The 115343-nt window shown below is 35.3% G+C and carries 105 protein-coding genes, 1 tRNA gene, 1 rRNA gene, 1 pseudogene and 1 riboswitch (1 of these 109 running past the window's edge); of the genes and pseudogenes, 12 read left to right on the top strand and 96 right to left on the bottom strand.

The features are described from left to right. From ahpC to BCR23_RS13790, 19 genes are all read right to left on the bottom strand, one after another. Nucleotides 1-406 carry the 5' portion of an alkyl hydroperoxide reductase subunit C gene (gene ahpC / locus BCR23_RS13875; protein WP_069636089.1) on the bottom strand. The gene continues 158 nt to the left of window position 1, outside the view, so 406 of the gene's 564 nt are visible here — the first part of the coding sequence; its start codon is at nucleotides 404-406; its stop codon lies off the left edge, out of view. Nucleotides 407-659: 253 nt separating this feature from the next. Continuing rightward, entirely contained in the window at nucleotides 660-1505 is an 846-nt protein-coding gene (locus BCR23_RS13870; protein WP_069636088.1) for an alpha/beta hydrolase, read from the bottom strand. Nucleotides 1506-1668: 163 nt separating this feature from the next. After that, nucleotides 1669-2295 carry an endonuclease III domain-containing protein gene (locus BCR23_RS13865; RefSeq protein ID WP_069636087.1) on the bottom strand — a complete coding sequence of 209 codons (627 nt, stop codon included), beginning with the start codon at nucleotides 2293-2295 and terminating at the stop codon, nucleotides 1669-1671. Nucleotides 2296-2369: 74 nt separating this feature from the next. Continuing rightward, complete coding sequence (locus tag BCR23_RS13860; RefSeq protein ID WP_069636086.1) at nucleotides 2370-3050, bottom strand: O-methyltransferase; 681 nt, start codon at nucleotides 3048-3050, stop codon at nucleotides 2370-2372. 123 nt (nucleotides 3051-3173) lie between these two features. Further along, nucleotides 3174-3536, bottom strand: a complete 363-nt coding sequence (locus BCR23_RS13855; protein ID WP_083241977.1) for a DUF1048 domain-containing protein — start codon at nucleotides 3534-3536, stop codon at nucleotides 3174-3176. Beyond that, nucleotides 3526-3861: a PadR family transcriptional regulator gene (locus BCR23_RS13850; RefSeq protein ID WP_069636085.1), complete on the bottom strand. Its 336-nt coding sequence runs from the start codon at nucleotides 3859-3861 to the stop codon at nucleotides 3526-3528. The genes BCR23_RS13855 and BCR23_RS13850 overlap by 11 nt, the downstream gene beginning before the upstream one ends. A 191-nt stretch (nucleotides 3862-4052) precedes the next feature. Then, the gene (locus tag BCR23_RS13845; protein WP_069636084.1) at nucleotides 4053-5057 is read right to left on the bottom strand and encodes a lipoate--protein ligase; all 1005 of its coding nucleotides are present in this window, start codon (nucleotides 5055-5057) and stop codon (nucleotides 4053-4055) included. Nucleotides 5058-5070: 13 nt separating this feature from the next. Next, nucleotides 5071-5811, bottom strand: coding sequence for an MBL fold metallo-hydrolase (locus tag BCR23_RS13840; RefSeq protein WP_069636083.1), 741 nt, complete (start codon nucleotides 5809-5811; stop codon nucleotides 5071-5073). Between the two features lie 175 nt (nucleotides 5812-5986). Next, a complete protein-coding gene (locus BCR23_RS13835; protein WP_167352180.1) occupies nucleotides 5987-8197 on the bottom strand; it encodes an Ig-like domain-containing protein in 2211 nt (736 codons plus the stop codon). A 354-nt stretch (nucleotides 8198-8551) separates the two neighbouring features. Continuing rightward, nucleotides 8552-8995, bottom strand: coding sequence for a DUF975 family protein (locus tag BCR23_RS14940; protein WP_240482566.1), 444 nt, complete (start codon nucleotides 8993-8995; stop codon nucleotides 8552-8554). After that, nucleotides 8925-9338 (bottom strand): hypothetical protein, encoded by a 414-nt coding sequence (locus tag BCR23_RS14935; RefSeq protein WP_240482565.1) that lies wholly within the window; start codon nucleotides 9336-9338, stop codon nucleotides 8925-8927. The genes BCR23_RS14940 and BCR23_RS14935 overlap by 71 nt, the downstream gene beginning before the upstream one ends. Before the next feature lie 19 nt (nucleotides 9339-9357). Then, nucleotides 9358-10440 (bottom strand): M42 family metallopeptidase, encoded by a 1083-nt coding sequence (locus BCR23_RS13825; protein WP_069636081.1) that lies wholly within the window; start codon nucleotides 10438-10440, stop codon nucleotides 9358-9360. Nucleotides 10441-10617: 177 nt separating this feature from the next. Further along, nucleotides 10618-11889, bottom strand: a complete 1272-nt coding sequence (gene dltD, locus BCR23_RS13820; RefSeq protein WP_141706752.1) for a D-alanyl-lipoteichoic acid biosynthesis protein DltD — start codon at nucleotides 11887-11889, stop codon at nucleotides 10618-10620. Continuing rightward, nucleotides 11889-12125, bottom strand: coding sequence for a D-alanine--poly(phosphoribitol) ligase subunit DltC (gene dltC / locus BCR23_RS13815; protein ID WP_069636080.1), 237 nt, complete (start codon nucleotides 12123-12125; stop codon nucleotides 11889-11891). Before dltC ends, dltD begins: the two co-directional genes overlap by 1 nt. A gap of 46 nt (nucleotides 12126-12171) precedes the next feature. Further along, a complete protein-coding gene (gene dltB / locus BCR23_RS13810) occupies nucleotides 12172-13377 on the bottom strand; it encodes a D-alanyl-lipoteichoic acid biosynthesis protein DltB (protein ID WP_069636079.1) in 1206 nt (401 codons plus the stop codon). Then, nucleotides 13374-14888, bottom strand: coding sequence for a D-alanine--poly(phosphoribitol) ligase subunit DltA (gene dltA, locus BCR23_RS13805; protein ID WP_069636078.1), 1515 nt, complete (start codon nucleotides 14886-14888; stop codon nucleotides 13374-13376). Before dltA ends, dltB begins: the two co-directional genes overlap by 4 nt. 14 nt (nucleotides 14889-14902) lie before the next feature. Next, nucleotides 14903-15052: a teichoic acid D-Ala incorporation-associated protein DltX gene (locus tag BCR23_RS13800; protein ID WP_069636077.1), complete on the bottom strand. Its 150-nt coding sequence runs from the start codon at nucleotides 15050-15052 to the stop codon at nucleotides 14903-14905. A 376-nt stretch (nucleotides 15053-15428) separates the two neighbouring features. Further along, nucleotides 15429-17513, bottom strand: a complete 2085-nt coding sequence (locus tag BCR23_RS13795) for an ABC transporter permease (RefSeq protein ID WP_069636076.1) — start codon at nucleotides 17511-17513, stop codon at nucleotides 15429-15431. Beyond that, nucleotides 17503-18270: an ABC transporter ATP-binding protein gene (locus tag BCR23_RS13790; protein ID WP_069636075.1), complete on the bottom strand. Its 768-nt coding sequence runs from the start codon at nucleotides 18268-18270 to the stop codon at nucleotides 17503-17505. The genes BCR23_RS13795 and BCR23_RS13790 overlap by 11 nt, the downstream gene beginning before the upstream one ends. Nucleotides 18271-18579: 309 nt before the next feature. On the opposite strand from BCR23_RS13790, the gene nrdD reads away from it, so the two are divergent. Further along, nucleotides 18580-20772 carry an anaerobic ribonucleoside-triphosphate reductase gene (gene nrdD, locus BCR23_RS13785; RefSeq protein ID WP_083241975.1) on the top strand — a complete coding sequence of 731 codons (2193 nt, stop codon included), beginning with the start codon at nucleotides 18580-18582 and terminating at the stop codon, nucleotides 20770-20772. A gap of 206 nt (nucleotides 20773-20978) precedes the next feature. Continuing rightward, a complete protein-coding gene (locus BCR23_RS13780; RefSeq protein WP_069636074.1) occupies nucleotides 20979-21836 on the top strand; it encodes a PhzF family phenazine biosynthesis protein in 858 nt (285 codons plus the stop codon). Nucleotides 21837-22031: 195 nt separating this feature from the next. Here the strand turns inward: BCR23_RS13780 and BCR23_RS13775 are convergent, their stop codons facing one another. Then, nucleotides 22032-23147, bottom strand: coding sequence for an internalin N-terminal domain-containing protein (locus BCR23_RS13775; protein WP_069636073.1), 1116 nt, complete (start codon nucleotides 23145-23147; stop codon nucleotides 22032-22034). A gap of 230 nt (nucleotides 23148-23377) precedes the next feature. Here BCR23_RS13775 and nrdG point away from each other — a divergent pair, with 230 nt between their 5' ends. Beyond that, nucleotides 23378-23980, top strand: coding sequence for an anaerobic ribonucleoside-triphosphate reductase activating protein (nrdG, locus tag BCR23_RS13770; protein WP_069636072.1), 603 nt, complete (start codon nucleotides 23378-23380; stop codon nucleotides 23978-23980). A 62-nt stretch (nucleotides 23981-24042) separates the two neighbouring features. Here the strand turns inward: nrdG and BCR23_RS13765 are convergent, their stop codons facing one another. Beyond that, entirely contained in the window at nucleotides 24043-25461 is a 1419-nt protein-coding gene (locus BCR23_RS13765; protein WP_069636071.1) for a cryptochrome/photolyase family protein, read from the bottom strand. A 128-nt stretch (nucleotides 25462-25589) separates the two neighbouring features. Next, on the bottom strand, nucleotides 25590-26720 hold the full coding sequence (gene dinB / locus BCR23_RS13760) for a DNA polymerase IV (protein WP_069636070.1): 1131 nt from the start codon (nucleotides 26718-26720) through the stop codon (nucleotides 25590-25592). Nucleotides 26721-27109: 389 nt separating this feature from the next. Here dinB and BCR23_RS13755 point away from each other — a divergent pair, with 389 nt between their 5' ends. Then, nucleotides 27110-27688, top strand: coding sequence for a hypothetical protein (locus BCR23_RS13755; protein WP_069636069.1), 579 nt, complete (start codon nucleotides 27110-27112; stop codon nucleotides 27686-27688). Nucleotides 27689-27759: 71 nt separating this feature from the next. Here the strand turns inward: BCR23_RS13755 and BCR23_RS13750 are convergent, their stop codons facing one another. The 8 genes from BCR23_RS13750 to tmk all read right to left on the bottom strand — a co-directional run bounded on the left by BCR23_RS13750 (nucleotide 27760) and on the right by tmk (nucleotide 33666). Continuing rightward, complete coding sequence (locus BCR23_RS13750; protein WP_069636068.1) at nucleotides 27760-28101, bottom strand: P-II family nitrogen regulator; 342 nt, start codon at nucleotides 28099-28101, stop codon at nucleotides 27760-27762. A gap of 11 nt (nucleotides 28102-28112) precedes the next feature. Next, nucleotides 28113-29330 (bottom strand): ammonium transporter, encoded by a 1218-nt coding sequence (locus BCR23_RS13745; RefSeq protein WP_069636067.1) that lies wholly within the window; start codon nucleotides 29328-29330, stop codon nucleotides 28113-28115. A 240-nt stretch (nucleotides 29331-29570) separates the two neighbouring features. Next, on the bottom strand, nucleotides 29571-30437 hold the full coding sequence (rsmI, locus tag BCR23_RS13740) for a 16S rRNA (cytidine(1402)-2'-O)-methyltransferase (RefSeq protein WP_069636066.1): 867 nt from the start codon (nucleotides 30435-30437) through the stop codon (nucleotides 29571-29573). Between the two features lie 94 nt (nucleotides 30438-30531). After that, complete coding sequence (locus tag BCR23_RS13735; RefSeq protein ID WP_010773302.1) at nucleotides 30532-30879, bottom strand: DNA replication initiation control protein YabA; 348 nt, start codon at nucleotides 30877-30879, stop codon at nucleotides 30532-30534. Beyond that, nucleotides 30872-31711 (bottom strand): PSP1 domain-containing protein, encoded by an 840-nt coding sequence (locus BCR23_RS13730; protein WP_069636065.1) that lies wholly within the window; start codon nucleotides 31709-31711, stop codon nucleotides 30872-30874. Before BCR23_RS13730 ends, BCR23_RS13735 begins: the two co-directional genes overlap by 8 nt. A 14-nt stretch (nucleotides 31712-31725) precedes the next feature. After that, a complete protein-coding gene (gene holB / locus BCR23_RS13725) occupies nucleotides 31726-32676 on the bottom strand; it encodes a DNA polymerase III subunit delta' (protein ID WP_069636064.1) in 951 nt (316 codons plus the stop codon). A gap of 1 nt (nucleotide 32677) precedes the next feature. Beyond that, the gene (locus tag BCR23_RS13720) at nucleotides 32678-33007 is read right to left on the bottom strand and encodes a cyclic-di-AMP receptor (protein ID WP_069636063.1); all 330 of its coding nucleotides are present in this window, start codon (nucleotides 33005-33007) and stop codon (nucleotides 32678-32680) included. A gap of 14 nt (nucleotides 33008-33021) precedes the next feature. Then, complete coding sequence (gene tmk, locus BCR23_RS13715; RefSeq protein ID WP_069636062.1) at nucleotides 33022-33666, bottom strand: dTMP kinase; 645 nt, start codon at nucleotides 33664-33666, stop codon at nucleotides 33022-33024. 208 nt (nucleotides 33667-33874) lie between these two features. Here tmk and BCR23_RS13710 point away from each other — a divergent pair, with 208 nt between their 5' ends. Beyond that, a complete protein-coding gene (locus BCR23_RS13710; RefSeq protein WP_069636061.1) occupies nucleotides 33875-34540 on the top strand; it encodes an O-methyltransferase in 666 nt (221 codons plus the stop codon). Nucleotides 34541-34591: 51 nt separating this feature from the next. Here BCR23_RS13710 and recR read toward each other — a convergent pair whose 3' ends face one another. Further along, complete coding sequence (gene recR, locus BCR23_RS13705; RefSeq protein ID WP_069636060.1) at nucleotides 34592-35188, bottom strand: recombination mediator RecR; 597 nt, start codon at nucleotides 35186-35188, stop codon at nucleotides 34592-34594. 510 nt (nucleotides 35189-35698) lie between these two features. Here recR and BCR23_RS15045 point away from each other — a divergent pair. Continuing rightward, nucleotides 35699-36793 carry an LPXTG cell wall anchor domain-containing protein gene (locus tag BCR23_RS15045; protein WP_069636059.1) on the top strand — a complete coding sequence of 365 codons (1095 nt, stop codon included), beginning with the start codon at nucleotides 35699-35701 and terminating at the stop codon, nucleotides 36791-36793. Between the two features lie 183 nt (nucleotides 36794-36976). On the opposite strand, the gene BCR23_RS13695 is transcribed toward BCR23_RS15045, so the two are convergent. The 4 genes from BCR23_RS13695 to BCR23_RS13680 all read right to left on the bottom strand — a co-directional run bounded on the left by BCR23_RS13695 (nucleotide 36977) and on the right by BCR23_RS13680 (nucleotide 41085). Further along, nucleotides 36977-37291 (bottom strand): YbaB/EbfC family nucleoid-associated protein, encoded by a 315-nt coding sequence (locus tag BCR23_RS13695; RefSeq protein ID WP_069636058.1) that lies wholly within the window; start codon nucleotides 37289-37291, stop codon nucleotides 36977-36979. Nucleotides 37292-37306: 15 nt separating this feature from the next. After that, on the bottom strand, nucleotides 37307-39055 hold the full coding sequence (gene dnaX / locus BCR23_RS13690) for a DNA polymerase III subunit gamma/tau (RefSeq protein WP_069636057.1): 1749 nt from the start codon (nucleotides 39053-39055) through the stop codon (nucleotides 37307-37309). 135 nt (nucleotides 39056-39190) lie between these two features. Then, the gene (locus BCR23_RS13685; protein WP_069636056.1) at nucleotides 39191-39469 is read right to left on the bottom strand and encodes a YiaA/YiaB family inner membrane protein; all 279 of its coding nucleotides are present in this window, start codon (nucleotides 39467-39469) and stop codon (nucleotides 39191-39193) included. Nucleotides 39470-39591: 122 nt separating this feature from the next. Continuing rightward, nucleotides 39592-41085, bottom strand: coding sequence for an AcpB/EbpR/MafR family transcriptional regulator (locus tag BCR23_RS13680; RefSeq protein WP_069636055.1), 1494 nt, complete (start codon nucleotides 41083-41085; stop codon nucleotides 39592-39594). A gap of 242 nt (nucleotides 41086-41327) precedes the next feature. Between BCR23_RS13680 and BCR23_RS13675 the strand changes: the two genes are divergently transcribed. Continuing rightward, on the top strand, nucleotides 41328-42335 hold the full coding sequence (locus BCR23_RS13675; protein WP_069636054.1) for an immunoglobulin-like domain-containing protein: 1008 nt from the start codon (nucleotides 41328-41330) through the stop codon (nucleotides 42333-42335). Nucleotides 42336-42357: 22 nt separating this feature from the next. Here BCR23_RS13675 and BCR23_RS13670 read toward each other — a convergent pair whose 3' ends face one another. From BCR23_RS13670 to BCR23_RS13655, 4 genes are all read right to left on the bottom strand, one after another. Further along, nucleotides 42358-43344 carry a LacI family DNA-binding transcriptional regulator gene (locus BCR23_RS13670; RefSeq protein ID WP_069636093.1) on the bottom strand — a complete coding sequence of 329 codons (987 nt, stop codon included), beginning with the start codon at nucleotides 43342-43344 and terminating at the stop codon, nucleotides 42358-42360. Nucleotides 43345-43363: 19 nt separating this feature from the next. After that, nucleotides 43364-44845, bottom strand: a complete 1482-nt coding sequence (gene galT / locus BCR23_RS13665; protein WP_069636053.1) for a UDP-glucose--hexose-1-phosphate uridylyltransferase — start codon at nucleotides 44843-44845, stop codon at nucleotides 43364-43366. Between the two features lie 230 nt (nucleotides 44846-45075). Further along, complete coding sequence (galE, locus tag BCR23_RS13660) at nucleotides 45076-46062, bottom strand: UDP-glucose 4-epimerase GalE (RefSeq protein ID WP_069636052.1); 987 nt, start codon at nucleotides 46060-46062, stop codon at nucleotides 45076-45078. 63 nt (nucleotides 46063-46125) lie between these two features. After that, complete coding sequence (locus BCR23_RS13655; RefSeq protein ID WP_069636051.1) at nucleotides 46126-47286, bottom strand: galactokinase; 1161 nt, start codon at nucleotides 47284-47286, stop codon at nucleotides 46126-46128. 237 nt (nucleotides 47287-47523) lie between these two features. Between BCR23_RS13655 and BCR23_RS13650 the strand changes: the two genes are divergently transcribed. Further along, nucleotides 47524-47691 (top strand): DUF3042 family protein, encoded by a 168-nt coding sequence (locus BCR23_RS13650; RefSeq protein WP_069636050.1) that lies wholly within the window; start codon nucleotides 47524-47526, stop codon nucleotides 47689-47691. 58 nt (nucleotides 47692-47749) lie between these two features. On the opposite strand, the gene BCR23_RS13645 is transcribed toward BCR23_RS13650, so the two are convergent. The 14 genes from BCR23_RS13645 to BCR23_RS13580 all read right to left on the bottom strand — a co-directional run bounded on the left by BCR23_RS13645 (nucleotide 47750) and on the right by BCR23_RS13580 (nucleotide 64293). Beyond that, the gene (locus BCR23_RS13645; protein ID WP_069636049.1) at nucleotides 47750-49588 is read right to left on the bottom strand and encodes an FAD/NAD(P)-binding protein; all 1839 of its coding nucleotides are present in this window, start codon (nucleotides 49586-49588) and stop codon (nucleotides 47750-47752) included. A 226-nt stretch (nucleotides 49589-49814) separates the two neighbouring features. Next, complete coding sequence (locus tag BCR23_RS13640; protein WP_069636048.1) at nucleotides 49815-50213, bottom strand: rhodanese-like domain-containing protein; 399 nt, start codon at nucleotides 50211-50213, stop codon at nucleotides 49815-49817. A gap of 15 nt (nucleotides 50214-50228) precedes the next feature. Further along, complete coding sequence (locus BCR23_RS13635; RefSeq protein ID WP_069636047.1) at nucleotides 50229-51200, bottom strand: ROK family glucokinase; 972 nt, start codon at nucleotides 51198-51200, stop codon at nucleotides 50229-50231. Beyond that, a complete protein-coding gene (locus BCR23_RS13630; RefSeq protein ID WP_069636046.1) occupies nucleotides 51201-51419 on the bottom strand; it encodes a YqgQ family protein in 219 nt (72 codons plus the stop codon). It lies immediately after the preceding gene. Between the two features lie 63 nt (nucleotides 51420-51482). Beyond that, on the bottom strand, nucleotides 51483-52193 hold the full coding sequence (locus BCR23_RS13625) for a rhomboid family intramembrane serine protease (protein WP_069636045.1): 711 nt from the start codon (nucleotides 52191-52193) through the stop codon (nucleotides 51483-51485). A 9-nt stretch (nucleotides 52194-52202) separates the two neighbouring features. Continuing rightward, nucleotides 52203-52742, bottom strand: a complete 540-nt coding sequence (locus BCR23_RS13620; protein WP_069636044.1) for a 5-formyltetrahydrofolate cyclo-ligase — start codon at nucleotides 52740-52742, stop codon at nucleotides 52203-52205. A 165-nt stretch (nucleotides 52743-52907) separates the two neighbouring features. After that, complete coding sequence (locus BCR23_RS13615; RefSeq protein ID WP_069636043.1) at nucleotides 52908-53840, bottom strand: alpha/beta fold hydrolase; 933 nt, start codon at nucleotides 53838-53840, stop codon at nucleotides 52908-52910. Nucleotides 53841-54014: 174 nt separating this feature from the next. Further along, nucleotides 54015-55742, bottom strand: coding sequence for a Na/Pi cotransporter family protein (locus BCR23_RS13610; RefSeq protein ID WP_069636042.1), 1728 nt, complete (start codon nucleotides 55740-55742; stop codon nucleotides 54015-54017). 321 nt (nucleotides 55743-56063) lie between these two features. After that, entirely contained in the window at nucleotides 56064-56783 is a 720-nt protein-coding gene (locus BCR23_RS13605) for an MIP/aquaporin family protein (RefSeq protein WP_069636041.1), read from the bottom strand. Between the two features lies 1 nt (nucleotide 56784). Next, on the bottom strand, nucleotides 56785-58620 hold the full coding sequence (gene glpO / locus BCR23_RS13600) for a type 1 glycerol-3-phosphate oxidase (protein WP_069636040.1): 1836 nt from the start codon (nucleotides 58618-58620) through the stop codon (nucleotides 56785-56787). 18 nt (nucleotides 58621-58638) lie between these two features. Next, nucleotides 58639-60147 carry a glycerol kinase GlpK gene (glpK, locus tag BCR23_RS13595; RefSeq protein WP_069636039.1) on the bottom strand — a complete coding sequence of 503 codons (1509 nt, stop codon included), beginning with the start codon at nucleotides 60145-60147 and terminating at the stop codon, nucleotides 58639-58641. A 268-nt stretch (nucleotides 60148-60415) separates the two neighbouring features. Beyond that, on the bottom strand, nucleotides 60416-61900 hold the full coding sequence (locus BCR23_RS13590) for an AcpB/EbpR/MafR family transcriptional regulator (RefSeq protein ID WP_069636038.1): 1485 nt from the start codon (nucleotides 61898-61900) through the stop codon (nucleotides 60416-60418). Next, on the bottom strand, nucleotides 61890-63224 hold the full coding sequence (locus BCR23_RS13585; protein ID WP_069636037.1) for an FAD-dependent oxidoreductase: 1335 nt from the start codon (nucleotides 63222-63224) through the stop codon (nucleotides 61890-61892). The genes BCR23_RS13590 and BCR23_RS13585 overlap by 11 nt, the downstream gene beginning before the upstream one ends. A gap of 154 nt (nucleotides 63225-63378) precedes the next feature. Then, nucleotides 63379-64293: an LCP family protein gene (locus tag BCR23_RS13580; RefSeq protein WP_069636036.1), complete on the bottom strand. Its 915-nt coding sequence runs from the start codon at nucleotides 64291-64293 to the stop codon at nucleotides 63379-63381. 130 nt (nucleotides 64294-64423) lie between these two features. Next, a riboswitch (M-box (ykoK) riboswitch) is annotated at nucleotides 64424-64592 on the bottom strand. Between the two features lie 293 nt (nucleotides 64593-64885). Between BCR23_RS13580 and BCR23_RS13575 the strand changes: the two genes are divergently transcribed. Then, entirely contained in the window at nucleotides 64886-65383 is a 498-nt protein-coding gene (locus tag BCR23_RS13575; protein ID WP_069636035.1) for a hypothetical protein, read from the top strand. Nucleotides 65384-65426: 43 nt separating this feature from the next. On the opposite strand, the gene BCR23_RS13570 is transcribed toward BCR23_RS13575, so the two are convergent. Continuing rightward, on the bottom strand, nucleotides 65427-65819 hold the full coding sequence (locus tag BCR23_RS13570) for a DUF4809 family protein (RefSeq protein WP_069636034.1): 393 nt from the start codon (nucleotides 65817-65819) through the stop codon (nucleotides 65427-65429). A gap of 284 nt (nucleotides 65820-66103) precedes the next feature. On the opposite strand from BCR23_RS13570, the gene BCR23_RS13565 reads away from it, so the two are divergent. Beyond that, on the top strand, nucleotides 66104-66913 hold the full coding sequence (locus BCR23_RS13565; RefSeq protein ID WP_069636033.1) for a YusW family protein: 810 nt from the start codon (nucleotides 66104-66106) through the stop codon (nucleotides 66911-66913). 77 nt (nucleotides 66914-66990) lie between these two features. Here the strand turns inward: BCR23_RS13565 and BCR23_RS14555 are convergent. After that, nucleotides 66991-67398: pseudogene (locus BCR23_RS14555) on the bottom strand (WxL protein host-binding domain-containing protein). A gap of 130 nt (nucleotides 67399-67528) precedes the next feature. Between BCR23_RS14555 and BCR23_RS13555 the strand changes: the two are divergent. Next, nucleotides 67529-68068: a DUF924 family protein gene (locus tag BCR23_RS13555; RefSeq protein WP_069636031.1), complete on the top strand. Its 540-nt coding sequence runs from the start codon at nucleotides 67529-67531 to the stop codon at nucleotides 68066-68068. A gap of 62 nt (nucleotides 68069-68130) precedes the next feature. Here the strand turns inward: BCR23_RS13555 and BCR23_RS13550 are convergent, their stop codons facing one another. The 8 genes from BCR23_RS13550 to BCR23_RS13515 form a co-directional block, all read right to left on the bottom strand. Beyond that, nucleotides 68131-68886, bottom strand: a complete 756-nt coding sequence (locus tag BCR23_RS13550) for an alpha/beta fold hydrolase (protein ID WP_069636030.1) — start codon at nucleotides 68884-68886, stop codon at nucleotides 68131-68133. 272 nt (nucleotides 68887-69158) lie between these two features. Continuing rightward, nucleotides 69159-69308 carry a 50S ribosomal protein L33 gene (rpmG, locus tag BCR23_RS13545; RefSeq protein ID WP_002296119.1) on the bottom strand — a complete coding sequence of 50 codons (150 nt, stop codon included), beginning with the start codon at nucleotides 69306-69308 and terminating at the stop codon, nucleotides 69159-69161. Between the two features lie 127 nt (nucleotides 69309-69435). Further along, complete coding sequence (locus BCR23_RS13540; protein ID WP_069636029.1) at nucleotides 69436-71556, bottom strand: peptidoglycan D,D-transpeptidase FtsI family protein; 2121 nt, start codon at nucleotides 71554-71556, stop codon at nucleotides 69436-69438. A 152-nt stretch (nucleotides 71557-71708) separates the two neighbouring features. After that, the gene (gene thrS / locus BCR23_RS13535) at nucleotides 71709-73646 is read right to left on the bottom strand and encodes a threonine--tRNA ligase (RefSeq protein ID WP_069636028.1); all 1938 of its coding nucleotides are present in this window, start codon (nucleotides 73644-73646) and stop codon (nucleotides 71709-71711) included. A 431-nt stretch (nucleotides 73647-74077) separates the two neighbouring features. Beyond that, the gene (locus tag BCR23_RS13530; protein ID WP_069636027.1) at nucleotides 74078-74257 is read right to left on the bottom strand and encodes a 2-hydroxymuconate tautomerase; all 180 of its coding nucleotides are present in this window, start codon (nucleotides 74255-74257) and stop codon (nucleotides 74078-74080) included. Nucleotides 74258-74323: 66 nt separating this feature from the next. Beyond that, nucleotides 74324-74917, bottom strand: a complete 594-nt coding sequence (locus tag BCR23_RS13525; protein ID WP_069636026.1) for a class I SAM-dependent methyltransferase — start codon at nucleotides 74915-74917, stop codon at nucleotides 74324-74326. A 70-nt stretch (nucleotides 74918-74987) separates the two neighbouring features. Next, nucleotides 74988-76454 carry a L,D-transpeptidase family protein gene (locus tag BCR23_RS13520; protein ID WP_069636025.1) on the bottom strand — a complete coding sequence of 489 codons (1467 nt, stop codon included), beginning with the start codon at nucleotides 76452-76454 and terminating at the stop codon, nucleotides 74988-74990. A 388-nt stretch (nucleotides 76455-76842) separates the two neighbouring features. Continuing rightward, on the bottom strand, nucleotides 76843-77694 hold the full coding sequence (locus BCR23_RS13515; RefSeq protein ID WP_069636024.1) for an aminoglycoside 6-adenylyltransferase: 852 nt from the start codon (nucleotides 77692-77694) through the stop codon (nucleotides 76843-76845). A 159-nt stretch (nucleotides 77695-77853) separates the two neighbouring features. On the opposite strand from BCR23_RS13515, the gene BCR23_RS13510 reads away from it, so the two are divergent. Further along, the gene (locus BCR23_RS13510) at nucleotides 77854-78435 is read left to right on the top strand and encodes a YdcF family protein (RefSeq protein WP_069636023.1); all 582 of its coding nucleotides are present in this window, start codon (nucleotides 77854-77856) and stop codon (nucleotides 78433-78435) included. A gap of 121 nt (nucleotides 78436-78556) precedes the next feature. Here the strand turns inward: BCR23_RS13510 and BCR23_RS13505 are convergent, their stop codons facing one another. From BCR23_RS13505 to rrf, 33 genes are all read right to left on the bottom strand, one after another. Beyond that, nucleotides 78557-79645, bottom strand: a complete 1089-nt coding sequence (locus BCR23_RS13505; protein WP_069636022.1) for a WxLIP family cell surface protein — start codon at nucleotides 79643-79645, stop codon at nucleotides 78557-78559. Nucleotides 79646-79789: 144 nt separating this feature from the next. Then, nucleotides 79790-80527: a WxL domain-containing protein gene (locus tag BCR23_RS13500; RefSeq protein WP_069636021.1), complete on the bottom strand. Its 738-nt coding sequence runs from the start codon at nucleotides 80525-80527 to the stop codon at nucleotides 79790-79792. Nucleotides 80528-80587: 60 nt separating this feature from the next. Then, on the bottom strand, nucleotides 80588-82771 hold the full coding sequence (locus BCR23_RS13495) for a hypothetical protein (protein ID WP_069636020.1): 2184 nt from the start codon (nucleotides 82769-82771) through the stop codon (nucleotides 80588-80590). A 476-nt stretch (nucleotides 82772-83247) separates the two neighbouring features. Then, nucleotides 83248-91998 carry an isopeptide-forming domain-containing fimbrial protein gene (locus BCR23_RS13490; RefSeq protein ID WP_069636019.1) on the bottom strand — a complete coding sequence of 2917 codons (8751 nt, stop codon included), beginning with the start codon at nucleotides 91996-91998 and terminating at the stop codon, nucleotides 83248-83250. 25 nt (nucleotides 91999-92023) lie between these two features. After that, a complete protein-coding gene (locus BCR23_RS13485) occupies nucleotides 92024-92215 on the bottom strand; it encodes a hypothetical protein (RefSeq protein WP_069636018.1) in 192 nt (63 codons plus the stop codon). Between the two features lie 1027 nt (nucleotides 92216-93242). Further along, nucleotides 93243-93962 (bottom strand): YebC/PmpR family DNA-binding transcriptional regulator, encoded by a 720-nt coding sequence (locus tag BCR23_RS13480; protein WP_069636017.1) that lies wholly within the window; start codon nucleotides 93960-93962, stop codon nucleotides 93243-93245. 94 nt (nucleotides 93963-94056) lie between these two features. After that, nucleotides 94057-95226: a nucleotidyltransferase gene (locus tag BCR23_RS13475; protein WP_069636016.1), complete on the bottom strand. Its 1170-nt coding sequence runs from the start codon at nucleotides 95224-95226 to the stop codon at nucleotides 94057-94059. Between the two features lie 134 nt (nucleotides 95227-95360). Beyond that, entirely contained in the window at nucleotides 95361-96098 is a 738-nt protein-coding gene (locus tag BCR23_RS13470) for a class I SAM-dependent DNA methyltransferase (RefSeq protein WP_069636015.1), read from the bottom strand. A 1-nt stretch (nucleotide 96099) separates the two neighbouring features. Further along, nucleotides 96100-96438: a ribosome silencing factor gene (gene rsfS, locus BCR23_RS13465; protein ID WP_069636014.1), complete on the bottom strand. Its 339-nt coding sequence runs from the start codon at nucleotides 96436-96438 to the stop codon at nucleotides 96100-96102. A gap of 206 nt (nucleotides 96439-96644) precedes the next feature. Then, nucleotides 96645-97244, bottom strand: a complete 600-nt coding sequence (gene yqeK / locus BCR23_RS13460; protein WP_205688508.1) for a bis(5'-nucleosyl)-tetraphosphatase (symmetrical) YqeK — start codon at nucleotides 97242-97244, stop codon at nucleotides 96645-96647. After that, on the bottom strand, nucleotides 97228-97872 hold the full coding sequence (locus BCR23_RS13455) for a nicotinate-nucleotide adenylyltransferase (RefSeq protein WP_069636012.1): 645 nt from the start codon (nucleotides 97870-97872) through the stop codon (nucleotides 97228-97230). The genes yqeK and BCR23_RS13455 overlap by 17 nt, the downstream gene beginning before the upstream one ends. Nucleotides 97873-97889: 17 nt before the next feature. After that, entirely contained in the window at nucleotides 97890-98201 is a 312-nt protein-coding gene (gene yhbY / locus BCR23_RS13450; protein WP_069636011.1) for a ribosome assembly RNA-binding protein YhbY, read from the bottom strand. A 31-nt stretch (nucleotides 98202-98232) separates the two neighbouring features. Continuing rightward, entirely contained in the window at nucleotides 98233-99348 is a 1116-nt protein-coding gene (gene yqeH, locus BCR23_RS13445; RefSeq protein ID WP_069636010.1) for a ribosome biogenesis GTPase YqeH, read from the bottom strand. After that, nucleotides 99345-99872, bottom strand: a complete 528-nt coding sequence (locus tag BCR23_RS13440; RefSeq protein WP_069636009.1) for a YqeG family HAD IIIA-type phosphatase — start codon at nucleotides 99870-99872, stop codon at nucleotides 99345-99347. The genes yqeH and BCR23_RS13440 overlap by 4 nt, the downstream gene beginning before the upstream one ends. A 308-nt stretch (nucleotides 99873-100180) precedes the next feature. Then, on the bottom strand, nucleotides 100181-100621 hold the full coding sequence (locus tag BCR23_RS13435; protein WP_069636008.1) for a hypothetical protein: 441 nt from the start codon (nucleotides 100619-100621) through the stop codon (nucleotides 100181-100183). A 311-nt stretch (nucleotides 100622-100932) separates the two neighbouring features. Further along, entirely contained in the window at nucleotides 100933-101718 is a 786-nt protein-coding gene (locus BCR23_RS13430; RefSeq protein WP_069636007.1) for an acetyl-CoA carboxylase carboxyl transferase subunit alpha, read from the bottom strand. Nucleotides 101719-101720: 2 nt separating this feature from the next. Continuing rightward, nucleotides 101721-102587 (bottom strand): acetyl-CoA carboxylase, carboxyltransferase subunit beta, encoded by an 867-nt coding sequence (accD, locus tag BCR23_RS13425; RefSeq protein ID WP_069636006.1) that lies wholly within the window; start codon nucleotides 102585-102587, stop codon nucleotides 101721-101723. 14 nt (nucleotides 102588-102601) lie between these two features. Beyond that, nucleotides 102602-103972, bottom strand: a complete 1371-nt coding sequence (locus BCR23_RS13420; protein WP_069636005.1) for an acetyl-CoA carboxylase biotin carboxylase subunit — start codon at nucleotides 103970-103972, stop codon at nucleotides 102602-102604. 7 nt (nucleotides 103973-103979) lie between these two features. Further along, nucleotides 103980-104399, bottom strand: coding sequence for a 3-hydroxyacyl-ACP dehydratase FabZ (gene fabZ, locus BCR23_RS13415; RefSeq protein ID WP_069636004.1), 420 nt, complete (start codon nucleotides 104397-104399; stop codon nucleotides 103980-103982). A gap of 2 nt (nucleotides 104400-104401) precedes the next feature. After that, complete coding sequence (accB, locus tag BCR23_RS13410; protein WP_069636003.1) at nucleotides 104402-104899, bottom strand: acetyl-CoA carboxylase biotin carboxyl carrier protein; 498 nt, start codon at nucleotides 104897-104899, stop codon at nucleotides 104402-104404. 1 nt (nucleotide 104900) lies between these two features. Next, nucleotides 104901-106136: a beta-ketoacyl-ACP synthase II gene (fabF, locus tag BCR23_RS13405; protein WP_069636002.1), complete on the bottom strand. Its 1236-nt coding sequence runs from the start codon at nucleotides 106134-106136 to the stop codon at nucleotides 104901-104903. Nucleotides 106137-106163: 27 nt separating this feature from the next. Beyond that, nucleotides 106164-106901: a 3-oxoacyl-[acyl-carrier-protein] reductase gene (gene fabG / locus BCR23_RS13400; RefSeq protein WP_069636001.1), complete on the bottom strand. Its 738-nt coding sequence runs from the start codon at nucleotides 106899-106901 to the stop codon at nucleotides 106164-106166. A 3-nt stretch (nucleotides 106902-106904) separates the two neighbouring features. Continuing rightward, nucleotides 106905-107834 carry an ACP S-malonyltransferase gene (gene fabD / locus BCR23_RS13395; RefSeq protein ID WP_069636000.1) on the bottom strand — a complete coding sequence of 310 codons (930 nt, stop codon included), beginning with the start codon at nucleotides 107832-107834 and terminating at the stop codon, nucleotides 106905-106907. Nucleotides 107835-108015: 181 nt separating this feature from the next. Continuing rightward, entirely contained in the window at nucleotides 108016-108972 is a 957-nt protein-coding gene (fabK, locus tag BCR23_RS13390) for an enoyl-[acyl-carrier-protein] reductase FabK (RefSeq protein WP_069635999.1), read from the bottom strand. A gap of 184 nt (nucleotides 108973-109156) precedes the next feature. Continuing rightward, a complete protein-coding gene (locus BCR23_RS13385; protein WP_025873142.1) occupies nucleotides 109157-109384 on the bottom strand; it encodes an acyl carrier protein in 228 nt (75 codons plus the stop codon). A gap of 50 nt (nucleotides 109385-109434) precedes the next feature. After that, nucleotides 109435-110394, bottom strand: coding sequence for a beta-ketoacyl-ACP synthase III (locus tag BCR23_RS13380; RefSeq protein WP_069635998.1), 960 nt, complete (start codon nucleotides 110392-110394; stop codon nucleotides 109435-109437). 15 nt (nucleotides 110395-110409) lie between these two features. Beyond that, nucleotides 110410-110850 (bottom strand): fatty acid biosynthesis transcriptional regulator FabT, encoded by a 441-nt coding sequence (fabT, locus tag BCR23_RS13375; protein WP_069635997.1) that lies wholly within the window; start codon nucleotides 110848-110850, stop codon nucleotides 110410-110412. Between the two features lie 437 nt (nucleotides 110851-111287). After that, complete coding sequence (locus BCR23_RS13370; RefSeq protein ID WP_069635996.1) at nucleotides 111288-111518, bottom strand: YkuJ family protein; 231 nt, start codon at nucleotides 111516-111518, stop codon at nucleotides 111288-111290. Between the two features lie 100 nt (nucleotides 111519-111618). After that, complete coding sequence (locus BCR23_RS13365) at nucleotides 111619-112509, bottom strand: NAD(P)-dependent oxidoreductase (protein ID WP_069635995.1); 891 nt, start codon at nucleotides 112507-112509, stop codon at nucleotides 111619-111621. A gap of 76 nt (nucleotides 112510-112585) precedes the next feature. Continuing rightward, complete coding sequence (locus tag BCR23_RS13360) at nucleotides 112586-113809, bottom strand: glycosyltransferase family 4 protein (protein WP_069635994.1); 1224 nt, start codon at nucleotides 113807-113809, stop codon at nucleotides 112586-112588. Nucleotides 113810-113830: 21 nt separating this feature from the next. After that, nucleotides 113831-114877, bottom strand: a complete 1047-nt coding sequence (locus BCR23_RS13355) for an LTA glycolipid anchor biosynthesis glycosyltransferase, IagA/BgsA family (protein ID WP_069635993.1) — start codon at nucleotides 114875-114877, stop codon at nucleotides 113831-113833. 287 nt (nucleotides 114878-115164) lie between these two features. Further along, nucleotides 115165-115238: transfer RNA gene (locus tag BCR23_RS13350), tRNA-Asn, on the bottom strand. Nucleotides 115239-115248: 10 nt separating this feature from the next. After that, nucleotides 115249-115343, bottom strand: a 5S ribosomal RNA gene (gene rrf, locus BCR23_RS13345); the annotation flags it as partial.

Raw genomic sequence — 115343 nt, 5'->3', positions numbered from 1 at the left:
TTTCGTAAGATTTGATTTCGCCTTCTGGACTTACGATAAATGTACCACGGTAAGCTTGACCTAACTCTTCGTTTAATACGCCGAAGAATCGAGCGATTTTTCCATTTGGATCAGCTAACATTGGGTATTTGATTTTACCAATAGTATCTGTTGCGTCTGCCCATGCTTTATGAACAAAGTGGCTATCTTCTGATACTGAGTAAACTTCACAATTCAACTCTTTTAAGTGATCGTAGTGATCTTGCATGTCCCCTAATTCTGTTGGACAAACAAATGAAAAGTCAGCTGGATAGAAGAAGAAAATACTCCATTTACCTAATACGTCTGCTGTTGACACTTTGATAAATTCACCATCTTGGTATGCGTCACATTCAAAGTCTAATAATTTTGTGTTGATTAAGTTCATCTCAATATTCCTCCTAATTTTAAAAACTAGCCCTTACAGCTAGTCCTTTTTTCTACACTCTTAGCGTATCAATTTAAAATTATTATGTCAATAGAATTATTATAGTTTAGACATTTTATTTTTGCTATATTCGTCTTCTCTTTGAGAAAATAGCTCTCTCATTCTCAATAACGCGAATAAATTATCAGTTGTTGTTTATCTACTCTATTTTACACGATGGAATGAAAATAAGACAAGAGTAATCTTCTTTATTCTACCAGAAAAAATTTCTTATTAATCGAATAACTTCCTGATTTTCCACCAATTCACTGTGGCGGGTCTCCTCACCTTGAATCAGTATTTCCTGATAATCGGCTAGTTGATCCTGATAAATATATCTTCCAGAAAAAACACTTTGGACGGGTACTGTATTATCAGAAGCTGTTTCTTCAACTTCTCCTGCGATATTCAACATCTTAATGGAACTTTGAATATTCCCCCGATTTTCTATGTACCCTTGAAGCAGATCGCTAGTTTCTTTCACTTGTGTAAAAGTAGTAACTGCTTCATTGTATTTTTTTGATGTGTCATTGTAGGGTGTACCTAGAGTTATCAATTTGTTTAATTTTGGATCTTCGACTTGTTGAAATTCTTCCAGATAAGATGTGATCACTAATCCACCATTGGAATGACCTAGATAATTATACGTGTCAAACGAGTATTTTCTTTGAATATAACTCAGCGCTAGTTGATACCATTTTCCTTGAAGGGATAAGGTTTCATTACTACTATCTTGAAACGCAATCACGATGGTAGGATGCTCCGTTGTACTCTTTAGCTTTCCTTTAGATGATACACTGCCATCGGTTGCTACAGTGACTTTTAGCACATCAGATTTAGGATCTAATGCCTTGATCAAGCCATTGAAACGGTTCACAGTTCCATTAGTTCCTGGAACAAAAATCGTTGGCGTTTGAATTTCCACCGGTCCACTCGTTGGCGTAAATTTTTCAGCAAATGCAGTTAGGCTTTTTTGGAATAAAAGAAAGAGCATTAAAGCAACACCTCCAATCAAAAGTATTTTAGGAAGCTTTCTTTTTATGTTTTTATCATTCTTCATGACATCATCCTCCGATATAGAGAAAGTCTACGCCCTGAAACTTAAATGAAGATTAAACATAAAATAAAAGAAATTTTTAGTTTTATTTTCTAATGAAAATCATCTGGATAATGCAGACAATAAAAACTAGCAGAAGAGCCATGTCAATGGAGTGAAATCTTATTTAGGAGTTTAAAAATGTTTCATCCATGGTCTTGTCTTTATTAAAATGCTTTCCATGAACATCGATGACTGCATGCCATTCTTTACATAATTTATGGGGGATTGATTCGGTCAAATGAATAAAATCCTTACGCATTTCTTCATAGGTCTTATATGGACCAAAACCTAAGCGATTAAACAAGTGAATTGCGTATTGATCAGCGATAAACACATTTCGTTCAAAAATATAAAGTAACATCGCATCTGCTGTTTCTGAGCCTACACCTTTAATCGTTAAAAGTTCTTTTCTAAGTTCATCCGTAGAGTATGTGTGAAATTTATCAAAATCACTGTCGTGAGAGATAAACCAATCGATCAATGCTTTAATATAATTGCTTTTTTGTTTGAAGAAACCTGCCGGACGAATCAGTTCTTGTAATGTTTCCAATTCAATTTCCAGAAGGCTTTCCACCGTTAAATATGGTTCCAAATTCCCCAACGCTTTGTGAGCGTTTTTTTCGGTTGTTTGCTGAATCAGGATCATCGATACCCAATCAGATAGACGATTCTCATCTTCCCACCAATGCTGATAGCCGTAATGATCGACTAAATTATTTAGCACTCGAAGCTTGTCTTTATCTGTTTTCATTTTTTCCCCTCCTTTAATATTACATAAAAAACTTAGATCAAAATAATTAAATCCTGATCCAAGCTGTATAATAGTTATTCAGTTATCTCTTTTTCTTTCGTAATCATAATCACTCCATCGCCTAAAGGCAACAACGTAGACGTCAAATCTGGATGAGTCATGACTGTATCTAAAAATTGATTCAATTTTCTATGGATCGTTCTTTGACTACGAGGAATGTCTTCAATTGGGTCTAAAATCGTTCCTGCTTGAAAAACATCATCCACCATCAATACACCACCAACACGCAATAAGCGTAAACATTCTGGTAAGAATTCAATATATTTGGATTTCGCACTGTCCATAAAAATAAAATCATAGGGCCCCGTCAATGTAGGTAAAATTTCTGCGGCCTGCCCCTCTAACAAAGTAACTTTGTCCGTCAGTCCTAAGCGTTCATAGGTTGCCTTGGCTTTTCTGATCATCACATCAAAACGATCAATCGTAGTCACATGTCCATCGTCACCAACATATTGCGCCATCAAGCTAGAAGAAAAACCAATTGCTGTGCCTATTTCTAAAATATTTTTGGGTTTGATTTGATCTAAGAAAAATTGTAGAAATACTACGGTTTCATGAGGGATAATAGGAATCCCCGCCTCATGAGCTTCTTCTTCAATCACTCCTAATTCGCCTTGAATCATTTTTTGTTTATTACGCATAAAATCGACAAGTTCTTTTTTTACAACGGGTCGATGCATCATTTCGTTTCGCATACTATTCGCTCCTTTTCGCTTCTTTATTATACGAATAGATACAATTGATGTCAAAAAGAAAATGAGGCAACTAACAATCTAAACACCTTAAACTAATTGAAACAAGTTAAACAAAAATCAATCCTATTCATTCCTCAATTTCTTAGCAATTCGTTCATTCATTTTTCTTTTTAGTTCATTGATTCTAGTCCGTCCTTGCATTTCTGATAGTGTATTTTCAGCAAAAGATCCTACGTCTTCTCCAACTAGATCTAAAATTGGAATATTATTTGCAGCACCTTCTTCAAAGAAATCAAGTAAATCTAGCATTACTGGCAACATCTCCATACCGTCACCGGCTGTAAACTCCCATAAAAATTTTTGGACTTCTTTATAAACCATTTGATAGTCAGCAGGTAATTTTTTTAGGCGCGCCATCTCTTCATTGTATTTGATTTTATCTGCATGAACTTGTTTAAGATACTGAAAGATGTTTTTACTTTTCATTATCGTTTCCCTCCTTTATTTTTTCTATTTGTCCTGAAATGAACGACCAGCGCTGCCAGAACAACTCACGTTCTTTTTGTCCGTTCTCATTTAATGAATAGAATTTACGCATTGGTCCCATTGTCGACTTTTTTTTCGTAACAGTTACTAAGTTCTTCTTTTCCAAGCGCAATAGAATAGTATAAACTGTGCCTTCCACGATGTCTTCAAATCCATATTCTTGTAAGTTATTCGTTATTTCGTAACCATATGTTTCCCGTCGGTTAATAATTTCTAGAATCACTCCTTCTAATACACCTTTGAGCATTTCTGTAATCCCGTTCATAGTATTTATCACCTTTACTTTCTTATGGAACAACCTAAGATTGATCTATCTTCTCACTACTTAGTAATATAAAGTACAGGTATATAGTATAACTAAGTACATAAATTGTCAACTACCTTGTTTTACTAAAAAAGATTCTAGAGAAAAAGCAATCTGCTTTTTCCTCTAGAACCTACATGTATTTTTTATTTTTAATAAAGTAAGCCAACTAAGTCTTGTTTTTCAATGTTACCAAAATATTTTTTTATGTCGATCTTATCAACAGCAGCTTCGATTGCTGATTTTTCATATTTAGTACCCGTTAAAATATCTTCTACATCTTTGATCTCACCTAGTCCAAAGAAGTCACCAAAGACTTTGATTTCTTTAATTTCACCATCTTCTACGTTCATTTGCGCATCAATGGAACCAATTGGAAAGCGCTGATGGCGTTCTAAGTTAAAGGCTGGAGACTTACCATAGTTCCAATCCCAGTTACGGTAAAATTCATCGGAGATTTTATTGATTTTTTCCCAGTCTTCATCTGTCAATTCGTAGGTTTTTACTTGATCAACAGAATCTACACCGAAGATTTTCAACAAAATATCTTCACGAAATTCTTCTGTCGTCATATCTTGTTTTTCCGCAGGTAAAAATGGTTTAATATTCGTTACTCGTGAACGAACGGATTTGATTCCTTTTGATTCGATTTTGTCTTTGCGGACTTTTAAGGTATTCACTACTTCATCAATGTCACTGTCAAACATCAATGTGCCATGAGCAAACATTCTGCCAGCTGTTGCATACATTGCGTTTCCTGAAAACTTCATATCATTGATTACTAAATCATTACGGCCTTTTAGTTCCGCACCAGAAACACCTAAATCATGTAGCGCTTGAATAATTGGTTGTGTAACTTTGGCAAAATCACGGAAAGAATTGCCATCGTCTGGCATGATAAAACTAAAGTTTAAATTACCGTGATCGTGATATACAGCACCACCACCGCTTAAGCGACGGACAACATGAATCCCGTTTTCGTCTACATACTCTTTATTGATCTCTTCGATCGTGTTTTGATTCCGACCAATAATGATTGAGGGGTCATTGATATAAAATAATAGAATCGGCTCATCTAATGGTTTCTCTTTTAACAAATAGGTTTCGATTGCTAAGTTGACTCTTGGGTCATTATTTTCATTTGGTACAAAGATCATTATTCACCACTCCTTAAATTTCAATAACTAAATTTTTCTTTGCTAAACAGACAGATACTTGGTTCCCTGCAGCTTTTTCAGCTTGTTGTTTCAATTCTTCTAGTGAACCATGTTGAGGTAAATGAGTCAATATCAGTTTTTTAACATTGGCAGCTTTGGCAATTTCACCCGATTCTTTTGACGTGAAATGTGCATGATGGTTTTCATTTCCCTCAAATAAGTACGTATCAGCTAAAAAGACATCTGCATCTTTCGCAAAATCAACAAAACTTTCCAAGTAGCCAGAATCACCTGTGAAAACAAATACTTTTCCTGTTTTTTCTTCTAAAAATCGCATGGCATAACAAGGAACAGGATGGATTGTTTTCATAAAAGTCACAAGAAAGGGACCTAATTTTAACTCTTCCGCTTCAAAATAAGGAACTGCCTCAGATACTCCTGGCATATTAAGTGCTTCAAAATGAACGGCATCATCTGTATGTCCATAAATAGGTAAAACAGGTGTTGGCTCCATCACCGGATATAATTGACGATAATACTGCAATACACCTAAATCTGCGATATGGTCATAATGATAATGAGATAGGATCACGGCGTCTAATGTTAATGGATCAAGATGTTCTTCTAAATTGACTAAAGTTGTACTTCCAGCATCTAACAATAACTTAAATCCATCCGATTCTAATAAATAAGAACTGGTTCCTTCTCCTTTATAAGGATACGCACCTAAACAGCCTAAAACGGTTATTTTCAACTTCATCGGCCTCCTTGATTATTTTCTTCTTAATGGTAACATAAAAAAACAAAATTGAGACAAAAAATTGTTTAGGTTCCAGTAACTAGACTAAATGAGGGTGAGGCAAAAGTAAACAGCACTTTTGCCTCACCCTCTAAAACCAAATAAATGGTTGTATTACAGACCAAACTTTCTAAGGTCCATTCTCTAAAGTCCAATTAATTTTAGTTGTATATGCTGTATCTTTTCGGAGTCTCCCAGGCATAATTTCTAAATTCAATGAACGTGACACATCTGAAAATACTACATTTACCTCGCGTTTGTTACTATCTTTAGCGTCAAACACTTCACTTGAAGCTTGAGTGTTTATCGGTATAGTTGCACGTCCGTGGTCATTTAAATATAAAAGAATACCTGATTCTTTTTCCCCTTTTTCATTTTGGAAAAGCTCCGCCAACTGTGCAGTTAATCGCCAATTTTTTTTAACAAATCTAGTATCTTCTACGTTCAATTCAATCGTTTTTTGTTGGACAATGTTTTGTCTTTTTGATTGAATCGTTACTTCTCCAAATGACAGATCAGAGGAATAATTTTTAATACTTAATGTTCCTGGTAGTAAAGTCATCGTTATTTTTTTAGTGATTTTTCCGATGCTTATTGATAATTCATATGTTCCCACATCTTTTTTCACTGATGTTTTATCAATCGAGATTAATTCTTTTGTTTCCTTAGCTGTTGCTAACTCCCACGCATTTGCATTGCTATTAGCCAAAATAAAATCCAGTTGTTCTTTTTCTGTTTCAGGATAATCAATTGCTAGTGCACTAAAGTTTTCACCATAGAGCATATATGTATCATCTTTCAACGTGTCCAAACTTTCCACTAAAAATGGAATTTCTATGTTGGTTTTATTTTGAGCCTTATCCATCAGTTCAACAATTGCTGTTGTTCGACCTACTTTTGTCAGATCTGGTTCTTTTATCAGTGTTTTGGTGACTGATTCAACACCTGCATTGTCATAGATATTCTTTAACATATTGGAAATACTTGGAATTGCTGAACCAATTTTTACATATTGAATAAGGGCTTCAGCACTTGGTGGTGTCGTATCTTTTACTTGTTGACTATTTGAGGCAACACTTATATTTCCTGCACTATCTGCTGCAGTCACTTCATAGTTTTTGTAAGGAACTAACGGTTTTTTCTCATCTGGAATAAGGAGTTCAAAACGACCTGTTTCATCGGCTTTTCCTGTCAGAAAAACATCGGTACTCCCCGTTTCGTACAGCTTGATTGCAGCATCAGGTTCGGTACTACCAGAAAATGAACTTGATGTATCAGTAATTGGATCTAATTTAGGCATTTCTGGAGGTGTTGTATCTTTGACTATTCGAGTCACAGTTGCAGCTTTACCATTTAGCATGCCTTTAATTACAACGGTCTCTCCTGCAGTAAAATACTGGTCTTTTGGCAATGTATAATTAAATGTTCCATCCGCATTAGCACGTATTTGATACTTGCTTGTATCATCTTTAACTTCTGAGCTTAATTGCCCCTCTGGTAAAGAGGCACTACCCGAGAATGATAGAAACGCTTTAGGATAAGTTTTCCCTGTCACAGTGTAACTTTCTTGTTGTGTTGGATTGTCAACTAACTCTCCTGTTGTTATCGTTACGTTGATTTTACCTAGGAGTGTTTGCGCTTTTGATAACAAATTCTCTAGATCCTTTTTGTCAGTCGCTGTTAAAACATTACTGAAGTCTTGTACTTCTTTTCTTAAGTCATTTATCAGCTGTGTTGTTGTACTTAAACTTAACTCTTTTTGCTCTGTATCTGCAAATAAACCATTTATTCTCTTTTTCAATGTTAACCACTCATTAGTAGCATCTTTATAGGTTATATTAGATATTTTCCAAAATGCATCAGTATAAGGATAACCTCCTGTCCCATCATAGGGACCCGTAAACGTTTGTTGAAAAACATAGTCTTTTGTTGTTGGTGCCTTAATTGAAAATACTGGATTAATTGTTCCTTCAGCCTTCTCTAAGCCATTAGCTGGCATACTAAAATTTTGCCAAGCTACCCCGCTAACCTCCATATTAGCAACATGGTGGTCACTATGTGGTCTGTCTGTCATATATGACAAATTATAATTTGCTTTAAATTGATAATAACGACCTGCTTTTAAAGGAACTGTTTGAGTAAGTTTGGCCTTAATTACTCTAGTAGTCCACATACCACTCCCTGGATCATAATAATCCTTAACTGAATGATCACGTATCCATAAATTAATTATATCAGTGGCTGAATCACGGAAGATGTATCCTTTGACAAGATCAAAATTGATTGTTTTTGTTGTAAGATCATAAGATTCACTATATAAATAGTCTGTTTCTCTATCCAAGGTTACTCTCCATTTTGATTTATCTAATAAAACCTCTTCTTCAACAGAACTCGTCTCAGCTTTTATTTTGTGAGTTTGCTCAACTGCAAAGAAATAAAAACACAAAAATAGCAACATTATGTAACAACTACTTTTAGATATCTTTTTTCCCACTGCTTTCCCACCTTCTATGTTTTACCTTTTTTTTAATTATACATCAAATAACAGATTAAATTTTATCCATTTTTGATCGATAAATACGAAAAAATAGATATAATATCATTAATATCTTCTAAATCTTATTAGATAATAAAGAATAACCTCCAAAAATTGATGTTTTCACATACAATTTTTGGAGGTTGATTCATATATGTGTTACTCAACTACTGCTGGTGCATCTTTTTCTTTACGAGCGGTATCGTAAAAGCTTGCAATAGCTACATCATGATAAGGTATCACCCACAATAAGCCAATTCCTACGACTAAAATACCAATGATAAACCAGCCGATAAAAGACAGTTGCAATAATAAATATTGACCGAAACGGCCTTTCATCAAGTACAAAACATATTTTATAGCATCACCTACAGATAAATCAGGATCATCGATTTTGACCCAAACTGCAAATTGAAATACACCACTAATAAATATACCGATCAAGATCATCAGCAAACTAAAAATCACTAATAGGAAGCCTAAAAGTACATTTCCTGCAAGTTCATTTTGAAATTGTTCCACTGAAACTGTATTAAACATTAATCCAAAATAAAAGACTGTTCCATAAGATAAAAGAACTGGTAGTAATACAACTAAATTCAACAAGATACTGTGTGAAATTGATCAATAACATGGGAATATAAAACTTCCCTTGGAAAACAGTTGTTAGCATACCTGTACTGACTTTTCTCCCCCTCAATACTTGCAATGCACAATAATACGTACCGTAGGTAATCGCAAAAAAGATAAAGTTGTTCAGTAAAAATGATATAAGATTATTTCCTACACTATCTTGCGGTAAGTTTGCAATACCACCCACAATTGTGCCAATAATAAACCGAGTGAATACTGCTAAGAACGTAATCCAAGCCATCGTTCCCCATTGGTTTTTTAATGATGTACGTGCTTGCTCTCTATGGGTTGCATTAGTAATTTGACTTTTCATTTAAACCATCCTCTATCTGTTAATATTCCCGAATCTTGTCAACTGTTTCTTGATCTAATCTTTTAACTACTTCTGTAACTAATTTGACCGTGTTTAAATAATCATCTTCATGGATTATTGACGTATGAGAATGTAAATAACGAACAGGAACTGTGATCGCTAATGATGGTACACCATTTCTAGATAAATGCATTCTACCAGCATCTGTTCCACCACCTGTGATCACTGTATATTGAAAGGGAATATTATTTTCTTCAGCAACCTGAATCACGAAATCACGTAATTTTTTATGTGGAATCATAGATGCATCAAAAATCAAAATTTGAGGGCCTTTCCCTAATTCAGAATCGGCTTCTTTTGGTGTCATTCCTGGTGTATCCCCTGCGGTTCCAGTATCTAGTGCAAAAGCAATATCTGGATCAACTAAATGTGTACTTGTTTGTGCTCCTCGTAGACCAACTTCTTCTTGTACATCACTTCCTGCAAACAAGATGTTAGGATGTCCTTCTTTTGCAAGGTTTTCCAGAACTCTTAAGGATACTGCTGTACCAATTCGGTTATCCCATGCTTTAGCCAACATAAATTTTGTATCGTTCATACGTCGATATTCAATATATGGTGTAATCATATCACCAGGTTTTATGCCCCATTCAGCTACTTGTTTGTCACTAGATGCACCGATATCAATAAACATTTCTGCTACGTCATAAGGTTGTTTTCTAGCCTCTGCACTTAAAACATGAGGTGGTTTTGAACCAATCACGCCATGAATCAAATCACCTTTACCAGTTTTAATTTGCACTTGTTGAGCTAGCATAACCTGTCCCCACCAGCCGCCAAGTGTCTGGAATTTAATAAAACCTTTTTCCGTAATTTGCGTAACCATAAAGCCAACTTCATCCATATGCCCTGAGAAAAAGACTTTAGGACCTTCCTTATCCCCAACTCGCTTGGCGATAATACTGCCTAAACCGTCATACATAATTTTATCTGCAAAAGGTTCTGCATATTTTTTGAATAAGTCTCTGACCTCGCCTTCGTTTCCAGGTACTCCTTTAGCATTTGTAAGTTCAATCAACATTTGTTCTTCTTTTTGATCCAAACTATAAAACTCCCTTCTCTTTATAGAATCCATTTTATTATACCATTCATCTGGTTTTTAAAATAAAAAATTTGCCTCTCAACTGTACTCATCTATTCTACACACTATTTACTAAAATCTGCTTTTTTTCAAAAAAACAAGGCAAACCTAGAAAAAAGTTTTGCCTTGTTCCTGTTCTTATTTTGTTATATCGTTTGGCTCTTTTTGCTGCCATTCTTTTGAATAAAATGATGATTGAAGATTATACCTTGGTGCTTTTTTAGAGCTGTTTTCAAGAAATGGTTTAATTCGTTGATCAGCAGCTAACCAACCACGCCAACCTAAGTGAATCGTATCAGCCATAAAATATTGTGTATCAGATTCTTTTGTAAAATCGGCAATGTTGTTAAACCCTTGACTTTCCAATTGATACTTAACTTTCTCAGCAAATCCTTGTAGCATCTCTTGAGAAAGTCCTGTAAAATCCGTCCAATGTTTATTCACAGGCGGAATAATAAACAGTACTTCTGCATTATCCTGAGCCAATTGACTTAAGACTAATTGTAAATCAGAAAACTCTGGTGAAAAACGATAGTCCCACTTTTTTTGTGACCCTTCCAAACTGTTAAGTTTCTTTTTCACTCGTTTGTTATAAAATGCATTTGAAATCTCAAACTGGTTGTTGTTTGTTGCTTTTTCGCCAATCTCAGCAGCTAATCTGTCTAGTTCGCCATCATCATATATTTCGGGCAAGCGTTTTTCTGCCTTTTTAAGAACCTCTTCTTTACTCATCATACCAATTTTCCCAAAAAGTTCATCTTCTCTTGAGAACATATTAAACATCAAATTGATATAATTTCTGTCGGAAGAATTTGGTAAGCTGCCTTCTTTAATACGATCTAACGAGTGGCTTAAACGTTTGTCTTTTTTTACTTTGGGAAAATCCATCAAACGTTGTGCTAAGTATTTATCATCATCCGTTACTTTCTCCAGATTATTAACCCACTGATATGTCTGAAGATCAGAAAAATACGCATTGAAGTAATCATTTGTGACACCATCTTTAACAAACCATTGAGGCGAAAGAATAAATATTACTTTTTTATGAGAAAGGTTTTCTCCCATTGACTGCATCATCATCGCCTGAGTCAAAGATTGCGTACCTGGTGCTCCTAATAAAAATGGTCGATACTTTCGATCATATTTTTCTGCCAGTGCAGAAGGGTGAAAGGCACTGATTCGACTTAACTCAGAAGAGCCAAAAAATGGAACATATTCTTTTGAGCCCGTTGCTTTATTTTTAATAGCGTTTCCTCTTAAAATATTCGTTGCCATAGAAGTAGACGCATCTTCAAGAACTCGTTTACTATCCAAGTCTATCTGGAATGGTGCGAAGAAAAACACAACTAAAAGAACAACTGATATAATAATTGGTCCAAAAATCCCAAAGACTTTTTTCTTCATACTCATTATTGTAATGCTTTCACTTGTTCAATCACTTTATTAGGTGTTTTCCATAGTTCACGATCAAAATCAGAAACGGGTACTTGTACACCTAGTTGTCCTTCGATTTCCACTAATAATTGAACAGTAGCCAATGAATCCATTAAACCTTCTTCAAACAAATCAACATCTTTATTTTCTTTTACTTCATCAGTGCCTGTGATTTCTTCTAAAATATCTAAAACTGTTTTTTCTACATTCATTGTTATTGTCTCCCTTAAAGTACAGCCTTAGCTGTATTTTATTTTTTTATTTAAAGAATAGAGTATCTAAAAAGCCGGAAAAAATCAAGAAACTTAAACACACAGCATTAAATGTTAAAAATATCGCAAATGCATGGGTGAATTTGTTTGAGGGAATTTTTTCTTTATGTTTTTTCTTGAACCTTAACCATGCATCCGTCACACAAATCAACGTAGCATGATATAGCCCGTAAGCAATATAATACCAAGTCAGTCCGTGCCAGATTCCCATAAGCAAGAATAAGGCAAAATACCCGACGTTGGAAGCAACGATTCTACTTTTAAATACTTTCTTTTTGATCAACGTAAACATCAATCTCATATATACATAATCACGGAACCAAAAAGATAATGTCATGTGCCAACGATTCCAGAATTCTTTAATATTCCAACTTAAAAACGGTTTATTAAAGTTGATTGGCGTATCATACCCCATCAAATAGCTAGTTCCTACAGCAAATAAACTATACCCAGCAAAATCAAAGAACAAGTACATGCTGTAAACATACATATAACCAACTAGTTCCCAAGAGATACCACCTGTTTTCTCTGCTGCTTTTGCAACGATTGGCAACATCACTTGGCCAAAGTAATAACCAATAATAAATTTGTACAAAAAACCTAAAAAGAAATTATGAATTCCTTTTGCTAAAAAATCAACATATTTCTCTGGTGTCGGCGGATTTTCCACATCTTTTTCAAAGCGACGATAACGATCAATCGGCCCAGAAGAGATAGTTGGAAAGAACAAAAGAAATTCAATGTAACGAAAAATATTGTATTCTTTAATCGATCCGTCACGCATTTCCATAATGATTTGTACAGACTTAAATGTTAAATAAGAAATGCCTAAAAATCCAAAAATCGAGGCATGTCCTGAAGTAAAAGGAACTACTTTGACTAGTATCAACGGTAGCAAAGCTAAAAATACAGCCAAATAAAAGACTAAACTAGCATTTTTCTTTTGACGATAGTGAAAGTAAACCCAGACCAGAATCGTTTGCCAACATACATAAGCAATCAATGCAGCTCCTTGTTTCCAATCCTCACCGCCAAAACTCATATACAAGAAAAATAACGTAATTAATACTTGATACCAAGACCAACGTTTCCCTTTAATTAATAATGTTAGAATCATCGGTGCTAAAGCAATCAATAGATATATAAAATAGATTGGATTCGCATAAGGAATCATGTGTGGAAAATTAATCATGTTGCATTTACCTCATTTATCAATCCTTTACGGTCGATCTTTCCATTAGCAGTAAGCGGCAGTTGATCCACGTAAATAAATTTTTGCGGAATCATGTAATCCATTACCGTCTGCCTCAACTCTTCTTTGATCGCTTTCGTTAACTTAAACTCTTTATCGAATTCATTTCTCTCAGCGACAACATAGGCAACTAATTGTTGGACTTTATGATTTTGGTATTTTGGCACAACAGCTGCTTGTTTGACATATGAAACACCCGCTAAATGATGATCAACATCTTCAAGTTCAATACGATAACCGTGAAGTTTCACTTGAAAATCAATACGTCCATCGTAAATCAATAGCCCCTCTTTTAGCTTACCGGCGTCTCCTGTTCGGTAGGCTGGTTGACCTTTATATTCAAAAAAGGCCGCTTCTGTTTTTTCTGGATTGTTCAGGTATCCTTTAGAAACGCTTGGACCTGCTATCACAATCTCACCAACTTCTCCATCTGAAGCCTCTTTATCGCCATCCATAATGTATACATTGGTATCAGCTTTTACATAACCGATTGGAATACGGTTGTATTCATTTAATAAGTGTTGAGTTACCTCAACTCCTGAAATGGCAACAGTCGCTTCTGTCGGACCATAGGTATTGAATATATGCGCTTTTGGAAAACGTTCCAGTAACTTTTTAGCCGTAGCATTAGGCAATTCCTCACCACAAAATAAGAAAATTTTCAAGCTTTCCACTTGTTCACCATTAAATGTTGGCTCCATCAAACAAATCTCCATAAAGGATGGTGTAGAAACCCAAACCTCTATTTCTAATGTCGGCAACATGGTAAATAATTGTTTAAAGTCCGTGATGACATCTTTACGCATCGGTGTTAATGAACCACCTGAAGTCAATGCAGGATAGAGATCCATCACTGATAAATCAAATGAATAAGGTGCTTGGGATAAAAAGCGCATGCCTTCTGTAATCCCAAAATCAGTCAATTCCCAATTAACAAAGCTTAAAAGATTTGTATGGCTGATTTGAACACCTTTTGGTACACCAGTTGTTCCAGAGGTGAAAATAATATAGTATGTTTCAGACTCTACAACTGGTTTAAGTGTAGTTGCAATTTTTGCTTCTGTACAGATCTCATGTAGTTTTTCCAGTGAAACTGTTTTAGCAGTCGTTTCTAGCTCAGGCCACTCTTTGACAGAAAAAATAACTGCTGGATCTGCTACTTCTAAAATCATTTCCACACGTTCTTTCGGTGTATGCGCTTCGATTGGGATATAGGCATGACCGGCTTTTGATGCACCTAAAAAACAAGCCAGCATTTCAAATTCCAACTCGCCATAGACAACTACTGGACGAGCTCTTTCTATGTTTTCCTGCAAATAAGTAGCAATTGCATCTGAGTCTTTTTTCAACTCACCATAAGTATATGTTCGATTGGTTTCAATATAAACAGGGCGGTTTGGCTCCTCCATCCCCCAACGATCAATTGCTTCAATAATGTTTAAAATCGTCATGAAGTACTCCCCCTTTAAAACTCATTATAAATAAATGTGCCGCCGTCAATATTTTTGTAATGATATAAATAAATCAACACTAGAAGTACCCCAAAATAAAAAGCGGTCTTTCCAATGAATCTTCCCCAATACTGTACATTAGGTTGTTTGAGAAATTCTTTCATTCTATTTTTACGCCTCCAAAATTCCACATAGTCGCAATTTTACATATTGCTATTGTAATCAAAACCAAGTAGGAAATAAAACAAAATTTTTGATAAACGACTATTTCCCACTAACAGTTTTGTCACTTGTATATAAAAGAAGGCGGGACAAAAGATAAAATTTTTGTTCCACCCTCTTTACATAGTAAAAGAAAATACAAGAAAAATTATTTTTTTAATACAATTTTTGTTTAAACACCTGAGAAGGAAGCGTTTTTTTACTTTTTCTGACTTAGTCTCTCTCTGAATGTAAACTTCTGAGAAAAGAAAATAATACATGTTTTCATATGCTCATTCTCACTATTTCCTCAACCTATGCTTAAACAAAACTTAAATTTTAACGATCACTTCCATGGATCATACGAGAATAAATCGCTGACGTTAAGAAATAATAAGCTAAATAAATCAAAATCAATAGCCCACAAGAAAGATACGCTAACCAATAACCAGAACTTGTAATAATTTTACTAAAAACATATATTGCAAAGCTCGCATGCAAGACACCAATAATCATTGGCGGAAAAAAAATAATGCTGTTTTGCTGATAGATGAGTTTAGTGATTTCTTTTTTAGGAATACCAATTTTCTTTAACAAATCATAACTTTCTTTTTCTCGTTCAGCCTCAGAAAATTGCTGCAGCATCAAAATACTACCTGTGATAATCAATGCCAAAATACCTAAAAACATTGCCACATAAATGAACAGTCCCATTACTCTTCTTTGATACCTTTGCTCTAAGAAACGGCTCGTGTAATTCAATTGCCAATTTTCCTGTTCATCAGTCTCAGAAAACTCTTGTGCGCTTGTTTTCTCTGGTTGCTGACTTTTTTTTGATGTATAGCCTTCCAATTGATTATCCACCCACTGATAATTGTAATAAACAGGTGCAATCCATTGAGGTTTTATTGCTTCAGACATATTATTTGCCAATGCTTCTTCATTTTTTGTATCAACGTCAAAGGCCATCAGTGTGTATACCGTACCAGAAGTTATTTCATTGAATTGCTCATCTGACACAACGATCGTTGGGAACGTGTATCTTAATAAGCTTTGACCTAAATAATCTGGTCGTACATCAGAAACACTAAGCTTGACTCCACCAGATAATGTAAAGTCAGAACCGTATTTGATAAACCCACCTAAAACGTTTTGAATACTGTCCAAAATAACACTATCTCGCTCATTAGTTAACTCAATATTTTTCAAATAAGGATTTATTTTTTGAAATTCTCGATAATTGGAGAGTGATAGTAAGTTTATTGGGCTTAATGTATTTTGTTTTTCTTCTTGTCCAATTTTAAGATGAAATCGGCTACCCGTCAACTTATAATTTAATTTGACTACTGAATCGATTTTTGTATCCGGTTCCTTTTCAATTATTTGTGTGAATTTCTTAAAATTCTCTTCAGACACGATAAAATCAGTAGGTGCTGTTGCATTCACTGAATTCATTCCTATAGTATAAAAAGATGCCGCTCCTCCAATCATCCCTAAAGCAATTGCAATAAAAATAGTTACAAAGGATAATGTATTTCCGCCTCTTTTAATATGAATTTTGGCATTTCCTAAAGCTAACATATTCAGTTTTCGGTAATAATTGTATTTACTTTTCCCAAATAAATACACAAATAAATACATTGTGTATTTAAAAAACAAGTAAGTTCCTAGCATACAAATAAACATAATTAGTAGCGGTGCAATCAAGAAACCAGAAAAACCGACCTTCGTACGTATTAAAACGGTAGCAAAGTGAATAATGTTGTACGATAAAAAGTATCCAATACCAATAAGCGTTATGCCTAGAACACCTAAACAAACACTTAAAACAGACATTTTCTTTGAGTTCAGCTCACTTTTCTTCGTTGGTTTGACTAGATTCATCACTTGATAACGATAAATCAACCAACTGCTTCGAAGAGATACTGCCAGTAACATAAATACAAACACCAGACTTGTTTGAATCATCGACGGAATTGAAACGAAAAAGAGGCTTTCAACTTGCAAAAACATTGCTTTTGCTAGAATCATTGAGAATAACTTTGAAAAAATAATCCCTAAAATGATTCCTGATACCAGAGATACCGCCCCTAAAATCAATGTCTCCACAAAAAACAAAAAAGATATTTGCCCTTTTCGCATACCGATTAGATGATACAGACCAATTTCTTTTCCTCTTTTTAATAAGAAGAAATGATTCGCCGCAAACATAAATCCTAAAATCATAATAACAACAAGAATGCCGCCTAAATTCATTGCACTATTGATATGGATATCTTGCCCCGCTCTACTTGCAAACGATCTGTTGTAAGTGATGGCACTGAAACAATAATAAACAACCACTGCAAAGGTCATACTGACAAAATAAACCAAATAATTGAGAAACTGGCCTTTGAAATTTTTCCAAGATAATTTAAAAATCATTGGCACGGCCACCTCCGCCAATTGTAGCTTGCATATCAATCACTTGGTTAAAAAAATCTCTTCTAGAACCTTGACGAACAACTTCTGAAAATATCACACCATCCTTAATAAACAAAATACGATTGCAGTAGCTTGCTGTATATGGATCATGGGTAACCATCATAATCGTTGCATCATCTTGTACATTCATATTCGTCATATACTGAAGCAACTCTGCTGCTGATTTAGAATCCAGCGAGCCCGTAGGTTCATCCGCAAAAATTATTTTAGGTTTGGTAACCAATGCACGTGCCGCTGCTACACGCTGCTTTTGCCCAACTGAGATCATACTAGGATAAGTCGTCAATAATTGTTCAATTCCTAAAACATTAGCAACATGGGTTAACCGTTCCTCCATTTCAGCTATAGGCATTCGATCCACAGCCAACGGCAACAGGATATTATCCTTTACATTCAAAGTCTCCATTAAATTGAAGTTTTGAAAAATAAACCCTAACTCCTTACGACGAAAATCGCTAATTTGATTATCCCGCATTTTAAGAATATCTTGGTTATCGATTCGAACAGTTCCTGTTGTTGGCAAAGTAATCGTAGATATAGTATTTAATAAGGTTGATTTCCCCGCACCACTAGGTCCCATAATTCCGACAAATTCCCCTTGATCAACAGAAAAAGAAATATTATTTAAGACTTGTACTTTATTACTTCTATAGCCATATGATTTACTTAAGTGATTCACTTCTAAAATTTTTTTCATAGATTTCGCTCCAGTTTATTCATTGTCTTTATTCTACCAATATTTGGTGTAACTGAACATCGTTTCCTCTTACAATTAAGTAATGCTAACAATTTTTTTATCAAGTATTTATTTTTCTCAGCAACAAGGTTGTGACAATCGACACAAACCTCTCAACGAATTGTTTTCACTATTTTTTCATTTCTAATAAACACTATATATAGTTACCAATATGAAAATAAATTTAAATTCAACACTATATATAGTTGAAAGATTCAACGAATTGTTTTATGATAAGAAAGGAATAAATCAACGAGGAGATGGGTAGTAATGATGGAGATTAAGCAAGCGAATAACGGAGTAAATTCTATTGATTCAGCCTTAAAAGAGATAAAAATTGTCAAAAGAGATGGACGATTGGTTGATTTTGATGATCACAAGATATACGATGCTTTGATCAAAGCTGAACAAAAAATCCGAGGTTCTTTGGACCCGCTTGCACACGAACGTATTCAAGAAATTGTGGAGAGCGTTGATCAAGAAATTTCAGATCGTTTCACTGAAAATGTAAAAATTTATGAAATCCAAAGTATCGTCGAACATACTTTACTATCGAAAAATGAATATGAGTTGGCTGAAGAGTACATTAACTACCGTACACGCCGTGATTTTGAACGGAGTAAGGCAACTGATATCAACTTTACAATCAGTAAATTAATCAATAAAGATCAATCTGTCGTGAACGAAAATGCTAATAAAGACAGCGATGTTTTCAATACACAACGAGACTTAACTGCGGGTATTGTGGGTAAATCGATTGGCTTGAAGATGCTCCCTCCCCATGTGGCTAACGCCCATCAAAAAGGTGACATCCATTACCATGATTTAGATTACCATCCATATACACCCATGACTAATTGCTGCCTAATCGATTTTAAAGGGATGTTAAATAAGGGCTTCAAAATCGGTAATGCAGAAGTAGAATCACCAAAATCAATTCAAACAGCCACTGCTCAAATTTCTCAAATCATCGCCAACGTAGCATCTAGTCAATATGGCGGCTGTTCCGCTGACCGTGTAGATGAATTATTGGCACCATTCGCTGAATTAAATTATCAAAAACATTTAGCTGATGCAAAAGAATGGATTGATGGTTCTAAACGTCAGGAAGAATATGCAAAAACTAAAACCCAAAAAGATATTTATGATGCGATGCAAAGTTTAGAATATGAAATCAATACCTTGTTCACATCAAATGGACAAACACCATTTACTTCTTTAGGCTTTGGTTTAGGCCTAAATTGGTTTGAACGTGAGATTCAACGAGCAATTTTGCAAATCCGCATCAATGGACTAGGTAGTGAAAAAAGAACAGCTATTTTCCCTAAATTGATTTTCACTTTAAAGCGTGGTGTAAACCTAAATAAAAAAGATCCAAACTACGATGTGAAACAACTTGCATTAGAATGTGCGACCAAACGGATGTATCCAGATATTTTAAATTATGATAAATTAGTCGATTTAACTGGAAGTTTTAAAGTACCTATGGGCTGTCGCTCTTTCTTGCAAGGTTGGAAAGACGAGCAGGGTCAAGAAGTGAATGTTGGTCGTATGAATTTAGGTGTTGTTACCTTGAATCTTCCAAGAATTGCAATGGAAGCTCAAGGCGATAAGGATAAATTCTGGACTCTTTTAACTGAACGTTTGGAAACAATGAAAGATGCTTTAGTTTATCGTGTTGAACGCTGTAAAGAAGCGACTCCAGCAAACGCACCCATTCTTTATATGTATGGCGCATTTGGCAAACGTTTATCTAAAAAAGATTCTGTTAATGAACTATTCAAAAATAAACGCGCCACTGTTTCATTGGGATATATTGGTTTATACGAAGTGGCTTCTGCTTTTTATGGTGGCGAGTGGGAAACAAATCCCGAAGCGAAAGACTTTACTATCGCTATTTTAAGAGACTTAAAAGATCATGCTGATCAATGGGGCAATGATTATGGTTATCACTTTAGTGTTTATTCAACGCCTAGTGAAAGTTTAACTGACCGTTTTTGTCGTTTAGATACTGAAAAATTTGGTGTAGTCGAAAATATCACAGACAAAGAATATTACACGAATAGTTTCCATTATGATGTTCGCAAAGATCCTACCCCTTTTGAAAAACTAGATTTTGAAAAAGATTATCCACAATATTGTTCTGGTGGTTTCATTCATTATTGTGAATACCCCGTTTTACAACAAAATCCCAAGGCTTTAGAAGCAGTTTGGGATTATGCATATGATCGTGTTGGGTATCTTGGAACAAATACGCCGATTGATCATTGTTATGAATGCGGATTTGAAGGAGATTTCCATCCAACTGAACGAGGTTTTGAGTGTCCACAATGCGGTAATCATGATCCAAAATCCTGTGATGTTGTTAAACGGACTTGCGGTTACTTAGGTAATCCACAAGCTAGACCTATGGTTCATGGACGCCATAAAGAAATCTCATCACGAGTAAAACATGTGAAATAGCAAAAAAAGTTTAGACATAAGTGTTATTTCCAAAGAAATTAATTGTGTTACTATTGTTTATCCTTACTAGAGACAACCTATTTTTCAAGCAATCAGAGGCTAAAAAATAGGTTGTCTCCTGCTTTTATAGTAAGTTTATCCAGCAACATTTATACGTAGTCCTTCCTATGCTACAATTTAGTATAAATGGAGAAGGTAGGTGTCTTATGAAAATATCCGTTTATGTTGCAAGTGCCTTTAGCAAGGATCATAAAGGCGGAAATAAAGCAGGAGTAGTATTTATTGAGAATACATTAACCAATACTCAAAAAATGACAATTGCCAAACAATTAGGTTATGCGGAAACCGTATTTATATCGGAATCTGACATTGCTGATTATAAATTGGACTATTTTACACCAGAAGAAGAAGTTGATTTATGTGGTCATGCCACAATTGGCTTTTTTGTGATACTAATGCATTTAAATAAACTTTTCAGGAATCGCTATACGATTGAAACCAACAGCGGTGTCCTTGCCATTACCATAAAAAATGACATCATATTCATGGAACAAAACAAACCAATATTCTATGATGTTGTCTCACCAAACGAGTTCATCGATTGCTTTGACATTAAAGCTATAGACAAGAAATACCCAATTCAAATTGTCTCTACGGGCTTAAAAGATATTTTAATTCCTATAAAAAGTGAAACACGATTACACGAGCTGCAACCTAATTTCGAAAAAATTAAAGAAATCAGCAAATTTTATACTGTTGTCGGGATGCATCTATATACTTTTGATGACGATCGAATAATATGTAGAAATTTTGCTCCACTTTACGATATTAATGAAGAAGCTGCGACTGGGACTTCAAATGGCGCACTCGCCTGCTACCTTTATCAACAGCAATCCTTGCAAAGAGATGTCTATGTATTTGAACAAGGTCATTCTTTACACTCGCCTTCAGAAATATTAGTGAAATTAACAACCAATAAAAAGAATGAAATAGAAAAAGTTTATGTTGGCGGCAAAGGCTATTACTGTGAAACTAAGTATTTAGATGTAGAACATATTGAGTAAAAATAAAAGGGTCTGAAGTATAACTCTAAGAGTTATACTTCAGACCCTTAAGCGAGATGAAAGTAGGCTATGCTTTGCTTCGATCCCATCACCCTCTAAGAGTTGAAGGTCTTCTTATTTTTCGGAGCCAAACACTTTCGTCCCAACCGCTTCTATTTCGAAGCTTTTGATTACAAAGGGATAGATGATATTTATTTAAAATACTCTCACTTTTACTGTCTGTTCACCGTCATTACCATCACTATCTACAACATAAAAAACAACTTTGTATGTTCCTTTTTTAGTAGCGATCCCATTTTCATCAACTGGTACGGTACTTTCTTTTACAATGACTTTATCACTAATATCTCCATCTTCTGCATCGTATGCTGAAGCATTGCTTAATGGATCGAACTTCGCTCCGATTCTTACTACACTGTCACACCCCAACATTAATGGTTGCCATTTTAACGGTAATGTATACTCAACTGTTGGTTTGTTGTAGTTAGCAGTAGAAGTTGTTGCAGATTCTACGTTCATTACCAAACTTTCTGTCCCGTAGTCAATTTCCTCTTCATTCCAAGAAACGCTTAAATCACCGTTTTGAACACCGCCATTGGCATTTGTGATCGGCATTTTTTTAATCACCGGAAGATTATCTGTACTTGTGTTTTCGATAACTAGCGGTTGTTTGCCAACCGTAACAGGTTCACGCTTGATTTCCTGATCTTGATATCTTAGATTCGCCCACAAACTACCTCTGAAAGGTAATTTTGTCAGTTTGTGGAAATCGTCCATGTGGTTTCCTTTCAAAGCTAATGTTGCAAGTCTCATTGATGTGTCAAACTTAGTCAAGACATCAAAGGCAGAGTTATCTAAATTTAAAAAATGGATGTGCAAAATCCACAGATTAGGTAGTTTTGTGCCTAATAATGGCGAAATGTCTGAAATTGGGTTGTAGTAAAATTGTAAATTATTTAACTTGTGATTTTCCCAATCTCTGAATGGTTCAATACTTTCTACTTCATTACCAAAAAAGTGGAAGGCCCAATTATAATGCATGTATTTGATCCCTTCAATACTTTTAACCCCCATCCCACTAATATTTACATAAGTAATATTGTCCAATTCTGCTTGGGTAACTAAATCATTTGGATTCTTTTTCAATTGTTTTGCCATATAACCAGCAAAAGCAGGATCAGGAAACACTTCATTTACTTTGGTTGGTTTATCTAAATAAACATATGCCTCTGCAGACTCACCAAACCCAACAAAAGTAAACACTGCAACTACTGCAAACACTAAACTCAAATACACATTCTTCTTTATCATACGAACACTCCTTTTTTAATTTTTTCTATCCCTATACAATCAAAATAACACATAAAGTAATATTTTTCAAACAAAATTATTTTTAATTCAAAAAAGAACACAACATATAGTTACAAACGACATAAAAACACAATATATTGTGTTTAGATAGTATTTATGATATTATTTAGTAGATGAACACCCTAAAAATAGTATTGTAAACTACCATATTTCAGAAAGAAGGAATTGGGATGAGAAATCCTAAACCACAAGAATGGTTAGCAAAAGAGCTTAGCCAAAATTATATTGCCGATTACAAAGCATTCAACTTTGTTGATGGTGAAGGTGTCCGAAATAGCTTATATGTAAGTGGGTGTCTTTTCGCTTGTGAAGGTTGTTTCAATCAAGCAGTTCAGAGTTTCCGTTATGGCAAACCTTTTACAAAAGAGCTAGAGGACAAACTCATCGAAGATTTGTCTCATGATTACGTGCAGGGACTGACTTTGTTAGGAGGAGAGCCTTTTTTAAATACTGAGGTCTGCTTAAAAGTAGTTGATCGAATTCATGAAACATTTGGAAACAAGAAGGATATCTGGTCTTGGAGTGGGTATACCTTTGAAGAATTACTTTTGGAATCTGAGGATAAACTTGAACTATTAAATAAAATCGATATTTTAGTTGATGGTCGTTTTGAATTATCAAAAAGAAACTTGAATCTACAATTCAGAGGCAGCAGCAATCAACGAATTATTGATGTAAAAAAATCTTTAGCCATTGGACAAGCTGTGATTTGGGATAAATGTCATGATGGTGAAGAAAAGTACGAACAAATAAAAAAAGCAAAACTCATTTAAGTCTGCAGCATTTAAGGATTTATGACACTGTCGAATCAATAGTGTCATAAATCCTTTTTAGGTTAATTATTTTTCTCTTTAAAAAAAGATAAGATCTCTGTACGAATTTTACTATGTTCAACGATTGGTTCAGGATAATCTATCCCCATAGTTACATCAATATTTTTTTGAATATCTATGGGCATCTTACTTGGTTCATGAATACATTTATTGGGTACATTTTTTAGTTCTGGAATAAAGTGGCGGATAAAATCGCCATGATGATCAAATCTTTCACTTTGGGTTGTTGGATTAAAAATTCGAAAATAAGGAACTGCATCGGTTCCTGTCGATGCTGCCCATTGCCACCCACCAATATTACTAGCTGAGTCATAATCAATTAATTTTTGTTGAAAATATTTTTCCCCCATACGCCAATCAATCATTAAATCTTTCGTCAAAAACGAAGCCACAATCATTCTCAAACGATTGTGCATCCATCCAGTCTGATTGAGTTGCCTCATTCCCGCATCTACAATAGGATAGCCTGTTTGACCATTTTTCCATCGCTCAAAAGATTCTTGATTATAGCTCCAGCTTAACATCCGATATTGCTCTTTGATTTCTTGTGTTTTTTGTTTTGGGTTTTCAAAATAAATCATATTATAAAAATCTCGCCAACAAAGTTCAGAAATGAATGTCTGGCGACCATTAGAATCGGGTTCAGCATTGACTGCATACCAAACTTTACGGATAGATAGTTCCCCCGTTCTTAAAAATCTGGATAGTTTACTTGTCTGATCGAGGATAGGATAATCCCTAGTCTTTTCGTAATCATGTAAGTGATTATGTATAAAATCCCTTAGACATTTCTCAGCAGCAACCTCGCCACCCTCATACTCAAATGGTAAAGCTATTTTCTTAATAATCTTTTTAAATTCTTTTTCACCTTTACTAAATAACGGATGAGGGATTTGATTGAACTGTCTCTCACTCACCACTGACCTTTCGTATCGTCTTTTAGGTCGTGTTATCCAATTTCTAAAATAAGGCGTAAATACTTTATAGTTTTCACCTGTTGGTTTCTTGATTTCTTCAACACCATGTATGTGACTATCTTGAAAAGAGTATTCTTGAATGTCATTGTTTTTTAGAAAGTTCGCTATTTTTTGATCTCGTTCTCTCCCAAAACCTCGTTCATCTTTATTAAAATAGATTTTATTCCAATCTTGATACGTCTTTTTTAGTTCTGCAAAATTTTCTTCTATTTCTCCATATAAAAAGTGAAGCACTAGACCACTGGCTTTCAGTGTCTCATAAAAAGTATTTAAACTAGAAAAAAAAGTGTCGTGATTATAACTTTCTTCTAAGAACTGTGCCGGATTTAATTGAAATATACAGATAAGTTCATCCCCAGGTTTACTGTGTTCAAGCATTTTATTAAAAGCAGTATTATCATCTATACGCAGATCTTTACGAAACCACATGATTGTTTTACTCATTGTTATTCCCCTCTTATTAGTGTACTTTATATTGATGGTAGCATAGATAATCGTTTAAAACTAAAATTTAAAGCTGCTTATTTGAATGGACAAACGAGCAGCTTTAGCTTTTATTTAATTAGACTTTATCAGTCTTTTTCAGTTTGTTTTTCCCATAAAGGCAATACTATATTCTCATAGGACATCGGATCGAGATTCGTTAAGGTTATTCCTAATAAGCGAATACCTTGTTCCAGACCAAGAATTTCTTCCCAAATTAAGTTAGCTTGATAATATAATTCTTCTTTTTTAGAAATATATTCCGGCAAAGTCTGACGTTTAGTCACCGTTGTATAATCTGCATAGCGAACTTTTAAAACAACCGTCTTTCCATGCTTTTGGACTCGATTTAAAGATTCTTCCACACGATCTGCCAATTGCCTTAATTGTGCCGTTACTTGTGCTTCTGTCGTTAAAGGAGTGCCATATGTATGTTCTTTACCGACCGACTTACGGTCTCTTGTGATATTTACAGGGGAATCATGAATTCCTCGAACTTTTCGATAAAGAGAATACCCCATTTTGCCAAAATTACGGATGAGCTCCATCTCGTCTTTTTTGTACAAATCTTCTCCTGTAAAAATACCTAAGTCATGCATTTTAGGAACCGTCTTTTTACCAACACCATGAAATTTCTCAATTGGTAAAGCTTTTAGAAACTCTTCTGCTTCCTCTGGCATCACAACCGTTAATCCTTTTGGCTTTTGAAAATCGGAGGCTAGCTTTGCTAAAAATTTATTATAACTAACACCAGCTGAACAAGTTAAATGCAATTCAGTCCATATATCGTATTGAATTAGTTTGGCAATTTTAATTGCTGACTTGCTATTAATTTTGTTCGTTGTCACATCCAAGTAAGCTTCATCTATTGAGACTGGTTCAATAATATCTGTATAGCGGTGAAAAATTTCTCGAATCTGCTGAGAAATTTCAGCATATTTTTGATAATCTCCAGCTTTAAAAATCGCTTCTGGGCATAACTCGTAGGCTTTTTGCGCACTCATAGCAGAATGAATACCGAACTTTCTCGCTTCATAATTTGCCGTAGTCACCACGCCTTTACCTCCTGTATCACTTGGATGACGTGCAATCACCAACGGATGACCGATAAGCTCTGGATGGTCTCGCTCTTCTACAGAAGCGAAAAATGCATCCATATCGATATGAATAATCTTGCGGGAAATATCTTTTTTTAAAGGGAAACGTAATTCACTGATCATAGTCGTCCTCCTCCTTTAAAATAGACCTGACTTAACCTTTAAACCTCTTAAATAAGTTTGACATAGATTACTTATATACTCTCAAGAAGCATCAATTCATTCTTCTTTTTTTGTCACTTTTGAAACAGCCAAAACAAAAGCTGTTTTATTGTATTTCCTATTACAATGTTGCAGTTTCTAATATTTTTTTAACTTCAAAAGAAGTATATAGAGTATCCTCAACATGGATTTATTTTCTCACTGTTCTGTTACACACATTATATACGAACATTAGTTCTTTATCAACTAAATATGACTTATTATAATTTATGTTATTTTTTACATTGATAAAAACTATTCAATACGCTATGATAAAGACTGTTGAAATTTATTGTTAGGGAGAGATTAACATGAAAAAGATGATATTAGTTACCTTGGGATTACTTTGCTTTTTATCATTAAGCGCTTGCTCAGATAAAAAGAATGAAACACAAGCAAGTACTACCCATACAACTGATGAAGAAAAAATAACAACTGATAATTGGTCGCTCGTCGGTGAATATCGCTCAGACACCTATACTGAAATAGACGCCATGAAAAATTTAGCTAGCTCTGCTAATTATACGTTGCCGATGAAAGATTCTATCTCATTAGTCTCAATGAATAGTGATAAAACCTTCTCTATGAATTCTTTCAGTAGCATTGAGAAAACAGTAGAGATCAGCGGTCACTATACTGAAAAAAAGGGTATTTATTCTTTTACTTATGATAAGTATAAATATATTTCTTCTCTTGATCCAGAAACTGTCGTTGATAAAAGTGACATAATGAAGAATAGTTTTAGTTATTTTATTGATAATAATTTTCTATATGCTGTAGGTTCTTCAAATGAAGGCTCCTCGTATACTGTCATTAAAAAGTACACAAAAATACCTGAAGAAGAAGCTGCTGAGCTAATAAGTAAAATTGATAGTTCATCTTTTAAGTAAACTAAATTTATAAAAAGAAAAGAAGTAAGATAGCAAGTTAAATATAGTTGCCTTACTTCTTTTTTATCTTTTTAAATCGCACCTGTTCCTCGTTCACCCGTTCGGATACGAATCGCTTCTTCCACATTGTAAACAAATATCTTACCGTCACCTACTTCTTCCGTCTGACAAATAGCCAAAATCAAAGAAATAATCGCTTCAACATCTTGATCCAAAACGACAAAACTGACTTTCACTTTAGGCAACAATGTAGTGATAATTTCTTGACCACGTACATATTCTTTTAATCCTTTTTGGTTGCCAAAGCCTAAAACTTGGCTTACGGTCATCCCTGTCGCTTCAAAACTATCACCTAATTTTATTTTCAATTCTTCTAGTTTTTCCTGTTGAATGATTGCTTCTACTTTTTTCATCTGTTTTCCTCCTAAGAATCTAAGCCCATAAATGTCGGATAAGCTGTTTCATCATGTTCAATTCTATCTAAACCTAGAGCCTCTTCTTTCGCTGTAACCCGAATCGGCATAAATAATTGAATCCCTTTAATAATGACAAAACTAGCTACTCCCGCAAACACAATGGTAAAAGCGATACTAGCAACTTGCGCCATGAATAACTCGGTTCCACCATAGATCAATCCTGTTTTTCCACCTATGGCAGGATCTGCAAAAACACCTGTCATAACACCGCCAAAAATCCCTCCAACACCATGACAGCCAAATGCATCTAACGCATCATCATAACCTAGTTTATGTTTGACGAATGAAATAAAATAATAACAAAATGGACTAACTAATGCCCCTAAAATAAATGAACTCCAAAGAGGCACAAAGCCTGCTCCTGGTGTAATCGCCACTAAACCAACAATTGCTCCTGTACAAGCACCGACAACAGTGGGTTTACCGATCGCTAGCTTTTCAATTAACATCCACGAAAGCATTCCACTTGCTGCTGCAGTGTTGGTCGTCAGCATGGCATGGATCGCTAAGCCATCGGCAGCTAAAGCAGATCCAGCATTAAATCCGAACCACCCAAACCATAATAACCCTGCACCTAATACAACAAAAGGGATATTATGAGGACGATATTCAGTTTGTTTGTATTCTCTGCGATGACCTAACACAATTGCTAAAACCAAACCTGAAATACCAGAACTAATATGAACAACATTTCCGCCAGCGAAATCGATTGACCCAATTTGTTCTAAAAAGCCGCCGCCCCACACCATGTGTGCCATTGGATAATAAACCACAAGAGACCAAATGCCAATAAATAAAAAGATTGCAGAAAAACGCATCCTTCCAACCACAGCTCCAGTGATGATTGCTGTTGTGATCAAAGCAAACATCATTTGAAACCCAGCAAACAAACCTTCTTGAATTGTTTTTCCTTCAGTCATAGAAACATGATTAAAAAATAATTTATCCAAATTCCCGAAAAATGAATTGTCTCCGCTAAAAGAAAGCGAATATCCGATAATAACCCACAAGACAGAAGAAAGTCCCATCACACAAATCACCATCATCATAGTATTAAGAATATTTTTCCTTCTTTCCAACCCGCCATAAAAGAAAGCTAAGGCAGGTGTCATTAAAAATACCATTGCTGAACAGATAAGAATAAAAGCTACATTTCCTGTTTCCATAGAACCCCTCCTACTTCAAATTAAGCCAACCTTCATTTAGCTTTGTCAGTTATTCTATCATCATTTTTTAATAAATCACATCAAAAATAACTATATATAAAAAAATAATTTAAATTTTCTAACAATTAAAGTGATAAAAAATGACATCTATACCAATAGAACGGTTTCATTCTCTTATGAATAAAAAATAAACTGACCATTAGACGTCAGTTTATTTTAGAGGTATTCAATTAAGCTACTTTAATCCACATGATATTCTTTATAAACATCTTGTTTCTTTAATCCCCGCAGTTTAGCAACTTCTTTAATTGCTTCTTTAGAAGAACTACCAGAATTTATCAAAAGTTCCACGTGTTCATTGATTGGAAGTGCCAAATCTTCATTATCAGCGTCTTCTTCACCTGTAAATCCTTCAATTAAAAGACAACACTCACCTTTTAAGGTATGTTCTGCTAAATAACTGCTTAATTCAACCAAAGTTCCACGAAGATATTCCTCATGAAGCTTCGTTAATTCCCGACAGATAACAGCTTTGCGATCATCCCCAAATACTTCCGAAAAATTCTTTATTGTAGCAGCAATTCGATGAGGAGATTCATAAAAAATCTGAGTTGGTTGTGCCTTTTTCAGCTTCTCCAATGCTTCAATTTGCTCTTTTTTCTTCCTAGGTAAAAATCCGTAAAAAGTAAACGGTTGTGGTGATAAACCAGAAGCAATCAACGCTGTAATTCCTGCTGTAGGACCAGGTAGTGCAATAACCTTGATTCCAGCATCAATACAAGCCTCTACCAACTCATGACCAGGATCACTGATGGAAGGCATGCCTGCATCACTGACCTGTGCAATAATTTCCCCCTTCTCTAAATGTTCAATAAATTGGGGAATTCGTTCTTTATAATTATGCTCATGAAAACTGATTTGCGGAGTTGAAATCTCAAAATGATTTAGTAACTTTTGCGTATTTCGGGTATCTTCACTAGCAATGATCGTTGCTTCTTTTAAACTATTGATACAGCGGAAGCTCATATCTTCTAAGTTCCCGATTGGTGTTGGCACCAAGTATAGCTGCCCAATGCTAGATGAATCGAAACTTTTTTGTTTTTGCATAGTCGCTCCTTTTCAGCTTTTAGATTAGTTTATTGAAAAAAGGCTGAGACAAATTTTGTCACAGCCTCTAAATTTGAATGAATTAAACCTGTATTTACTTGTATCTTTCACCATAAATGACATCTAAACAAAACGCACATTCTTCGTCATTTTCACGGCGTGAACCATATAAAATATTGCAGACATGAAATCCTTCTTCGTACAGTTTCTCTAAATTCATACGTGATTTAGATAGCTCTTGTTTTGCTGGATCATTAGGATCACTAGCTAATTTCGTCAACTCCTGTAAATGTTCACGTAAGCGTTGATTTTCGATCTCAAGAGTTGTATTTTTTTCAACTAATTCATGCAATGCTTCTTTAATTTCTGATAATTGTCCCAAAGTTCCTTGTAAATCTGTCTCTAAAGAACTCAGACCATCATATAAAGAGCGTTTATCCATTGTGATCACCTTTTTCGGCTTGAGCTTTTTCTGTCGCTTCTTTGATTTCTTCATAATCGTATTCAACAGCTATTTCACGTCCAACTAAGCGGACTTTTACAATTCGGCTCAATAAGTTCAAACCGACGACCCGACCTTTTCCATCCGGCGTGATTACATCTTTACCATAATCTGGCAATTCTTTTTTCGCTGCTTCGTATTCATCATTCTCGTATTTTAAACAACACATCAAACGCCCGCATAAACCAGAGATTTTCACAGGATTCAATGATAAGCCTTGATCTTTTGCCATTTTGATTGACACTGGCATAAAGTCACCTAAAAAAGTCGAACAGCAAAGTTGACGACCGCATGGTCCGATTCCACCTAAAATCTTCGCTTCATCTCTGACACCAATTTGGCGTAATTCGATTCTTGTACGGAAAATTGCAGCTAGATCTTTGACCAATTCACGAAAGTCAATTCGACCATCTGCTGTAAAATAAAAGACCATTTTGCTGCGGTCAAATGTATACTCCACCCGAATCAACTTCATCTCTAATTCGTGTGCTCGAATTTTCTCTTTAGCTACACTTAACGCTGCTTGGGCATCATCTATATTCTTTTGTTCTTTTTCTAAATCTGTTTCAGATGCTTTATTTAAAATGGGTTTTAAATCCTCCGGCAAATCTTCTGGTTCAATGGACTTTTTCGGTATTGCAACTGTGGCCAACTGTTTAGATTGCTGTGATTCCACAAGAACTTTCTCATTGTAAAAATACTCTGATTTTCCAGGAGCAAAATAATAGATATGACCTGCTTCACGGAAGCGAACCCCTACTACTTCTACCATTTTCATCCTCCTATTTATGTTTTAGGGTGAATCATTCGTATCACTAACTGTTCACAAACACTTTGAAAGCTGACATTGGCTTCCCACTTTTGCCGTGCCTTTAAAATCAGTTCAACTCGTTGTGCATGTTGTTCTACTACACGTTTAAGCTGCTCTGTTGTGACACTTTCAGTAAGTTGTTTGCGATAATAAGCAAGTAATAAATCAAAACTCAATCCTTGTTGATCTTTGTCTTTAAAGACCTTGATCATCTTTTTTTGAACATAGACAAAAGCTTGAAGATCATCTTTTATCAAGTAACCAAACCACTGTTGAGTAATTTCCCTAGCTTCATTAAACCATTCATCTTGAGAGATTTCAACTGCTTTGTCAAAACTATTTGTCAGTTCTGCCAAAAGGCTTGCAGTATTTTTATTGATTCCTGATTCTGCTAAAGCTTGGACTAATTTTTCCTTAACTAAAGGCTGAAAGTGAAGAACCTGACACCGTGACTGAATCGTTGGTAAAATTTTGCTCAACGATGTTGTCTCTAGAATCGCTAATACTTTACCTTCTGGCTCTTCTAAAAATTTTAATAAACTATTAGCAGCGCCAACACTCATCTTATCTGCTTGTTCAATAAGAAATACTTTTTGTGCTGTCTCCACTCCACTCTTACTGAATTCTGCTTTTAATGCTCTAATTTGATCCACTTTAATGGTTTGACCATCAGGGGCTATTCGCAGAACATCTGGATGCTCATTTTCATTAATTCTCAAACAGTTATTACACTGATTACAAGGATTATTATCTGTCAGATTCATACAAAAAACGTGCTTTGCCATCCATAACCCAAATTCTTTTTTACCAGTTCCTGTATCTCCTTCAAAAAGATAAGCATGGGCAAGACGACCATGCTCAAAGCTTTTTTGAAGTTGCTGGTAAAGAAGCAGCTGCTGCTCCTTTAAAACTTGTGCTTCGTTCATCTTAGTATTGATGGAATCCGTCTACAGGAAGAACAAAAACAGTTGCCCCACCAACCTCAACCTCTACAGGATAAGGTACTTGTCCATCCATCGTAAGATCTAGTGTTACAGGAGTTGACACATATTGTTTACGAGATTGACAGGTTTTCTTGATTAATTCCAATGCTTCTTCAACACGGTCATCATCAATACCAACAATAAAGGTACTGTTTCCAGCTTTTAAAAAACCGCCTGTTGATGAAAGTTTAGTCGCACGGATATTGGCATCAATAAATTCATTAGCTAAACGGTTACTATCTTTATCTTGGACAATCGCTAAAATAATTTTCATATTCGGTCACCTTCCTAGTTTCTAAAATATTCTGGATAACGGTTTACGATTGCTTGGAAAGTCGCTTCAACAACATCTTCCAAACTCATTCTGGCATCGATTTTGGTGATTCTTTCTGGGTTTTCTTCCACTAGTTTTAAATACTCGTGGCGAACTCGTTGATGAAATTCAAGACCTTCTGAATCTAATCGATCAATTTGTTGATGACGATGATTTTTAATACGATTTAGCCCTGTATCTGAATCAACATCAAGATAAATTGTAAAATCCGGTACGGTTCCTTCAATTGCAAATTCATTAATTGAAGCAATTGCCTCAACACCAATCCGTCGACCAGCTCCTTGATAAGCTAAAGAACTATCTACGAAACGATCACATAAAACGATCTTGCCTTGTTCTAAGGCAGGCAATACTTTCTCCATCAAATGTTGGCGTCTGGCTGCTGCATAAAGCAAAGCTTCCGTCCGTTCGTCCATCTCTTGATTCTTTGGATCTAAAATGATTTGACGGATCTTCTCTGAAATGGGAATACCGCCGGGTTCTCTTGTTTTAATGATGCTTCTTTCTGCAGCTAGATCTAGCCTTGGATATAACTCATTTAATACACTTGTTTTTCCTGCGCCATCCGGCCCTTCAATTGTTATAAAAATCCCTTGCACTTTACTAATCCCCTAACTTACTTTGATTCCTTCTACCTATTATACTTTATCTATCACAATCAGTCTAATTGAATTCCTTAAGTCTGAAAAGAAATTTAAACAGCCTAGTGATATTTATTTCAAATTCGGTTTTTAAACCAAATATTTCTTCAAAAAAGTGATACAATCAGTTTAGATAGACACTATAAAAAAATCGGGAGTGAGTTATTTGGAAGATTTATTTGAAGCAGTTGATAATTATTTTATTGAAAAGCTAGTGGAAAAGGACCCTGTTTTCGATCAAATACTTGCTAATAACCAAAAACACCAATTACCTCCACATGATGTTTCACCATCTCAGGGGAAATTTCTTTATCTTCTTGCAAAAATAAGGAATGCTAAACGAATTTTAGAGATTGGAACCCTTGGCGGATATAGCACTCTCTGGTTTGCTAAAGCAATCAACAAAGGAGGACAAATCATCTCTCTTGAATATGATAAGAAACATGCTAAAGTTGCTGAAGAAAATTTAGCTATTGCAGGGGTTTCTGATAAAACAAAGATTATAGTCGGTTCTGCTTCTGACAGTTTAGAAAAAATGGTACACACTCAGACAGACCCTTTCGATTTAATTTTTATTGATGCGGATAAAGAGAATAACTCAATTTACTTAAATTATGCGTTACAACTTGCTCAATCAGGAACGATTATTATTGGCGATAATGTAGTACGTGATGGTGCTGTTATCGATTCCTCCAGTTCAGACAGAAGAGTTTTAGGGGTTCGATCTTTTGTAGAGGATCTGTCTAGTTCTTCAATTTTAACTTCAACTGCTATTGAGACAGTTGGAGTTAAAGGATATGACGGATTTACAATCAGCATCGTTGAAAAATAAAGAATAAAAAAATCAGCTATCCTTTACACAGATAGCTGATTCTTTTATGTTTTAAAGTTCACGTCGCCCTTCTACAGCTTTCAGTAAAGTTACTTCATCTGCATACTCGATATCGCTGCCGACAGATAATCCATGGGCTAATCGAGTCACTTTAATTCCAGCTGGTTTGATTAAACGAGAAAGATACATTGCTGTAGCTTCTCCTTCTGTTGTGGCATTGGTTGCAATAATCACTTCTTTCACTTCGTCATCATGTAAACGCTGAATCAAAGAGGCAATATTGATATCTTCTGGTCCAGTACCTTCCATTGGCGATAAGACACCGTGCAACACATGATACAGACCATGATATTCACGCATCTTCTCCATTGCCATGACATCCTTAGGTTCTTCTACTACTAAAATAATACTGCGGTCTCTCGTCTTATCCTGACAAATTTCACAAGGATCTTCTTCTGTGATATTGCCGCAAATACTACAAAAATGTAAATCACGTTTCACACTGATTAATGCTTTCGCGAAAGCATTAACATCTTCTTCTTTCATATCAAGTGTATAAAAAGCCAAACGCACGGCTGTTTTTTGTCCAATACCTGGTAATTTCATATAACTCTCGACTAGTTTAGCGATGGGTTCTGGGTAATGCATGTTCAACAAATCCTTTCAAACATAAACGATTATCAATCGGTTGCGTAGTATGTATTCATTATTAGACTAATGTACATTATAACATTTTTTCTAAATGATTTTGTAGAATAATGACTTTTCTCTTGCTAGCAGTTTTTTTATCAGATAAATCGGCATTTAAACCATCTATTCATATTTCAAAACCATCTCGAATGATCTCTTTCCCACACCTTTTTACACAGCCCCAAAAAAGATAATTAGAGTATAATACAATTATAAATCACAATTAAAATTCTCGTTTATAAAATTTATATAACTAGTTAAACAGAGTCTAAAATAGTTCGAGCGACTTGAAAAACCCTTTAAAATAGATCTAAACATAAAATAACCTAATTTTATAATAACATTAAAAAAATACATAAATCTAATTACTTTTACTGTTTTTTATAAAAAAACTTGAAGTTTTATTTTGTATATCGTATATTTATTTATGGTTGAGAAACTAATTTTTACAAAAAAGGAGAATTTTATATGAAAAAAAGTTTAAAGATTATGGCTGCATTATTATTAATCAGCTCTGTTGTTGGGACGACGCAATCAGTAACTTCTGTTGTGAATGCTGAGGAGTCATCTGCTTCTGCTGATGATAACATTGCTGTATATCGTGCTGACCTAGAAAAATTAGTAACCCGAGGAAAGGAAATTTTAGCTGCTCCTGGGTCACTCTCTGCAGCTACCCTTGAAAAAATAGCTGCTGGAGTCTCTAGCGCTCAGTACGTTTTAGACAATAATTTAGAATCTGAGTATCAAAGCTCTGCTAATAATTTAATTACGATTTTAACAAACTTGGAGTACGACACTGAATCTAGCTCTTCCGAGTCTACTCCTTCTGAGTCTACTTCTTCTGAATCTAGCTCGTCTGAGTCTACGCCTTCTGAATCTAGCTCGTCTGGGTCTGCTTCTTCTGAATCTAGCTCGTCTGGGTCTACTTCTTCTGAATCTAGCTCGTCTGGGTCTACTTCTTCTGAATCTAGCTCGTCTGAGTCTACTTCTTCTGAATCTAGCTCTTCCGAGTCTACTTCTTCTGAATCTAGCTCGTCTGAAGAAGCTACACCAACAATTGAAGTGTCCAATCAGACTGTTTATGTAGGTCAAACACTAACAGAAGATATGATTTTAGGTTGGGCAACATTTAAAAATGCAGATGGTTATATAGTAGGTTTTGAAGTAGTTGGAGATCCAATTCAAGTTACTGCTCTTGGAAATTCATTAGTGGAACCAGGAACACATACAATTAGATTTTATGTGAGTAAACCAGCGCAACAACGCAGCACAGATAATGTTGTAGCAGAAAAAGTAATTACTCTAAGCGTTCTTCCAGAAAGCTCTAATCCATTGAACGATAATTTGCCAAAGGAAGATACTAAAACACCTGCTACAGGAGGAATTTCTCAAGTAACATCTCCTGTTGCTAACTCAGCTAAAAAAACAATTAATTCAGGAAAAACAACTGCTAAGCAATTGCCCGTAACAGGTGAAGAAAACAATAATATGATGATTGCTTCCGCCGGAGTACTATTAATTGCAGGTGCTTATCTATTTAGAAAAAAACAACTAGAAAAATAATCGTTCTTTACTCACGGACTTTAGTGAACAGTGGGCAATGAATACAAATAAATAGAACAACCTGGAGGGGAGATTCCCTCTAGGTTGTTCTATTTATTTGTATTCATTTTTATTAATTTATAAAGTTTTTCAATCAACTAAAATCCTATGACTGTCGATTCACATCTCTACAACTTTTCTAAATTAAAATCCAGGCATGCCTTTAGCATATTTACCCATCGTTGCTTCTGTTTCTTTTTCTACTTTAGTCAAGGCATCATTAACAGCCATGATTACTAAATCTTGTAACATCTCAATATCTTCCGGATCAACAAGCTCTGCTTTGATTGATATATCTTGCATTTTTCGATCACCTGTAAAAGTTGCTGTTACTAACTCATTGCTCGAAACGCCTACGAATTCTCTTACATTTAATTCGGCTTGTGCTTTTTCCATATCTTTTTGCATTTTTTGGACTTGTTTCATCATCCCTTGCATATTTCCCATGCCTCGCATCATAACTATCGTCTCCTCTTAATCATTTATTACTTCAACAAGCTCATCGCCAAACATAGCGATTGCTTCGTCTACTACTAAATTATTTACTTCCACCGCAGGTTCTTCCCCTGCTAACAAGTGACTATTTTCCTCAACAGATTGATCATCATTTGTTTGATCACCAGATGTGTCTTTGTTTTGGCTAATAAATGATTGGCGCAACTTCGGCCAACTTTCCTTTGTGATGCAAATCATGTCAGGTGCATAATTGACTAGACGACTTAGATTATTATGAACCGCTAATTGTAATTCATCATCATCCATCGCCCGACCACACACAATCTCATAATCAAATGCAATCACCAAACCATTAGGTCCAGCTGCAACTGGTTCACTAGCTTTCAGCATAGCTCGTTGAGTTACAGACATCATCTGTAATAAATCATCCCAAACATTTTTCACATTCAGCAAATGATCTTTTGTAGCCTCATTCAATACTTTGTAGACAAGTTCTGTTGGGATGCGCAGTGCATTTTTATTGCTGGTCACTCGTGTTGTCTTCACAGGTTCAGCTTCTTTAGCTGTTACACCATTTTTCTTTAACTCTGTTAATTCTTTTTGTAGATGTTCGATTTGCTGTTGTAATGTCGTTATTTCTGCGCTTTCCACAGGTTGAACTGCTTCTGAAATCACAGCTGACTTTTTAACAGATTTTGCTAATTTAACAGTGGCTACTTCAAGATAAATATTGGCATTATTGGTAAAACGAATATCGTTTTGAGTATCACTTAATATTTGAATCATTTGATAAATTTTTTCAGCAGCCGTCTGTCCAGCTAGTTCTTTGAAATTATCTGTCAGATTTCCAACTTTTTCAGCTAACAGTTTCGGTGCTTGCTGAAACATGAGCAAATCACGGCAATACAGTAACAAGTCTTCCAAAAATCTTCTTGCTTCTTTACCAGAACTAAGAATATTCTCTAAGGTTTCTAAAGCTTGCTCTACATCGCCTGTTACACAACTGGAAATATATTGATCCATCATCTCATAGGTCAAACTACCTGTCACTTGCATCGCATCTTGCAGCGTCACTTTTTCATCACTAAAAGAGATCGTTTGATCCAGAATACTCAAAGCATCCCGCATTCCGCCTTCTGCAGCTCGACCAATGACGTATAAGGCCTGCTCTTCAAAGTCAACATTGATTTCTTTTAAAATGTAGCCCATATGATCAACAATATCTTGGGTGCTGATTCTCTTAAAATCAAAGCGCTGTGTTCTAGAAATAATCGTTAATGGGATCTTATGTGGTTCTGTGGTTGCTAGAATAAAAATAACATTTTGTGGCGGTTCTTCCAAAGTTTTTAGTAATGCATTGAAAGCACCTGTCGATAACATATGTACTTCATCTATGATATAGACTTTATACTCTGCTTGGGTTGGTGCATACTTTGCTTTATCACGAATGTCTCGAATTTCTTCCACGCCGTTGTTACTAGCCGCATCAATCTCGATAACGTCATTTAAACGACCTTCTGTGATCGCTACACAAGTTTCACATTCATTACAGGGTTCGCCGTCTACACTGTGTTTACAGTTAATTGCTTTAGCAAAAATTTTTGCTGCACTAGTCTTTCCTGTTCCTCTTGGGCCGGTGAATAAATAGGCATGTGAGGTTTTCTTTTGTATGATGGCATTTTTTAATGTCTGGGTAATCGCTTTTTGTCCAACAACATCATCAAAACGCTGTGAACGCCAGACACGATACAAAGCTTGATACGCCATAATTTACCCCTCCCTCGAAATTTCACTATCTACTATTATACGTGATTTTTATGGATAAGGCATTAAAAAAAGCTGACTCATTAAAAATTTTTTCACAAAAAAAGCTCTGACTCTCGTCAGAACTTTTTAAATACATTAAATATGCGTATCTGTGTCTTCTTTTTTTGTTGGTCCGTCCATCGCACGGAACATTTGATTGTAACGCTCTTCATCTTCTTGGTTGTCTCTAATCACCTTTGAAAGCGTAAACGAAGAAGAAATCAATCCAACTGATCCCATTAAATAATATCCTTTAACCATCAATGGCTCTTTCAATGTGTATAAACCAATCAACATCAATGCCACGAAAAAGGCAAATGATCCCCAACTTAGAAATACAAATGCTGGTGTATTTCTGTATGCTTTCTTTTTCATATCTCTCTCCTTTAACAAATAATAATACCTTTTTATTATATCATTACCATTTATTAAATGACAGTCTTTATTTTAATCTTAAAAAAAATTAAACTAGCTAAAAAATCAATTAAAATAACAATTTAAACATTTAAATAAGCAATATCTTTCGGTAAAACAAGTCGTCTCCTATCAATGTACCTGCGCAAGTCAGTCAAGTTTTTGAAAGAAGGGATATCTTCTACGATCATATTAACCTTTTCATCCACCGCTTCAACAGCATAGTTTGATACATAAAGATCGTATCTCTGAGTAAAAATATTTTTTGGTTGCTCATAAAAATGGTTATCTTGGATAGAAAGAGTAATCTTATTTTGGAAATTCTCTTTTAAAATAGAACTAAGTAACTTAGCGTGTTCCCTTCCTAAATCACTTAAAACCAATACAGATAATTGATGTCTCATCTCATCCGTAATCCTGCTAAGATTTTCCCATCGAATGGCCATTTCGTGAAGAATTCCATCTAAATACATTGATCTCCACGGAAATTTCATTTTTGCTTCAAGAACCTCTAGTGCCTTGTTAACGACAGCGGTAAAGACAATAAAATTTTGTTTGATTGCTTTGCTTGAATACAAGTAACGATCATAGACCATAAATTTTTTATACGGAAACATTTTATGTTTCGCATAAATGTACTCAATCAAACGAACGATACTTACTCTACTCTGATCCGAAATTGAGATCGATAAAGCATTTTGGATCGTACTCACTAGTTCTTCTGCTTGATGAATAATATTGGCTTTCTCTTGTTCATTGTCCCAACCAAAATCCCACCAAAAAATAGAATAACAAAAATCCTCATACCAATCATCAGGTAGAACTACTTTGAGAGGTTCTGCAATTTCTTCTATATCAGCTTTAAATTCTCTTATCTCAATCGTTTTTTTAACAAAACGATTGATAGGGTCTTTTCTAGATTGAATCAAGAACCCTTGACGTTCTCTAATAATCGTTACAGCAATGGAATAAGCTAGATGAACCGCCTGACTATCGTTTAACTCCAATTCAAATTTTTCATTTATCTTGTTTGCTAACTGGAATATCAGTTCTTTGTCTAAATGGAACGGCCAATCACGAATGCCATAAACTTCTATAAAATAGCAGGTAAAGAAATAACGAATTTGCCTTTCATCTTTTCCATGAACGAAATAAGGGGAACGGCTCATTTGAATATTTCGTTCTTTCAGCGCTGAGCCAATTAAATTAGACAATCGATACAAACTAGAATTACTTAAAAATAATTTTTTTTCCCAGTAAGAAGCAGATTTCATTGGCTCAAAAAAAATTGATTCTAATAAAGAAAAAGCATTTGATTCTTGAATGATCTCTATATAAATTTCATGAATTGAACGATGAGGGGAAGCAATCAATCGGATCCCAAACTTTCTGGATGTCTCTATAGTCAGATAATCTGACCAACGATCTTCAAGGTACTGGCAATCTTGCATAATGGTTTTTTTCGAGCATTTAATGTTCTCAGCTAAATAATCAGAGGTGATCCAACTACTTGGTCCATTCAATAAATTTAGCAACAGTACTCTTCGATGCATCGACGGTGATAATAGTCTCTCCATCTTATCTCCTCTTTTCATTTTTTTTATAATTATTCTTCATAAATTTCCATTTGTTAAGAATATTTTGAAGAAATCCTTATTTAATAATAATTATAGCATCATATCTCCCTTTTTTGTATTAATCAAAAGCGCAACTCAATTGGTTTATTTATAAACAGCTCTTATTATAAAAGTATAAAAACGCGGATTTAAAATTTATCGATAAATGGAAAATCTCACCACACTTATTGGAGGGATTAGACATGAAAAAAAACACAATAAAACACACAATTATCGTTGGCGCTATCAGCATTTTAGGTGTAGCTTTATTTATTGGTGGATACATTTTCACCGATACTTTCAGCAAAATGAACGGCTTAGATGCTGCGCCCAAAAAAGCAAAAGTTACCTTAATTCAAAATGTCCCTAAAAACAAGGATTTAATTACTTTGTCTAACAACGCTAAGAAAAAACAAAGCACAGAAAAAATACTTGCAGTAAATGTCGCTAAAGATACCACAGCTCCTAAGATTAGTGCGCCAGAAGAAACTGTAGAGCAAAATGCACAAATCAATATTTATGAAGATATCACAGCGACTGATAATAAAGATGGTAATATTACAGACAAAGTTTCTACAAAGGAAACATTGGATACATCTGTGGTAGGTACACAAACCATCCTCTATTCCGTAACTGATACTAGCGGTAATACTGGTGTTACTGAAAGAATCTTTCACATTGTTCCAAAAAGTGAACCTGTAGTTGCTCCACCAGCAGAACAAGCTCCTGTGGAACAAGCTTCTGCACCTGCTGAAGCTACTCAAACAGCTCCTGAAGTTCCAGCAACACCTGCTTTTGCACCAATGACCATTACTATGAGTGGACAAACCATTCCTTATCAAAACGGTGGTCAAGGCAGTGGACAAAGTATCATCGATTCAAACCCTAATGGCGTTGCTTCTACATGGGGAGGCGCAGCTGTTCAGTCAGGTAGTGATGGACAAAATACTCACTTCATCGGTCATAATCCTGGGGCGTTTTCTACAGTCTTCTCATTAGGTGCAGGTAGCCAAATTGTTGTAACCGATGCAGATGGTACACCTACCACTTATACTGTCCGTACACTTCTACAATTAGACGATTATGGAAACGAAGTCGGTACAGGAACTAACTATTGGGATCTTACCGTAGGCACAGGCGGCGGCGAACGAATCACTCTTCAAAGCTGCATCAATGATAATGTTAATTTATTTGTTATCGCTTATAAATAAAAGCAAGAGCATCAATGAGGATTCACCTCGTTGATGCTCTTTCTATCAACTCTGTCGCAATTGTAATTTTTCTTGCCACTGGAGCTTTCTCTTGAATCAATGACAGTATTGTCTCAATAGCTAGCTCTCCCATCCATTCTGTATGGATTTTTATTGTTGTTAACGGAGGACTAACATATTTTGCTACACTGATATCATTGAAGCCAATCACAGAAATATCATCAGGCACCTTAAGACCTACCTCTTGAATTGCTTTAAGAGCTCCAACAGCCAAGGCATCACTAGAAGCAAAAAAAGCACTTGGAAATTTTTTTGGATACTGGTTCAAAAACTGTTTCATCACTTTATAACCACTGGCAACAGTAAACGGAGCCTTTAAAATGAATGCTTCATTAAGTAACCTCTTCTGTGTTAACATCTCTTTAAAAATCATCAACCGCCTATCTTCAAGCACTTCATGACTTCCACGAGTATATTCTTCTCCAGCCAGCACACCAATTTCTTGATGACCATGTTGGATCAAATAAGTGAGGACAGAGGACATACTTTGGTGAAAGTCGATAACTAAAGAGTTATAGCCTAAACCTAACGCATCAAAGTCCACAAATAAAAGATTATCATTCATTTTAAATAGAAAATCAGCTTGTTTTTTATCAAATTTTCCCAAAGCAAGAATTCCGTCCACCTGCTCGTTAGCTAATTCTTCCAAGGATCGCTTGATCAATTCAAGCCCAAGTTCTTCAGCCTTTTTTTCAATCCCTAAACGAATGGAAAGATAATAGATATCTTCTAATTCTTCTGCTTCATCGTACCACTGAACTAATAAGATCCGGGCTCTGACATTTTTTACATTCTTTTTATGTTTTGTATAATTTAGTTCTTCAGCTGCTTCAAAAATTTTTTGCTTCGTCTCAATTCCTACTGAAAGCTCAGAATCGTAATTTAACACCCTTGAAACTGTGGCTGGTGAAACTCCTGCTAAGTTTGCGATATCTTTGATTGTTGCCATCTCATCACCTACGTTCCCTTTATAGACTGTCAATAAACCGTTTAAAAGCTGCTTGACCTTCACTTGTTCGTTTATAAACTCCTGCATCTGCTAAAACACGAGCAAAGATTTTACCTACTTCTTTTTGAACTATTTCTTTTGTATTGCTTTCATTGAAAGAATAAACTTCTTTCATCTGATTTGCCCAATATTTATGGTAATCAGCAATATGGTTTTCTTTATTCAGTAAATACTTTTCTACTTCTTGCAATTCATCATTTAAACGTGGAGGCAGTACTGCTAAGCCCATTACTTCTATCAAACCGATATTTTCTTTTTTAATATGTTGAACCTCTTTATGAGGATGGAAAATCCCGTCTGGATGTTCATCCGAAACATTATTGTCTCGCAAAACCAAATCCATTTCAAATAAATGACCTTTACGCCGTGCAATTGGCGTAATTGTATGATGCGATGTTCCATCTTCTGAAAAAGCTCGAATTGATACCTCTTCATCAGAATAGTTACGCCATTTTTCTAGAATCAATGTAGCTGCTTCAACTAAATCTTCTGAATTAGGACTTTGCAGGCGAATCACAGACATTGGCCATTTGACGACTCCCGCATTCATCAGCGGAAAATCATTCAATTCAAAATATTGTTCGATCTCTGCTTTCTCCATTGGAAAGACATGTCGACCTGCTTGATAATGATCATGAGTCAAAATCGACCCACCTACAATTGGCAAATCAGCATTAGATCCAACAAAATAATGAGGTAACACTTCAATAATTCTAGTCAACCGACGGAATGTGTCTTTTGAGATGACCATAGGACGATGTTCTTCTGACAAGATAATCGAATGTTCATTGTAATAAGCATATGGTGAATACTGAAACCCCCAACTTTCTCCATCTAAGTTCATCCGAATGATCCGATGATTCGTTCTTGCCGGATAATTGGCCCGACCTTTATAGCCTTCATTTTCCATGCATAACAGACATTTTGGATAATTCAGCTGGCTTGCTTGACGAGCAGCGGCAATTTCCTTTGGATCTTTTTCCGGTCTCGATAAATTGATGGTAATTTCTAATTGACCATATTCTGTTTCTGCTGGGAAAACGATATTTTTAGCAATTGCTCGTGTTTTGATATAATCATTTTCTTTACTTAATTTGTAAAAATAATTTGTTGCATCCATCGGATCTTTTTCATAGTGTTGGGCAAAAAGTGCATTCACAACTGAAGGTGGCGGTGTTAAAAAATCCATCAATTGCGCTTCAAAAATCTCTAAACCAACTGATCCTTGTTGAATAATCTCATTTTTTATCGCTTGATCGACTAATTCATCAAGTAATTCTAACGATGTTTTCTCCACAACCGTTGGAGAAATTGTTTCTAACGATTCTTCACCAATCATTGCGAGTACACGATTTTGTAAATAAAGACGATCTAATTCCATCCAACCACCAGCTTGAATTGCTAATGTGACAAAATCAGTAATAGTTTGACTAATTGACACAACGATTCCTCCCAAATTTAAACGTTTAGCGGGCTCATTTAGGCTCGTAGAAAATAGGTTTGTAACGCTTTTTTGACTCAGACAGATTTTATCTTTTTTCTACCCCTTCACTCCTTAGAATTTTGCTTCATAGCGTTTGATACGATCTGAGACCCCACATAGCTAGATAGTAATTAAGGTTGCTTCATGAGGCTAAACCGTGTTAAAAGCTAAACAAGTTTTGTTCAGTATTACTCATATCCTTTTGGATGATTGACATGCCAATCCCAAGCAGTTTTGATGATTTGTTTGATATCTGTCACTTGAGGCTGCCAATCTAAAATTGATTTAGCTTTATCACTTGAAGCAACCAGTTTACTCGGATCACCTAAACGTCGTGGCAACACTTTGGCAGGAATTTCTTTACCTGTGACTTCTCGAGCTGCTTCAAGCATTTCTTTGACTGAATAACCAGTGTTACTGCCTAAGTTGAAGATATTACTTTCGTTTCCTTTTTCCAAATAATCCAACGCAGCAATATGGGCAGCTATCAAATCTTCGATGTAAACATAGTCACGAATACACGTGCCGTCTGGCGTGTCATAATCGTCACCATAAATGCCTAGATACTCTCTTTGTCCCAAAGCAGTTTGTAAAATTATTGGGATCAAGTGTGTCTCAGGATCATGATCTTCTCCAATCGAGGCATCTGATTTAGCTCCAGCAACATTGAAATAGCGCAACGCAACATAACGCATGCCATATGCATTATCACACCATTTCATCATTTTCTCCATCATTAATTTGCTTTCACCATAGGGATTTTCTGGATTAGTCGGCATCGTTTCTACGATAGGCATTTCTTTTGGTTCCCCATAAGTCGCCGCAGTTGAAGAAAACACGATATTTTTAACGCCAAACTCTTCCATTACTTCCAATATGATTTGTGTACCATGAACATTGTTATTAAAATATACCAAAGGTTTTTCTACTGATTCACCTACAAGTGAGCTTGCAGCAAAATGGATCACTCCATTAATCGTTTCTTTTTTGAAAACCTCTTGCACGAATTCTTTGTCTCTAATATCTCCTTGATAAAATGTCGCATTTTCATGAATCGATTGTTTATGTCCAGTCTGAAGATTATCAACAACGATAACTTCATATCCCTTATTGATTAATTGATCCACTGCATGAGAACCAATATAGCCTGCTCCACCTAAAACTAAAATTGACATGTTATTGCCTCCTTACTTCAAATGTATCAGAAATTAAGATCTTTTTCTAACGTATTCTTTATTCTACAGCTTTCTAGCTCCATCATCAATATTTGCAATATAGAAGTCTGCTGAGTAACCAATTTTTTCTTGATATATTTGTCCCACTTGTTTGATAAAATGATTCACCTCTGATTCTTTTACTAGAGCAATTGCACAACCGCCAAATCCAGCTCCTGTCATTCGAGCGCCCAACACACCTGATTGTTTTTGCGCTGTACCTACCAATGTATCTAGCTCAATTCCTGTTACTTCATAATCTTCTTTTAAAGAAGCATGAGAAGCATTCAATAATTGACCAAAGCGTTGTAAATCATTATTAACAAGCGCTTGTTTAGCCTTGATTGTGCGCTGATTTTCAGTTACTGCATGTTTGGCTCGTTTAATCAATTCTTTATCAGCAATCACATCTTTATTTTGTTCAAAAACTTCTTCTGTTAATTCGCCCAAGGATTTGATCGGTAAGATGGTTTGCAAGCGACTCAAAGCTAACTCACATTCTGCCCGACGTTCATTATATTTTGAATCAGCTAATTCTCGACGCTTATTGGTATTCATGATCGCAATCACATACTCTCCAAAATCTGCAGGTACCAATTCATATTCTAATGTATTGGTATCTAACAAAATAGCATGATTCAACTTGCCCATACCGATAGCAAATTGATCCATGATTCCTGAATTCACACCGATAAACTGATTTTCTACACGCTTTCCTGTATTTACTAGATCCAACATATTGATATTCAAATTAAATAAATCATTCAATATAACCCCAGTCAGTAATTCTATTGAAGCGGATGAAGAAAGTCCTGCTCCATTTGGAATCGTTCCATAAAAGAGAATATCCACTCCTTGATCAATAACATAACCTTGTTCTATTAAATAATGAATCATTCCTTTAGGGTAATTCGTCCATTCATCTTCCTTTTTATAAACTAGATCAGTTAATGACAGTTCAATAATTCCTAATTCCGAGAAGTTTTCTGAATAAAGTCGAATTGTTTGATCCTCTCGTTTTCTAGCAACACCGTATGTCCCGATTGTAATCGCAGCAGGAAAAACATAGCCGCCGTTATAATCTGTGTGTTCACCAATCAAGTTGATTCTTCCAGGAGCAAAGTAAACTGATTTTGACTCTTTTCCAAAAACTGAATGAAACAGCTCTATCAATTCATTTTCCACAGTAGTCACCTCTTCATCTTAGTAAATATATTATAAAATATTTACTAAAATTTAACAACAATTTAGTAAAATAATAAAAAAGACAACTAACACTGTATAACCGAGTTCTTCAAAAAGAAAAAATATCCTCTTGCAATAAAAATAGCCCAGCCTGAACAACTTTGCCACAATCTATTGGATTTTTTTCTTACTTTAGTTCATAATAGAGGTGTCTAAATAACTGAGAGGAGAATGTATATGAAAAAGTTTATTTCAGGAATGCTTGTAGGAACAGCAGTTACATGTGCTGCTGTTGTCGGCTTTGCAGCGACTATCAAAAAAACTGTACTTGATCCAATTGAAGAAAAAGAAGATATGATCGAGGAAAACCGTAAAAAAGCAATGCGTAAACGTGTTGCTCGTTAATAAAAAAAGAAGTAAACAGTAAAAGAGAACAATTGAATCAATTGTTCTCTTTTACTGTTTACTTTTCTTCAAAGATACTCCGTGCAATCAAATCAGCTTCACGTAGATTCCACGGATCAGTTCCTGGTCTAGCTGTCGCTGCAGTTAGCCAATGAACTCCCTCTGTTGGGATACCATAACAAAATAGACCTGTTAGTAGTTCTCCTTGTGTTGATTGTATTTGATTTGTTTGGCGATCTACTAAAATTGCTCCAGTTTGATAGAGATCACCTGTGGATAATTCCAATTGATGCAAACTAACTATTTTATCTTTTAAAAGCTGTTGTACTAAGGGATTTATACTGTACTGATTTGCTATTTTTGGTAATCTAGCGTCAATTAAAAAATGAGATTTATATTTTTTATTCGGATACCTTTTGGAAGAAGCAATAAAACAGTCAGCTTCTGTTTCTATCTTCATCTTAGGTCCAATTAATGTAATAATTCCTGCTTCGATCAATGCTTTTAATTCTGCAATTCTTTCTAATGGCGGGCCAATTGAAAGAAATGCATTCAACGGTGTAAACCAATCCCACAACCATTTTTTATACTCATCATTTGAAAATAGTTCATGGTCTATCATAAAACGTACTTCATCTCTTAAATCTTTTAAACAATCTAAAGCAGCACTAAATGGTCCTGATAATGTCCCTTTCTTCGCCTCCAAAAAATCCCAATTCAAATAATCAATGATGAATCCTTGGAAAGAATCCCCCTCTTCTCCACCTTGATCAGGATGTTGAATAATTGACCAGTCCCAGTAATCTTTTTCATCAATTCCATATTTTCCCAGCACTGATTCAGCACCTTTTGTACGGATAAATTCTTCATTAAAACGTAATGGATTAACTTTAGGATAATTGTTTTTGACCAAAGCGGAATAATAAACAAACTCAACTTCTTTTTTCAAAAGTTCAAAAAACTGCTCTGCAGAAAATGTTCCTTTTCGTTTAAACTTATTCAAACTTTTTTCTTTCAAAAAACGTGGTTGATACTCTTCTCCATAATCTTTTTGATTTACACCTCTAGCATGATAAGGTATACCGCGGCCAGAACCAGCAAAAATCTTAGGTTCTTTACCAGAAGGATGATAGATTAATTTCCCAGCTTTATTTTCAAAAATACCTCCACGCTCAATGGTTAGTAAATTGATATAATCAAAGAAAACCAGTCCCAAACCTCTAATCAAAATAGACTTATTTCCCGTGATTGCTTCAAGATATGCGTCCGCTGCATTTTTGGGTGAAGAATAGAACAATCGATGCTCGCTCGCATAAGTTGCCAACTCTTTCTCATTTCCAACCAATTCGTTTTCTTGATGGCCTAAAGCCAAAATAACCTTGTCAACGGTTGTTTCAACTGCTTTGGTATACACTAAGAATTTGTCCTCTTGAATTTTCACTGCCCGCACAGTATCTTTGAAAAATTTAACTGATGTTTGTTCGGTCATTCGAGTTTGTACATATTCGTAGAACCATTTTTGATACAGTCCATATAAAACCCGTGAGCAATGATCATTCGGACCCAAGTCTTCACATTCTTCTATTAGAACTGACTTATTTTTGAAATTATATTTTTGTATAAAAGCTACAGCCTCAACTTTTATCCACTCATATAGATTTGGACCTTTAATAACTGGCCCCTTTGTACTTAATGTTTCATCTGTAAATAAAGTAACTTGAGAGGTTATTGAATTCATTAATAAAGATAAGGGTTGATCTTCACGCCATACTTTCCCACCAGGTCCAAAAGGATCGAACATTGTAATTTGAACAACTTGTTCTCCTCTTGCCCACTCAACAATTCGCTCCAATGCTGAAAGACCTCTGGGACCACCACCAACGATTGCAATTTTCATTTTCCCCCTCCTTTCGCACTAGTTATTTCCTTGTCGTCACCTGTTGTATAGAAGTTCTAATTAGAGCTCTGTATGTTCAGGTTCTTCATTTGAATCATCGTATCTGTATTTTATCGTAATTATTCAAAAAAGAAACGACTTATGCTACTTATTCAAAAACAAAAACACAGAGAAGTAAACGTTGTCCATTATTTGAACCCTCGTTTCTCTCTCTGTGTTTAATTAGTTAAGCATTTTTCTTCTTCGTTTTTCCAGTCCAGCCATCATAGCCGCCTTTTAAAATGTAAAGATCTTTAAAGCCATTTTTACGTAATTGATTGGCTGTACGGATACTCAATGATTTTTTTTGATCATAAAGATAGACTGGTTGATCTTTACGAATTGAATTTAATGTTGTTTTGATTGTTGTATAAGGCATATTACGAGCACCAAGAATATGGCCAGCATCAAAAGAATCCTTTTCACGTACGTCAATGATTTGAGCTTTTCTCATACCTTCTTTAAATTCTTCTTCTGTGATCATTTTAGCTGAACGCTTCGTCATAATTCGAAGATACAGTTCATTTGCTCCCATTGCTAGTAAAATTGTTAATAAAATAATATTGATAGTCCACAAAACGTTCATTCTAAAATCCCTTTCTTACTCTTTCTCCATAAATTGTAATGCTAATGATGCCGCTCCGATAACCCCAGCTTCATTTCCTAGCTGAGCAAGCTTAATCTGCGTGCTGTTACGAACTTCTGGGAAAGTAAATTCTTCAAAATATTTTTGAACACGACTGCGCAGAAATTCTCCTGCAGCAGAAACCCCACCGCCAATCACGATACTAGACGGATTCAAGGTATTTCCTATATTGCCAACTGCAAGTCCTAAGAAATAGCACACGCGCTCAACAACCATCAATGCGAATGAATCATTTGCTTGCGCATAATCAAAGACATCTTTGCTAGACACATCTTGTCCGTCATCGATTGCTTGCTTCAATTGAGAATCTCCCGCATATTCTTCGGACATATGGCGAGCCACACGAACCACACCAGTTGCACTAGAAACCGTTTCTAAACAACCACGTTTCCCGCAAGTACATTCAAAACCGCCTGGATCAACAGTCACATGACCAATTTCACCGGCGCATCCATTCACACCATGTAATAAATTACCTTCTGCAATAATACCACCGCCAACACCTGTACCAAGCGTGATAAAAACGACATCTGGATTATTTTCTCCAGCACCTTTCCATCGTTCACCTAAAGCGGCTACGTTGGCATCATTATCCAAAACAAAAGGAATACCCGTTGCTTCTTCAATTTGTGCTTTTACATTTTGTTTTTTTGTCCAGTTAAGATTGTACGCACCAATTACTGTCCCTTTTTTGATATCTACACTACCTGGTGTACCCATACCAATCCCAATAAAATCATCATGTTTCATTTCATAAAGAGAAATTCGGTGATTGATTGATTCAATGATATCCGGCACAATATGGCTGCCATCGTCCAAAACATTCGTTTCAAGGCTCCATTTTTGCTGAACATCTCCACCAGCTGTTAAAATCGCAAATTTAATCGTTGTTCCGCCTAAATCAATCCCAATCAATTTCTTATCCATTTACTCGGTTCCTTTCCCAGTTCCTCTGCTTTCTTCAATACGATGCTCCCGTTGCAAAACACTTCTTGCGTGAAGATAGGTGTCTCTATCAATCAAGTGACCTTCATAAATATTTTTTAATTCAATCATCATCAACTCGATATCATAAATTCTGGCTCCTACATAAATATAAATACCGAATTGTTTAAATAACTGCTGTACATCATATAACGTTTCCATTTGAATGCACTTCCTTATTATTAAAGAGGCTGAGAAAAAAGCGTTTATTCGCTCACCAACCTATTATACAAGTAAACCGAATTTTTTAAAACCCAAGGCTAGGCAAACAACTAACAGAAATACAAAAATAATCCCTGAAATGATACGTTCATGAATGTTAAATTCTTCCGAATGATCTGGCACAGCCAATGTCGAAGCAACTAATAATCCGCCAATCAACCCGCCAATATGACCCATAATATCAACAGAACTGCTAAACAAATTAAAAATTAAATTGATTACGATAAATGTCGTATAACGTTGAACCATAAATGTAATCGCCGGATTATTTCTAAAATGGCGTCCCAAAATAACAAAAGCACCAAATAAACCAAATAAAGATGTACTTGCTCCAGCTGAGATACTAAGTGGTGAACCAAAGGTAAAGCTAACAACATTTCCAGCAATACCACTTAATAGATAAATCAGTAGATATCGCCAGTGACCGTAAATGTTCTCAACCTGAGATCCAACATAATAAAGAGTCACCATATTTACCGCAAAATGCAACCAACCAATATGTAGAAACATTGGAGTGAAAAAGCGCCAATATTCATGTAAATTGAGAATCTCACTTCGAGACATCGCTCCCCAACGAATCAATACCATACTATTTTCTGAGCCACCTGAAAGTTCTGTTCCTAGAAAAATAATCGTTGTGATCCCAAGTAAAATATAAGTAATTAGAGGTTGCTTTAATATTCTTTTTATTTTCATTTGTGTTTGATAATTCATATGTTCCTCCTAGCTAATAAATAATCGTTTCACAGGCAAGTCAAATGCTTCTACCTGCCAACTTTCTTGAATCTGTTCACTGAATACCAAACTACATGTTTCACCTTGATAATCTTGAAGAAATCGATCATAATAACCACCGCCAAAACCAATTCGAAACCCTTCATGATTAAACACGATACCCGGTACAACTAATAAATTGATTACTTCAGCAGATACTTCTGGTGCCTCAATAGGTTCTTTAACACCAAACGCTGTTTTTTCAAAAGTTGTATCTGGTTCAATTAAATGAAAAGTTAATTTTCGGTCTTTTCCTGCTACAGGCATCAACATTTCTTTGCCTGACTCCCAACCTTTAGCTAACAAAATATGAGTATCAAACTCAAATTCTAAAGGTTTTGTGATTGCGATCGTTTGCGCCTTTTCCCAGCAAGGATCAGTGAATAGTGCTTGACTGATTTCTCGTTCTTTTTGTTCTTTCAGCATAGGATGTTTATGCAGCCATTTTAAGTTTTTCAACCCTAATTTTCTTAAACGGTCTTTCTCCACAGTCAAGCCCTCCTATATTCTAAAAGTTGAACGAGATCGTTCAGCATCATCTGAAAATCATATTTTATCTTTTCTTCAAAAATTTCGTTTTAAATTACAATTCCTAAGTCTTTTTACACTTACTTTGTAGTTTATAGAAAAATACTTAAAATAGCAAACAGATTTCTAGTTTTCAACCGTAAAATCCCTTCTTTTTTGTAACCAGTTGCTGATGGTTTCATATACCTCGATTTTTTCATCTTCCAACAAAATTTCATGACGCAATTCTGCAAATAAAACTAAAGAAACATCTTTTACTCCCGCTGCATCCAACTCTTTTGCTACTTTTCTAGGTCCTTTACCAAAATCACCTACAGGATCTTGTTCACCACTGATGATCAAAATAGGTAAATCTGGTTTAATCTCATCCGTCCAGCCCTTACAATTCGCTCCTTCAACTAAATGAAATAACGTATAAAAACCATTATTTGTAAACGTAAATCCCATTAATGGATCATTTTCATAATTTCTAACATTCTCCTGATTTTTGCTTAACCAATTGAAGCCACCAAGCTCTGGAAAGTGCTTATTGAAAGAGCCAAAAGCTAGTTGATCTAACCATTTATTTTGTTTTTTCGGCGCTGTTAGATTCAAGCCTTTCGTTATAGAAAGAGCTAATGGCAACATTACTGGCTTTTTTCCTGTTCCCATAAAAATAGCTCCCGTTATACCAGCAACATCTCTCTGTAAATAATTACGTAGCGCAAAGGAACCCATACTATGTCCTAACATAAAGTGAGGTAGGTTAGGATATTTGTTTTCAATCCATGTTTTAACCTGATGAATATCTTCCAGTACAAAGGATACAGGTTCTTCTTCACCGAAATAACCATATTCCGGATCATCAGTTGACACCGATTCTCCATGACCTAAATGATCATGACCAATAACGACATAACCTAATCCATTTAAATATTTGGCAAAATCGTGATAACGTTCAATATATTCAGCCATTCCATGAATGATCTGAAGGGTTCCGATGGCTTCTTGCTCTGGTTCCCAACAGATAAAATGACTTGTTATTTTTGGATTAGATGACAAAAAACTATTGTGTTCCATGTATTTACCTCTTCTCAGTTAATAGTTTTATTATAAACGATTCTCCTTCAATGAAATAGTGAAATAAGTGTTTTTCTTCTAAAATAATTATTATGAAAAAGTGTGACGAACATCTACAAACTGAAAAAACCTCCTAAGATATACTAAAGATTATATCTCAGAAGGTTTTCATTATTATGATTGTACTGTGATCACTGGATTCACTGATTGATCTACTGCAATTTCTTCCGTTCCATAGCGCTCACCTAAAACATATTTTGCTATGTGGATCGTTCGATCACTCATCCGCTCCAAATTAGAAGCCGTATCAATAAACAACACGCCATCAGCCGCTCGTCCTTTACCGCTATTCATGATAGAAATATACTTTTTACGCAACAATTTGACCATCTGATCAATTTGTTCTTCACGATCTAACATATGAGCAGCCATTTCTTTGTCATCATTTTCAAAAGCAATCAAAGAATCACGAATATTTTTCGATACTTTTTTAAACAAATCTATCAAGTCTTCGTCATTTAAAATCAACGCATCTCGTTCAGAAGTTTTGCCAGCTTTTTTATCTTTGGCTTTTTGCTTCTTTTCGACACGAATGGCTTCATTAAGATTTTGGATAATATTACGACAATGATCACCAATCCGCTCCAAATCTTTAGTCATTTCTAACATCATTGTTTGCTCGTGACTTTCAGAAATTGATAATTCTGTGGCTGAAAGCTGAACTAAGTATTCTGTTAAACGATTGTCCATATCATTAATCGCTGTTTCATACTGATCAGCATTTTCTTTGTCGATCGTATCTTGTTTTTCATAATACGCTTTGGTTGCTTCAAATGCGCCTAATACATAGTCACCCATTTGAAGCAATTCGATTTTCGCTTGATTCAATGCTAACGCAGCTGAGTTTTGAATGATGGACTCATTTAGGTTAGATGGCTTAAACTCAATACTTCGATCTTTTCCTGGAATGATTTTGCGAACGATGAGTTCAATTTTATCAATAAACCAAAATTGGATCAGTAAATTAGAAACATTGAATAAACCATGAGCTACGGCAATCTGCATCGCTGGTTTTAAATGTAACCCATTAGAAATAGCCACCACTACCGCTGTAAACGGCGTTAACAATGTCGTAAAGATAATTGCTCCGACTAAATTGAAAATCACGTGAGAAGCTGCTGTGCGTTTTGCGGCAACACTGACACCTAACGCTGCAATTACAGCTGTGATTGTAGTACCGATATTATCTCCAAATAAAATCGGCAATACCGATCCTATCGCTAAACTTCCTTGACTATATAATTGCTGTAAAATTCCAATCGTTGCACTAGAGCTTTGTAAAACCATTGTAAGTAATGTTCCAATGCCAACCCCTAAAATAGGATGATGAGAAACATCCACCATCAAATCTGAAAACTGCGGTAACTTACTCAACGGTGCCATGCCCTCACCCATTAATTTTAACCCATAAAATAAACAACCGAAACCAAAGACGATCTGACCTATGTTATTCACTGTTTCTCTCTTTGAGAAAAATAATAAGATTGAACCTACACCAATAATCGGTAGTGCATATGAACTTAGATTAAATCCAATAATAAAAGCGGTTACCGTTGTTCCGACATTTGCACCCATGATAACACCGATCGCTTGTCGTAAAGACATAAAACCTACACTTACTAGACCAACTGTTAAAACTGTTGTTCCAGAACTACTTTGAATAATCGCCGTTACAATCAATCCTGCTAAAACAGATCTTAAAGGTGTAGAGGTAAACGTATTTAAAATTTCCCGCAAAGAATCGCCTGCCGACTTCTGCAGACCATCTCCCATGTATTTCATACCAAACAAAAAAATTCCTAATCCCCCCAAAAAAGGGAACAATATTTCTTGATAGGACATGATTATAATCCTCCTTAATTTAAAAACATAGCGAGCTCATTTGGTCTCGACTGAAAAATAGGAAAATATGACTGAGGTGTTCGTTGCCTCATTCAGTTTTTTATTTTTTTTACGAGAGTGTAGCCGCAAAGTTAAATAGCCCAAATATGTTAAAAACTCAATTCTACTTAAGAGTACAGAAAAATGCGCTCCTTGTAAATAAAATGTTGATATTTTTTCACGAAAAAATGATTTATAACTAATTAATCTATAATTTGTGTATACAATAAAAAAAAGAGTTGAAAGAAAATTCTCTTTCAACTCTCAGCTCTAGACAATCACTTAAACCATCAACATATAAACTCCAGAAGCTACTAAAGCGCCAATCACAGGGCCTACGATGGGAACCCAAGAATAACTCCAGTCAGAATCTCCTTTTGTTGGAATCGGTAATAATTGGTGCGCTAATCTAGGACCCAAATCACGAGCCGGATTAATCGCATATCCTGTTGGTCCACCTAAAGATAAACCAATTGATAAAATCAAAGCGCCAACGACTAATGGATTTAATCCATCTGTAAATGTATGTTGCGAAAATGAAAGTAACCCTAAAACTAAAATGAATGTACCAATAATTTCAGTCACCATGTTCGCTGGATAATTACGAATGGCCGGTCCTGTAGCAAAAGTTCCTAAAATGGCACCTTGATCTTCGGTAGCTTCCCAATGAGGCAAGTAAGCAGCCCAAACTAAGAATGCTCCTACTACCGCACCCAGTACTTGGGCAATAATAAACGGCACCACCATGCCCCAACTAAAACTACCAGTCATTGCCATTGCGATTGTCACTGCAGGATTCAAGTGCGCAGGTCCCATAAAACCAGCAATGTAAACAGCCATTGTTACGGCCATCGCCCACCCAAAGGCAATCACGATCCAACCCGAAGCTTCCGCCTTACTCTTTTTTAAATTAACCGCTGCACATACACCGTCACCTAAAAGAATCAAAATCATTGTCCCTAAAAACTCACTGAAAATCTGTGTCATGTTGGAAGTATCCATTTTACTTCGCTCCTTCTTTTAATAGGCTTAAATCAGACTCTGCAATCAATTCGTTCAATTCATTCGTGTATATTTCTTTTTGCTCATCAGACCAAGTATAATAATTGCTCATTTCAGCAATTACTCCTTGTTTCACTTCATCTAATGTGTCTCTCATAAATAATATATGGTTCGTTCTGCGGACTAGGTAGTCTGCAGGAGTTAATGCCATTTCATTTTCTAAAGCATAATGCAACGCAATGGTTTCAGCTAAACTTAAGCCCGCAACAGGTTTAGTCTCATCAATTTTTCCAAAAACTTTCGTGACATTTGAACCATATAAATGAGCAAGATATTCTGCTTCTTCTTTCGTTAATCCTTTTTCGATTCCATTTTTTGCCAATGTTTCTAATTCCGTTTCCACATTTGCTGGATTAATGCGTCCTCCAGAAACTGGATATGTTTTGGAATCAATCAGTTGGAAAGTACGATCGAATTCTTCTTTTAAAATCCGTTGAATTTCTTTTAATGCTCCTTCAGCCATCTTCCGATAATCTGTGATTTTCCCACCAGATAATGTTAGCAAACCATCCTCTGAGCGTTCTAATAAACTACCTCTAGAAACAGCTGACGGATTTTCTTTGCTTTCAGCTAAGGAGTCTTCCAAATGATTTAACACATTCTCCACATCATAACGAGAAACTTCTTGTTTTTGATACTTAGATACGATATCAATCACTTGATCAAAACTTTTATCTGAAACTTTACCATTATTGCCACCGTTATAATCAGAACCACCATTTTCAGAAATCAACGGACGCAATCCAGCCCAGCTCGCTTCAATATCAGCAATAGTCACATTTGCTTGTGGATAACGATTATTAACAATTTCTAGCAAGTAATCAACATCTTCTTGGGTAACAGTTGGATGTTCATAATCTCCTGTATAATCTGTATCCGTTGTACCAAAGTAGGTTTTCTTTTCTCTTGGCACAACAAAGACCATCCGTCCATCGTGTTTTCCAGTATCAAAGTACGTTGGTTGAGGTACGAATAATTTGCTACTGTCCACAACCAAATGCACACCTTTTGTCGGACGCATTTGTGGAATTAGTTTTTTAGCTGTGTCTAAACCACGAACTTTATCCGACCACGGTCCCGTTGTATTGATGATTACTTTTGCATTGATTTCAAAAATTTCATCTGTTAACAGATCTTTCGCTTTAACACCTGTAATTTTCCCTTCACCATTGAAAATGAAACCGACTGCTTTTACTTTACTCACCATCAAACCGCCGTCTTGTGAAGCTTGTTTAATATTTTCGATTACAAGTCTAGCATCGTTATTTCTAAAATCTAGATAAACACCACCGCCTTGCAATCCCTCGCTTTTTAATTGAGGCTCTCTTTCCAATACTTCTTCCTTTGTTAAGGTGTAATTTTCATACTTCGTTCCGATCACATTTGCTAAACGATCATATAAATCCATGGCAACCTTAACAGAGAACATATTAAATGTCGCTTTTGGTTCATCATAAATCGGTAACAGCATTGGATCTGGTTTTGGGATATGAGGAGCGATTGCTTGAACAACCGCACGTTCCTGAACAGTATCTGCAACGACTTCCACATCAAAATTTTTCAAATAGCGAATACCACCATGAACTAATTTAGTCGAACGTGAAGAAGTCCCTTCTGCAAAATCCTGCATTTCAATAAGACCTGTTTTCATACCAGCAGCACTTGCTTGTAAGGCCACTCCGGCACCTGTAATTCCTCCGCCAATAATCAATAAATCCAACTCTCCATGTTTCAGTTTTTCAATTGATTCTTGCCGTGTTTTGATTGAGAATGTCATAACCCTTCACTTCTTCCTTTATTTTGATTTATGTTTAAACATTTGAGTCGCAGCGACTGCCTGTTGCCAACCTTCGTATAAATCGTCCCGCTCTTCAGCAGCCATTTTAGCTTTAAAAATTTGTCCTTCTTCATAAAACTCTTTTAATTCATCTAAATCTTTCCAGAAACCAACCGCTAATCCCGCTAAAAATGCTGCGCCTAGTGCTGTTGTTTCTAAATTTTGAGCGCGTTGAACAGATGTATTTAAAATATCTGCCTGAAATTGCATTAATAAATCATTGTTCGCTGCACCACCATCAACTTTTAAAATTGGAATATCAATTCCAGTATCATTTTTCATCGTATCAATAATGTCACGAACTTGATAAGCAACCGCTTGCAATGTTGCTTTCACAAAATCTTCTCTCGTTGTTCCTCTTGTTAAACCAAAAACTGCACCTCTTGCATCTGAGTCCCAATAAGGAGCACCCAATCCTGTAAAAGCAGGAACAACATAGACTTCATTACGATTATGAGATTCTTTCGCTACTGCTTCTGACTCAGTAGCGGTTTGGATCATTTTCAATCCATCACGCAGCCATTGAATCGCTGAACCTGCAACAAAAATACTTCCCTCTAAAGCATAGTAAACTTTCCCGTTAATACCATAGCCAATCGTTGTTAGTAAATTGTTATTTGACAGCTGTGGTTTTTCTCCTGTATTCATTACAATAAATGAACCCGTACCATACGTATTTTTAACCATTCCAGGTTCAAAAGCCATTTGACCGAATAATGCTGCTTGTTGGTCACCGGCCATACCTGAAATCGGAATTTCACTACCGTAAAAATGATAATTTTTTGTCAATCCATACACTTCTGAATTTGACGTTGCTTTTGGCAGCATTACTCGAGGAATATTTAAAATATCTAAAATATCTTGATCCCAATCTAAGTCATGGATATTGAATAGCATTGTTCTACTAGCATTTGAGTAGTCCGTTACGTGAGTTTCTCCACCAGTCAATTTCCAAACCAACCAAGAGTCAATCGTTCCGAATAATAAATCTCCTTTTTCTGCTCTTTCTTGTGCACCATCTACATTATCTAAAATCCAGCGAATCTTCGTTGCTGAAAAATAAGCATCCACGATCAATCCTGTTTTTTCATGGATCATGTCTCCATGTCCCTCTTCTTTTAATTGATCTGCAATAGGTGAAGACTGACGAGACTGCCAAACAATTGCATTATAGATTGGTAAACCTGTCTGTTTATCCCAAACAACAGTCGTTTCACGTTGATTCGTAATTCCGATACCAACAATATCAGAAGGTTTAACACCAGACTCGATCAAAGCACCAGCGATTACAGATTGAACCGAGTTCCAAATTTCATTTGCATTATGCTCTACCCAGCCAGCTTTAGGAAATATCTGTGTAAATTCTTTTTGCGAACTACCGATTTTATTGCCTTTTTTATCAAAAATAATTGCTCTTGAACTAGTTGTTCCTTGATCGATCGCCATGATGTACTTTTGTTCTGTCATTGTGGTTTCCTCCTTAAATTTAAAAGCCTAGCAGACTAATCTGTGAAACTAGAGAACAAAAAGCGTAACAACTTGTTTCTTCGCTTTTATATCTCTTTTTTTGAAAACGCTTTATTTCCTATGCGTTTATAATAATCTTAAATCATTTCGAAAAAACGTCATCTTTTTTTTTATTTTCAAAATAATTGAAAGTTTTCACAAAAAACCTTGTCATATCAATAAAAAGAAGAAAAAACAAAGCCATAAATCAGCTTGTTTTTTCTTCTTTTTACTCCTTGTCTCTTCTTTTACCATGTAGTTCTCGAATTTTCTTTCTAATCTGATTGATATCATATATAGAACCAAGTTCTGATAAAACATATACTTCTTTTGCTGACCGATAAGAAGTTGGTTTTAGAACATTTGTAATGATCAAATCATAGGATTGTTTCGGGTCGTACGATTCAATTGTCAAACCATTTAAATTCTTCAAGCTTAAAACCAACACTTGAGTCATTACTTCTTTATATAAATGATCCATTTTCAAATCAATACCCACTCGTGTTTCACCAACAATTTCAAAATCGATAATCGCCAAAACACTCAAATACTTCACTAATGACCATTCATGTAAACTATTGCCTTGTTCATACCTTTCACCAAAGCATTCTAAGCTTCTCTCTAAAAGTACATGAGAAAAATCTCTTAACTTATGACTGGAAAGATGCTGTTCCTTTTGCCAGATATTCTCTCGGTCAAACAATTCCAGCTCCCCTTTGAAAAAGTATAATCGGCTATGGATTTGAGAAAAATAGTAAAGAATCTTCTTCTCCAATTCTGGAAAAAATTTTTGTGGACGATAATATAAAATCACATGCTCCAATACAAATGTATCTGCCAAAGACGTTGGTGTTCGTCGTCCTCGAATCAAATTATATTGTAAAAAATCCGACTCTGCCAAAACGGACATACTCGTTAAAAATATGAAATGTAGTAAACTTTCCTCTTCATCGATTTCAAGAGGATAACGACTAAAAAAGCGCAAAACAAATGAACGCAAGGTTTTAAAAAATGGATCTTGTTCGTAACTGTGGCTTTTTTTATACAATTCTTTAAAAACCTTTGGCTGAACGGTGATTCTTTTTTTACTGATTGTTAGCCATAAGCTGATTTTCAGTTTACTATGCTCCTCAAAAGAAAGAGAGAGTCCTTTTTCCAAAGCTTCAATAATCCTGAGGTTTTGAACAGTTAACGTTTTTTCTTGATGAATCTCATAAGGTGTTAGAAACCAGTATAACTGAAAATAAAAATAGCGAATTTGTAATTCCTCGCCTTTTATTTGACCATTACGTATTTTAAGATCAAATTCTTTTAATAACTGATTTAACTCCTTAATTTTTCGAAACAATGACGACTCGCTAATCATAAATTTAGTCGTCAATTGTACAATCGTAAATTCACGATAATGAAACAAATAGTCTATCAACTGAAACTTAACAGATGCCCGAACATAATCGTCTAAAATTTTATTAAGAGAGAACTGATCAGACATATGTAACGCGACCCATTGACCATCATAAAACAATGAGCAATCCTTCTCATAAGGTTTTAAATAATAGCCAAGTTCCTTTAAATCACTTTCAAAAGAAGCCTTTGAGACACCTAAATAATCCAAGAGTTCCGTAACAGCTATACGTCCTCCAACTAAAATAACTTTCTTTAAAATTCCAATTTCTCTTGCTTCTTTTTTATCAAGGAGTTTTTCAATTTTCATCTGCTTCGCTCCACAAGCCTTCAAGACCTAGTTGGTTCGTGATATCTATAACATTAGAAAAGTAGGGATGATACAAATAGTCTTTTTGATATAGCTCTTCTAAGGTTTGCCCCATTTGAATCCCCAGTGCAAGTGTGTTGATTTTTTCTAGGATATTTGCTTTTGAGACTAATTGTGCCCCTAAAATTCTATGACTAGACGTTTCAAAAATAATTTTTCCTAGAATTTTTTCACTTCCTGAAAAAAAGGAGCTTTTCTGCTCTACATGAGAAACAGCTATCGGCTGATCGTGAAACAACCCTTCTGCTTCCGTCAATCCAGTACTTGCAACATAATAATCAACAAGTTTTGTACCAATTGTACGAATTGAACCAACAAATGGCGTAATTCGTTCGACAAGATTTTCAGCGACAACTAACCCCGTTCTCACTGCATTATTGACTAAAGGAATATAAAATGATTCGTTGGACAAACTATAAGGTACTTGAATACAATCACCTATGGCAAATATATCTTTTTGGGACGTTTGCAAATACTTATTCACAACTATTGTTTGATCTGTGTGGGTTTGGATATGTTTGTCTAAATACTGTAAATCAGGGCGTACATTCATCGCAAACACGGCACTGTCACATAAGCATTCATAGTTTTTTGTTTCAATCATAAGACCTTGATCTGTATCTGTTATTGCCTTAACCATCTCATCAAAGTGAAAAACAACCCCTTTGGCTTCCATTTCATCTTGCACTGGCTGAATCATTTCCTTATCAAAATACTTAAATAGTAAATAATCCATTCGTTCAAACAGATGAACTTCCTTGCCTTTTTTTAAAAGAGCATCCGCAGCTTCTGCACCAATTTGTCCGCCACCGATCAATGCCACCCTCTCACTGTTCTCCAAATGTTCGATAGCCTTTAAAACGCCTGGTAAAAATTTATATTTTAGTACTTTATCCGAATCACTGCCAATAATTTTCTGTGACCATTGATTTGAGCCTGTAGCTAGAATCAATTTATCAAAAGACATGAATAACTCAGCACCTCTTTGCTCATATTTGAGAATGTGCTCAGTTGAATCCATACTAATTACTTTTGCATTTAATAGTAAATGAATATTCCTATCTGCTACTTGTTTTTCTGAAATAAATCGGGCTTCTTCGACAGGTTTAATTGACTCATCAAAATAAAGTTTTAGGCCTCCAGATAAATAACCAATCGTTTGTTGCTTCTCAATTAAATAGATTTCTGCAGCAGGATGTTTTTTTCTTATCGCTAAAGCTGCTGACACGCCAGCAAAAGAAGCGCCAATAATCACGACTTTCACAGTAAAACCTTCTTTCCCAATGAATAAAACGTTTTCTTAAAGAATAGCACAAGCTTGATTGAAACGCATAGAAATAAGTTAAATTGTTTCGTTATTTTAATAAAAAAGGATCTGCCTATTCAACATATCGTTGAACAAACAGATCCATTCGTTTCTAATTAGTTTTCATAAAGGCGTTAATTGCCTCAGCATTCTTCTCTGCATCTAACTCAATAACGCTACCAGATTCTGTATAATCATTAAAATCCCATGTTCCTTGTACGGGAACTGAAAGTGATTTTAATGGTTTTACTTTGCCAGAAAGAAAGTCTTTAGCTAAATCGATCAAGAGACTAGTGGAAACATTTGTGTCTATTTTCCCTACTAATTTACCAGCAACTTGAGGCAATTCCCAGATTGGAATCAAGTCTTTTGACTGATTGATTAAAGCGTCCATCACTTGTTGCTGACGTCTAATACGACCGAAGTCTCCTTCTTCATCCATTCTAAAACGAGCATATTGTAACAGACTATTTCCATGCAATGTTTGTTTGCCTTTTACAATATCTACACCATCTAAATTAATGTCTTTTTCGGCATCAATTGTGACTCCTTTTGGATAAAGTTCATCAATAATATCACTAAACTCTTTAAAATCCATTACAACATAATAATTGATTGGCAAATCAAAATCTTTATTCAATACTTCTTTAGTCAGTTGAGCACCACCATATGCATAGGCCGCATTTATTTTATCCATACCGCGATTAGGAATATCTACATAACTATCTCTCATAATTGAAATCAATTTAGGTTGTTTCGTTTTGCCGTCATAATGTGCCACCATCAACGTGTCTGATCGCCCTTGATCCTCGTCATCATCTCTGGAGTCATTACCGACAACCATAACAGTCAATTCTTTATCACTTGATTGCTCATCACCAGTAAAATTTTGATTTATAGTGGAAAGCTTCGATTCACTCTTTTCTTTCGCCATTTGAAATGAAATAGCAGCATAACATGCCACACCGATCACCACAAGAAGAATTGATAACAAAGTAATAATACCTATTTTTGCAGATTTTTTCATTGTGTGTTCCTTTCTAAACCTCGTATATTTACTTGCATACAAGAAAATCCCTTCACCAACATTGATCAGCGAAGGGATTAGATTACTGGGTAAAAACATATGACAACCGTCACTTATTTACAAATTACCTAGATCTTCTCTTCGTTGAGTTTTAGCACTATATAACGTAAAAAGCATCGCTTTTAGCTACTTTGAAAATCGCCTTAATTCGACAACTTTTGTCCTACCCGTGCCTGTCTTTCGACATTTCTGAGCAGCAGCCTGTGTTTACATAGGAGCCTCACCTAACAAGTATTTAATTCATTTTACACTATAAGCGTATCCAATCACAAAGTCAAATTAAAAATGGATAAAACAGCCTCACAAAGTAGCCACAATAAATCAAATTTTTTTATTAGAAACCAAGTATAGTAAGCTTAACTCGTTTGCTCCTAGTTATAGAATCACAAATAATCTTTAACATTTTCTTAACCATTTCAAGCCTATTTTTGGTAACTTAGAAACTCTCTCTTCTTACTCTTGACTATTTAGATAGACATTTTCAAAAATATCTGTTTCAATGTTTAAAAGGTCTTAATCTTGGAGGAAACATATGGAAAACTTTTTAGAAAAGCAGCAGGAATTCTTTTTCAATTTTTTAACTGATAGTATTGATAACTTTTTATTAGATCATTCTGATGAAACATTTTACGCATTTATTTTAGACTGCAATATTCATGAAGAAGGTGAAATAAACCTCTGCTTCAATACTACAGAACTTTGGCAAGAAACAACAGACTATTATACGAATAAAGGATACACCGAACAGCAAATAAGCGAAATGAAATACAATTCAAGTGATTGGGATGAGGATCAGCGTTTTACCTCTTTACACCTATTTGATGATTGGGTGGAAGACGATGAAAACATCGCACTTGTGCTTGATTGGCTTTGTCAGCAAATGGTTCTCTTTTTAGACAGTGAAACCTTTCAACGTATTGCTAAAACAGAGGATTTTAAGCTATTAGTTTATGATCATAACGAAGATAGCTCTGACTCGCAAGAACGGTTTGAAAAAATAACAATGTCTGAGATTTTTCAAATAGAATGACCAAAATAAGGAGAGACAAATCTGTCTCTCTCTATTAATCTCACTACAAAATAAAATCTAATTCTTCTACATCAAAAATAGTTATCAAGATTTCATTCACTTTTTTTAGCAAGTTTGCTGTATCATTGATTTGATCTTTAGTTTCAACCTTTGATGAATCATTTGAATAGATCAGATAATCATACTCTTCTTTAAGGATCACTTGGTGGTCCTTTTTTTTGTAAAGAATATAGTCATCCCAAACATCCATTTCGTATTCTCGAGTATAACCATTTTTTAAAACAATCGTCGTGACTAAAGAATTGACCGTTAACGTATCTAACGGCAGCACTTGCTCTTCTATTGTTAACGTATAATTCTCATCCTCAATAATTCCACAGGCGTTGCAGCCGCCATCCAATAAGTTAACTGTTTTAGTAATTATCGCTTTTTTCATCGTTAAAGCTCCCTTTCATCAACTTCTACTACTTCTTTACATAGTATATCAAATAAAAATAGCTAAGAAGGTAACGATTCGTTAAAAAGTTGTTAGATTCACAAAATAAACATCCGTTACTCAAAAACATTATAGGTAATCGATATACAAAAAATAAAAATAATGCATATATTTATAAAATTATTAGAAATCACTCATATATATTTACTTTATATTTATTTCGGCTAATAATATAGGCAAGCTACTATTTATAAAATAGTAGTTAAAAAGAGGAGGTATTTTTTATGAAAGTTTTTAAAGGTATGATGGTTGCAGGGTTGGCAATCAGTCTATGTTCAGCTAGTTTGGCAGTGGTGTCAAACCAAGCAGAGGCAGCAAAGGTTGTAGAGTCAAATTACAATAAGACAGTCACTTTATTCAATAAAGCTGACATCTTAGAGTACACAGGTTTATCACTAACAAGTTCAAATGTATCATCTGTCTATAACGAATTAGTTAAGGCAAGCACTTGGGAAGCTGCAGGTTATTCTTCATCAGAAGCATCCGTAATTGCAAGAGATTTCGGCAGAAGTTACTACAAATCAGTAAACTTGTTGCAAAAAATGACGTATCAAAAAGATTTACATCTTAAAGTTATTTTGATTACTAAAGGATATGTAAAAGCCGAATTTGGTTTGCAATCATACTACGTTCCTGAAACGCCTGTAACTCCAGAAAAACCGCAAGAACCTGAAACGCCTATTGAACCTGAGACACCTGAAACACCCGTTGCTCCAGAGCAATCTAATTTGAAAAAATTAGAAATCCAAGTTACTTACACTACTGGACAACAAGTACAATTACAGTACCAAGTAAATGCAAATGGTACGATCAAAGCTCAATACCAAGATAAATCAAATAAAGTTCAATTACAAGGCAGCGCTGCTGAAGAAAAAATTGAAGGTATCATCGCTGGTTTAGATCTGAAAAATGGTAGTGAAAAAGAAATCACTTCACACATTTTAAATAAACTAGGTAAAGGTTCTAGCTATAAGCAATTCCAATTCCAAGGACAATTTAACGATAATACACAAGTTAAATTTAAATTGAAATAATCAATCATCATAAATGAAAAAAGAACCCCCTTTCTATCTAATACAGATTAAAAAAGGGGGGATTTTTTCTATATTAATTAACTTTGCTGCTTCTTTCGCCACAAAATATAAGATTGAACCAATACCAATAAAAGCAACAACACAATTACCAAAATCAAGCAAAAAGGAAGCTTATTCTCAACTTGAGTTCCTTTATTCTCTTCATTAATTAATTTTGCTTGTTCTCTTGTGATTTCAAATTCATTTTCAAATGTCCATTTTTTTCCTTCTTGAGTGACCAACATTTTACTATTATATTTTCCTGGCTGCAACTATCTTATTATCGGTACAGGAAAATCCATCATCGAATTCGGCGCCATTTCTAATGCTTCTTTCTTCATATTGATTACAGATGTATCTTCGCCTTTTTTCTGAATTTTAACATTGAGATTCATTTTTTTAGAAATCGCAGCATTCTTATTTCTGAGTGAATGTATCACAGACATTTTCTTAAAAAAAATATATAAAATAACTATATATCCCCTATTAAACTCACAAAAAGTTCTCTTTCAAAGGCCTGCTTCTATTCTTATGCTACAATTAAGAAAGAGAACTAAATAAATTGGAGGGTGTTTTATGAACTATCAAGAAATACTTACATTCTGGTTTGACGAGTGCAGTCCTAGTCAGTGGTTTGAAAAAGATTTATCATTTGACGCATTGATTAAAAAAAGATTTTTGAACATTCATGGACAAGTTTCTAGGGGAGAAAAGTCCAGTTGGCGGAAAACAATTGAAGGACGTTTAGCAGAAATCATTGTTTTAGATCAATTTTCACGAAATTTATTTAGGGACAGTGCACAGTCTTTTGCTTACGATGGCATGGCTTTGGTTTTGACGCAAGAAGCGATTGCAACAGGAGAACTTGATGCATTGACCACTGAACAACGGGCATTCTTGTATATGCCTTTGATGCATTCAGAATCCTTAGTGATCCATGAAGAAGCATTGAAATGTTTTTCAGATCAGGGAATGGAGCAAAATTTAGCATTTGAATATAAACATCGAGATATTTTGGTTCGCTTTGGGCGCTATCCACATCGAAATAAAGTTTTAGGACGCCCTTCAACAGAGGAAGAGATAGCATTTTTGAAGGAGCCTGGATCTTCGTTTTAATAATTGAAAAAGAGTTTGGGGCAATAATCATAAAATATTGACCCAAACTCTTATTAATATCACTATAGCTCTTTTCCAAAGAATTCAGCCACTACATCCATCATTTCACCTTTAACCAAATGTTCCTCACCAACACCTGTGATAAATTGGCTATTTTCAGCATAAGACTTATCTTCGATTTTCTGAAAAAAATCGGCCATGTCTTCATAAGGAATTTTAGGGTCTTCCGTTCCATGCCAAAATAAAACCGGACGCTTCGCTAACTTTTCAGGTACTTCTGAAAGATCATAATTTTCTACCCAACTAAGTATCAACGGTAAATCTTTTGGAACATAAAAATCCATTTCCGTTGCTCGTTCCATTACTCGCTCAATATAACGTAGTGGCATTGGTGTTCCCATCATACAAGCAGCTGCTTTGATTTCTGGATGTTGGGTCAATAAAGCACATGTAGTAATTCCACCCATTGAAACGCCCCCAACCCCTATTTTACCTTCCGCAATCAGTTCTTGTTTCTCGAAATGACGTACCAACTGCGTAAATTCAATAATATTGTATTGAATACTAGACCAAAATGTTACTGAAGGAATAGGTGAATTCGGTCCTACTTTGCGTTCTCCATGATTCATCGCATCTGGCAAAATCACTCGGATTCCTTTTTTAGCTAATTTCCTTGCTTGTGTTAAAGATAGTTCTTTAGCTGATTGCCAACCATGATAATAAATAACCAATGGCAAAGAATTATTTTTATTTTCCTCCGAAACAACCTCCAAAACTGGAATTTTTTTAATATATCGATGGCGAATACTGATTTTCATTTCATTCTCTCCTTAAAAAAGACAGTGAATTTACTTAAAAACATACCTTAGATTCTTTGATATTGCTGTCTTAACATGTAATTCCATTATGCTTACAAATAGATTTAATTTTGAAATAGGACGCCAAACCCACCTATTAACTCATAGTATATCTATTTTATATACTATTAGCGAATATCGGAATTAAAGTCAGAACTAATTTTGTTTTCAATAAAAATAAAAAATGCGCTAAACCCTTATAAGAAAAGGATCTAGCGCTATAATTTAAAAGCTTATTTTGTTTCACGGTGTAAAGTAACTTTTCTTTCACGTGGGCAATATTTTTGCTTTTCCAAACGATCAGGATTGTTACGTTTATTTTTGCTTGTTAAGTAGTTACGTTCTTTACAAGAAGTACATTCTAAAGTAATGTTTACGCGCATGTGTTTTCCCTCCTATACCTAATTTCGAATTTCTAAGATATTTCTTAGCCTCAAATATCATATCATGTTTATTCAGGAATTTCTACCCTTTTGACGAAATTTGTAAAGGAAAACTACTTTACAAATCTTATTTTTGTTTATAGTCTGCATAAGCATCTACAATTGCTTTAGCCATCAACTGATTTGGGTAGCCCTGTTCGCTTGTAAGATGAGGTAATACTACACTCACAGCAATTTCAGGGTTATCATATGGTGCATAAGCCACAACATTACTGTTGACGGTAATATGTTCACCAACATTGGTTTCTGCTGTACCAGTTTTGGCAGCAATTTCAAGTTTAGCTCCTTGCATATAACGCCCTGTAGTAAAGACCCCTGTTCCATGTACAACATCATAAAAACCCTGTTGTATGATATTCATTTGTGCTGGAGTAATATCCACTTTATTAAGATCTTTCGGTTTTAATTCCTCTTTCAACTCACCAAGCGTGCCGTCAGACTTGTTGTCATAGATACCTTCAACTAAACGAGGTGCCACACGAGTTCCGCCATTTGCTACAGTTGAAGCATATTGAGCCAATTGCATTGCCGTATACGTATCGTACTGACCAAAAGATAAATCGAGTAAGTGTCCTGGCATTGGTGCTAGATCAGGATCATCAAAAGCTTTATTAGATAGCCCTTTAGATTCTCCCGGTAAGTCAATCCCTGTAGAAACCCCCATACCATATTCACCAAATGTTTTACGCAACACTTCAAATAAGGTTGGGTCTCCAGTTTGATAAGGTAATTTCATATTATATTGGTATTCTGTTTTCATCATTTTTAATACCAGCTGCATCATATAAGCATTTGAAGAATATTCTAACGCTTGTTCTGCGCTTAGTTGAATTTGATTTCCTAGAATCTTATTGAATACCGAAGACTTTTGTTTACTTCCATAAATTTGTAACGGTTCATCAATCAATACATCATTTCCAGAAATCACACCTTGTTCATAACCTGCTGAAATCGTTGCTCCTTTAACTACTGATCCCGGTTCAAACGCTTTGTTGATCGTTGCCAGTGGATTAGATGTCAATTCATTGGTTGCCTGATCACGATCCAGAGCCACCATAGCCATTACCGCACCCGTTTTAGGATTCATCACAACGACATAAGCACCGTCAGAGTATGGTGCATTTCCTGTGGCTAACAGCTGTTGATATTGTCCTCTCACGACTTCTTCGATTTTCTTTTGAAACTCCAAATCAATCGTTAATTTTAAGTTTTCACCTTTTTTACCTTCTGACAAAGGTGTTTTAGTGACGATTTTTCCATTACTATCTAATGTTACTTCTGATATTGCCTTATGACCTTGGAGAACATCTTCGTATTGTTTTTCTAAATAACTAGTTCCAACACGATCATTTAACTCATAGCCTTTTGCTAGATATTCATCAACTTCTTCTGCTGGTAAACCAGATTTTTCAGAAGAAACTTGGCCTAAAATACTCCTAATATCTGAATCATTCGGGTACTCTCGATCCCAATCCATACCAGTAGAAACACCAGCGATTTCTGATGAATGTTCACCAATTACCGCAATTTCCTCTTGAGTGACCCCTTCATTTTTAATAAAGGCTGTATTTAATTCTTGTACAGAGTTCATTCGCTTAAAGATTGTTGCAGCTTGCATGGTATGCTCATCAAAATTGATTTCTTCTGGCGTTACTTTTTCCACCGTCAAACCATACAATGTTCCTTGATCTGTAATAGCATTGCCTTTTTCGTCTACTTTATCTGCATCAGTCAAACGTTTTTGTGCAGCTTTTAAATTTTCAGTATTTGCTAACCAGAAATCTTTTTTATCCCGCTCTGTTAATTCATCGGCTGGTACATTGATCAGCTCACTTACCTTGTATGCAATCGGTATAAGGTCTTTTGCCTGAACTTTTTTCCCGCGTGTATAGGTAATAGCTAAATTTGCTTTATTTCCAACTAATAGATTCCCCTTGGCATCATAAATTTGTCCCCTAGGGGCACTGCTTTTAATTTTTAGCGTTGAATTCTCATCAGCTTTTTTAGCATACTGCTGTCCTTCTGCAATCTGTAAATAGCCTAATCGTACGATCAAAGCTACAAATAAACCAAATATGACAAAAAACAATAGATTCAATCGAAATGGAATGTGGGATTTTTTACTCTTTTGAGTCATAGGTTCTTCATTATCTTTTTTTAATTTATCTAAAAAGCTCATTTTTTTCATTTATCGTTAATCCTCCATATGAGAAAAGTCTCGCCCTTCTATTGTAACGAAAAAACGCAAAAAAAAATAGAGGTAATCCTCTTACTAAGAAAATATTTAATGTTTATTCAATAAAAATGGACAAAGCAAGTTGCTTTGTCCATTTTCTACAATTATCTACTATAATTTGATACGTCAGCTGCCATACTCTCTACAAAAATATTTAAATCGATCACATCTGTTTCTTTACTGCCATAACGACGGATATTAACAGTTGCTTCATCCATCTCTTTATCTCCAACAACAATTTGGTATGGTATTTTTTGTGTTTGAGAAGCACGGATCTTATAACCCATTTTTTCATTGCGGTCGTCTACTTCGATACGTAAGCCTTGTTCTTGTAAACGTTTTTTCACTTCATAGGCATAATCTGAATGAGCTTCAACCGATACTGGAATGATTGTTGCTTGGATTGGTGCTAACCAAGTTGGGAAAGCGCCTTTGTAAACTTCAGTCAAGTAAGCCACAAAACGTTCCATTGTTGAGACGATTCCTCTGTGGATAACCAATGGACGATGTGTATTTTCCCCATCTTCACCTACATAAGTTAAATCAAAACGTTCGGGTAATAAAGCGTCAATTTGGATTGTTGATAACGTTTCTTCCATTCCTAAAGCTGTTTTTACTTGAACATCTAATTTTGGTCCGTAGAAGGCTGCTTCGCCTGTTGCTTCAAAGTACTCAATACCAGCTTCTTCTGCGGCTTCCTTGATCATTGTTTCAGAACGTTCCCACATTGCATCGTCATCAAAGTATTTCTCTTTGTTGTTTGGATCTCTTAAACTTAAACGGAAACGATAATCAGTTATATCAAAATCAGCATAAACTTCTACCATTAATTTCAATGTACGAAGGAACTCTTCTTTGATTTGATCTGGACGAACAAATGTATGTCCATCATTTAAAGTCATTTCACGTACACGTTGTAATCCTGATAACGCCCCTGATTTTTCATAACGGTGCATCATACCAAGTTCTGCAATTCTGATTGGTAATTCACGGTAGCTGTGGATATCATTTTTATAAACCATCATGTGATGCGGACAGTTCATCGGACGTAGAACGAGCATTTCGCCATCTCCCATATCCATTGGCGGGAACATGTCTTCATGATAGTGATCCCAGTGACCAGATCTCTTATAAAATTCAACATTAGCCATGATTGGTGTATACACATGTTGATACCCTAAACTGATTTCTTTATCTGTAATGTAACGTTCAATTGTACGTCGAATGGTTGCACCTTTTGGCAACCAAAACGGCAATCCTGAACCCACATCTGGATTCAACATGAATAAATCAAGTTCTTTACCTAATTTACGATGATCACGTTCTTTGGCTTCTTCCCGCATCTTGATAAATTCTTTTAAATCTTTTTTATCAAAAAAGGCTGTTCCATAAATACGCTGCATCATTTGGTTGTTAGAATTTCCTCTCCAATAGGCACCTGCTACTGATAGCAATTGGAACACTTGGATACGTCCAGTTGATGGTACATGAACACCACGACATAAATCAACAAAGTCTCCTTGATCATATACGGTAATCACTTCATCTTCAGGAAGCTCTGAAATCAATTCTACTTTATAAGGATCATCCGCAAACAATTCTAACGCTTCACTCTTAGAAACAACTTTACGAACAATTGGATTATTTTCTTTGACGATTTTCATCATTTCAGCTTCGATTGCTGGTAAATCTTCTGCTGTTACAGGATTTTCTCCATTATCAGTATCATAATAAAAACCTGAATCAATGGCTGGACCTACTCCAAATTTGATATTCGGGAATAAACGGCGTAAAGCATTTGCCATCAAGTGAGCAGTTGAATGGCGTAAAATCCCCAACGCATCCTCATGATCTGGTGTTACGATTTCGATGTTGCCATCTTCTTCAATGGGACGAACTAAATCTATTAATGTTCCGTTTAATTTACCTGCTAATGCTTTTTTAGCTAAACTGTTGCTGATACTTTTAGCAATGTCTAGTGTTGATGAGCCAGCCTCAAATTCTTTGACTACACCATCTGGAAAGGTGATTTTGATTGACATTTTTGTTTCCTCCTTGAGTAAGTTTATGATTGAAAAGATTTCTTGATACACTTTTTGTATTCGTTTTTCCGTTTTTGTCTTAACTTGATGGTGATTCACAGTAATTTCTTACTGCAACGAGCCTAAGATGAGAAAGAAAAAAGTCCCAGTATCTGATATATTCATCAGATACTAGGACGAAAAGTTCGTGGTTCCACCTATTTTTAAACACAGCAAATAACTATGTTCCTCAAGCGTGTTAACGGTACGGCCGCCTTTGTTTCAACAAAGGTTTGAAAAAGTGGTCATTCCTTGTGCGGGTCTGGAAAATTTTCAGCCAAGATTTTCCTCTCTATAAGACTGCTTGCAAGTTCAGTTGTCTTTCTCATCAATCATTTATGAATTAATTTAAACACTTCTCTAAATAAAAAGCAAGCATTAATTACAAATGATTACTTTTTCCATTCCCCACCTTGGGCATAACGATCTTTTTTTAATTCATTTACGATTACATGGATGTTTTCTTTTGGCGCTCCGGTATTTTTAGAAACAACATCTGTAATCTCCTTGACCATATTTTTTAGCTGTTCTTCTGTGCGTCCTTCAATTAGTTCAATATGGATAAATGGCATGTTTCCGCCTCATTTCATTTATTTTTTCAATTCTATCTTATCATTAATTACTAGATAAAATTACTTTTATTTTTCCCCTCTTAAAATAAACATTGTTGCATCTTGATTCATAAATATTTTCTCTCCATGATAAAAAGTACTGCTCGTTATATTTTTAAAACCAGCTAGCGTAAATTGGTTTTTAAGTTCATCCTGTAAAAAACCGTTATGGACTTTTTCATGATTAATCTTTTCATTTTTATCAAAATCAACGATTAGAATTTCCCCATTTGGATTCAACACATCGTATAATTCTTTCAGAAGATCTTCCGTGTCTGGCACATGCAATAAAACTAAAGAAACGATGATTATATCAGCTTTCACACCTAGTACATGCTCCTCAGAAAAACAATCAGCAATTGTTTTTGCATTCACAATTTTCATTTGTTTAATTTTTTGTTCGACGATTCGAATCATTTCTACAGATGGATCAACAAATATTATTTCCGCAAATTCATTTACAAGTTCTAAACCAATTAATCCAGTACCACAACCATAATCTAATAACGTTTCCCCTTTAGTATCTCTCAATTTTTGTTTGACTTCTTTTGTAATAATCTCGCCAAGTTTCAATTGTTTAGGCGAATCATATCTTGAAGCGATTTGATCAAAAATATTCATTGTTCATTTCCTCTCCTTAGAAACCCTTTCCTAAAAGAAGAAGCCCTTTCGGACTTCTTCTAGTTTTTCATTAAACTGGTTCACCATAATCAACTGGCTTATCAAATTCTCCCGGTGCACTGTCATAGATATGTCCATAAACAATTACCGGCATACCTGCATAAGAACCGTTAAAGATTTGAGCCACTGCTGCTCCTGGTGTATTGATACAACCGTTACTTCCGAAGTTTGTTTTATAAGCTTCTTTGTTTCCAAAATATTCAGCTTTATAGTCAGCATCATGGATACCGATTTGAGTAACTACACCGCCAAAACTCTTCAATGGCATCCAGTATTTTACTGGTACACTGTATTTTGAGCCGTCCAGCATTTCACCTTCTAATTTCGTATCTGTATCCTTATACAAAATTGTGTGGAAACCAGGAACCGTTGCTGTTCCTTTATTGTAGCGACCTGTAATAACATCTGTTTCGACTACTTTTACGCCGCCCTTAAAGAAGTACATTTTTTGATCATTTAAATCAATTTCTACGTAATCTTTATCAACTGTAGATGATTGAGTTACATCACCATCAATTGGGACAGTGATCGTCTCAGTATCTTTATCACTATTAATTGCTTGGACAAGTAAATCTCTCGTTTGGGGCATATTAATATCCCAGCCGTAGCTGCCGTTATTTTTATATTTTGTCGTTACACCGTGAACATTTTTAAAAATAATCGGTTTGTAAATTGAACCGTATTTTTGATTTGTTTGCTCTACCCAAGCATAAACTTTATTTGGATCAACATTACCTGCCGTATCCATAAATGACTGTAGCTCTTCTTTTGTTATTGTTAGCTTTTCACCGTTAATATCCAAAGTGATTGCTTTATTTTCTTTTTTCGATAACAATGTTAATTTTTCTTGCAGACCTTTGTCATCTTTGGTCACTGTTGGTTTTTGGTAAAATTCTTTTACATCATAGACATAGCCGCCTTTATTTGCGTCAACATCTTTTAAAACTTGATTCATCAACGCTTCTTTGTCGACAACTGTTCCGACTTGCTCTGGAAGGATTTGGTATGTCCCATCGACCTTTTCAATGCGAGCATCTTGACTAGGTGTTCCTTCTTCAAAAGTGAGCGCATTTAATTTATTTTTTAATTCCACTTTATAATCTTCATTGATTGGTAACTTAATTGAACGATCACCGATGTTTTGCTTCAAGTAATCCTCTGTAATCTCATATTTTTTAGGTAATTCTATTTTTTCTTCTTTACCATTCACTTTAATGACAACACTTTCAGCCTTATTCAGTTCTTCCAGCTTATTTTTTGCATCTTTTACATTTAATAAACTAATATCAACCCCATTAGCCTTAGCTGTGATAAAGAAATGTGATTGAAAATAGAACAGTCCACCAGTGAATACTAATGAGAAACAAATTAATAGACCAACAACTGGAACTAACCATCTTTTCTTATTTGAATGATTCTTATTTTGGGGTACTCGTGTGTTTTTTGACGAGCGACTAACTGTTTCTTCATTTTCCATTAAACGATCTTCCTTTTTTATGATTTATATATCTACGTTGATGCAAATACTTTTCCTGTTTTAAAAATAAACAAGTCATCCTATTCCCTCAAACTTTTCATTATCAGAGACTACTCAATGACTGCAATTTAAAGTTAGTTTAGTTAAATCCCCCTCAATGTTCAATTAATTTGCTTACATATGAGAAAAAATTCATGTTTTTATGTATAATTGCTAGACTCCACTGCTCTTTGATTTACAGGAGATAGTAAATATCAATGTTTTGATACAATATACTTACCATTCTACCACACATTAGGCATAGGAAAAAAGACTATTTGACAATATCTTGAGCTAAATTATCATTTATTTACAATTAACTTTAAAATGGAGCAAATATTAGATTATTTTAATACTTTAATCGCTGATTTTTTGTATATATCACAACTTTTTTAGCCGTTTGTTGATCATAAACAAAGTGATTTTTTTGAGAAAATATCTGCGCATGATAATCAAATTGTTTCTGCAATAAACTTAAAGCTGACCATGTCGAGGCAATACTTGATAAATCCATAGTTTTTAAAATATTTTCGTACTGTTCTATCGTTGTATAGTCAGGCAAGTATTTGTAATTTTTCCCAACACTAATTTGATAATTATTATCCGCTCCTGCTTGCCAGGACAACAAGCGTAAAAATTCTTTTCGACAGACCTCATTTAAATGATCCGCTGCGTAAAACAATTCGTTGCGACACAATCCTTTAACAACATACGTACTAACCCACCAAAATTCATTACAACAATCAGTAAATTCTGCTTGATTAGGTCTTTTAACCCAGTAATCTTGATCAGTCGCTTCTATCAATTTAGGTAATAATTGCTCTTTATCTAACAAAATTTCTGCTAATCGATCACCTTGATTCCAGTTGTTCGCCTGTTCTTTCGGGCAAAGAGTCAAGTCGATTCGATTCCCATCATCAAATAGCATTAAATAAGTAAATTTCCCATTCCTCAAAGGTGGAAACAAAGTCATACTCTCAGGAGTTTGCATAATTAATCGTGTCCCAAAACGATCGATCCATGACTGATCTTTAACAAACGGATCAACAGACTCAACAATATAAACAATATCATAATCCTGAAAGGAGTCTTTTGGTACGTTTATATTTGTCCTTGATCCATTCATTCCCACGGCTAATACTCTAGAATCATTTCTAGCTATGTCTAAAATCAATTGAAACATTTCTTTTTCAGTTCTCACTCTACCCCTCCAGTCTTGACCTTCTTCCATAGATTATAAGATAAGTCAGAACATTATTTATACTTTCTCTTAAAAACGTTAAAAAAACTTTAAAAAAAGATTCTAGCGTACTATTCATGCTGATTATTTACTACACTAGATATGAAAGGTTGTGGTGTTATGAAATGGGTGAAACGAATGATGTTTATTATTATAAGTTTGGGAATTGTGTATATAGGTCTTATTCTTTTCTTGATTTTAAGCGGTACAAAAGATCAACCAACTACTGCGCCTGATACGGTGCTTATTTTAGGCGCACAGGTAAAAGGCACTTCAAAAGACAATGCTTATCCAAGTACGGTTTTAAAAGAACGATTAGATACTGCCGTTCCTTACTTAAAGGAACATCCAAATGCAATTGCCATTGTTTGTGGAGGGCAAGGTTCTGATGAACCAGATAGTGAAGCAAATGTTATGGCTGAATACTTACGAGTAAATGGCATCTCACAAAAGCAACTCCTGATAGAAGATACCTCTACTCGTACTAAAGAAAACATTCAAAATGCCTTAAAAAAACAAAAGTTAGGGAGCACCGTAATTGTCACAAGTGATTTTCATATGTATCGCTCAAAGTTATTAGCAAAGCGTTTAGGCATTACTAGTATTAGTGGACTTCCCGCTATTTCTAAATCTTCCGCTACGTTCAAAACATATATTAGAGAAATAGCTGCTTTAGGATACGGGTTACTTTTTGATCGTTGATCCTACTATTTTACTCTGAAAAAGGGTGTCGTTTATAAAATAGATTAGGGAGAAACAAAACGAATTGTTCGTTTTGTTTCTCCCTTTAATTTCAACTAAACATTCTTCAAAGCGTTCCTTACTATTTTCCCGACTGACCAATGCTCTTTTTTAATTTCTCATATTTTTCTTGCTGTGCTTTTTTCTCTTTGTCCATTTTTCGTTTAAAATAGAAAATAATCCCTATAATCACAGCTAGAATTACTAAGCTTATAACAATAATCAAGAGCCACGGCCACTGACTTTTTTGATCAGGTGGTAAGTTGACAGCTGTAGCATTATATTTTTCCGCTTCCTTTTCTTCTATTTTAAATTTTCTTTCCCATGTCCAATCTCTAAAACCGTCATTTGCTTTGATCTTGACCGTATAATTACCAGCTACAAATGGTTGCTCTTTTAAGTCTATTTTGTAATTAAAATTCGTATTTGGAGCCATCGTTAACGATTCTTGATGATTTTCATAACGTGGTTTCGTTTCATTTTCATAGTAAAGTTTGGCATCCATTTGTAATTTTTTAATCATTGCCGCTGTTTTATTTTGGATATTCATAATAACGGCGTTATTCCCGTTTTTTTGTGTTGCTTTTACTTCGTTCAACGTCAACTCAGGCCTAACTTCTTTGTCTGTTTCGTTCAGTAAAACGCCAACAACATAAGAAAAACGATTCCCAACTGCTAAAGCCCCTTGGCTCTTTTCTTTTGCTTTGTCATCTTCTTTTTGTTCAAAATAAAGTCCGCCTAAAACATAACCGTCAAAGGGATCTTTTGGAATATCTATAGTACATTCAACTATTTTTTTTGATTTTTTTGGCAACTTAATATCTTTAGGCATCGATGCGATTTCACTAAAGGTAAAGGTAGCTGACGAATCTTTTTTTGTATCTTTATAGGAATAATCAACAATCCCATTATCATTTGTGATTGCTGAATTTGCAGAAGCGTAGACTGTAATGTCTTCTTCTGTATCATTAATTAATTCCAAACTCAGTGTTTGAGATTTACCTGGAACTACCTTTAAATCAAAATAACTAATCTCTTTACTACGCTGATTCTCTGGCAAAATAGCTTTAACCGTAAAATCAATTTCACTAGCTTGGGCGACCGCCCCTGTAATCAATGTTAATGATAATAAAATAATGGCTAATAATAATTTTGGTATTTTCTTTCTCATACTTAAAACTCCTTTTAAAATCCTTATCGTCAGTAACAACCCTATCCCATTAAACCGAAAAGAGCACTAGTTAAATTTAGGCTCTTTTCAGTATATTAAAAATATAATTACTTTGTATGAAATAACAAGATCAATCTACTTATTTTATAAAGGACTATCGTTTAATGTCCAAGTAAGTGTAGTTTTGTATTGGTTATTTGCAACTTTTGTCGTTGCATTTGGTACGTTTAATTTAACCCCTTGAGCAGCTCCGACGCCTGATCCAAATGCAAGTGTCCATGTACCTATTCCTGTAGACACAAGTGCTGTAGCCACAGGTGAAGAAGCTGTTCCTGTAGGATCTAGAGTGACAGGTACTGTTACTGGTGCAAGTGTGATTAATTCAGTAGAATTCGGTGTTGCCGCTACAAAACTCATCTGAGCGTTGTTTAACACAGCTGGTGTTGTATCTGCTGTTTGAAACTGCCCATTTTGTTTAACTGTTAATTTCCAACCAAGGTTTAACCCACGTTTATCTGTTACTTGTACGTAGTTCGGAACACTAATCAACGTTGAAAGTGAGTTTTGAACTTGATCCAATTGAGCATAATAGGTCACATCATCCGTTTGAATCACTTTAGTACCAAAATGAAAATTAGATATATAATCCAAACTTAAGGCTCCACCTGTTCCTGTTTGGTGAGGATCATCTGGGTTAGGTGATACTGGCTCCGTTGGATCAAGAGGATTGACTGGAGATGTTACCGTAGTATCTTGAGAGAACGTTATATCCGCATTAGAGTTTAAAGACCCCACAATAGCAGCTTCCCCAACAGTTCCTCCCACAAAACCAAGTGCAATTAAGACAGTTGCTGCAGATAAAAAACCTAAACTCTTCTTCATTTTACTTCCTTCTTTCTTTTTTTATTTTAACTTCTCATTTAGATTAGAAGCTAACACAAGTTATAATGGTGCATCTGACAAAATCCATTGTAATTGCGCCGTGTACGATTCATTTACATTGATATTTACACTAGGCGTAAGTTTTAAAAACACACCATTTTGCTGATTCCATGAAATAACTACATTATTATTATCAGGAGAAGTATAGCTATAGATTTTCGATGCTAGTGTATTAATAACATTATCTTGCCCATTCACCCGATAAACAAAAGCTTGGTTAATTTTTTTACTTGTAGTTGTAGATTGCATTGCTTGGTTTTCTCTAACATATAATTGCCATTGACTTTTGCTGACACGGCCATCAGCAATCACCAAGGAGGTATCTACGCCACTAGGACTATATGTTGTAGTATGCGCAGGCACTGGAATGTTTTTAAATGAGATTTTATTAGGTGATTGAACAAAACGTAAAGTCCCATCTCCTACTGGTATCGAATCTGCACTACTTTGAGGTGTTATAGATGTTCCTCCCCCGTCAGCCCCTCCGATTACACTGGAAAAAGCCAATGATTGGCCGGTCGTATTTTGAGCAACTACACCTGTATATTGCAAAGTAAAACTAGTATTAGGCTGCGTAAAATTATTTATGGAAAGTGTATTTTGATAATACCAATATTGTGTATTGGTATTAGAATCGGTTAAAAGTTGTGTCCCAAGGACAGGAGTTTGCGTACCTGAACTTGATTTTTGAATCAAAGTTGCGCCACTTAATTGTGTTAAGCCATTTGGAATAGATGCTTTTAATGTCTGATTCCCCCAAGTTGCTGGCTGATTCGTTAAAGTTGTTGTTAATGTATAACGAACGGTTTGTCCAGTAACGACAGATGGCGCTGTTTCCCAATTCCCTTGTGCATTAAGTCGCTCAATTGTTTGGACAACGGAAATAGTTGGTGATAGATAAGCAATCGTTCGATTATAACTAGCACTTGTTACCAAAACGTTACCCGTTCGATTGCTGAGCCCCTGTACAAATAAATTAACTGTTTCTCCACCTTGAAACATTGGTAAATTCGAAAACTGAAAACTACCATTCCCATTCAATGTAGTTGTATAAATAGTTCCTCCATTTATTTGCACCCCTACTTGATAAGTACCAGCATTTGTCTGCACTGCTGTTCCTGAAAGCTGTGTAGATCCTGCCACCGCTGATATAGATGTTACCGGTTGAATCGGCCAGCTGACGGCTTGTGTAGCAGAAGGTAAACTTTGAATATAATTACTAGTGGTTTTCGATTGGGCTATAATAAGTGCTGAAACACTGTCACCATACTGTAAAGCTGATGCCAAAACAGTGCTAAAATTTCCAGAACTGTCAACAGGTATCCCACTAATAACTATAGGTGATGAAGTGCCATCAGAACGAGTGAGAGTTAGTTGAACCGTATAAGTATAGCTACTGTTTTGTGTTTGCTGAATCGTTCCGCTCACTGTTGTCTGTAAATTCAATAAGGGACTGTTTATAACTGGCGGCGTAACATTGGGTACACCTGTCCCTATTGACATCGATGGCATGTTAATGACACCTGACTGTGAAACATTTCCTAATACTAAATTTATAATATCTAAACCATCAGTTGATGAACCAAATGTCCCTTTAATTGGATAATCCTTCCCATTACTAGCTGGCGGAATCGTTATTCCATTTAAATACAATGTTGAGACGTCAAAATTGAAAGAAACTGCCCAACGACTGAGTGCCAATAGACTTACAAGGTTTGTAGGAAATATGACATAAACTGAATTATAAGCGCTACTATACGCTAAACTAATCCCATGTGTAGTGTCATGAATATTATAAGAGACGTTTCCAATTAATGCGCTTGGAAGTGTTACTGTACCATTAAGTAAAGATAGAAAAGTTTGTTGGGTTGCTGTACTGCCATTAATTTGATTCGCTATTTCTGCTGGCAGTTGCAATATAATCATGGGCTTTCCACCTAACGAAAGATTTAGCGTTGGAGTATACGTGTATGACATAGTTATGATTGATTGACCAGAACTTCCAGTTACATAAGTTCCACTAAGTACGCCTGATCCCACATTAACCAACCGTGGTTGAGGAGCATTCATAGTCACAGTTTGTTGATCTACTAATTCCTCTTCCGCAAAAGCTTGGTAATCATTGATCTTAAAAATGCTCAACATCAATACTGATAAAAATAAAAACAGCCATTTCCCCTTCAACTATAATGCCCCCTTGTATACAACCCTTATTTCTATACATTTTTAAATAATATAATTATATAATTCAAAAAATATCAGAAACTAAAAAAGGTATAGATCTTTATTTCCTTACACTAATTCTATACTGTGGTTATAATAAAGTAAAATATTTGCAATCGTTTTTATAATGAAAAAATTGATTATGCCGGTCTCATTTTCCAAACTGTCTTTACAACAGCAGACTTGAACGAATACCTTTTTTTATTAACCAAACAATAACTTTGTTTTCACACTGTTTTACTCATAGTATCCACCTGTACCACTTAAACAATAAAAAATTAGTCAAAAGAAAAAAAGTCTGGGACGTAACTCTTCGAGTTATATCCCAGACTTTTAACATCCGATTACACAATAAGACAAACGTAGCTTCATTGGAAATAAACACTTTCGTTCCAACTTTTTTCTCTACTATTCTTAACTAATTAAAGTAACCTATGTCACAACATTTTATCTTTTTTCTCTTTTCTTTTGAAAAGAGAAAATACTGCCAGATTAACAATCAACACGTATCCTAACCAAGAAATTTGATCTTCCATTTCTCCTGTTCTAGGATAGCTTCTTGCATCACTTTTAGATTTAGTTGATGTGTTTGGTAATGATCGCTCAATTGTTGTAGTTAGAGGATCCTCAAATGGATCTTCGATTGGAGGATCAACTTTAACCAGTACAGAAACATCAGACTGACCATTATATTCTACTGTACCTAAATCTTTTCCGGTAAGGGTTGCAGTATTTTTAATCTGTTGGTCACTCATTGTTTCGTTTACTTTCACTTCAAATTGAATATCTAAAACTTCTCCTGGTGCCATAATCGGTTGAACATAGGTAAACACATTATTTTTCCAATGTTCAGCATCAGATAATGTTGTAGCACCGTTGATTGTAGTTGAATTAGCTACATAGGTTAGACCTGCAGGTAATCTATCTTCTACTTTCGCATTAAATAAAGTCCCAGAGTCTACCGTTCCATTTTTTACAACTAGTCGATAAATTAAATGATCATTTGCTTTGACTTCAATTTTATCTGATTCTGCAGCAAACTCGTTAGCATTAAGCTCTTTAACACTTTTTTCAATTGAAGGGTCTGGTTTTGCAACAGCAGTAACTGACACAACACCATTTTCATCATATGAAGATTTACTAAAATCTGTACCTCTTACAGATGCTGTGTTATTAATAGATCCTAATTTATTCACTGTGGCTGTAAATTCAATCACTGTCACTTCTCCGCCCTTGAATGTCGAAGATAAGTGATAATTTAACGTATTGTCTTTCCAAACCTGCTCATCGTTTACTAGTTTTTTATCTACTTTAGTTGTTCTAGCTTTGTACACCAAACCTTCAGGAAGTTCGTCTGACACTACTCCTTCTAACAACTCGCCGTTTTCTGATGTACCATTGCTTACTTCAAGTCGATAAACAATGTCACTACCAATAGTAACTTCTCTTGCACCTACAATTGATTTTTTGATCTCTGGGTCAGCAGGTTTATGAATGTTTACTGGATTTGAAGGAGTTTTTGGTAATTCTTTGTCCGATCCTGTCTTGTCCGTCGTTTTTCCAGTAACATATGCAATGTTTTTACTAATACCTTTAGCTGCATCTGTGACAACTACTTTAAAACTAATAACTTTCTTTTGTCCCTCTATAAGAGTTCCTACATCAAGAGTTAGTTGTTGTCCAACAATGTTTTCATCACCAACAAGTGTATTTTCCAGCGTCAATGTACCTTGTACATAGGTTAACCCAGCTGGAATAATATCTGTAACGGTCGTATTTCTAACTTCTGATGGTTCTTGATTTTTGTTTTCAACAATTAAATTGTATTGAATGGTAGTTCCCGCTTTAACCACTTGATTGTTCAGGTCTTGACTCTCATCTTCTGACCAAACTTCTTTTGAAATTTTGGGATCGCCTGTTCCACGAATAACTTCAATATCAACTGGATCAGAGTGATTATAATCAGTATCTGGAGACTTTTCACTATCTTTTCCTGTTATATCGCCAGTATTGGTAATTAAACCTAATTCTGAGCTTGTTACCTTAACAGTAAATGTAATCACAAGTTTTTCTCCACCAATGAATTCTTTTGGTAATTTATAATTCAAGTTATTTCCAGACCATCCAGCAACTTCATCCGTTACTTTCTTACCATTTACTTTAGTCGTTCCAGCAACATACTCCAAGCTTGACTCTAAGGTATCTTTCACAACTCCATCATATAAAATACCCGTTGTTTCTGTTCCATTAGTAACAACTAGTTGGTAAATGACTTCTTGCCCTTTGATGACTTTTGGCGCATTTATTTCATTGTTAGAGCCATCAATTACTGTTTTTTGAATTTTCGGCTCTGGAATTTTACTATTTTCTACTTTTTCAGTAAGGTTTGGTAATGTTGTATCCTCTTGTCCAGGAGGGGTCACCGTACCAGAAACAGTGGCAATATTTGTAATTTTACCTTTAGCCGCCGCTGTAACCTTTACATCAAAAGTTACAGTTACTTTCGCTTTTTCTTTTATTACACCTAGATTGATTGTCAAGGTTTGTCCTGTTATATGACTATCTGGTTTTAGCATACCATTCACTTTTAGTGTTGTTGGTTGATATTCTAATCCTTCTGGTATCAAATCTTTCAGGATAACATCCTTAACTTGTGAAGGATCCGTTACAGGATTTTCAACCACCATTGTATACGTGATAATATCTCCAACACGAATGATTTTATCATGAACATCTTTGTCATCTTTAGTAACAGTTTTCTTTAAATTTAATTCTCCTGCTTTTGGAACCACCTTAATATCCACTTTTCCTGTGTCACTATAATTACCTGTATCAGTAATATCTTGTCCAGAAACTTCGGCTGTATTTGAAATTGTTCCTAACTCATTCGTCTCTACAACAACTATAAATTCAATTGTTATCGGGTCACTTCCACCTTCATAAGACGCTGGTAAATCAACGGTTAACGTTTCGGAAATCCAGTTTGACTCATCAACAGATTGACCATTCATTGTTGTCGTATTCGCTACATGCTTCAATCCAGAAACTAGTGTATCAGTAACTGTTCCGTTTTTTAATACCCCTGTGTTCTTATCGCCATTTGTTACGACTAGACGATATTTTATTTGATCCCCTTTTGTCACGATATTATTCGTTGGCGTGACAATTGATTTTTTAATTTTTGGATCTGGCGTTCTATTGACTGTTACATCGTCATCACTTTTGACATCAACCGATGAACTGCCGTCGATTGGCTTCACTTTCCCTGAGACTAAAGCAATATTATTTATTACACCTTTAGATTTTTCTGTTACTTTTACTTTGAAACTGATTGTTACGATTTGACCTTCTGTTAATGTATTTAACTCAGCTGTTAAAACATTACCAGTAACTTGTCCTTTGGCTGAACTATCTGCACCTTCGATTACTAAGGTTCCGTTTTGATACTCCAAGCCATCGGGAATGTTATCTGTCACAATAACATTATTTACTTCAGAAGGTAGTTTTTCTGTATTTTCTACAACAAGCTTATATTCAATAATATCATTGACAGAAACGACTTTATCATGAATATTCTCATTATCTTTAATAACAGATTTTTTTATAGCTAGCTTACCATCTTTACGAATCGGGGTAACAACATCTTTGCCATTATCTGGTGTATAACTTGTTTTTTCTTTATCCTGACCAGTAAGACTTGCTTCATTCGTAATTGGTTTGCCGATGTCTTCTGACTTGTCACCTTTTGTTATTTCAACTGTAAAGGTGATTTTCGTTTCAGTTCCACCTAGATAAGGTGACGGCAGGTTATATTTGAATGTTTTGTTATCTTCTGCCCAACTATTTTCTTCTTCTGGTGTTGCTTTTTGGCCATTGATTTTAGTAGTACCTGAAACATATTTCAAGCCTTCCGGCAATACGTCTGTCACCTGACCATTCAATAATTCACCTGTGTTCTTATCGCCATTTGTAATCACTAATTCATATGTGACTTGACTACCTTTGATTACTTCTTTGCTTGTAGGTTCGATCACTTTTTTCGTAATTTTTGGATCTGGCGCTTTGTAGATAACTACTGTATCTTCTACTGGATCTAAGTTAGTAAGTTCTCCCCCTGGAGTTTGTGTTACTTGTCCTTTAGCACTTCCTTGGTTTGTAATCACAGATCCAGATTGCGCAGTTGCTTTTGCTTTAAATTCTATGATGACTTTTTCTTCACCGTTTAGTTTTTCGACAACAGCTTTCACTGTGTCTGGTGAATTTGAGACTGTCAACTCTTTTACGGTAACAGTTGCAGGTTTTTCGACAACACGTAAACTGTCCTTTTGGTACTCTAATCCTGCTGGGATTTTATCTTCAATTGTTGCATTGAGTACTTCAGAAGTACCAGTTACTGTATTTTTAATAGCTAGTTGATAAGTGACAATACTATCTTTAGCAACAATTCCGTTTTCGATTTCTGTATTCTCTTTGTTGAAAACTAACTTCTCGATTTCAAGTTTTCCTGGCTTAGGATATACAGCAACATCAACGTTGTGATCAACTTTTGGTAATTCGTTTTTATCTTGATCTAAACCAATAATTGTGGCACTATTGTTGATTTTCCCTTTAGCTTTTTCACTTACTTTTACTCTAAATGTAATAGTTCTTGATTCGCCAGCTGGTATAACTTCATTAAATGTATAAGTGAAGTTTTTATTATTTGTCCATACCCCAGTATCAGAAATTTTTATTCCACCAACAGTTGTTGATTCATCGACATATTCAAGGTTAGAATCTAACTCGTCCGTTACTTTCGCATTATGCAAACCACCAAGTGTCTCTTTATTTTCTAACGTTCCGTTAGCTACACTGATTTGATAAGTGATTTCGTCACCATTAAACACTTTTGCGTCTGATGGATCAAGAATTTCTTTTTTGATGATTGGGTCAGGTTGTTTGTGTATGATAACTTCATTTGAGTCGGTTTCCTGTGTAAGTTTAGTTGAGTCAAGATCTGTTGGATCTTTTAACGTTTCACCCGAAGCCATTGCTTCATTTTTTGTTACTGCCAAGGCTTCTTTTGTTACTTTGACATTAAAGGTAATTTCTATTGGTTTTGTTTCTTCGGTAATATCACCAATAATTACCAGTAATGAATTTTTTTCAACTTTACTTCCTTCTGCTGGCTCTTTTCCATTAACTTTCAGAGTATTATCTTGATAGACTAACCCTACAGGAATCGTATCTGTCACCTTAACGTTATGAATAATTGAAGGATCTTTTGTAGTATTTTCGACAATGAGCTTATATTCAATAATATCGCCAACTTTTACTACTTTGTCATGCCGATCTACTGAGTTTTGGGAAACTTCTTTTTTAATTGCTAGCTCTCCATTTTGTCGAACTGTCTCGAAATCGGCTGAAGCTGATGATTCTTCAATCGCTTCTGTCTTCTCTGTATTGACTTGATATTCACCATTAAATTTGGCTGTATTTAATATATCTGCTTTTACTTCATCTGTTGTTACTTCTACTTCAAATGTAATGGTAATTGTTTTTTCAGCATCAATAGTTAGCTCACTATATTCAAAAGAGCGTTTATCATTTGCCCAACCAAACAAAGTATCATCGATTGCTACTTTGTCAACAACTGTTGTACCGGAAACATATTTTACTTCACCTGGAAGACTATCACTAATCTTTCCTTTGATGATTGGTGCACCATTCTCATTTGTAGCAACAATTGTATAGGTAAGTTTTTGACCTTTGTATGCTTTTTTCTGACTGACTGTTTTGGTCAATGCAGGATTTGGCTTAATTCCTAGTTCTGTAGATGGATTTTTCTCTGTATCTTTATTGATGTCCGGACCATTTGGAACTTCGTCGATTTTTCCAGATGCGGAAGCAATATTTTTTAACTCTCCAGAAGCCTCTTTTGTTACAATTACATCGAATGTAACCTCAGCTTGCTCTCCTCCCATCAAATCGCCGATCAATACATCTATACTTTGTCCATTACCTAGATTAGTTCCTTTATTTGACTCTTCCTGATCACCTTTACTCACTTTTACATTGATTGAATCAGGTACTATTTCTAACCCTTTTGGTACATTGTCTTTAGCATGAACCGCTCTGACAATTGTTCCGACAGCAGCGGGATTTTTTACAATTAGTTGATATGTGATTGTATCTCCCACTTTTACTGGACTTTTATCTTTTAATGGAGCGAACTCGTTATTTACTGTCTTACCAACACTTTTCTCAATTGACAGATCCCCTGGCGGATAAACGAAACGTACACCTACCTGAGATTCAGCTTTCGTAGGAGATACTCCTTGTTTATCTGTTCCTTTAATACTTGCTTTATTGACTGTATCTATCCCAGTGTTTACTAGAGAAGCATCTGCCTTAACCTCTATAATTAATGTTACTTTCTGAGTGTTTAACATCGGACTTAGTTCAGGGACTTTTGAAAAATCAAACTTTACCTTTTGATCAGCTACTTCAATGGCTTCTTGTGGTAAAGCTACCTCAGTTCCATTAATCAACAGAGCGTAGTTCCCTTGAAGCTCTAGCTTATCTGGTATGTCATCCTCTATTACTCCATTGTACATGGCGCCAGACTCTGGTGTTAAATTCGCATCAATTGAGTAGAAAAATGATTTATCTGCGTATAAGACTTTTGCATCTTCTTGATCAGCTGTTGTTCTAGGATCTTCAGCATAAACGTGTTTTTCTAGCTTTACTTCGGGTTTGACTGTATTAGATACTTTATTTGTTTTTGTTGGAGCATCTTGTTCCCAACTATCTACTTTAAAATCATCTGTCCTTCTTTGTGTATTAAATGTTGCTTGATTTTCAAGTACACCACTAGCTGCGTTGGTTACTTTACCTGTGATTTCAAAAATCAGTTTACTAGCCTCTGGTTTATCTTTAGAGATGTAAAGTAGATTATTTGGAGAAAAAGTTATTTTATTCATATCTATGCGGAGCAGACCTGAACTATTCAAGCTATAATTTGACTTTCGAATCGTTTGCTTTCCAGCAGATGCAGTAGTCATTGTTACAAAAAGATCATTTGGATCCCAACTGATCCCTTGCGGCAATTGGTCTTCAAACCACTGTCCGACTTTTAATTGGGCTGTTTCTTCATCAGAAAGAGCCTGCAACGTCATTCGATAGGTGATTGTATCTCCAACAACTAAAGTTTGATCATTAATATCCTTGCCATTTTTCAATACTTCTTTCTTAGCTAGTGACTCAGTTGCCGTTCGTGCATATGCATTTGTTGTTGCTACAATTGGATCTCTATTCGACCCAACATCATTTTTGTCAATACCTTGAATCGTAATACTAAGTTGGTAATTGCTAGTAACCAGAGCCTTCTCAGGATCTTTTTCAAGTAATTGCCAGTCAGTTTCCATAAATATTTTCTCATCATCTAATAATGGACTAGACAACTGATACTCATATGATAATCTATAAGTATCTGCACCACTAATATCTTTTACAGGCTTCCAGACTTGATTCCAAGGAACTCTCACAACATCTACCTCAGAACCATTAGAAACTCTATATATTTTCACTTCGTTTTTGGGTAACATATTTGTTCCAGTATTTTCCGAAGCAAAAATAAATCTAATGGGGTCTGTTCCATTTTTTTCAGTGTCTTTAGATATTTCTTGTGTTGATTTCACGACATCAGAATAATAGTTGTCATTTTCTTTATCAAAACTTATTTTAGTATTTATCGCTGGCTCTATTCTTACTAAATTAATTCCTTTTAGTGAACCAGTCCAATTGGGAACAAATTTATTTATAGATCCCTCAACTTTATCAGTTTTTGGTAAATACATGTCATCTTCTATTTTTTCAACTTTAATGTCATAATCGCCCTCAATAATATTAAGCCAAGCACCAAACGATCTATCAGGATTTCCAGTATCTCCCTCTGTGGTATAAGTCTGAATAGAGCCATCTGATTTACGTATTAGTTTAAATTGAATCTTCTTTTGAATAATTGGTGAAGTTGGGTTCTTACTATCTGTAAAAATAAGATAATAGGGCTGAGGAAAAACAGCCTTAGTTTTAACTTCTTGTGTTTGATTTTCGCTATCCAATGTTAACGTAAATTCGTTGAATGTGCCTTCAACATCTAATCCTTTAAATGCATTTATATCTTCTGAGAATTTAACCACAAAAGATAATTGATAGTTTCCTGCCCCATTAGGCTCTAAAATTATAGTACCAAACTCAAAAACAACATCTGCAGGAGAACCGGCCGGATTACTCCCTGATACAGAATCCTCCGAAATTATGGCCCACGGAACATTATTTGTATGATTGACTAAACTTGGATCAATCGCTATTTCATTTTTTGCTTCTTCATTATCAAGTGTCAACTGAATATTATATTTTATTCCATAATTATATTGTCTAAAATCAGTAATTTCGTTAGCTGTTCCCCAGTCACTAGTGTTTAAATCCCACACCTGTGATGTCACACTAGAAACAGCTTTAGTATTTCTACGTAAGGATGCTTTACTTCTTTCTACTTTCTTACCTTCTTTTGTCGCTTTATTTTCTTTTAATTCTTCAGTTACTTCATCACTAGACTCCACTACTTTTTCTTTCACCGTAACCACAAGTGGATCAGACATACCAATCCCTGTTGATCTAGAAGACCTCGCCTGAACTTGATAGGTACCTGCTTCAGTTCCTTCTACCACTAACCACGCTTGGTTATTTACAAACTGAGTTACTGGATCTTCAAGTATCGGGTTAATTTGATTGTTTTCTGTAGCTGCCTGCTCATCTACAGACTTGTCTTGTGTCACAGTTGGTGTGGTCTGCCAACTGGCAATAACATTGGATGCTTCTTCACTATAAGCGATAGAAACCGGGTTGCCAGCATTTTTTTCATTGGTTTGATCTTGTTTTAAATGTAACCCTCCAAGATTTACCTGAACAGAGCTATCCTCTTTATTCGTTGTTTTCACACCAATAACTTTTACTTCGCCTTTTTCCAAAGTAAGGTTATTGATTGGTGTGCCTTGCTCATTGATCAATAAAAGATCACCGACTGATGATTCAGCCTGTGCAATCACTCCAAATAGACCAGATGTAATTACTTGGAATACTAAAATTAGTAACATAAACCAAGTAGCTATTTTTTCTACTAATTTAAAATTTTGTTTTTGATCCAACTCATATCCTTCTTTCCTGATGCTTTTAATTTGACGAATCTTCAACGATAATCGTGGCTGCATTAGACTTTGTTTCAATCGTGGTTTCTATTGTTTTTTTCGATGTCACGTCTTTGGTCTTATCTTTCTTACCCTGACATGCGCTTAACACAACTACTGAGATAAACAAAAGAACTACGACTCCTATCTGTTTAAAAAAAGTTGCTGATTTATTCACCTAAACACCTCCTACAAATATTATTGGATAAATGTATGTAGCAAATAAAATGGAATTTTTCGAAATAATAAACTAACACTCATTATCTAAATATATGTAATTACCTCTAGCTTTAAGCCACACAATGAATGTATTTTCGAAAGTAACCCCTATTTGTACGCATATCATTTTACACTACAACAAACAAATATATTTTTCACTTTTTTACACTTTTTATAAAAAAATTGAAAAATAATAATATCATGCAGATAAAAATACAGTTCTATTAGTCAGTGTTTCCTATGATAAACCTTCGTTTTGCTTCTTATTTTTCATCATTTTTCCATTACAACAAAAGTAAAAATACGGATAGAAAACAAATAAATAACTTTAAAATTAAAACAAAATACAATAACGATACTTTCTTAATTACTGAAAAACAACAGTATAGACAAGGAAGTAAACTCTCATATGGAAAATCATGTGTATTCCATAATATATATAACAAAGAAATAAAATCATTTTAGAGGAACATAAAACAGTAACTTTTGGATACTATTCTACAATTAAATGTTTTCATTTTTCAAAACTCTATTTCTTAAATTCTCAAAAATTTCCTAGAAATTCGAAATATTTGAGAATTCACAAAAAAAATGCTATTATATCTTTGTTCTTAGTTTTTTCATATTGTGTTTCCCTTCATATAGTGTGTGTATGAAGGGTTTTTTCTTTATCAATAAATAATCATATTAACTTCAAATAGATGTACTATTTTCCCCTCCCAGCCTTTATTTAAGATTCTTTAAAAAAAACAATTAATATCTCTAGAATATCTACATTCTGCTCAAAAGATTTACAGTCATCAAAAAGACAGCATTTATAACAATTATATTACTCATAGATATTTATATCAAACTTAACATATTATTGATTTTAAATTTTTTTATTTTAGTCTTTATTTACCAACAACAAAACATATCAATATGCCGAATTCTGATTTTATTGCGCAAAAAAAGAACCCTCAACTAATCAAGAGTTCTTAACTTACCTATTCGCCTAAATCAACGTTATGATACACTTTTTGAACATCATCAAGCTCTTCTAAAACATCGATCATTTTTTCAAATTTTTCTAAATCTTCTCCATCCAACTCTACATCATTTTGAGCAATCATTTCTAACTCTGCTACTGAAAATTCTTCGATGCCTTTTTCTTTCATGGCTTCTTGAACAGCATGTAAATCTTCTGGTTCTGTATAAACAATGATTTGCCCTTCTTCTTCGGTAACATCACGAACATCAATGTCTTTTTCCATTAAATATTCAAGGATTTCATCTGCATCATCTCCTGCAAAACCGATAACGCCAGTATGATCGAACATATAGGCTACAGCTCCACTGACACCCATATTTCCTCCATTTTTACCAAAAGCAGCACGAACATCAGAAGCTGTACGGTTTACGTTATTAGTCAATGCATCGACAATAACCATTGATCCATTTGGTCCAAAGCCTTCGTAACGTAGCTCTGAATACTGTTCATCGCCAGAACCCTTCGCTTTTTCGATTGCTCGATCGATGATATGTTTTGGTACATTGTATGTTTTTGCGCGCTCGATAACAAATCTTAATTTCTGATTTGCTTGAGGGTCAGGATCACCCGATTTCGCTGCTACGTAAATTTCAATTCCGAATTTTGCATAAACTCGGCTGTTATTTGCGTCTTTGGCAGCTTTTTTCTCTTTAATATTTGCCCACTTACGACCCATATTCTCACTTCGCTTTCATTCATTATTATTTTTTGTTTATAGTGCCTTTCTCATTATACTTGGCAAATGAACTTTTGTTAAGTGTTTTTTGCTTTTAAGACAATCGAATCGGAAAACGTCCAAAACTTTGCTCTAAAATAGTTTCATTTCCTAACTGATAGATTTGATTGCTGCGAATATCTAAAGCTAATTGCGTACTTACACTCTTCGACACCTTTGTTATCATTGGTAACTCAATCGTCTTTTTCTTCTCTCGTAAAAACCGTTGACCTTGGTCAGTAAAACCTAAAACCTGTAAATGACTGTGATGCCAATTTTTTTCTACTTCCTCTTGTTTTACATTATTTAAAATATAAGTAGCTAGTCGTTGAAGACGTGTCCAAGTATATCTTTTGGTTTTCGCTTTTTCCATGAATGCTAAAAAAGTCTCCGAAGTTTTGGCAGCTTCTTGCAGACGATATTCGATTCCTTCTTTCATCTGATAGATTTCTTGCAATTCTGCTATTGAACTACTAATCAATTTATATTTTAATAATAACCAATAATCTTCCCACGATACCTTCGGTGTATTTACTAGATCTAAAACCACTTCTTCTGGCAGCACTTGTTTAATTTGATCCAATGCCCCTGAAAAAACAGCTTTTCTAATCGCAGTAGCACTAGCGAATTCTTTATGTATTTTTAGATCATGATAACCTGCTTGCTCTCTTTTTAGAGGATAGAGACTCATTGGCTTTTCATAACTAGCATTCTCTTTAGCATAGCTCAACCCTAGAATATGGTTTGGCGAAGAAAAATCTAAAGCAGTCTCTGGATATATTTGACGAAAAACTTCCGTCATTTGTTGCGGATAGCTCATGCCATTGTTTTTGATTTTCTGATAAGTTTGATTAATTTCTGCCTGATGTTCTTTTACATAAGAACCAAATTTTTCATAAGACATATCCCCTTGGTTATCCGTACCAAAACACAGCGAATCACAATGCATGGATTGCAACAGCTTAATCCCGCCTTTAGCAAAATAATCAGCTGATTGAACCGCATATGCAAACGGTAATTCAATCACTAAATCTACCCCATGCTTCAGCGCTTCTTCAGCACGTGTCCATTTATCAATAATTGCGGGCTCTCCTCTTTGCAAAAAATTTCCACTCATTACAGCTATTACAACATCTGCTCCACTCATTTCGCGAGCCATTTTAGCGTGATACTGATGTCCATTATGAAAAGGATTATATTCAACAATAATGCCGCAGCTTTTCATCTGTATTCTCCTTGTCTGAAACATTTCTATTAGAATTCCATCATACCATTTTTGTTTTATTACTGAAACAAAATAAAAATGAGTGGCATAAACTCTAAATAGTTTTGCGCCACTCACTTTTGGGGTCTCTTCTGCTATTTCTGACAAACGAAAAACCAGCGATGACTTTTTTCGGTTGGTGCCTCATCAGTAAAATCCGCATAGACTTTAACATCCATAAAACCAGCACTTTCCAACATCATCAAATAATTTTCCATTGTGTATGTTCGTTCTTGATGCAGTTCATCTTGTCGGATGAATACTTCATCATTTTCATGTTCTTTCACAAAAAAAGTTAAAAAATGCTCAATACTATGTTCTTTTTTACCAGCATAGCTATCCCACAAAAAGGCAAATTCTTCTGTTTGGTAATGATAACTATACTCTGGAAATACTTTGTCTATTTGATAGGTCGAATGAACATCAAAGATAAAAACACCATCATCTTCTAATGCTTGATAAACATCATCAAATACTTGCTGTACTTCTTGACGATTTGCCATATAGCAAAGTGAATCAGAAAAACAAGTAATCGCATGATACTGTCCCATTTCCGATAAATCCATCATATTTCCTTGGACAAACTGAACATGAACATCCTCTTCAGCAGCTCTTTTGCTAGCCATCATCAGCATTTCTTCTGATAAATCTAGTGCTGTAACAGTAAATCCTGCTTTTGCAAAATTTACAGCTAAAGCTCCAGTACCACAAGCCATTTCTAAAACATCTTTTTTCCCTTCTGGTAAGTGACGTTTTGAAAATTGGAGCCATTGATCATACAAACTATCATCCATTACTTCATCATAAACAAAAGCAAATGTTTCATAAGCCATATTACTCGACCCAAGCGTGTAGATCGATCATTGGAGCATCTGACCAAAGTTTTTCTAAGTTGTAGAATGCACGTTCAGATGATTGGAATACATGAACAATGATATCGCCTAAATCGATCAGTACCCATTTTCCCGCATCTTTTCCTTCGATTCGCTTCACTTCTATTTTTGCTTCTTCTTCTTTTTCAATAATTTCTTCTACGATGGCATTAATTTGACGCTCACTCGTTGCTTGGCAAATCATAAAGTAATCTGCTAAAAGTGATATTTCACGCACATCTAATGCGACAATTTCCTCTGCTCTTTTTGAATCGGCTGCTTTTACAGCGATTTCTAAAATCTGTTGACTATCTATGATGGTTTCCTCCCATTATTTAATTAAAATTTTTTTATTCAAATGCCTAACTTTTCAAAGAACTAAATGCTGAGTTCAGCTCTTCTTTAATCCTACCTCATAAACTAGCACTTCAAAAAAAGATGTATTCTGTTAATGACAAATAGCATCACTAATGGTATTCCATATTTTTGTATCTGTGCCAAACGAGTTCAATCAACTTTTCCTACTACCCAATAATTGTATGTCTCAATCGTCTTAGGATAAATTTTTTGTTCTTGTTCAATTAAATGCTGAAGGGTATGTTTGGTTTCATATGCAACTGCTTCATCTAGGTCAATTAATGCAATTTCCCGAGCTTCTTTCACTCCTGGGAAATTTCTACCTGGTTCGATATAATCAGCAACATAAATAATTTTATCAAGTAAACTCATTTTTGCAGCTCCCGTGGTATGCAAACGAATCGCCTCTAAAATTTCTTCATCCTCTATACCAAGCTCTCTTTGAACCATGCTAGCCCCAACCAGGCCATGCCAAATGGCATTACCATAATTCAGTAAATCCTGATCATAGCCATCTCGCTTGATGATCAACTCGAATTCTTCATCTGGTCGCTCTTTGGCATAATCGTGAGTCAATGCCGCAATACTTGCTTTTTCTTCTGATTCACCATATTTCGCAGCAAGAGCAATCGCCATCTTCTCTACACCTAATACATGTGCAAAACGTCGTTCACTCATATGCATCTGGACTTCTTGCATCAATTCTTCACGCTTAAACGTTGTATATTTCCCGCTAAAATCCATCCACATATAACTCCTTCTTTTCTATATAGTGTATCACACTATCTGGCAATAAGTAGCGTGTAGAACAACCATTTTTTATTTTTTCCCGAATTAATGTTGAACTGATATCCATTTGCGGAACATCCACCCAAATAATCGGATAAGGTGTAACCGTTCCATAATTTGGACGACGAATACCAACAAAATTTGTCAAAGTCAATAACTCATCAATCTTGTTCCACTTTGGTAAATATTCTACCATGTCGCCGCCAATGATAAAATAATAATCTGTATCTGGATTATTTTGAGTTAAAGCTTTCATTGTATCATAGGTATAACTTTTTCCTTTACGGAATAACTCAATTGGTTCCACAGCTAAATTTGGATTATTGGCAATCGCTAATTCAAGCATTGCCAAACGATCTTTACTATTAATAGTCTTTTTTTCATCTACATGAGGCGGTAAATAAGTAGGCATCAAATAGACTTTATCCAACCCAAGCTGCTGTTGTACTTGATCAGCCATCACTAAATGAGCCACATGAACCGGATTAAAATTCCCACCTAAAATTCCTACTTGTTTACGCTTTGGAAAAAGCTCAGCTTCTTCTACAATTACTTCTGCTTTTAACGTTGCATTCGTATTTGTCCTCATTTTCTTACCTCCAAGTTTTAAATAGCTTTAACTTCTTTAGAGATTTTTTGATATTTTTCGTTAGATGATGGTTTGAATAAAACTAGTACACGTCCGATAATCTGAACAATATCACAATGGATATCTGCTTTCAATGCTACTGCTACATCTTCAGCAATTTCATCGGTATTTTGTAATAAGGTCACTTTGATTAGTTCACGTTTTTCTAATGCTTCATTGATCTGTACGACCATAGCATCATTTAAACCGCCTTTACCAATTTGAAAAATTGGTTGTAAATGGTGAGCTTCACTGCGTAAATAACGCTTTTGTTTTCCTCTTAAATCCACTAATTTTCCTTCTCTCTATTCTCACTTGTTATTAAATCAAGGCTTTTCTTCTTAAAACATCCACACCTTTTGGTGCCCAACCAGCAACTACACAAGGTTCAGTTACAGTGATCCAGCCAAGGCCTGCAAAGACAATATCAGTTTTTTCTTTGATAGAAAATTCAAACCGAACTAATTCTGGAAACTCTGCTACTTCATCTGGACGAGGCGGTTGCAACAACCCACCAACATGTTTTTCATAAAATGAATCTGCTGTTGCTAATTTGGTTCGATGAATCGATAAGTCATTTGAAACATACGCAATAAATGAGCTGCGCTCCCCCTGAATAAAATCAAAACGAGCTAAACCACCTAAAAATAGCGTTTGTTCAGGATTCAACTGATAAACTTTTGGTTTGATCTCCTTTTGAGGCGCAATAATCTTCAAGTCTTTTTTGCCAAGATAATGAGCCATTTGGTGACGATGAATAATTCCCGGCGTGTCAATCAAGAAATGACCGTCGTCTAATGGAATTTCTATTTTATCTAATGTCGTCCCTGGAAACTGAGAAGTTGTGATCACATCTTGAACACCAGCTGTCTGTTTGATGATTTGATTAATCAATGTCGATTTACCAACATTCGTCACACCAACAACATAAACATCTTTACCTTCACGATATTTTTCGATTGTTTCAAGTAAGTTTTCCATTTCCTGAGGCTTCTTAGCACTAGTTAATAAAACATCTACTGGGCGTAATCCTTCTTCATGAGCACGCTCTCTCATCCATTGGATCATCTTTGGTTTCTTCAATGATTTTGGTAGAATATCTACTTTGTTTCCCACCATTAAAACAGGATTATCTCCAATAAAACGATGTAGTCCAGGAATTAAGGATCCGTTAAAATCAAAAATATCAATAACATTTACGATCAAGGCATCCTCGCGACCTAGTTCATTCAATAAACGTAAAAAATCATCATCTGTTAAGTGTACGTCTTGAATATCATTGTAATGTCTTAAACGAAAACAACGTTGGCAATAAACCTCACCTGTCTCCATCCCTCTTTCAAAAGCAGCCTTAGGTGTATACCCTAGTTCATTCGGCTGTTCTGTTTGAATGACTGCACCACAGCCGATGCAATGAATTACTTCATTCTCACTCATTCTAGTCCGCCTTTCCATATCATATCTGGATGTTTTTTCGCTAAATGTTTCATAATTTTCCGTTCAAAAAAACGATTAATTCTTGTATTCCATCCATCAGTGTCAACGATTGGACGAACTAAAATATTTCTAATTCCAGCCGCATTCGCTCCACGGATATCAGTCATGATCTGATCTCCCACCATTACTAATTCTTCTGGTTTCATTTTTAGTTTCTTTTCAGCTTCCCTAAACCCTCTAGTTGACGGCTTTAAAGCTCTAGAAACATACTCTAGTTCAAATTTTTCTACTGCTCGTTTAATACGGCTGGATTTATTATTTGAAACAACTACAACTGGAATTCCGGCATTCTTCATTTCCAGAATCCATGTCAATAATTCCTCAGTCCCGTCTGGATTATCCCAAGCAATCAAAGTATTGTCCAAATCGGTCAACACTGCTTTGATTCCTAATTTTTTTAGCTGGGTAGGTGTGATTTTGTAGATCGCATCCACCATCCAAGTTGGTTTAAATTTTGAAAACATGTTTTCTCCTTACTAATAAAATAGGAGCACTAAAAAGTCCTCCAATGTATTATTTGCTTCTTGATTATACGCTATTTTTGATAAAATTTCATCTATTTATTTGTTTAGCTCTCATAATCACAACTAAAGACTTTTCATACTGAAATACATCATTAAAAAAAGAATAAAAAATAGAGAAGAAAATCATCCGTCGATAATTTTCTCCTCTATTTTTATTCTGTTTAATCGTAATTTTGAAGACTTAAAACAGTCACATAGTGTTTTAAATCACACATACTAAAAACAACTAATTTGACGATTTTATTTAACTATTTAATCAGACTGTCATTGACGAAGAAATAATCCACTGCAACATGAGGATTTGATTTCTCTACATAAAACAGAATAAACGCGCTCTCATCTAAAATTTTTGATACATTGATCAAGGAAAGGTCAAAACCAATCTTGTTTAGTGTTACTGGTTGTACATTATGAACTCCTGTCCCCTTGATATCTACCTCGCCGATTCTTAATTCATACTTTTGACTTGGTTTAATAGAAGTCAGAATTATTATATTCCCTTTGTAGTCTTTTAATGCATTTGTTTGTTGGATTTCTTCTTTCTTAAATTCAGAAATATGCGACGCCGGAAAAACGATTTCACTTTTCGTTGATTGTTTTACCGTTGTTGCTTCCACAGACGTTCCTTGAGTAAAGGTACTAAAGAATAATATCCCCATAAAAGTTCCTAAAATAGCCATTTTTTTCATATCTTACTTCCTCCATTAAATTATTAAAGTCTGGATAGTCATACCAAACTCTCAACTTTATAGTAACAAATATAATTAATAAAAAAAGGGCTATCAACGCTTTGTAACAGTAGTTTAAACGTTTTAAAATGTATGAAATTTATATCTATATTTTCTTTTGATTTTATTGTATTTTGGGAGATATATTTTATTACCTTTGTAAATATATAGAGACTTTCATCGTTTTTAATTAAGAAAAATAAAAATAGGAACAAAGCAGCACTCTGCCTGTTCCATATTTCTATTGATTCTATCTTTATTTTTGACTAGCTTTAAAATTTTCGGAATCTTTGGTAACGTTCTTCCAATAATTTTTCAGTATCCAACTTAGAGAGCTCAGATAATTGGCTAATAAGCGCTTTTTGAATCATTCGATTAATTTTAAGTTGTTCAAGGGCTTCTCCGTTCATCTCTTCTGGAATCACCCGATCAATGATCGTTAACTCTTTTAATTCTGTGGCTGTGATTTTCATTAGTTCAGCCGCTTCTTTTGCACGGCTGCCATCTTTCCACAATATTGAAGCAAAGCCTTCTGGTGAAAGTACAGCATAAATGGTATGCTCCAACATCCAAACTTCATCTGCTACTGCAAGTGCCAACGCACCACCACTTCCGCCCTCACCGATAATGATTGCAATAATGGGTACCCGTAAGTCAGACATTTCCAGTAGATTTCTAGCAATCGCTTCTCCTTCACCACGTTCTTCCGCTTCAATCCCGCAATAGGCTCCTGCTGTATTGATAAACGTAATGACTGGACGACCAAATTTTTCTGCTTGTTTCATCAAACGTAAAGCTTTACGATACCCCTCAGGGTGAGGAGCTCCAAAATTGCGTTCGATATTTTCAGGCAAATTACGCCCTTTTTGAATACCAACAACTGTCACGGGTTTTTCCTCTAACGTTGCAATACCTCCGACAATCGCTAAATCATCACCAAAATAACGATCACCATGAAACTCCAAAAAATCATCAAAGATAGCATCGATATATTCCAAAGTAGTATAACGATCCTGTGCTCTAGCAAGGGTGACAATATCATTGGCTGTTTTTTCCATATCTATTTCCACCCTTTCATAGTATGAATTTCCACTAATTTGCTAAGTGTTTCCCGCAACTGATTTCTAGGAACAATTTTATCCACAAAACCATGATCTAGTAAAAACTCTGCTTTTTGAAAATCATCTGGTAATTCTTGGCGAATCGTTTGCTCAATCACCCTGCGTCCAGCAAAACCAATTAAACTTTGCGGTTCAGCTAAAATAACATCGCCGTCCATTGCAAAACTTGCAGTGACTCCACCGGTTGTTGGATCAGTCAATACTGTTACATACAGTAACCCAGCTTTACTATGACGTTTAAGAGCACCAGAGATTTTTGCCATCTGCATCAGAGAAAAAATCCCCTCCTGCATTCTTGCACCGCCTGATGCCGTAAAGATGATAACAGGTAATTGCTGTTCTGTTGCTCGTTCAAATAAACGAGTGATCTTCTCACCAACCACAGTTCCCATACTTCCCATAATAAAATTAGCATCCATCACACCAATACCAATATCTTGACCATTGATTTTAGCTTTTCCAGTCAAAATAGCCTCGTGTAATTCTGTTTTTTCTTGCATTATTGTAATTTTATCCAAATAACCTGGGAAATTTAATGGATCTTTAGTAACTATATCTGTGTCCCATTCTTCAAAACTTTTCTCATCTACCGTCAAGGCAAGACGTTCCCAGGCACCGATTCTAAAACTATAGCCACAATACGGACAAACTTTTTCTGCCCCCATGTCTTTTGTATAAAGTGTACGTTTACAACAAGGACATTTTGCCCACATGTTATCAGGAACAGCAGGTTTTTTCACAGAAGATTGGTCGACTGAGCGATTCGGATTAATTCGAATGTAGTTTTTCTTTTTAAATAAAGCCATACTCCTGCTCCTTTTTAGTTATCGCTATCTGGTTCCCAATTTGGTAAAAACGTTTCTTGTAGAAAGCTAGTATCATACTCACCAGCCAACACATTTTCATGAGTGATCAAATCCAACTGAAATTCTGCATTTGTGATAATTCCATCAGTCACGATCTCATTTAATGCCCTTTGCATCTTCATTAGTGCATCCATACGGTCGTTGCCATGAACAATCACCTTAGCTATCATCGAATCATAGTAAGGCGGAATCGTATAACCCGAGTACATCCCACTATCCACTCTTAATCCCATACCTCCACTTGGAAGCAACAGGTTTTTGATTTTTCCTGGAGAAGGAGCAAAATTAAACGCAGGATTTTCAGCATTGATCCGACATTCGATTGCATGCCCTGTAATCACGACATCGTCTTGTGTATAAGGTAACTCTTCACCAGAAGCAATTTTTAGTTGTGCTTTGACAAGATCAATTCCTGTCACCATTTCTGTAACAGGATGTTCTACTTGAATTCGAGTATTCATTTCCATAAAATAAAATTCTCCAGATTGATCCATCAAAAATTCAATTGTTCCAGCATTTTCATAATTAACAGCTTTAGCCGCACGTACTGCTGTTTCTCCCAGCAACTGACGTTTCTCTGGAGAAATTGCAATTGATGGAGATTCTTCAAGAACTTTTTGATTATTTCTTTGCAGTGAACAATCTCGCTCACCCAGATGGATTACATGACCATACTGATCACCTAAAATCTGTACTTCAATATGACGTGCTGGATAGATGATTTTTTCTAAATACATGTCATCATTACCAAACGCTGCTTTTGCCTCTTGTTGAGCTGAGGTAAAATGTTGCGGTAATTCATCCTTGCTTAACACCTTACGAATCCCTTTACCACCACCACCAGCAGCAGCTTTTAACATGACTGGATAGCCGATTTTATCAGCAATTTCTAGCGCTTCTTCAATAGTTCCAATCACACCAGTACTCCCTGGAATAACTGGTACATTCGCTTTTTGCATCAGTTCACGAGCATTAATTTTATTGCCCATCGCATCAATTGTTTCAGCCTTAGGACCAATGAATGTAATATTACATTCTTCACACATCGCAGCAAATTGGCTATTTTCTGATAAGAAACCAAATCCTGGGTGGATCGCTTCAGCGTTTGTTACGATAGCGGCGCTTAACACATTCTGAACATTTAAATAAGAATCGGCTGCTTTAGCAGGACCAATACAAATGGCTTCATCTGCAAGTTGTGTGTGTAATGCTTCTTTATCTGCTTCAGAATACACTGCAACTGTCTGTACTCCCAATTCACGACATGCCCGAATAATTCGAACAGCGATTTCTCCTCGATTTGCAATTAAAACTTTTGAAAACATAGCTCACCTATCCAATCATAAAGGTCAATTCTGCTTCCGCTACTTTTTTTCCATTCACAGTTGCAGTTCCTTTGCCAATACCGGCTATTGATTTTACTTTCTTAATTTCTACTTCTAACACTAAAGTATCACCTGGAACAACTTTTTGTCTAAATTTGGCTTTGTCTATGCCACCAAAATAAGCCGTCTTACCCTTAAAATTCGGCATAGACAATAATGCTACAGCCCCTGCTTGAGCCAAAGCTTCAAGTATTAAAACCCCAGGCATAACAGGTTCCCCTGGAAAATGGCCCTGGAAAAAAGGTTCATTGATCGTAACATTTTTCTTTGCAATAACTTTTTCTCCAACAACGATCTCTTCCACTGTATCTAGCAATAAGAAAGGATAACGATGAGGAATAATTTCTTTGATCTCTTGAATATTCATCTTTACACTCCTTTTGATACGCGGAACAGTGGTTGATTGTATTCAACAACATCTTCATTTTGTATCAATATTTCGGTAATGACCCCGTCCACTGTTGAAGTGATCTCATTCATAAGTTTCATTGCTTCAACAATACAAACGACCTCTCCTTTTTTCACTGAGTCGCCAACCTGTTTAAAGTTTTCTTTATCAGGTGCTGGTTTTAAGTAAACGACACCCACAATTGGAGATATGATCTCTTCTGTATTTTCTGGTTTTGCTTCAACATTTACACTATCATTTGCCATCCCTTTATCAGTAGTGGTTTGAATCGTTTCTTTTGATGATTCTTGGACAGCTGCAACAGTTTCCGTTGTTTGTTTTGATTCATTGGATACGTTTTTTTGTGTTACTTTATTTTTATTCATATAAAGACCAAACGAACCTTCTTTAAGATCAAATTCTGTTAGTGTCGATTGATCGAATTGTGTTAATAATTCCTTCACTTCGTTGATATTCATCTTAATCCTCCCAGCGTTTTAAGCAAAGTACTGCATTATGACCACCAAAGCCGAAAGAATTTGTTAGAGCATAATCAAATTCATGTTTTTGACTTTCATTTGTGACAATATCTATTTCAATGGCTTCATCAAGTTGTTCCACATTGATAGTCGGCGGAATAAATTGGTGTTGTAAAGCATTTAATGTAGCAATTGCTTCGATCCCACCAGTTGCTCCTAATGCATGTCCAGTCATACTTTTCGTACTACTCACACGAACATCCTTTGATGCTTCTCCTAATGCAGTTTGAATTGCTTTAGTCTCTGCAACATCATTTGATGGCGTGCTTGTTCCATGAGCGTTGATATATCCTACTTTTGATGGATCGATTTCGGCTTCTTCAATAGCTAGTTGCATAGCTTTAGCAGCACCACTTCCGTCAGGTCTAGGTGAAGTCATATGATAAGCATCACAGTTTGCACCATAACCAACGATTTCTCCTAAAATCTTAGCACCTCTTTTTTGAGCATGCTCTAAAGATTCCAGAACTAAAATACCAGCACCTTCTCCCATCACAAATCCACTGCGATCTTTATCAAATGGAATTGATCCTCTATTTGGATCTGCTTCTGAAGTCACGGCAGTCAATGAAGCAAATCCTGCAATCCCTATTTCAGTAACGGAAGCCTCTGTTCCTCCAGCTAAAAGTACATCTGAATAGCCATGCTTGATATTTCTAAATGCTTCACCAATAGAATTATTTGCTGTAGCACAAGCTGTTACTGTAGCAGAACAAATACCTCTTGCTCCCACACGCAAAGCAATATTTCCGGCTGCCATATTTCCAATAGCCATCGGTATAAACAAAGGAGCTACTCTTTTAGGCCCTTTTTCATGCATCCGAATTACTTGATCTTGAATTGTTTGGAGTCCACCAATACCAGAACCTACCATGACACCAAACCGATCAGCATCAATTTGCTCACTATCTAAACGACTCATCTCCATAGCTTCCAAAGCTGCATAAATGCCAAAAAGAGAGAATAAATCCATTCGTTTGGCATCTTTTTTTACAAAGTACTTATCAAAAGGAAAATCCTTTACTTCTGCCCCTAATGTGATACCAGTCTCACTTGCATCAAACTTAGTAATTGGTCCAATCCCATTTTTTCCTGTTTGTAAACTTTCTAAAAATGTCTCTGCATCATTCCCAATTGGAGATGCTACACCATAACCTGTAATAACTACGCGATTCATTCCTATTGCTCCTTTCAAGCTTTTTGATTACCCTTGCATTACTAAACCGCCATCCACATTTAAGACTTGTCCTGTGATGTATGGACTTTTTGCCAAAAAGATCGCTGTATCGGCAACGTCTTCCACTTGACCAAATCTTTGTAATGGAATTTGCTGGTTCATTTGTTCTTTCACTTTATCTGATAAAACCTCAGTCATTTCTGTTTCAATAAATCCTGGTGCGATTGCATTACAAGTGATGCCGCGTGCAGCTACTTCTCTTGCCACAGATTTTGTTAAACCAATGACCCCAGCTTTACTTGCAGCATAATTTGCTTGACCGATATTCCCCATCAAACCAACAACACTAGACATATTGATAATTCTGCCGCTACGTTGTTTCATCATTCGTTTGATTGCATGCTGAGTCATATTGAATGTGCCAGTCAAATTGATTTGAATGCAACGAGTAAAATCGTCTTCTGACATTCTCAATAAGAGTTTATCATTAGTAATTCCTGCATTATTAACTAGAATATCAATTGAACCTAAACCCTCAACGACTGCCTTAATCATATTTTCAGCAGAATCAAAACTAGCAATATCTCCAGATACACCAATACATTTCACACCAAAAGATTCTATTTCTGTGATTTGTTCAGCAGTAATTTCACCACGCCCATTTAATGCAACATTGGCACCTTCTTTAGCAAAAGCCAAGGCAACAGCTTTCCCTATTCCTCGTGTACTGCCTGTAACAAGTACGTTTTTTCCTTTTAAGTCCATTCTTTACCTCCCGTTTAATAATGCTTCGGTTTCAGATAATGTTTTTTCATCTTCCACACGAGCTGTTTTTATTTCTTTATCAATCTTCTTGATAAAACCAGTCAATGTTTTTCCTGGTCCAACTTCTATAATTACATCAACATTCATTTTTTTGATTGTTTCGATACTGTCAGCAAAACGAACAGCAGACATCACTTGTTTTTCTAATAAGCTTTTGATTTCTGTTTGTTCCATTACTTGCGCAGTAGTATTACTAATTACAGGAATCGTCATTTCTGTAAAATTTATTTTCTCTAGTTCAATCGCTAATTTTTCGGAAGCAGGATTTAATAACGCCGTATGGAAAGGACCACTGACGTTCAATGGAATCATCCGTTTCACACCAGCCTCAGTTAACAGCTCCACTGCTTTATCAACTGCAGGTGTTTCTCCGCCAATCACAATTTGTTGAGGTGTATTATAGTTTGCAGGTGAAACAATTCCAAAAGCACTCGCTTCTTTACAGCACTCTTCGATCAAGGAACGGTCAGCATTCATTACTGCAACCATTTTCCCTGTCCCAGTTGGTGCAGCTTCAGCCATAAACTTCCCTCTTTTTGCGACTAACTGAACAGCTTCTTTGAATGAAATTGCTCCGCTAGCGACAAGTGCACTATATTCTCCCAAGCTAAGACCAGCTACAATATTTGGTTGATAACCTTTTTGTTGTAACAGGCGATAAAAGGCAATGCTGACTGTTAAAATAGCCGGTTGTGTATACATCGTTTCGTTAAGTCGGTCATTTTCAGTAAAACAGAGTTCTGCCATGTCATACCCTAAAACATCACTTGCTTCTTGGAATGTCTCTCGAACAATTTCCTCTTGATCAAATAATTCTTTACCCATGCCAAAATACTGGGCACCTTGTCCGCTAAATACAAAAGCTGTCTTCATTTCTTTACTCCTTACTTTAAAAGCTGAACGAGCTCGTTTAGTCTCGTCTGAAAAATAAAAAAACATGAATGTGACGCCTTTGGTCACAAGCAGATTTCATCTTTTTTCCGAGAGACAGCTCATAAAGCTAGATACTTTAAAAGTCGAATATATTTACAAGTCAGTAAGAATACAATTTATGTTATACCCACTGACTACATATAGCTGTCATGATTTCTTTTGTTTCAATAATATAAGATTCAATAATTTCTTTTGCTGTTTCTTCTTTTTTTATAAGACCTGCTATTTGCCCAGCCATAATGGAACCGTGATTTACATCCCCTTCGACTACAGCTTTACGCAAAGCACCTTGTCCTAGTTTTTCAAATTTTTCAAGATCAGGCTCATCGTTTCTCATTTCGACTTGTTCTAACCGGTCATATTCCTGGGTCAATTTATTTTTGATTGCTCGTACAGGATGCCCAAAATGCTGACATGTAACAGTCGTATCAATATCTCTTGCTTGGATAATTCTGGCTTTGTAGTTTTCATGTACTGTACATTCTTTGGCAACTAAAAATCGTGTGCCTACCTGAACACCGTCTGCCCCCAACATTAAAGCAGCAGCCATTCCTCTCCCATCACCAATACCGCCAGCAGCAATCACTGGAATCGACAGTGCGTCTACAACTTGCGGCACAATACTCATGGTTGTTAGCTTACCAATATGTCCCCCAGCTTCCATACCTTCAACAATAACAGCATCTGCTCCGATTTTTTCCATACGGATACCTAATGCAACAGATGGTATCACTGGAATCACTTTAATGTTATGTTCTTTAAAACGAGCCATGTGTTTACTTGGATTGCCTGCTCCAGTTGTAACTACTGGAACATTTTCTTCGCAAACCAAATCCACAATATCCTGTGCAAATGGTGAAAGTAACATAATGTTGACCCCGAATGGTTTATCAGTGATTTCTTTGATTTTTTTGATTTCAGCCTGAACAACTTCTCGTGGTGCATTACCACCTGCAATAATTCCTAAACCGCCAGCTTCTGACACTGCTCCCGCTAAAGAAGCATCTGCAATCCAAGCCATTCCCCCTTGAAAAATAGGGTACTTAATTCCCAACAACGTACATATTTTTGATTGCATAAATGACTTCCTTCGAATAAATAGAATAATTAATTAAAAAAGAGCTGGAACAAAACTCTATAAGTTTAGTACCAGCCTTTCTAATTCCAACGAACGGTGCGAAAAAAGCTAGACCCTTCAGCAATTGTTGAGAGTTGCATAGAGTCTTGCTCATCCAACTTTATAGTTTACCTAATCGCTTTAATTATTCTGCTTTTTGTTTTTCTACATATGTTACTAGGTCTTGAACCGTAGTGATTCCATCTTCAGATTCAATTTTAATATCGAAAGCATCTTCGATTTCATTGATGATTTGGAATAAATCTAAGCTATCCGCATCTAACTCTTCTTGGATGTTTGTTGTTAATTTTACTTCCTCAGGTTCTTTACCTAATTCTTCTACAATAATTGCTTGAATTTTTTCGAATACCATGTGTATATTCCTCCAATAATTTTCTATTTTAATTTATATAGTCACAGTTTTTACAGCGTTAAGAGGATTGACCCCCACGTTAAACCGCCGCCGTAACCTGTTAACACAATTTTTTGTTTGGAGCCTAATTGAAGCACTCCTTTTTCTATTGCCTCATCTAATAATAACGGGATACTTGCACCAGAGGTATTACCATTATGTTCCATATTCGTTAAAAATTTTTCTCTTGGAACATTTATTTTTTTCGAAATTTTTTCGATGATTCGCTTATTTGCTTGATGCAATAACAAGTAATCCACTTCTTCTACGATTTCTTGAATATTATTCGTCACATCATTTAATGAAAAATCATAAATATCTCTGCCAATCATTTGTAGGTAACGAGAACTATGAGTTGTTGCTCCTTTGTAAAAAGGGCTCGTATTTTCTACATAACCAGAAGTTAATGATTTAGCTCTTTGTCCATCTGCCTGCAGTTTTTCTTTCAGGAAATGTTCTTCATCACTTGCTTCCAACAATACTCCAGCAGCTCCATCACCAAATAAAACAGCTGTACTACGATCGTTCCAATCAATGACTTTGGAAAGTGTCTCTCCACCGATCACCATGCCTAGCTTTTTCCCGGTACGAATCAATTTATCGCCCATACTTAATGCATAGACAAAACCAGTACAAGCAGCACTAATATCAAAAGCAAAAGCTTGAGTAGCAGAAATACTGCCTTGTACAAGACAAGCTACTGAAGGTGTTCCGTAATCTGGTGTCATAGTTGCTACAAGGATAAAGTCTAAATCTTCTGCTTTTTTCCCGGATTTTTCTAATAGTTTTTCAGCAACTTTGATACATAGGTCCGAAGTATTTTCATCGGTGACAATATTTCTTGATTGTATACCTGTTCGGCTAGAAATCCATTCATCTGAAGTATCCATCATAGTTGATAGTTGCTGATTGGATACTGCGTTTTCAGGAACATATCTGCTCGTACAAATTATCTTTGCATATTGGTTCATCTCGGTCCTCACCTTTTATTTATATTCCTTTAAGAAATCATGAAGATTTTTCAATGCCTTCAATAAAGCTTTTTCTTCTACTTTCTCCATGCCGCTCAAAATTCTTTTAACCATTTCTCGATGGAAATGCTGATGAACACGAAAAAGTAATTTTCCTTTTTTGGTCAATCCCAACTTGACTACTCGGCGATCATCTTCACTTCGTATACGCTCAACGTATCCTTTTTTCACAAGATTATTGATTGCTACAGTCAATGTTCCTACAGTGATTGCTAATTCTTTGGCAACTTCAGAAGAAGTCTTTTTTTTATACATGCCAATTGCTTCAATTGTATGCATTTCAGTAATGGATAAGTCATTAAATTGCGATTTCTTTAATTCAGATTCTTCAATTGTCAAAATATCATTAAAGACGCTGACGAGATAATCGTTGACTGTTTCTAAATTAGGTTCCATGTATGTGCACCATCCATATACTTTGATTATCAAATCATTTGATGTCCAAACTATATCGCAAATGAAAAAAGATTGCAAGTAAAATATTTAAATTTTAATTTTTGTTAAAGAAGAAATAACCGCCATTGATTGTTTTTTGTTAATAAAAAAAATTAATTTAGGCTGATTCTGCTGTATTATATCAAATAAATTTGACTGAGTTCATTGAATCTACTATAATCAATTTTAGTTTGATGATCAAAGGATTTTCGAAAATAAGAACCATTAACCTGTCTTTGAAGACAGAACAGAGACCTGTATCCATTAAGACTACTTAACAAAAGTTACTAAAAATATATGATTCTAAGTAAAAAAATCCTGTGGCGCACAAAATTGTACGCCACAGGATTTTTGATTATTGTCATTGATTTTGTTAAATACTTACTGAAATTTTTTAATTATTGAATTAAATCATAAATTTCCATTGCTACAATATCAATATTATCAAATTGGTAGCTTTGCTGAGAATCTGATTCTGTCAATTCAAATGTTTCAGTTGATTTATCATAGTTTACGATGCATTTTTCTACACCTTCGCGTTCAAAACGACGAACTTGAATTTCATTGTCTGTTGCTTCAGTCATTGCTTCAAGTCTTTTAATAATCGCCACAAGTTGTGAATGTTTCATAAATGGGCCTCCCTTTACAAACTAGTTCTGTACCATTGTATCAAAACATTGTCTTTCTTGCATGATATTTCGTCAATTTTTTTCATTTTTTTGCTGTTCTTTAATCTTTGGAAGTTGGCTGTTCTCCATCTTTCCACCACAGTTTGATTAATGCCTGAGTTCCATCGTTTTCAAACCCTTTATTAGCAAGCTTTTCATAGAGTTCTACGGCTAATTTAGTAGATGGTAAATCTAGCTGCATGTTCTCAGCTTCATCCAAAGCAATTTTTAAATCTTTTATAAAATGCTTTACAAAGAAACCAGGAGAATAGTCTTCTTTCAAAATTCTTGGGCTATAGTTGCTTAATGACCAGTTAGCAGCACTTCCACCAGACAAAGTTTCAATCACTTTATTCAAATCCAATCCAGCTTTATTACCATAAACCATCATCTCAGTCATTCCAGTCATAGTACCTGCTATCATGATTTGATTCGCCATTTTAGTATGCTGTCCCTTGCCTGCTGAGCCATGTAATGTAAATGTTTTTCCAAATGTCTTAAAGATCGGTAAAACTTTTTCATAAGCAGCTTGTTCACCACCCACCATGATCGTCAGCGTCCCGTTGGCAGCCCCTAAGTCCCCACCAGATACAGGAGCATCTAATGCAGTTCCACCCAATTTTTTTGCTTTCACAGCTATTTTTTCAGCTAGTGTTGGCGTACTTGTAGTTAAATCAACGATTATTTTATCCTCAATATCTTCTGTAAATATACCATTTTTATCAAAATAAATTTGCTCAACATCATTGGGAAAACCAACCATCGTAAAAATAATATCACTACTTTTCGTTATTTCAGCTGGTGTATCTTTCCAAACTGCTCCTTCTTTTATCAGTTCATGCGTCTTACTTTTTGTCCGATTATAAACATTCACATTTAACCCTTTTTTCATCATGTTTCTAACGATTGAGGCTCCCATTACACCTGTTCCAATAAATCCAATTTGCAGCATAGATATAGCCCTCCTATTTTTTCTGAAATAAAAAAACTTCTATTCCCAGTATAAACTAAGAATAGAAGTTTTACATTTATTTTCTTAAAGAAGTAAATTTGACTTTGATACGTTCAATGGAAGCTGCTGACTCTTTTTCTAATGTAAGTTGGTCATAGTATTTGATCATATCTTCATAAAACTCTATCATGACATTTCCAAAACGAGTTGCTGATATTTCAAAAAGTTTCTCTTTTAACACAGCTTCATCTGGTTTAATTCCCGATTCAACATAATCGATAAATGCTGGAGCAAAATCAGCATCTGTTTTAAACGTCCGGCCTAAGCTTTCATGATCAAATAAATTATTTAAATAAGCATTTCCTTCAATAACACAAGGGACACCCGAAGCCATTGCTTCAGTATAAGTTAACCCTTGGGTTTCAGAAGTAGAAGCACTGACAAAGTAATTAGCAGCTTTATAATAAATAGCCACTTGATCGTTAGGAACTTCACCAATAAACTGAATATTATTACTTATATCTAATTCTTCACCCAAACAGCGAAGCTTCTCAATATAAGGACCATCTCCTACAACAACTAAACGAGCATTTGGATAACGTTTAATAATAGCTGGTAAGCCTCTAATAATTGCTTGAATATTCTTTTCATATGAAATACGGCTCAATGATAATAACATCACATTATCATCTGTTAGACCCAATTCTTCACGTAGATTTTTTTTCATCTCCTCCGTGATATCAGGTCTTTCAAATTTTTTAATATCAATTCCGGTTGGAATAATTCTCATCGGAGCTGTTACTCCATACTCCTTTAATTTATCAATCACCCGTTCGCTAGGACAAACAACACCCGTTGTATGATTTGCAAAAAAACGAGAAAAATACTTCACATGTGTTGGACGTAAAACTTTCCCTTTTGCAATATAGTGCAAATAATCCTCATACATCGTATGATACGTATGGATCACTGGGATTTTAAGTTTTTTACCTACCATTTTACCTAATAAACCAGCACCAAACTCTGTATGGGTGTGAATCAAATCCAAGTCAAGTTCTTTAGCAATTAAATAAGCATACCACATACCACGTACTACAATTCGTCTATCTTTAAATGATACAAAAGGAACACTAGGCATTCGAATGACGTCCTCTTCAAACTCTTTTGCATTTGGATCAGTAGTTGTAAAGATATAAACTTGATGTCCCTTTTGCTCCAATTCTTCTTTAAGTGTTTTGATAGATGTTGCAACCCCACTAACTTGGGGAAAATATGTATCTGTAAAGAAACCAAATTTCACGATGTTCCCCTCCATTAATCCCTAATTTTCTAGATATACTTGTTTATTTTGTTTGCTATCTCCAGTTTTCAAAACCTTCTCATAAACCTCTTTTAGCTCATAACCAATTCTTCCAATGCTCTTCTCTTGTGCAACTTTGTAGCCTGCCTGACATGTATTTGGAAGGTTCTCTTGAACAAGTGATTTGATCAAATAATCAAATTCTTCATTGTTTTTCCCCATATAACAATTTACTTTATCTTCAAGCCAACCTTTGTATACTGGAATGTCTCTCACTAAAACCTGTTGTTTGCTAGCTAAAGCTTCTAATATGACAATCCCTTCTGTCTCCTCATAAGAAGGAAAGAAGAAAAGATCAGCTGCTGAATATGCGCCTTCAATTATATCTCCTTTAATGTAACCAGGAAATTCTACATTCATAGGATGATCTTCCTTGACAATCGTTCGAATCTTTCTAGGAATGGAATACATTGGTGTATGACCAAACCAGATAAAACGATACTCAGGAAATTTTCGGGCTAGTTCAACAAAATCAATGATTCCTTTTCTTTCAAAATACAAACCTACACAAATGATTACTTTTTGATTTTCTTTTATCTTAAAATACTCTCTAAACGCATTCTCTTTTTCTTCTGAATATTCAAATCGATTCAAATCGATTCCGTTGGAAATCGAAGAGATTGGAACTTTAATACCATACCCTTCTAATAGATCCTTGGAATAGGGAGTGGGCGTAATTAAATAATCAGCTTTAGAATACAAGCTAACTAAGTATTTCTTTACTAAAGGAGAAATCTGGTTCGAACCAATAAATGAATTTCTAAAATCTTCCTCAGTTGAATGGGCATGATAAATAACTTTTTTACCCATCTTTCTCGCTTTATTCACCATACTATGGCTATTGATCCCATAAGTATTAATATGTAAAATGTCATAATCTGTACAATCAGCATCTAGTGTATACTCAATTCCAACTTCAGAGAGTGCCCGCTTCTGGTGGTCTAATGCTCGTCCTATTCCTGACTTTGCTAACATTTTTTCACCTTCAAAATATAATAAAACCTTCACGTTGCCCCTCCTAACTTCTTTAAGTTATTATAACACAGCTCTAAGAACTCCGACTCAATCTTAAGACCTAGTTCAATAAACTTACAGATATTATATCAAAAAATAGCACAGGAAAGCCATTTTTCGATAAAATAGATCCTTTACATGACAAAAATGTTAGATAAAAATACTTAATTTTACCACTTGTTATCATTATTCCATTTTTTATTCATTCTATCAAATAATAAAGTTTTCTTTACTATTAAACTAAAAAAAGAACGAAAACTTATCTAGTCTTCGTTCTTTTACTCCGGCAGTAGGACTCGAACCTACGACATCATGATTAACAGTCATGCGCTACTACCAACTGAGCTATGCCGGAATAACAACTAGCGTGGCGACGTCCTACTCTCACAAAGGGAAACCCTTCACTACAATCGGCGCTAAGAAGCTTAACTTCTGTGTTCGGCATGGGAACAGGTGTATC

This window comes from Enterococcus quebecensis (assembly GCF_001730365.1).
Taxonomy (GTDB): domain Bacteria; phylum Bacillota; class Bacilli; order Lactobacillales; family Enterococcaceae; genus Enterococcus_L; species Enterococcus_L quebecensis.
This window is presented reverse-complemented; position numbering and strand designations above follow the sequence as displayed.

Coding starts and splice junctions, on each gene's coding strand:
- BCR23_RS13870 (WP_069636088.1), bottom strand. CDS start 1,505: ATGAAGAATGATAAAAACATAAAAAGAAAGCTTCCTAAAATACTTTTG.
- BCR23_RS13865 (WP_069636087.1), bottom strand. CDS start 2,295: ATGAAAACAGATAAAGACAAGCTTCGAGTGCTAAATAATTTAGTCGAT.
- BCR23_RS13860 (WP_069636086.1), bottom strand. CDS start 3,050: ATGCGAAACGAAATGATGCATCGACCCGTTGTAAAAAAAGAACTTGTC.
- BCR23_RS13855 (WP_083241977.1), bottom strand. CDS start 3,536: ATGAAAAGTAAAAACATCTTTCAGTATCTTAAACAAGTTCATGCAGAT.
- BCR23_RS13850 (WP_069636085.1), bottom strand. CDS start 3,861: ATGAACGGGATTACAGAAATGCTCAAAGGTGTATTAGAAGGAGTGATT.
- BCR23_RS13845 (WP_069636084.1), bottom strand. CDS start 5,057: ATGATCTTTGTACCAAATGAAAATAATGACCCAAGAGTCAACTTAGCA.
- BCR23_RS14935 (WP_240482565.1), bottom strand. CDS start 9,338: ATGAAAAGTCAAATTACTAATGCAACCCATAGAGAGCAAGCACGTACA.
- dltD (WP_141706752.1), bottom strand. CDS start 11,889: ATGAGTATGAAGAAAAAAGTCTTTGGGATTTTTGGACCAATTATTATA.
- dltC (WP_069636080.1), bottom strand. CDS start 12,125: ATGAATGTAGAAAAAACAGTTTTAGATATTTTAGAAGAAATCACAGGC.
- dltB (WP_069636079.1), bottom strand. CDS start 13,377: ATGATTAATTTTCCACACATGATTCCTTATGCGAATCCAATCTATTTT.
- dltA (WP_069636078.1), bottom strand. CDS start 14,888: ATGACGATTTTAAACATTATTGAAGCAATTGATCGTTGGGGGATGGAG.
- BCR23_RS13800 (WP_069636077.1), bottom strand. CDS start 15,052: ATGAAAGAATTTCTCAAACAACCTAATGTACAGTATTGGGGAAGATTC.
- BCR23_RS13795 (WP_069636076.1), bottom strand. CDS start 17,513: ATGATTTTTAAATTATCTTGGAAAAATTTCAAAGGCCAGTTTCTCAAT.
- BCR23_RS13790 (WP_069636075.1), bottom strand. CDS start 18,270: ATGAAAAAAATTTTAGAAGTGAATCACTTAAGTAAATCATATGGCTAT.
- nrdD (WP_083241975.1), top strand. CDS start 18,580: ATGATGGAGATTAAGCAAGCGAATAACGGAGTAAATTCTATTGATTCA.
- BCR23_RS13780 (WP_069636074.1), top strand. CDS start 20,979: ATGAAAATATCCGTTTATGTTGCAAGTGCCTTTAGCAAGGATCATAAA.
- BCR23_RS13775 (WP_069636073.1), bottom strand. CDS start 23,147: ATGATAAAGAAGAATGTGTATTTGAGTTTAGTGTTTGCAGTAGTTGCA.
- nrdG (WP_069636072.1), top strand. CDS start 23,378: ATGAGAAATCCTAAACCACAAGAATGGTTAGCAAAAGAGCTTAGCCAA.
- BCR23_RS13765 (WP_069636071.1), bottom strand. CDS start 25,461: ATGAGTAAAACAATCATGTGGTTTCGTAAAGATCTGCGTATAGATGAT.
- dinB (WP_069636070.1), bottom strand. CDS start 26,720: ATGATCAGTGAATTACGTTTCCCTTTAAAAAAAGATATTTCCCGCAAG.
- BCR23_RS13755 (WP_069636069.1), top strand. CDS start 27,110: ATGAAAAAGATGATATTAGTTACCTTGGGATTACTTTGCTTTTTATCA.
- BCR23_RS13750 (WP_069636068.1), bottom strand. CDS start 28,101: ATGAAAAAAGTAGAAGCAATCATTCAACAGGAAAAACTAGAAGAATTG.
- BCR23_RS13745 (WP_069636067.1), bottom strand. CDS start 29,330: ATGGAAACAGGAAATGTAGCTTTTATTCTTATCTGTTCAGCAATGGTA.
- rsmI (WP_069636066.1), bottom strand. CDS start 30,437: ATGCAAAAACAAAAAAGTTTCGATTCATCTAGCATTGGGCAGCTATAC.
- BCR23_RS13735 (WP_010773302.1), bottom strand. CDS start 30,879: ATGGATAAACGCTCTTTATATGATGGTCTGAGTTCTTTAGAGACAGAT.
- BCR23_RS13730 (WP_069636065.1), bottom strand. CDS start 31,711: ATGGTAGAAGTAGTAGGGGTTCGCTTCCGTGAAGCAGGTCATATCTAT.
- holB (WP_069636064.1), bottom strand. CDS start 32,676: ATGAACGAAGCACAAGTTTTAAAGGAGCAGCAGCTGCTTCTTTACCAG.
- BCR23_RS13720 (WP_069636063.1), bottom strand. CDS start 33,007: ATGAAAATTATTTTAGCGATTGTCCAAGATAAAGATAGTAACCGTTTA.
- recR (WP_069636060.1), bottom strand. CDS start 35,188: ATGCATTACCCAGAACCCATCGCTAAACTAGTCGAGAGTTATATGAAA.
- BCR23_RS15045 (WP_069636059.1), top strand. CDS start 35,699: ATGAAAAAAAGTTTAAAGATTATGGCTGCATTATTATTAATCAGCTCT.
- BCR23_RS13695 (WP_069636058.1), bottom strand. CDS start 37,291: ATGATGCGAGGCATGGGAAATATGCAAGGGATGATGAAACAAGTCCAA.
- dnaX (WP_069636057.1), bottom strand. CDS start 39,055: ATGGCGTATCAAGCTTTGTATCGTGTCTGGCGTTCACAGCGTTTTGAT.
- BCR23_RS13685 (WP_069636056.1), bottom strand. CDS start 39,469: ATGAAAAAGAAAGCATACAGAAATACACCAGCATTTGTATTTCTAAGT.
- BCR23_RS13680 (WP_069636055.1), bottom strand. CDS start 41,085: ATGGAGAGACTATTATCACCGTCGATGCATCGAAGAGTACTGTTGCTA.
- BCR23_RS13675 (WP_069636054.1), top strand. CDS start 41,328: ATGAAAAAAAACACAATAAAACACACAATTATCGTTGGCGCTATCAGC.
- BCR23_RS13670 (WP_069636093.1), bottom strand. CDS start 43,344: ATGGCAACAATCAAAGATATCGCAAACTTAGCAGGAGTTTCACCAGCC.
- galE (WP_069636052.1), bottom strand. CDS start 46,062: ATGTCAATTTTAGTTTTAGGTGGAGCAGGCTATATTGGTTCTCATGCA.
- BCR23_RS13650 (WP_069636050.1), top strand. CDS start 47,524: ATGAAAAAGTTTATTTCAGGAATGCTTGTAGGAACAGCAGTTACATGT.
- BCR23_RS13645 (WP_069636049.1), bottom strand. CDS start 49,588: ATGAAAATTGCAATCGTTGGTGGTGGTCCCAGAGGTCTTTCAGCATTG.
- BCR23_RS13640 (WP_069636048.1), bottom strand. CDS start 50,213: ATGAACGTTTTGTGGACTATCAATATTATTTTATTAACAATTTTACTA.
- BCR23_RS13635 (WP_069636047.1), bottom strand. CDS start 51,200: ATGGATAAGAAATTGATTGGGATTGATTTAGGCGGAACAACGATTAAA.
- BCR23_RS13630 (WP_069636046.1), bottom strand. CDS start 51,419: ATGGAAACGTTATATGATGTACAGCAGTTATTTAAACAATTCGGTATT.
- BCR23_RS13625 (WP_069636045.1), bottom strand. CDS start 52,193: ATGAATTATCAAACACAAATGAAAATAAAAAGAATATTAAAGCAACCT.
- BCR23_RS13615 (WP_069636043.1), bottom strand. CDS start 53,840: ATGGAACACAATAGTTTTTTGTCATCTAATCCAAAAATAACAAGTCAT.
- BCR23_RS13610 (WP_069636042.1), bottom strand. CDS start 55,742: ATGTCCTATCAAGAAATATTGTTCCCTTTTTTGGGGGGATTAGGAATT.
- BCR23_RS13605 (WP_069636041.1), bottom strand. CDS start 56,783: ATGGATACTTCCAACATGACACAGATTTTCAGTGAGTTTTTAGGGACA.
- glpO (WP_069636040.1), bottom strand. CDS start 58,620: ATGACATTCTCAATCAAAACACGGCAAGAATCAATTGAAAAACTGAAA.
- glpK (WP_069636039.1), bottom strand. CDS start 60,147: ATGACAGAACAAAAGTACATCATGGCGATCGATCAAGGAACAACTAGT.
- BCR23_RS13590 (WP_069636038.1), bottom strand. CDS start 61,900: ATGAAAATTGAAAAACTCCTTGATAAAAAAGAAGCAAGAGAAATTGGA.
- BCR23_RS13580 (WP_069636036.1), bottom strand. CDS start 64,293: ATGAAAAAATCTGCAAAAATAGGTATTATTACTTTGTTATCAATTCTT.
- BCR23_RS13575 (WP_069636035.1), top strand. CDS start 64,886: ATGGAAAACTTTTTAGAAAAGCAGCAGGAATTCTTTTTCAATTTTTTA.
- BCR23_RS13570 (WP_069636034.1), bottom strand. CDS start 65,819: ATGAAAAAAGCGATAATTACTAAAACAGTTAACTTATTGGATGGCGGC.
- BCR23_RS13565 (WP_069636033.1), top strand. CDS start 66,104: ATGAAAGTTTTTAAAGGTATGATGGTTGCAGGGTTGGCAATCAGTCTA.
- BCR23_RS13555 (WP_069636031.1), top strand. CDS start 67,529: ATGAACTATCAAGAAATACTTACATTCTGGTTTGACGAGTGCAGTCCT.
- BCR23_RS13550 (WP_069636030.1), bottom strand. CDS start 68,886: ATGAAAATCAGTATTCGCCATCGATATATTAAAAAAATTCCAGTTTTG.
- rpmG (WP_002296119.1), bottom strand. CDS start 69,308: ATGCGCGTAAACATTACTTTAGAATGTACTTCTTGTAAAGAACGTAAC.
- BCR23_RS13540 (WP_069636029.1), bottom strand. CDS start 71,556: ATGAAAAAAATGAGCTTTTTAGATAAATTAAAAAAAGATAATGAAGAA.
- thrS (WP_069636028.1), bottom strand. CDS start 73,646: ATGTCAATCAAAATCACCTTTCCAGATGGTGTAGTCAAAGAATTTGAG.
- BCR23_RS13530 (WP_069636027.1), bottom strand. CDS start 74,257: ATGCCATTTATCCATATTGAACTAATTGAAGGACGCACAGAAGAACAG.
- BCR23_RS13525 (WP_069636026.1), bottom strand. CDS start 74,917: ATGAATATTTTTGATCAAATCGCTTCAAGATATGATTCGCCTAAACAA.
- BCR23_RS13520 (WP_069636025.1), bottom strand. CDS start 76,454: ATGGAAAATGAAGAAACAGTTAGTCGCTCGTCAAAAAACACACGAGTA.
- BCR23_RS13510 (WP_069636023.1), top strand. CDS start 77,854: ATGAAATGGGTGAAACGAATGATGTTTATTATTATAAGTTTGGGAATT.
- BCR23_RS13505 (WP_069636022.1), bottom strand. CDS start 79,645: ATGAGAAAGAAAATACCAAAATTATTATTAGCCATTATTTTATTATCA.
- BCR23_RS13500 (WP_069636021.1), bottom strand. CDS start 80,527: ATGAAGAAGAGTTTAGGTTTTTTATCTGCAGCAACTGTCTTAATTGCA.
- BCR23_RS13480 (WP_069636017.1), bottom strand. CDS start 93,962: ATGGGTCGTAAGTGGGCAAATATTAAAGAGAAAAAAGCTGCCAAAGAC.
- BCR23_RS13475 (WP_069636016.1), bottom strand. CDS start 95,226: ATGAAAAGCTGCGGCATTATTGTTGAATATAATCCTTTTCATAATGGA.
- BCR23_RS13470 (WP_069636015.1), bottom strand. CDS start 96,098: ATGGCTTATGAAACATTTGCTTTTGTTTATGATGAAGTAATGGATGAT.
- yqeK (WP_205688508.1), bottom strand. CDS start 97,244: ATGTGGATGGATTTTAGCGGGAAATATACAACGTTTAAGCGTGAAGAA.
- BCR23_RS13455 (WP_069636012.1), bottom strand. CDS start 97,872: ATGAGGACAAATACGAATGCAACGTTAAAAGCAGAAGTAATTGTAGAA.
- yqeH (WP_069636010.1), bottom strand. CDS start 99,348: ATGAGTGAGAATGAAGTAATTCATTGCATCGGCTGTGGTGCAGTCATT.
- BCR23_RS13440 (WP_069636009.1), bottom strand. CDS start 99,872: ATGTTTTCAAAATTTAAACCAACTTGGATGGTGGATGCGATCTACAAA.
- BCR23_RS13435 (WP_069636008.1), bottom strand. CDS start 100,621: ATGAAAAAAATGGCTATTTTAGGAACTTTTATGGGGATATTATTCTTT.
- BCR23_RS13430 (WP_069636007.1), bottom strand. CDS start 101,718: ATGGAAAAAACAGCCAATGATATTGTCACCCTTGCTAGAGCACAGGAT.
- accD (WP_069636006.1), bottom strand. CDS start 102,587: ATGGCTTTATTTAAAAAGAAAAACTACATTCGAATTAATCCGAATCGC.
- BCR23_RS13420 (WP_069636005.1), bottom strand. CDS start 103,972: ATGTTTTCAAAAGTTTTAATTGCAAATCGAGGAGAAATCGCTGTTCGA.
- fabZ (WP_069636004.1), bottom strand. CDS start 104,399: ATGAATATTCAAGAGATCAAAGAAATTATTCCTCATCGTTATCCTTTC.
- accB (WP_069636003.1), bottom strand. CDS start 104,899: ATGAATATCAACGAAGTGAAGGAATTATTAACACAATTCGATCAATCG.
- fabF (WP_069636002.1), bottom strand. CDS start 106,136: ATGAATCGCGTAGTTATTACAGGTTATGGTGTAGCATCTCCAATTGGG.
- fabG (WP_069636001.1), bottom strand. CDS start 106,901: ATGGACTTAAAAGGAAAAAACGTACTTGTTACAGGCAGTACACGAGGA.
- fabD (WP_069636000.1), bottom strand. CDS start 107,834: ATGAAGACAGCTTTTGTATTTAGCGGACAAGGTGCCCAGTATTTTGGC.
- fabK (WP_069635999.1), bottom strand. CDS start 108,972: ATGCAATCAAAAATATGTACGTTGTTGGGAATTAAGTACCCTATTTTT.
- BCR23_RS13385 (WP_025873142.1), bottom strand. CDS start 109,384: ATGGTATTCGAAAAAATTCAAGCAATTATTGTAGAAGAATTAGGTAAA.
- BCR23_RS13380 (WP_069635998.1), bottom strand. CDS start 110,394: ATGAACCAATATGCAAAGATAATTTGTACGAGCAGATATGTTCCTGAA.
- fabT (WP_069635997.1), bottom strand. CDS start 110,850: ATGGAACCTAATTTAGAAACAGTCAACGATTATCTCGTCAGCGTCTTT.
- BCR23_RS13370 (WP_069635996.1), bottom strand. CDS start 111,518: ATGAAACATTCACAACTTGTGGCGATTATTAAAAGACTTGAAGCAATG.
- BCR23_RS13365 (WP_069635995.1), bottom strand. CDS start 112,509: ATGCTGCAAATTGGATTTATTGGAACAGGTGTAATGGGAGCCTCAATC.